The organism is Pseudomonas sp. GV105, assembly GCF_003058185.1.
Classification (GTDB): Bacteria; Pseudomonadota; Gammaproteobacteria; order Pseudomonadales; family Pseudomonadaceae; genus Aquipseudomonas; species Aquipseudomonas veronii.
In genome coordinates this window covers 1-115,343 of sequence record NZ_QBUF01000006.1, presented here as the reverse complement: position 1 = coordinate 115,343, position 115,343 = coordinate 1, and the positions used below count along the sequence as shown (strand labels likewise).

General features: G+C 62.8%; 103 protein-coding genes and 2 pseudogenes (1 of these 105 running past the window's edge). 59 read left to right on the top strand and 46 right to left on the bottom strand.

Annotation, left to right across the window (positions count from 1 at the left end; all coding sequences use genetic code 11):
- Window positions 1–653 carry the 3' portion of an FAD:protein FMN transferase gene (locus tag C8K66_RS13215; RefSeq protein ID WP_108525042.1) on the top strand. 337 nt of this gene lie to the left of the window's left edge, so the window shows 653 of its 990 coding nt (coding positions 338–990); its start codon lies beyond the left edge, outside the window; it ends in the stop codon at window positions 651–653.
- 13 nt (window positions 654–666) lie between these two features.
- On the top strand, window positions 667–1,368 hold the full coding sequence (locus C8K66_RS13210) for a VIT family protein (protein ID WP_046382838.1): 702 nt from the start codon (window positions 667–669) through the stop codon (window positions 1,366–1,368).
- Window positions 1,369–1,411: 43 nt separating this feature from the next.
- Here C8K66_RS13210 and C8K66_RS13205 read toward each other — a convergent pair whose 3' ends face one another.
- Complete coding sequence (locus C8K66_RS13205; protein ID WP_057004472.1) at window positions 1,412–2,074, bottom strand: C39 family peptidase; 663 nt, start codon at window positions 2,072–2,074, stop codon at window positions 1,412–1,414.
- A gap of 211 nt (window positions 2,075–2,285) precedes the next feature.
- Between C8K66_RS13205 and C8K66_RS30995 the strand changes: the two genes are divergently transcribed.
- On the top strand, window positions 2,286–2,447 hold the full coding sequence (locus C8K66_RS30995) for a hypothetical protein (protein WP_164887010.1): 162 nt from the start codon (window positions 2,286–2,288) through the stop codon (window positions 2,445–2,447).
- Here the strand turns inward: C8K66_RS30995 and C8K66_RS13200 are convergent.
- Window positions 2,444–2,854, bottom strand: coding sequence for a hypothetical protein (locus tag C8K66_RS13200; RefSeq protein ID WP_057004473.1), 411 nt, complete (start codon window positions 2,852–2,854; stop codon window positions 2,444–2,446). The genes C8K66_RS30995 and C8K66_RS13200 overlap by 4 nt on opposite strands.
- Window positions 2,855–3,063: 209 nt before the next feature.
- Here C8K66_RS13200 and C8K66_RS13195 point away from each other — a divergent pair, with 209 nt between their 5' ends.
- The 4 genes from C8K66_RS13195 to C8K66_RS13180 all read left to right on the top strand — a co-directional run bounded on the left by C8K66_RS13195 (window position 3,064) and on the right by C8K66_RS13180 (window position 9,985).
- Complete coding sequence (locus tag C8K66_RS13195; protein WP_046485623.1) at window positions 3,064–6,285, top strand: efflux RND transporter permease subunit; 3,222 nt, start codon at window positions 3,064–3,066, stop codon at window positions 6,283–6,285.
- Complete coding sequence (locus C8K66_RS13190) at window positions 6,275–7,444, top strand: efflux RND transporter periplasmic adaptor subunit (protein ID WP_046382834.1); 1,170 nt, start codon at window positions 6,275–6,277, stop codon at window positions 7,442–7,444. Before C8K66_RS13195 ends, C8K66_RS13190 begins: the two co-directional genes overlap by 11 nt.
- The gene (locus C8K66_RS13185; protein ID WP_057004475.1) at window positions 7,428–8,846 is read left to right on the top strand and encodes an efflux transporter outer membrane subunit; all 1,419 of its coding nucleotides are present in this window, start codon (window positions 7,428–7,430) and stop codon (window positions 8,844–8,846) included. Before C8K66_RS13190 ends, C8K66_RS13185 begins: the two co-directional genes overlap by 17 nt.
- Window positions 8,847–9,526: 680 nt before the next feature.
- Window positions 9,527–9,985 (top strand): transposase, encoded by a 459-nt coding sequence (locus C8K66_RS13180; protein WP_108525039.1) that lies wholly within the window; start codon window positions 9,527–9,529, stop codon window positions 9,983–9,985.
- 518 nt (window positions 9,986–10,503) lie between these two features.
- On the opposite strand, the gene C8K66_RS13175 is transcribed toward C8K66_RS13180, so the two are convergent.
- Window positions 10,504–11,787, bottom strand: a complete 1,284-nt coding sequence (locus tag C8K66_RS13175; RefSeq protein WP_046382831.1) for a Zn-dependent hydrolase — start codon at window positions 11,785–11,787, stop codon at window positions 10,504–10,506.
- 132 nt (window positions 11,788–11,919) lie between these two features.
- Entirely contained in the window at window positions 11,920–13,407 is a 1,488-nt protein-coding gene (locus tag C8K66_RS13170; protein ID WP_046485631.1) for an NCS1 family nucleobase:cation symporter-1, read from the bottom strand.
- Window positions 13,408–14,009: 602 nt separating this feature from the next.
- On the opposite strand from C8K66_RS13170, the gene hydA reads away from it, so the two are divergent.
- The 3 genes from hydA to preA all read left to right on the top strand — a co-directional run bounded on the left by hydA (window position 14,010) and on the right by preA (window position 18,247).
- Window positions 14,010–15,449 carry a dihydropyrimidinase gene (hydA, locus tag C8K66_RS13165; protein ID WP_057004477.1) on the top strand — a complete coding sequence of 480 codons (1,440 nt, stop codon included), beginning with the start codon at window positions 14,010–14,012 and terminating at the stop codon, window positions 15,447–15,449.
- Between the two features lie 156 nt (window positions 15,450–15,605).
- Window positions 15,606–16,973, top strand: a complete 1,368-nt coding sequence (locus C8K66_RS13160; protein WP_108525177.1) for an NAD(P)-dependent oxidoreductase — start codon at window positions 15,606–15,608, stop codon at window positions 16,971–16,973.
- Window positions 16,973–18,247: an NAD-dependent dihydropyrimidine dehydrogenase subunit PreA gene (preA, locus tag C8K66_RS13155; protein ID WP_017847462.1), complete on the top strand. Its 1,275-nt coding sequence runs from the start codon at window positions 16,973–16,975 to the stop codon at window positions 18,245–18,247. Before C8K66_RS13160 ends, preA begins: the two co-directional genes overlap by 1 nt.
- Before the next feature lie 606 nt (window positions 18,248–18,853).
- Here preA and C8K66_RS13150 read toward each other — a convergent pair.
- A complete protein-coding gene (locus C8K66_RS13150; protein WP_017847463.1) occupies window positions 18,854–19,474 on the bottom strand; it encodes a TetR/AcrR family transcriptional regulator in 621 nt (206 codons plus the stop codon).
- A gap of 115 nt (window positions 19,475–19,589) precedes the next feature.
- Here C8K66_RS13150 and copC point away from each other — a divergent pair, with 115 nt between their 5' ends.
- From copC to C8K66_RS13105, 9 genes are all read left to right on the top strand, one after another.
- Entirely contained in the window at window positions 19,590–19,955 is a 366-nt protein-coding gene (gene copC, locus C8K66_RS13145) for a copper homeostasis periplasmic binding protein CopC (RefSeq protein ID WP_017847464.1), read from the top strand.
- Between the two features lie 3 nt (window positions 19,956–19,958).
- Window positions 19,959–20,816 carry a copper homeostasis membrane protein CopD gene (gene copD, locus C8K66_RS13140; RefSeq protein ID WP_108525037.1) on the top strand — a complete coding sequence of 286 codons (858 nt, stop codon included), beginning with the start codon at window positions 19,959–19,961 and terminating at the stop codon, window positions 20,814–20,816.
- A gap of 167 nt (window positions 20,817–20,983) precedes the next feature.
- Window positions 20,984–22,246, top strand: a complete 1,263-nt coding sequence (locus C8K66_RS13135; protein WP_046382825.1) for an OprD family porin — start codon at window positions 20,984–20,986, stop codon at window positions 22,244–22,246.
- A 187-nt stretch (window positions 22,247–22,433) separates the two neighbouring features.
- Window positions 22,434–23,249, top strand: coding sequence for an NAD(P)-dependent oxidoreductase (locus C8K66_RS13130; RefSeq protein WP_046382824.1), 816 nt, complete (start codon window positions 22,434–22,436; stop codon window positions 23,247–23,249).
- A 30-nt stretch (window positions 23,250–23,279) separates the two neighbouring features.
- Window positions 23,280–24,155 carry an SMP-30/gluconolactonase/LRE family protein gene (locus C8K66_RS13125; RefSeq protein ID WP_102617282.1) on the top strand — a complete coding sequence of 292 codons (876 nt, stop codon included), beginning with the start codon at window positions 23,280–23,282 and terminating at the stop codon, window positions 24,153–24,155.
- Between the two features lie 51 nt (window positions 24,156–24,206).
- Window positions 24,207–25,169, top strand: coding sequence for a TRAP transporter substrate-binding protein (locus tag C8K66_RS13120; protein ID WP_108525035.1), 963 nt, complete (start codon window positions 24,207–24,209; stop codon window positions 25,167–25,169).
- A gap of 66 nt (window positions 25,170–25,235) precedes the next feature.
- On the top strand, window positions 25,236–25,763 hold the full coding sequence (locus C8K66_RS13115) for a TRAP transporter small permease (protein WP_057004482.1): 528 nt from the start codon (window positions 25,236–25,238) through the stop codon (window positions 25,761–25,763).
- 1 nt (window position 25,764) lies between these two features.
- Complete coding sequence (locus tag C8K66_RS13110) at window positions 25,765–27,045, top strand: TRAP transporter large permease (RefSeq protein WP_046382820.1); 1,281 nt, start codon at window positions 25,765–25,767, stop codon at window positions 27,043–27,045.
- Complete coding sequence (locus C8K66_RS13105; RefSeq protein WP_057004483.1) at window positions 27,045–27,953, top strand: aldose 1-epimerase; 909 nt, start codon at window positions 27,045–27,047, stop codon at window positions 27,951–27,953. The genes C8K66_RS13110 and C8K66_RS13105 overlap by 1 nt, the downstream gene beginning before the upstream one ends.
- 90 nt (window positions 27,954–28,043) lie before the next feature.
- Here C8K66_RS13105 and C8K66_RS13100 read toward each other — a convergent pair whose 3' ends face one another.
- The 10 genes from C8K66_RS13100 to pedF all read right to left on the bottom strand — a co-directional run bounded on the left by C8K66_RS13100 (window position 28,044) and on the right by pedF (window position 39,718).
- A complete protein-coding gene (locus C8K66_RS13100; protein WP_079444249.1) occupies window positions 28,044–29,522 on the bottom strand; it encodes a DASS family sodium-coupled anion symporter in 1,479 nt (492 codons plus the stop codon).
- 80 nt (window positions 29,523–29,602) lie between these two features.
- Entirely contained in the window at window positions 29,603–30,973 is a 1,371-nt protein-coding gene (locus C8K66_RS13095) for a hybrid sensor histidine kinase/response regulator (protein WP_017847474.1), read from the bottom strand.
- Window positions 30,957–32,120, bottom strand: coding sequence for an alcohol dehydrogenase-like regulatory protein ErcA (ercA, locus tag C8K66_RS13090; RefSeq protein WP_017847475.1), 1,164 nt, complete (start codon window positions 32,118–32,120; stop codon window positions 30,957–30,959). The genes C8K66_RS13095 and ercA overlap by 17 nt, the downstream gene beginning before the upstream one ends.
- Before the next feature lie 127 nt (window positions 32,121–32,247).
- Window positions 32,248–32,319 (bottom strand): pyrroloquinoline quinone precursor peptide PqqA, encoded by a 72-nt coding sequence (gene pqqA, locus C8K66_RS13085; RefSeq protein ID WP_010209364.1) that lies wholly within the window; start codon window positions 32,317–32,319, stop codon window positions 32,248–32,250.
- A 785-nt stretch (window positions 32,320–33,104) separates the two neighbouring features.
- Window positions 33,105–34,625, bottom strand: coding sequence for an aldehyde dehydrogenase family protein (locus C8K66_RS13080; protein ID WP_017847476.1), 1,521 nt, complete (start codon window positions 34,623–34,625; stop codon window positions 33,105–33,107).
- Window positions 34,626–34,746: 121 nt separating this feature from the next.
- Complete coding sequence (locus C8K66_RS13075; protein WP_046382819.1) at window positions 34,747–36,522, bottom strand: PQQ-dependent methanol/ethanol family dehydrogenase; 1,776 nt, start codon at window positions 36,520–36,522, stop codon at window positions 34,747–34,749.
- A 135-nt stretch (window positions 36,523–36,657) separates the two neighbouring features.
- Window positions 36,658–37,590: a quinoprotein relay system zinc metallohydrolase 1 gene (locus tag C8K66_RS13070; protein ID WP_046382818.1), complete on the bottom strand. Its 933-nt coding sequence runs from the start codon at window positions 37,588–37,590 to the stop codon at window positions 36,658–36,660.
- Between the two features lie 16 nt (window positions 37,591–37,606).
- The gene (locus C8K66_RS13065) at window positions 37,607–38,368 is read right to left on the bottom strand and encodes a quinoprotein dehydrogenase-associated SoxYZ-like carrier (protein WP_057004484.1); all 762 of its coding nucleotides are present in this window, start codon (window positions 38,366–38,368) and stop codon (window positions 37,607–37,609) included.
- A 9-nt stretch (window positions 38,369–38,377) separates the two neighbouring features.
- On the bottom strand, window positions 38,378–39,253 hold the full coding sequence (locus tag C8K66_RS13060) for an ABC transporter substrate-binding protein (protein ID WP_046382816.1): 876 nt from the start codon (window positions 39,251–39,253) through the stop codon (window positions 38,378–38,380).
- A 3-nt stretch (window positions 39,254–39,256) separates the two neighbouring features.
- Window positions 39,257–39,718: a cytochrome c-550 PedF gene (gene pedF / locus C8K66_RS13055; protein ID WP_017847481.1), complete on the bottom strand. Its 462-nt coding sequence runs from the start codon at window positions 39,716–39,718 to the stop codon at window positions 39,257–39,259.
- A gap of 255 nt (window positions 39,719–39,973) precedes the next feature.
- On the opposite strand from pedF, the gene exaA reads away from it, so the two are divergent.
- Both exaA and C8K66_RS13045 read left to right on the top strand, forming a co-directional pair.
- Window positions 39,974–41,881, top strand: coding sequence for a quinoprotein ethanol dehydrogenase (gene exaA, locus C8K66_RS13050; RefSeq protein WP_108525033.1), 1,908 nt, complete (start codon window positions 39,974–39,976; stop codon window positions 41,879–41,881).
- Window positions 41,882–41,959: 78 nt separating this feature from the next.
- Window positions 41,960–42,607 (top strand): pentapeptide repeat-containing protein, encoded by a 648-nt coding sequence (locus C8K66_RS13045; protein WP_046382814.1) that lies wholly within the window; start codon window positions 41,960–41,962, stop codon window positions 42,605–42,607.
- Window positions 42,608–42,916: 309 nt separating this feature from the next.
- Here the strand turns inward: C8K66_RS13045 and C8K66_RS31280 are convergent.
- From C8K66_RS31280 to C8K66_RS13030, 3 genes and pseudogenes are all read right to left on the bottom strand, one after another.
- Window positions 42,917–43,003: pseudogene (locus C8K66_RS31280) on the bottom strand (outer membrane lipoprotein carrier protein LolA); the annotation flags it as partial.
- 1,223 nt (window positions 43,004–44,226) lie between these two features.
- Window positions 44,227–44,853, bottom strand: coding sequence for a response regulator transcription factor (locus C8K66_RS13035; RefSeq protein ID WP_017847484.1), 627 nt, complete (start codon window positions 44,851–44,853; stop codon window positions 44,227–44,229).
- A complete protein-coding gene (locus C8K66_RS13030) occupies window positions 44,850–46,112 on the bottom strand; it encodes a histidine kinase (RefSeq protein ID WP_046382812.1) in 1,263 nt (420 codons plus the stop codon). Before C8K66_RS13030 ends, C8K66_RS13035 begins: the two co-directional genes overlap by 4 nt.
- 279 nt (window positions 46,113–46,391) lie before the next feature.
- Here C8K66_RS13030 and C8K66_RS13025 point away from each other — a divergent pair, with 279 nt between their 5' ends.
- From C8K66_RS13025 to C8K66_RS13000, 6 genes are all read left to right on the top strand, one after another.
- Complete coding sequence (locus C8K66_RS13025) at window positions 46,392–47,576, top strand: ABC transporter substrate-binding protein (protein ID WP_108525029.1); 1,185 nt, start codon at window positions 46,392–46,394, stop codon at window positions 47,574–47,576.
- Between the two features lie 34 nt (window positions 47,577–47,610).
- On the top strand, window positions 47,611–48,570 hold the full coding sequence (locus C8K66_RS13020) for a YVTN family beta-propeller repeat protein (protein ID WP_017847488.1): 960 nt from the start codon (window positions 47,611–47,613) through the stop codon (window positions 48,568–48,570).
- Window positions 48,567–49,307, top strand: coding sequence for an ABC transporter ATP-binding protein (locus C8K66_RS13015; RefSeq protein ID WP_017847489.1), 741 nt, complete (start codon window positions 48,567–48,569; stop codon window positions 49,305–49,307). The genes C8K66_RS13020 and C8K66_RS13015 overlap by 4 nt, the downstream gene beginning before the upstream one ends.
- On the top strand, window positions 49,304–50,095 hold the full coding sequence (locus C8K66_RS13010; RefSeq protein WP_057005597.1) for an ABC transporter permease: 792 nt from the start codon (window positions 49,304–49,306) through the stop codon (window positions 50,093–50,095). The genes C8K66_RS13015 and C8K66_RS13010 overlap by 4 nt, the downstream gene beginning before the upstream one ends.
- Window positions 50,096–50,203: 108 nt before the next feature.
- Window positions 50,204–50,743, top strand: coding sequence for a PQQ-dependent catabolism-associated CXXCW motif protein (locus C8K66_RS13005; RefSeq protein WP_046382809.1), 540 nt, complete (start codon window positions 50,204–50,206; stop codon window positions 50,741–50,743).
- 24 nt (window positions 50,744–50,767) lie between these two features.
- Entirely contained in the window at window positions 50,768–51,433 is a 666-nt protein-coding gene (locus C8K66_RS13000; RefSeq protein WP_017847492.1) for a response regulator transcription factor, read from the top strand.
- A gap of 231 nt (window positions 51,434–51,664) precedes the next feature.
- Here C8K66_RS13000 and C8K66_RS12995 read toward each other — a convergent pair whose 3' ends face one another.
- The 3 genes from C8K66_RS12995 to C8K66_RS12985 all read right to left on the bottom strand — a co-directional run bounded on the left by C8K66_RS12995 (window position 51,665) and on the right by C8K66_RS12985 (window position 56,140).
- Window positions 51,665–53,629, bottom strand: coding sequence for a PAS domain-containing hybrid sensor histidine kinase/response regulator (locus C8K66_RS12995; protein WP_079444258.1), 1,965 nt, complete (start codon window positions 53,627–53,629; stop codon window positions 51,665–51,667).
- The gene (nosP, locus tag C8K66_RS12990) at window positions 53,559–54,716 is read right to left on the bottom strand and encodes a nitric oxide-sensing protein NosP (protein ID WP_046382808.1); all 1,158 of its coding nucleotides are present in this window, start codon (window positions 54,714–54,716) and stop codon (window positions 53,559–53,561) included. The genes C8K66_RS12995 and nosP overlap by 71 nt, the downstream gene beginning before the upstream one ends.
- 248 nt (window positions 54,717–54,964) lie before the next feature.
- A complete protein-coding gene (locus tag C8K66_RS12985) occupies window positions 54,965–56,140 on the bottom strand; it encodes a porin (protein WP_017847495.1) in 1,176 nt (391 codons plus the stop codon).
- A gap of 319 nt (window positions 56,141–56,459) precedes the next feature.
- Between C8K66_RS12985 and C8K66_RS12980 the strand changes: the two genes are divergently transcribed.
- Window positions 56,460–57,323 (top strand): MBL fold metallo-hydrolase, encoded by an 864-nt coding sequence (locus C8K66_RS12980; RefSeq protein ID WP_079444260.1) that lies wholly within the window; start codon window positions 56,460–56,462, stop codon window positions 57,321–57,323.
- A 31-nt stretch (window positions 57,324–57,354) separates the two neighbouring features.
- On the opposite strand, the gene C8K66_RS12975 is transcribed toward C8K66_RS12980, so the two are convergent.
- Both C8K66_RS12975 and C8K66_RS12970 read right to left on the bottom strand, forming a co-directional pair.
- On the bottom strand, window positions 57,355–58,974 hold the full coding sequence (locus C8K66_RS12975; RefSeq protein WP_371928139.1) for a methyl-accepting chemotaxis protein: 1,620 nt from the start codon (window positions 58,972–58,974) through the stop codon (window positions 57,355–57,357).
- A gap of 418 nt (window positions 58,975–59,392) precedes the next feature.
- Window positions 59,393–59,875: an Lrp/AsnC family transcriptional regulator gene (locus tag C8K66_RS12970; protein ID WP_017847498.1), complete on the bottom strand. Its 483-nt coding sequence runs from the start codon at window positions 59,873–59,875 to the stop codon at window positions 59,393–59,395.
- A gap of 195 nt (window positions 59,876–60,070) precedes the next feature.
- On the opposite strand from C8K66_RS12970, the gene C8K66_RS12965 reads away from it, so the two are divergent.
- From C8K66_RS12965 to C8K66_RS12945, 5 genes are all read left to right on the top strand, one after another.
- Complete coding sequence (locus C8K66_RS12965; protein WP_046487271.1) at window positions 60,071–61,306, top strand: 3-methyl-2-oxobutanoate dehydrogenase (2-methylpropanoyl-transferring) subunit alpha; 1,236 nt, start codon at window positions 60,071–60,073, stop codon at window positions 61,304–61,306.
- Window position 61,307: 1 nt separating this feature from the next.
- Window positions 61,308–62,366, top strand: a complete 1,059-nt coding sequence (locus C8K66_RS12960) for an alpha-ketoacid dehydrogenase subunit beta (protein ID WP_017847500.1) — start codon at window positions 61,308–61,310, stop codon at window positions 62,364–62,366.
- On the top strand, window positions 62,367–63,635 hold the full coding sequence (locus C8K66_RS12955) for a dihydrolipoamide acetyltransferase family protein (RefSeq protein WP_017847501.1): 1,269 nt from the start codon (window positions 62,367–62,369) through the stop codon (window positions 63,633–63,635).
- Window positions 63,636–63,639: 4 nt separating this feature from the next.
- On the top strand, window positions 63,640–65,019 hold the full coding sequence (gene lpdA / locus C8K66_RS12950; RefSeq protein ID WP_046487274.1) for a dihydrolipoyl dehydrogenase: 1,380 nt from the start codon (window positions 63,640–63,642) through the stop codon (window positions 65,017–65,019).
- 205 nt (window positions 65,020–65,224) lie between these two features.
- Window positions 65,225–66,244: a branched-chain amino acid aminotransferase gene (locus C8K66_RS12945; protein ID WP_017847503.1), complete on the top strand. Its 1,020-nt coding sequence runs from the start codon at window positions 65,225–65,227 to the stop codon at window positions 66,242–66,244.
- Between the two features lie 129 nt (window positions 66,245–66,373).
- Here the strand turns inward: C8K66_RS12945 and C8K66_RS12940 are convergent, their stop codons facing one another.
- Window positions 66,374–67,267: a GNAT family acetyltransferase gene (locus C8K66_RS12940; protein ID WP_017847504.1), complete on the bottom strand. Its 894-nt coding sequence runs from the start codon at window positions 67,265–67,267 to the stop codon at window positions 66,374–66,376.
- Between the two features lie 250 nt (window positions 67,268–67,517).
- Between C8K66_RS12940 and ctlX the strand changes: the two genes are divergently transcribed.
- The 7 genes from ctlX (at window position 67,518) to C8K66_RS12905 (ending at window position 73,405) form a co-directional block, all read left to right on the top strand.
- Window positions 67,518–68,444 carry a citrulline utilization hydrolase CtlX gene (gene ctlX, locus C8K66_RS12935; protein WP_057005600.1) on the top strand — a complete coding sequence of 309 codons (927 nt, stop codon included), beginning with the start codon at window positions 67,518–67,520 and terminating at the stop codon, window positions 68,442–68,444.
- A 16-nt stretch (window positions 68,445–68,460) separates the two neighbouring features.
- Complete coding sequence (locus C8K66_RS12930) at window positions 68,461–69,507, top strand: ornithine cyclodeaminase (RefSeq protein WP_108525025.1); 1,047 nt, start codon at window positions 68,461–68,463, stop codon at window positions 69,505–69,507.
- 254 nt (window positions 69,508–69,761) lie between these two features.
- On the top strand, window positions 69,762–70,541 hold the full coding sequence (locus C8K66_RS12925; protein WP_046382800.1) for an ABC transporter substrate-binding protein: 780 nt from the start codon (window positions 69,762–69,764) through the stop codon (window positions 70,539–70,541).
- A gap of 106 nt (window positions 70,542–70,647) precedes the next feature.
- Window positions 70,648–71,349 carry an ABC transporter permease gene (locus tag C8K66_RS12920; RefSeq protein WP_057005601.1) on the top strand — a complete coding sequence of 234 codons (702 nt, stop codon included), beginning with the start codon at window positions 70,648–70,650 and terminating at the stop codon, window positions 71,347–71,349.
- A complete protein-coding gene (locus C8K66_RS12915; protein ID WP_108525023.1) occupies window positions 71,346–72,059 on the top strand; it encodes an ABC transporter permease in 714 nt (237 codons plus the stop codon). Before C8K66_RS12920 ends, C8K66_RS12915 begins: the two co-directional genes overlap by 4 nt.
- Before the next feature lie 3 nt (window positions 72,060–72,062).
- A complete protein-coding gene (locus C8K66_RS12910) occupies window positions 72,063–72,902 on the top strand; it encodes an ABC transporter ATP-binding protein (protein WP_057005602.1) in 840 nt (279 codons plus the stop codon).
- Between the two features lie 5 nt (window positions 72,903–72,907).
- Window positions 72,908–73,405, top strand: a complete 498-nt coding sequence (locus C8K66_RS12905; RefSeq protein ID WP_029296543.1) for an Lrp/AsnC family transcriptional regulator — start codon at window positions 72,908–72,910, stop codon at window positions 73,403–73,405.
- 928 nt (window positions 73,406–74,333) lie between these two features.
- On the opposite strand, the gene C8K66_RS12900 is transcribed toward C8K66_RS12905, so the two are convergent.
- Window positions 74,334–75,671, bottom strand: a complete 1,338-nt coding sequence (locus C8K66_RS12900; protein WP_108525021.1) for a lysine N(6)-hydroxylase/L-ornithine N(5)-oxygenase family protein — start codon at window positions 75,669–75,671, stop codon at window positions 74,334–74,336.
- A gap of 119 nt (window positions 75,672–75,790) precedes the next feature.
- Window positions 75,791–76,273: a sigma-70 family RNA polymerase sigma factor gene (locus tag C8K66_RS12895; protein ID WP_017847509.1), complete on the bottom strand. Its 483-nt coding sequence runs from the start codon at window positions 76,271–76,273 to the stop codon at window positions 75,791–75,793.
- Between the two features lie 255 nt (window positions 76,274–76,528).
- Here C8K66_RS12895 and C8K66_RS12890 point away from each other — a divergent pair, with 255 nt between their 5' ends.
- From C8K66_RS12890 to C8K66_RS12830, 13 genes are all read left to right on the top strand, one after another.
- Window positions 76,529–77,704, top strand: coding sequence for an efflux RND transporter periplasmic adaptor subunit (locus C8K66_RS12890; RefSeq protein WP_017847510.1), 1,176 nt, complete (start codon window positions 76,529–76,531; stop codon window positions 77,702–77,704).
- Window positions 77,701–79,671 (top strand): MacB family efflux pump subunit, encoded by a 1,971-nt coding sequence (locus tag C8K66_RS12885; protein ID WP_108525019.1) that lies wholly within the window; start codon window positions 77,701–77,703, stop codon window positions 79,669–79,671. The genes C8K66_RS12890 and C8K66_RS12885 overlap by 4 nt, the downstream gene beginning before the upstream one ends.
- A complete protein-coding gene (locus tag C8K66_RS12880) occupies window positions 79,664–81,079 on the top strand; it encodes an efflux transporter outer membrane subunit (protein ID WP_108525017.1) in 1,416 nt (471 codons plus the stop codon). The genes C8K66_RS12885 and C8K66_RS12880 overlap by 8 nt, the downstream gene beginning before the upstream one ends.
- Window positions 81,080–81,215: 136 nt before the next feature.
- Window positions 81,216–82,835, top strand: coding sequence for an alpha/beta fold hydrolase (locus C8K66_RS12875; protein WP_108525015.1), 1,620 nt, complete (start codon window positions 81,216–81,218; stop codon window positions 82,833–82,835).
- 107 nt (window positions 82,836–82,942) lie between these two features.
- A complete protein-coding gene (locus tag C8K66_RS12870; RefSeq protein WP_046382795.1) occupies window positions 82,943–83,710 on the top strand; it encodes a FadR/GntR family transcriptional regulator in 768 nt (255 codons plus the stop codon).
- 241 nt (window positions 83,711–83,951) lie between these two features.
- Complete coding sequence (locus C8K66_RS12865) at window positions 83,952–85,154, top strand: ABC transporter substrate-binding protein (RefSeq protein ID WP_046382794.1); 1,203 nt, start codon at window positions 83,952–83,954, stop codon at window positions 85,152–85,154.
- Between the two features lie 58 nt (window positions 85,155–85,212).
- Complete coding sequence (locus C8K66_RS12860; protein WP_046382793.1) at window positions 85,213–86,073, top strand: branched-chain amino acid ABC transporter permease; 861 nt, start codon at window positions 85,213–85,215, stop codon at window positions 86,071–86,073.
- Between the two features lies 1 nt (window position 86,074).
- Window positions 86,075–87,085 carry a branched-chain amino acid ABC transporter permease gene (locus tag C8K66_RS12855; protein WP_017847517.1) on the top strand — a complete coding sequence of 337 codons (1,011 nt, stop codon included), beginning with the start codon at window positions 86,075–86,077 and terminating at the stop codon, window positions 87,083–87,085.
- The gene (locus C8K66_RS12850) at window positions 87,082–87,831 is read left to right on the top strand and encodes an ABC transporter ATP-binding protein (protein WP_017847518.1); all 750 of its coding nucleotides are present in this window, start codon (window positions 87,082–87,084) and stop codon (window positions 87,829–87,831) included. The genes C8K66_RS12855 and C8K66_RS12850 overlap by 4 nt, the downstream gene beginning before the upstream one ends.
- Entirely contained in the window at window positions 87,831–88,526 is a 696-nt protein-coding gene (locus C8K66_RS12845) for an ABC transporter ATP-binding protein (protein WP_017847519.1), read from the top strand. The genes C8K66_RS12850 and C8K66_RS12845 overlap by 1 nt, the downstream gene beginning before the upstream one ends.
- Window positions 88,527–88,539: 13 nt before the next feature.
- Window positions 88,540–89,808, top strand: coding sequence for a Zn-dependent hydrolase (locus tag C8K66_RS12840; protein ID WP_079444271.1), 1,269 nt, complete (start codon window positions 88,540–88,542; stop codon window positions 89,806–89,808).
- Window positions 89,805–91,211: an amidase gene (locus C8K66_RS12835; protein ID WP_108525013.1), complete on the top strand. Its 1,407-nt coding sequence runs from the start codon at window positions 89,805–89,807 to the stop codon at window positions 91,209–91,211. Before C8K66_RS12840 ends, C8K66_RS12835 begins: the two co-directional genes overlap by 4 nt.
- Before the next feature lie 152 nt (window positions 91,212–91,363).
- Window positions 91,364–92,227, top strand: coding sequence for a LysR family transcriptional regulator (locus C8K66_RS12830; protein WP_017847522.1), 864 nt, complete (start codon window positions 91,364–91,366; stop codon window positions 92,225–92,227).
- 175 nt (window positions 92,228–92,402) lie between these two features.
- Here the strand turns inward: C8K66_RS12830 and C8K66_RS12825 are convergent, their stop codons facing one another.
- The 10 genes from C8K66_RS12825 to C8K66_RS12780 form a co-directional block, all read right to left on the bottom strand.
- On the bottom strand, window positions 92,403–93,914 hold the full coding sequence (locus C8K66_RS12825) for a hypothetical protein (RefSeq protein WP_057005608.1): 1,512 nt from the start codon (window positions 93,912–93,914) through the stop codon (window positions 92,403–92,405).
- A 116-nt stretch (window positions 93,915–94,030) separates the two neighbouring features.
- Window positions 94,031–94,408, bottom strand: a complete 378-nt coding sequence (locus C8K66_RS12820; protein WP_108525011.1) for a hypothetical protein — start codon at window positions 94,406–94,408, stop codon at window positions 94,031–94,033.
- Between the two features lie 247 nt (window positions 94,409–94,655).
- Window positions 94,656–95,018, bottom strand: coding sequence for a hypothetical protein (locus C8K66_RS12815; RefSeq protein ID WP_108525009.1), 363 nt, complete (start codon window positions 95,016–95,018; stop codon window positions 94,656–94,658).
- 2 nt (window positions 95,019–95,020) lie between these two features.
- Window positions 95,021–95,254, bottom strand: a complete 234-nt coding sequence (locus C8K66_RS12810) for a hypothetical protein (protein ID WP_108525007.1) — start codon at window positions 95,252–95,254, stop codon at window positions 95,021–95,023.
- Window positions 95,255–95,286: 32 nt separating this feature from the next.
- Window positions 95,287–95,643, bottom strand: coding sequence for a hypothetical protein (locus C8K66_RS12805; protein ID WP_108525005.1), 357 nt, complete (start codon window positions 95,641–95,643; stop codon window positions 95,287–95,289).
- Window positions 95,644–95,663: 20 nt separating this feature from the next.
- Entirely contained in the window at window positions 95,664–96,041 is a 378-nt protein-coding gene (locus C8K66_RS12800) for a hypothetical protein (RefSeq protein ID WP_104902814.1), read from the bottom strand.
- A gap of 2 nt (window positions 96,042–96,043) precedes the next feature.
- The gene (locus C8K66_RS12795; protein WP_108525003.1) at window positions 96,044–97,039 is read right to left on the bottom strand and encodes a hypothetical protein; all 996 of its coding nucleotides are present in this window, start codon (window positions 97,037–97,039) and stop codon (window positions 96,044–96,046) included.
- Between the two features lie 136 nt (window positions 97,040–97,175).
- Window positions 97,176–98,240: a lipocalin-like domain-containing protein gene (locus tag C8K66_RS12790; RefSeq protein WP_108525001.1), complete on the bottom strand. Its 1,065-nt coding sequence runs from the start codon at window positions 98,238–98,240 to the stop codon at window positions 97,176–97,178.
- The gene (locus C8K66_RS12785) at window positions 98,230–100,692 is read right to left on the bottom strand and encodes an FtsX-like permease family protein (protein WP_108524999.1); all 2,463 of its coding nucleotides are present in this window, start codon (window positions 100,690–100,692) and stop codon (window positions 98,230–98,232) included. Before C8K66_RS12785 ends, C8K66_RS12790 begins: the two co-directional genes overlap by 11 nt.
- Before the next feature lies 1 nt (window position 100,693).
- Complete coding sequence (locus tag C8K66_RS12780) at window positions 100,694–101,362, bottom strand: ABC transporter ATP-binding protein (protein ID WP_057005614.1); 669 nt, start codon at window positions 101,360–101,362, stop codon at window positions 100,694–100,696.
- A gap of 278 nt (window positions 101,363–101,640) precedes the next feature.
- On the opposite strand from C8K66_RS12780, the gene C8K66_RS12775 reads away from it, so the two are divergent.
- From C8K66_RS12775 to C8K66_RS12765, 3 genes are all read left to right on the top strand, one after another.
- On the top strand, window positions 101,641–102,321 hold the full coding sequence (locus C8K66_RS12775; protein WP_057005615.1) for an Ais protein: 681 nt from the start codon (window positions 101,641–101,643) through the stop codon (window positions 102,319–102,321).
- Between the two features lie 186 nt (window positions 102,322–102,507).
- The gene (arnT, locus tag C8K66_RS12770) at window positions 102,508–104,163 is read left to right on the top strand and encodes a lipid IV(A) 4-amino-4-deoxy-L-arabinosyltransferase (protein ID WP_108524997.1); all 1,656 of its coding nucleotides are present in this window, start codon (window positions 102,508–102,510) and stop codon (window positions 104,161–104,163) included.
- Window positions 104,164–104,172: 9 nt separating this feature from the next.
- Complete coding sequence (locus C8K66_RS12765) at window positions 104,173–105,690, top strand: glycosyltransferase family 39 protein (protein ID WP_108524995.1); 1,518 nt, start codon at window positions 104,173–104,175, stop codon at window positions 105,688–105,690.
- A gap of 92 nt (window positions 105,691–105,782) precedes the next feature.
- Here C8K66_RS12765 and C8K66_RS12760 read toward each other — a convergent pair whose 3' ends face one another.
- From C8K66_RS12760 to C8K66_RS12720, 9 genes are all read right to left on the bottom strand, one after another.
- Entirely contained in the window at window positions 105,783–106,289 is a 507-nt protein-coding gene (locus C8K66_RS12760; RefSeq protein WP_079444284.1) for a hypothetical protein, read from the bottom strand.
- Window positions 106,286–106,804, bottom strand: a complete 519-nt coding sequence (locus C8K66_RS12755) for a hypothetical protein (RefSeq protein ID WP_104902808.1) — start codon at window positions 106,802–106,804, stop codon at window positions 106,286–106,288. The genes C8K66_RS12760 and C8K66_RS12755 overlap by 4 nt, the downstream gene beginning before the upstream one ends.
- Window positions 106,801–107,427: a hypothetical protein gene (locus C8K66_RS12750; protein ID WP_227778682.1), complete on the bottom strand. Its 627-nt coding sequence runs from the start codon at window positions 107,425–107,427 to the stop codon at window positions 106,801–106,803. Before C8K66_RS12750 ends, C8K66_RS12755 begins: the two co-directional genes overlap by 4 nt.
- A 200-nt stretch (window positions 107,428–107,627) precedes the next feature.
- Window positions 107,628–108,560 (bottom strand): pyridoxamine 5'-phosphate oxidase family protein, encoded by a 933-nt coding sequence (locus C8K66_RS12745; RefSeq protein WP_108524993.1) that lies wholly within the window; start codon window positions 108,558–108,560, stop codon window positions 107,628–107,630.
- A gap of 79 nt (window positions 108,561–108,639) precedes the next feature.
- A complete protein-coding gene (locus C8K66_RS12740; protein WP_108524991.1) occupies window positions 108,640–109,524 on the bottom strand; it encodes a LysR family transcriptional regulator in 885 nt (294 codons plus the stop codon).
- A complete protein-coding gene (locus C8K66_RS12735) occupies window positions 109,524–110,444 on the bottom strand; it encodes a LysR family transcriptional regulator (RefSeq protein WP_108524989.1) in 921 nt (306 codons plus the stop codon). Before C8K66_RS12735 ends, C8K66_RS12740 begins: the two co-directional genes overlap by 1 nt.
- A gap of 18 nt (window positions 110,445–110,462) precedes the next feature.
- The gene (locus C8K66_RS12730; protein ID WP_046382771.1) at window positions 110,463–111,095 is read right to left on the bottom strand and encodes a glutathione S-transferase family protein; all 633 of its coding nucleotides are present in this window, start codon (window positions 111,093–111,095) and stop codon (window positions 110,463–110,465) included.
- A 132-nt stretch (window positions 111,096–111,227) separates the two neighbouring features.
- The gene (gene fetB, locus C8K66_RS12725; RefSeq protein WP_017847549.1) at window positions 111,228–112,019 is read right to left on the bottom strand and encodes an iron export ABC transporter permease subunit FetB; all 792 of its coding nucleotides are present in this window, start codon (window positions 112,017–112,019) and stop codon (window positions 111,228–111,230) included.
- Window positions 112,016–112,693, bottom strand: coding sequence for an ATP-binding cassette domain-containing protein (locus C8K66_RS12720; RefSeq protein WP_046490630.1), 678 nt, complete (start codon window positions 112,691–112,693; stop codon window positions 112,016–112,018). Before C8K66_RS12720 ends, fetB begins: the two co-directional genes overlap by 4 nt.
- Before the next feature lie 256 nt (window positions 112,694–112,949).
- On the opposite strand from C8K66_RS12720, the gene C8K66_RS12715 reads away from it, so the two are divergent.
- Window positions 112,950–114,155: a DUF1835 domain-containing protein gene (locus C8K66_RS12715; protein ID WP_108524987.1), complete on the top strand. Its 1,206-nt coding sequence runs from the start codon at window positions 112,950–112,952 to the stop codon at window positions 114,153–114,155.
- 119 nt (window positions 114,156–114,274) lie between these two features.
- Here C8K66_RS12715 and C8K66_RS12710 read toward each other — a convergent pair.
- Window positions 114,275–114,559 (bottom strand): annotated as a pseudogene (locus C8K66_RS12710) (Hcp family type VI secretion system effector); the annotation flags it as partial.
- A 110-nt stretch (window positions 114,560–114,669) separates the two neighbouring features.
- Between C8K66_RS12710 and C8K66_RS12705 the strand changes: the two are divergent.
- Together C8K66_RS12705 and C8K66_RS31615 are read left to right on the top strand one after the other, a co-directional pair.
- A complete protein-coding gene (locus C8K66_RS12705) occupies window positions 114,670–115,029 on the top strand; it encodes a hypothetical protein (RefSeq protein ID WP_238587298.1) in 360 nt (119 codons plus the stop codon).
- 147 nt (window positions 115,030–115,176) lie between these two features.
- On the top strand, window positions 115,177–115,343 hold a 167-nt coding region (locus tag C8K66_RS31615), incomplete at its 3' end, for a PAAR domain-containing protein (protein ID WP_371928138.1).

The following is a 115,343-nucleotide window of genomic DNA, read 5'->3' as shown; positions in this document are numbered from 1 at the left end:
CAGTCACCGAACAGACCATCGACGCCCTGCCGTCACGCAGCGGTCTGTCGGCCACTGCGGCGTTGACGGTGGACACGCAACGCCACCAAGTGCGCAAACGCGCGCCGCTGCACCTCAACCTCAACGGGATCGCCAAAGGCTTTGGCGTCGACGAACTGGCGCGCTGCCTGGACGGCTTCGGGCTGACCCGCTACCTGGTCGGCATCGATGGCGAAATGCGTGCCCGCGGCGTCAAGCCGGATGCTCAACCGTGGGTCGTGGCCATTGAAAAACCAAGCCGGGGCCAGCGTGAAGTGATGGGAGTCATGGAACTCAGCGACGCCGCCATCGCCACCTCCGGCGACTACCGACACTGGATTGACGTGAAAGACCGACACTATGCTCACACCATGAACCCGGCCACCGGCGCCCCGCTGTGCAATACCGTCGCCGCCGTCACGGTGGTGGCCGCCTCGTGCATGCTCGCCGATGCCTGGGCCACGGCGTTGATGGTGCTGGGCGAAATCGAAGGCCCACGCTTGGCGCAGGCACGCGGGATGGACGCACTGTTCGTGCTGCGCGAGGGTGAACAACTCAAAGAAATATCGATTGTCGGCGGTATTCTGCAGGCGCAGATTGAAAGCCGTCCGCCCCAACCCCGTCCACGAACGTGAGTCCCGCACACCGATGAAATTCATGCACCGGCACACCGAATCCCACCGCAGCGACCGTATCGGCTGGCTGCGCGCCGCGGTCCTGGGCGCCAATGACGGCATCGTCTCCACCGCCAGCCTGTTGATCGGTGTCGCCGCCGCCAACGCCAGCCACGCCTCGCTGATCGTCACCGGCATGGCCGGGCTGGTGGCGGGGGCGATGTCGATGGCGGCCGGTGAATACGTTTCGGTGCATTCCCAGGCCGATACCGAGCACGCCGATCTGGCCCGAGAGCGAGCGGAACTGGCGAGTAACCCGAAAGCCGAACACCGCGAACTTGCCAACATCTACATGCAGCGTGGTGTATCACCCGAATTGGCTCATCAGGTCGCCGACCAATTGATGGCGCACGACGCCTTGGGGGCTCACGCCCGGGACGAGCTGGGCATCAGCGAAGCCCTCACCGCCAAACCGCTGCAAGCGGCGCTGGCCTCGGCGGCGAGTTTCGTGGTCGGTGCCGCGTTGCCGCTGGCGGTGACGCTCATCGCGCCAGAGCACAGCGTGGTGCCGTGGATCTGCGGCATGTCCCTGCTGTTTCTTGCCAGCCTTGGCGCCGTGGCGGCCAGGGCCGGCGGGGCGAAAGTCTTCGTCGGCGCCTGGCGCGTAACCCTGTGGGGCGTGCTGGCCATGGGCATTACGGCCAGCGTCGGGGCGTTGTTCGGCGCTGTGGTGTAGCGCGAAAACACACCGCGCCCCAACGTGGCGGGCGCGGTGTGTCTTACTTTCTTTCGGCCAATACCTTGAGTGCCTGCGCCGCAGCCTGCTCTTGCCCGGCCTGGGCGGTAGCATTGGCCGCTTCGCGCCAGCGCTGCGTATCCACATTGGCCGGCAACTGGCTCGGGCGCTGGGTGAGGATTGCCCAGTGACCGGCGCTGCTCCACTTCGACTCAAAGTCACTGAAGCTCATCAACAACCGCCGATCCATGCCTGAGCGCAGCAGCACCGTGCTTTTCTGCTGGTTGAAACCCACCACGACCACGTAGTGCGTGCTGGACAACAGGCCGCCGCCGATCCGCGCCATCACCGGGTAACCCGCGCTCACCTGCGCCAGCACCGAGGTGAGCTTGGCGTCGAGCGGATACACCATCAACCCGTATTCACGGGCCAGCACCTGCATGTTGCGCTCCAGGTTCGCTTCGCCGCCCGGCAAGTGCAGCGGCTTATCCAGCAAGCCCGGTGTCATGACAATGCCTTGTTGCGACAGCATGCTGGCTAACGCCGTGGGACCGCTTTGATAAGCGTCGCTGCGAAACGTCGGCACGCCATTGAGCTCGACACGCTCCGGCAGGCCCGGCAGTTTCGACGGCTGCCCGGAACAGGCCGCGAGCCCCAGGGTGCAGGCCAGCAGCAAGGACGTTGTAACGTTGGACCGTAACCGCAATTTTCTACCCTCTTGATCAACTGCCGGTAAGGGCCCTGATCATAGGACGCTCTTCCGCTCGGGTATAGCCTTGAACCGCAGTAAAACGCCCGGGATAGAGCAAAGAAGTTGGATCGACACGACCATTGGTCAATAGCAGGCAACCGTCGTCTGACTAGACTGTCCATTGAGAAGACTGTGTGTGCGCCCTGCTGGGCGAAAGGAGGCCAGAATGAGCCTTGCAACGACGATTTTCCTGTTGATCTGCGGTTGGCTCGCAGTGGCCGCCGCCATGTTGTGGGGGGTGTTGCGCATTACCCGTCGGCACCATCACCCCCACGTCAAAGCAGCTGCATCCGCCAAGCCGCACAAGACGGCGGTGCATCACGCCTAGCCAGGCATGCAATTGAAGTCCTGCGTTGCCGCGACTTCCTTACCGTGACCATCCAGGAGCGATGCGCGCACCGTGGTGCCCAGGCTGGATTCGATCAGGGTGTAGTGTTCACCCGCCTTGAAGTTCTCGTACTCCACGCGGCCCTGGCAGTCCTGCTGGTTATCGTCGCCCGGCTCTTCCTCGAACAACGTCACATCCAAACGATGGGCTCCCGGCGGCACTTCGAAAAAGCGCCCGTCATCCACGCGTTTGCCGTCGACGCGCTCGGCCATCAGGTCATTCGGCGCTTCTTCTTTCAATCCGATCCAGGCTTCGCTGGGGTCGGCTTTGGGCATCGGGCCGGCGCAGGCCGACAGTAACAACACAGCGCTCAAGGCGGGAATCAGCAATAACGGTTTGAGTGACATGGCAGAACTCCAAAGAATTTCAGTTAAAAGACGCATCGCATCCGATGGGTCACAAGCTTGGAGAGCCGCCCTTTGTAGAACAAATGAATACACATGAAACGATCTTCAGCCCATACCTAAATCTTCCTTCACCTGGCTGAAAGGTGCGTGTTAGGTGGGTCGGGCAAGACTGCCGGGGTTTGCAATCCTGCTCCCTCGGAGGTTCACGCATGCTCGGGCTGGTAAAGACCGCACTGCAAAAGCCGTACACGTTTATCGTGTTGGCCATATTCATCTGCATCATCGGGCCGATGGCGGCCCTGCGAACCCCCACTGATGTATTCCCCGATATCGGCATCCCCGTCGTTGCAGTGGTCTGGCAGTACAACGGCCTGTCGCCGGACGCCATGGCCGGGCGGGTGATCTACACCTACGAACGCTCCCTGAGCACCACCGTCAACGACATCGAACACATCGAATCGCAATCCCTGCCGGGCATGGGCATCGTCAAGATCTTCTTCCAGCCCGGCGTCGACATCCGCACCGCCAACGCCCAGGTGACAGCGGTGTCACAAACCGTGCTCAAGCAAATGCCCCCCGGCATCACGCCGCCGCTGATCCTCAATTACAGCGCATCGACGGTGCCGATCCTGCAAATGGCGTTCTCCAGCCCGACACTGTCGGAAGCCAAGATCCGCGACCTGGTGCAGAACAATATCCGCCTGCCCCTCAGCGCCCTGCCCGGCCTGGCCATGCCCACGCCCATGGGTGGCAAGCAGCGGCAGATCACCCTCGACCTCGACCCGCAGGCGCTGGCCGCCAAAGGCTTGTCGGCGCAGGACGTGGGCAATGCCCTGGCGTTGCAAAACCAGATCATCCCGGTGGGCACCGCCAAGCTCGGCCCCAACGAATACACGATCCTGCTCAACAACAGCCCCAAGGCCATCGATGAACTCAACGACCTGCCGATCAAGACCGTCGACGGTGCGCTGATCACCATCGGCCAGGTGGCCCACGTGCGTGACGGTTCGCCACCGCAGACCAACATCGTGCGCGTCGACGGCCATCGCGCGGTGCTGATGCCAGCGTTGAAAAACGGCAGCATCTCCACCCTGTCGATCATCGACGGCATCCGCCAGATGCTGCCGCGCATCAACGAAACCCTGCCGCCGTCGCTGAAGACCTCATTGCTCGGCGATGCGTCGGTGTTCGTCAAACAATCGGTGGGCAGCGTGGCCCAGGAAGGCATCATCGCCGCGCTGCTGACCAGCGCGATGATCCTGCTGTTCCTCGGCAGCTGGCGCTCGACGCTGATCATCGCCGCCTCGATCCCCCTGGCGGTGCTGTCGGCCATCGCGCTGCTGGCGGTCAGCGGGCAAACCCTCAACGTGATGACCCTCGGCGGGCTGGCGTTGGCGGTGGGGATTCTGGTGGACGACGCCACGGTGACCATCGAAAACATCAACTGGCACCTGGAACAGGGCAAGGCGGTGAAGGCTGCGATCCTCGACGGCGCCGCGCAGATCGTCGGCCCGGCGTTCGTCTCGCTGCTGTGCATCTGCATCGTGTTCGTGCCGATGTTCTTGCTGCAAGGCATCGCCGGGTACCTGTTCCGGCCGATGGCCCTGGCGGTGATCTTCGCCATGGCCAGCTCGTTCATCCTCTCGCGCACCCTGGTGCCGACATTGGCGATGTACCTGCTCAAGCCGCACACGCCGGAACCGGGCACCGGCCACCACCCGGAAGATGCGTTCATCAACCACCACGAAGGCGAGCAGCACACCAAACCACGCAATGCCGTGCTGCAGTCGGTGCTGAATTTCCAGCAGGGTTTCGAGCGGCACTTCTCGAACATCCGCGACACCTACCATGGCCTGCTGACGTTGGCCCTGGGCAATCGCAAGCGCTTCATCGTCGGCTTTTTAGCCTGTGTGCTCGCCTCGTTTTTGCTGCTGCCCAGCCTGGGCCAGGATTTCTTCCCGGCCACCGACGCCGGGGCGCTGGCGCTGCATGTGCGTTTGCCGCTGGGTACGCGGATCGAGGAAAGCGCTGCGGCGTTCGACCGGATCGAGGCGCGGATACGCGAAGTGATCCCGGCCGACGAACTCGACACCATCGTCGACAATATCGGCATTCCGCTGAGCGGCATCGACATGGCCTACAGCAGCAGCGGCACCATCGGCCCGCAGGACGGCGATATCCAGGTCAGCCTGAAACAACACCACGCGCCCACCGCCGACTACGTGAAAAAACTGCGTGAGGCGCTGCCGCAAAGTTTCCCTGGCAGCCACTTTGCGTTCCTGCCAGCGGACATCAGCAGCCAGATCCTCAACTTCGGCGCGCCGGCGCCACTGGACGTGAAAATCTCCGGGCGCAGCGATGCCGAAAACCGCGCCTACGCCGTGGAACTGGAACGCCGTCTGCAACACGTACCGGGCATCGCCGACCTGCGCATCCAGCAGTCCACCGGCTACCCGTCGCTGCAAGTGAATGTCGACCGCCTGCGCGCCAACGGCCTGGGCATCACCGAGCGCGATGTGACCAACAGCATGGTCGCCTCCCTCGCGGGCAGCTCGCAAACCGCACCGACGTTCTGGCTCAACCCGGCCAACGGCGTGTCCTATTCCATCGTCGCCGCCACCCCGCAATACCGCCTCGACAGCCTGCCGGCGCTGGAAGCACTGCCGGTGACCGGTGCCGATGGTCAATCGCAAATCCTCGGCGGCGTGGCCAGCATCTCCCGCGTGCAAAGCCCAGCGGTGGTGACCCACTACAACATCGAGCCGACCCTGGACCTCTACGCCAACGTGCAAGGCCGCGACCTCGGTGGCGTGGCCCGCGACGTGCAAAAAGTGCTGGACGACACCGCGTCCATGCGTCCCAAAGGCGCGACGATCAGCCTGCACGGGCAGATCGATGCGCTGCATGAAGCCTTCAGCGGTTTGAGCGTCGGCCTGCTCGGCGCGGTGGTGCTGATCTACCTGCTGATCGTGGTCAACTTCCAGTCGTGGGTCGACCCGTTCGTGATCATCACCGCGCTGCCGGCGGCATTGGCGGGGATCGTGTGGATGCTGTTCCTCAGCGGCACGTCGTTGTCGGTGCCGGCGTTGACCGGGGCCATCCTGTGCATGGGCGTGGCCACCGCCAACTCGATCCTGGTGGTGAGCTTCTGCCGGGAACGCCTGGCCGAACATGGCGATGCGCTCAAGGCCGCACTGGAAGCCGGCTACACGCGCTTTCGTCCGGTGTGCATGACCGCCCTCGCGATGATCATCGGCATGCTGCCGCTGGCCCTGTCCGAGGAGCAGAACGCGCCGCTCGGCCGCGCCGTGATCGGTGGCCTGATCCTCGCCACCACCGCCACCCTGTTATTTGTTCCCGTGGTCTTCAGCCTGGTCCACGGTCGTCAGCCTACTCGCGCAACTGTTGGAGAAACGCCCCATGTCGTCTGATCACAAACCCTCGCGCAAGCGTCTGATGCTCATGGGTGTCGGCGGCCTGACCCTGGCCGCCCTGCTGGTCGCCAACGGCCTGTACGCCCGCACAATGCACGAGCGCTCCGTCACCGCCTGGACCGAAACCGCCGCCGTGCCGCAGGTGATGGTGTTCCAGCCGCAGCAGAACGTAGCCGGTGACACCCTGCGCCTGCCCGCTCACCTTGAAGCCTGGAGCAAGGCGCCGATCCATGCGCGGGTCAGCGGCTACTTGAAGGACTGGAAAGTCGACATCGGCAGCCAGGTCAAAGCCGGGCAAATCCTCGCCGAAATCGACAGCCCCGATCTCGATCAACAACTGGCGCAGACCCATGCGCGCCTGGTGCAGCAACAGGCCAATGCGCGACTGGCCGCCACCACCGCGACGCGTTGGCAAAACCTGCTGGCCAGCCATTCGGTGTCGCGCCAGGAGGCCGATGAAAAAACCTCCAACGCCGCAGCGGCCAAAGCCAACGCCGAAGCCGCCGCTGCCGATTACGCGCGCTTGTCGGCGCTGGAAAGCTACAAGACTATCCGCGCGCCGTTCGCTGGCACCATCACTGCGCGCAACACCGACATCGGCCAGTTGATCAAGGCCGACACCGACAGCGACCCGGAGCTGTTCAACATCGCCGACACCCACCAGTTGCGCCTCTACGTGCCGGTGCCGCAGAACTACGCGGCCGTCATCCACCCCGGGCTTGAAGCCGAGCTGAGTGTTCCCGAGCACCCCGGCGAACACTTCAAGGCGCACCTGATCGGCGACTCCACCGCCATCGACCGTCGCTCCGGCACCCTGCTCGCGCAGTTTGTTGCCGACAACCCCAACGGCGAGTTGCTGCCAGGCGATTACGCCGAAGCGACCCTGCCGATTCCGGCAGACACCCATGGCGTGAGCATCCCGGCCAGCGCGCTGATCTTCCGTGCCCAAGGCACCCAGGTCGCGGTGCTGGATGCGCAAAACCACATACACCTGCAGGCCATCCATATCGGCCTGGACCTGGGCGAACGCCTGGTGATCGACCAGGGCCTGAAACCCGCCGACCGCGTGGTCGACAACCCGCCCGACGCCCTGCGCGAAGGCGACCCCGTGCAACTGGCCGACGCCTCCGGAGGTGCCCATGCGCCCAAGGCTTAAACCGCTTGCCGCGGTGATGCTGCTGGCGTTGCAAGGTTGCTCGCTGGCACCGACCTACAACGTGCCGGCGATCGACCTGCCGGCCAACTATCGCGAACAGACCAGCGATGGCCCCTGGCACAGCGCGCAGCCGTCCGACCAACTGGCGCCGCAGTGGTGGACGCTCTACCGCGAACCGCGCCTGGATCAGCTGCAACAGCAATTGCTCAAGGCCAACCCGGACCTGGCGGCAGCGCTGGCGCACTTCGATGCATCCCAGGCGTATGCCAGCCAATTGCATGCCGGGCTGTTCCCGCAGATCACCGCCAGCGCACAACCGCTGCGTCAGCGCCAATCCGACTCGCGTCCGCTGCGCAGTACCACGCAGCCGTCGGTTTACAACAGCAACACGGCGGGGTTTTCATTGAGCTACGACTTGGACCTGTGGGGCAAAATCCGCAACCAGGTGGCGGCGGGTGATGCACAGGCGCAAGCGTCGGGCGACGATCTGGCGGTGGCGCGCTTGAGCTTGCAGCATCAGTTGGCGACCTTGTACGTGCAGCTCAATGGGCTGGATGCGCAAAGTCGGATTCTCAACAGCTCGCTGGAGGATTTCAGCCAGGCCCTGCAACTGACCCGCAGCCGCTACGAGGGCCAGATTGCTTCGGAACTGGACCTGACCCGCGCGCAAAACCAGCTCGCCCAAGCCAAGGCGCAACTGGATGAAGTGCGCGGGCAACGCAACCTCACCGAGCATGCCATCGGTGAACTGGTCGGCGTGGCGGCCAGCGACTTCACACTGCCGGCGAGCCAACAACTGATCGCCCTGCCGGGGATTCCGTCGCAACTGCCGAGCCACCTGCTGCAACGTCGCCCGGACATTGCGGCGGCCGAGCGCCGAGTGTTTGCGGCCAACGCAAATATCGGCGTGGCCAAGGCCGCGTGGTACCCGGATTTCAGTCTGACCGGGTTGATTGGCGGGCAGACCCAAGGCGTGGGGAATTTACTGTCGGCGGGCAATCGGTATTGGGCGCTGGGGCCGCTGATGAACTTGCCGATCTTCGATGGCGGTCGCTTGAGCGCCAACGAACGCCAGGCCAAGGCCGAGTTCGAACAAGCCTCGGCACAGTACCGCAGCCAGGTACTGAAAGCCGTGCGCGAGGTCGAAGACAACCTGGCGCAGCTAAGGGATTTGCAGCAGGAGGCGCAGGATGAACAAGCCGCGGCAGATGCGGCGCAGCATACGCAAGCGTTGGCGATGAACAGCTACCAGGCCGGCGCGGTGAGCTATCTGGATGTAGTGACCGCGCAGACAGCGGCGTTACAGGCACAGCGGACCTTGCAGGCGGTGCAGACACGGCAGTTGCAGGCGAGTGTGGGGCTGGTCACCGCGCTGGGCGGCGGCTGGCAACCTGGCGCCTGACGCTTTTTTTGTGCAAACCAGCTCAAAGGTGGGAGCTGGTTTGCCTTTGATGAGGCTGGATCAGCCAAACATCACCGACTGATCCAGCACACATTCAGTCTTCCGGCCGACTGTTGAGAAACACGGTCACTGCTGTGTAATCACTGTCATTGGCGTGTCGGTACGCGGTATTGCTGTGATAGCGGCGGCGTCAGTTCCGGCCTCATCGGGGGCAAGCCCCCTCCCACATTGGTCCGGCGCCAGACACACAATGTATGAACACCGCAGAGCCCATGTGGGAGGATTCAAGCCCATCCCACACTGGTCCGGCGCCAGACACACAATGCATGAACACCGCAGAGCCCATGTGGGAGGATTCAAGCCCATCCCACACTGGTCCGGCGCCAGACACACAATGTATGAACACCGCAGAGCCCATGTGGGAGGATTCAAGCCAACCCCACACTGGTCCGGCGCCAGACACACAATGTATGAACACCGCAGAGCCCATGTGGGAGGATTCAAGCCAACCCCACACTGGTCCGGCGCCAGACACACAATGTATGAACACCGCAGAGCCCATGTGGGAGGGAGCTTGCTCCCGATAGCGTTCGCACAGACACATCCTGCCAAAAGCCTGCCCTTAAACCTGCAGTTCACCCATCTAGCCTCTCAAAACACACCCAGAGAGAGGCCAGGGAATGCCCGACTTACCCGCTTCACACCGCCTGCGTATCGGCCGATTCAGCGAACCCAACCGTATCTACCTCATCACCACCAACACCCACGAACGCATCCCGATATTCAAGAATTTCCATCTCGGTCGCTTGGTGGTCTGGCAGTTTCGATTAGCTCAGTACCAAGGGCTGGCGAACTCCCTGGCATGGGTGACCATGCCGGACCATTTCCATTGGCTGCTCGAACTGAAAAAAGGCTCGCTGGCTGACCTGATGCGCCAGGTGAAGTCCAAAAGCACACGGAGCGTCAACGGTGCGAGCGAACGCAAGGGGAGGCTTTGGCAGGAAAGTTTCCATGACCGGGCGCTGCGCAAGGAAGACGACCTGGTGAAAATGGCCAGGTATGTGGTGGCCAATCCATTGCGGGCGGGATTGGTTAGCCGGATTGGCGACTACCCGTTGTGGGATGCCATTTGGGTATAGACACAGTTCAACTGTGGGAGGGGGGCTTGCTCGCGATGGCGGTGGGTCAATCACATGTGTATCGGCTGAACCACTGCTATCGGGAGCAAGCTCCCTCCCACACTGATCCTGCGCCAGACACACAATGTATGAACACCGCAAAACCCATGTGGGAGGGGGCTTGCTCGCGATGGCGGTGGGTCAATCACATGTGTATCGGCTGAACCACTGCTATCGGGAGCAAGCTCCCTCCCACACTGATCCTGCGCCAGACACACAATGTATGAACACCGCAAAACCCATGTGGGAGGGGGCTTGCTCGCGATGGCGGTGGGTCAATCACATGTGTATCGGCTGAACCACTGCTATCGGGAGCAAGCTCCCTCCCACACTGATCCTGCGCCAGACACACAATGTATGAACACCGCAAAACCCATGTGGGAGGGAGCTTGCTCCCGATAGCAGTGGTTCAGCCAGCTCATCTGTAACTGACCCACCGCTATCGCGAGCAAGCCCCCTCCCACAGGTTTTACCGCGTTTCAGGCCGCGCGTTTGCCGCTGGCAATGGCGGCCGAGGCGGCCACCATCGCCCGCAACAACACCGCACACCCCGCCGCCAGGTCATCCGGCGCGGCGTTTTCGATTTCGTTGTGGCTGATGCCGCCTTCGCATGGCACGAAGATCATCCCCGCCGGGCCGAGTTCGGCGACGAAGATCGCGTCGTGCCCTGCCCCGCTGACGATGTCCATGTTCGACAACCCCAACCCATTCGCCGCATCGCGCACTGCGTCGACGCAACCCTTGTCGAAATACAGCGGCGGGAAGTCGGCGGTGGGTGTCATTTCAAAACTCAACCCATGCTTGGCGCAGGTCTCGTCGATCACCTGGCGTACCTGGGCGATCATCGAATCCAAGCGCGCCGGTTCCAGGTGGCGGAAGTCCAGGGTCATACGCACCTCACCCGGGATGACGTTGCGTGAGCCCGGATAAGCCTGCAAGCAACCGACAGTGCCACACGCATGCGGCTGATGCCCCAATGCCGCCGCATTCACCGCCGCGACCACCGCGGCTGCGCCGACCAGGGCGTCCTTGCGCAGGTGCATCGGCGTCGGCCCCGCGTGGGCTTCAACGCCGCGCAGGGTCAAGTCGAACCACTTTTGCCCGAGGGCACCGAGCACTACGCCGATGGTTTTCTTTTCATCCTCAAGAATCGGCCCCTGTTCGATATGTGCCTCGAAATAGGCGCCGACTTTGTGCCCACTCTCCGGCCGCGTCCCCGCATAGCCGATCGCATTCAGTGCCGCGCCGACGCTGATACCCTGCGCATCGACCTTGGCGAGGGTGTCGGCCAGGCTGAATTTCTCGGCAAACACCCCCGATCCCATCATGCACGGCGGGAAGCGCGAGCCCTCTTCGTTGGTCCACACCACCACTTCCAGCGGCGCCTCGGTTTGCACCTTGAGGTCGTTGAGGGTGCGCAACACTTCCACACCGGCCAGCACGCCGAAGCAGCCATCGAACTTGCCACCGGTGGGCTGGGTGTCGATATGGCTGCCCGTCATCACTGGCGGAAGGTCGGGGTTACGCCCGGGGCGACGGGCGAAGATGTTGCCGATACCGTCGACGGTCACGCTGCACCCGGCCTCTTCGCACCATTGCACGAACAGGTCGCGGGCCTGGCGGTCGAGGTCGGTGAGGGCCAGGCGGCACACGCCGCCCTTGGCGGTGGCGCCGAGCTTGGCCAGCTCCATCAACGACTGCCACAAACGGTCGCGGTTGATGTGCTGATGGGTCGATTGCAGAACGTCCAGGGCAGCGTTCATGGGGATCTCCTCAGGCTACATGTTATGAATGGAATGCAGTTCAAATGTGGGAGGGGGCTTGCTCCCGATTGCAGTGGGTCAGTCACCCATGCAGTGGTGGAATGACCACCTGTTTGACTGCATTCCATCGCGTTACAGCAGGGATTTGGCCGGCATCGGCGTCAGGCCACGCCTGGCATTCAGCCCGTAATACAACACGCCGCCCAACGCCGAACCGGTAAACCAGCCATAGCTGTAGAACCAGCTGAACACGTCGCTGCCCAATGACAGCAAGGTCAGCACCACCGGCACGCCAAACGCGACAAACCCGCTCCAGTTCCACGCCGGGTACACGTCGTCACGGTACAAACCGGCGAGGTCCAGGCGCTGTTTGCGCGTGATGAAGTAGTCCACCACCATGATCCCGGCGATCGGCCCCAGCAGGCTGGAATAGCCGAGCAACCAGTTGGAATACACCGTCTCCAGGCTCACATCGGAAACGATCAGCCCGAGCTTCTTCAGCAGCTCGTGGCCCATCAACACCAACCCCACCAGGCCGGTGAGAATCACTGCCGAAGTGCGGTTGATCAGCTTGGGCGCGATGTTCTGGAAGTCGTTGGTGGGCGACACGATGTTCGCCGCCGTGTTGGTGGACAAGGTGGCGACGATGATCAATGCCATGGCCACGGCGACCCACACCGGGCTCTGGATATGCCCGATCAGCGTCACCGGGTCGGACACGCTGACGCCCACCAGTTTCACCGACGCGGCGGTCATGATCACACCGAGGGCGGCGAACAGGAACATGGTCAGCGGCAGGCCGAAAATCTGCCCGAGGATCTGGTCCTTCTGGCTCTTGGCGTAGCGGCTGAAGTCGGGAATATTCAGCGACAAGGTGGCCCAGAACCCCACCATCGCGGTCAGGCCGGCCATGAAGTAACCGGTCAGGCTTGCACCTTCGGGGCGTTTGGGCGGGATCGCCATCAACTCGCTGAGGGATACGTTCGGCATCGCCCACACCAGCAGGCCAATGCCCACCGCCACCAGCAGCGGTGCCGACAGGGTTTCCAGGCGCTTGATCGACTCGGCGCCGCGCAGCACCACCCACAGGTTGAGGGTCCAGAAGATCATGAAGCCGATCACCTCACCGGTGCCGCCCAAGGCCTTCCACCCCTCGAAAATCGAGCCCAGGAACAGGTGAATCGCCAGCCCGCCGAACATGGTCTGGATGCCGAACCAGCCGCACGCCACCAGCGCTCGGATCAGGCACGGCACGTTGGAACCGAGGATGCCGAACGACGAACGCAGCAACACCGGGAACGGAATGCCGTACTTGGTACCGGGGAAGGCGTTGAGGGTCAGCGGGATCAGCACCACGATATTGGCCAGGAGGATCGCCATCAGCGCCTCGCCCACCGACAAACCGAAGTACGCGGTAAGCACCCCGCCCAGCGTGTAGGTGGGCACGCAGATCGACATGCCGACCCACAGCGCGGTGATGTGCCACTTGTTCCACGTGCGTTCATGCACCTTGGTCGGTGCCATGTCGTGGTTGTAGCGAGGGCTGTCGAGGACGTCGGGGCCGGCGTCGAGTTCGTACAGGCCGTTGCGTTCAATAACTTGCGATCTGTTCTGTTGCATGGCCGCTCCACGGTTTTTTCGAATTATTGTTGCTCACCTGCAAGGTCGGTGCAGGTGGCCGGAGTACCTCGTAAACAACATGACATCAAGGGTCCGGCCAGCCGCCACTGCACTCAATAAACGTGCCGACAACCCGCCCTGACCCTGCACCGCATATATAACTCGCTGATGTTTATCAGCTTTATTTCAAACGCCGATGAGTCCTTCGGTACTTGCCGCGTGACGCAGGCTGGATAACGCGCAAGTTGTCCGAACGTTCAGGACTCAATCTGGTGCAACACAATTATTTTTATTTACCGCCGCCGTCAAGCGGCATGTCTCAAGCGCCTGATTTGCAATAAGAAATGTTGTTCATATTTGGAACCTGTCAAGTGCGTCAAAATGGTGATCAGTCGCCACATTTTGGTGATTTTTATTTTTTATCCTTATATTTCAACATGTTAAATAACAACTAAGCGTAGGAAAAATCTTCTTGCTCATTCTAAAAACACCGGCTAGTTTCTATTCCTGTCACCGATGACAGGTTTTTACCAAGCCTGTGCTGAAAACAACTACAACACTTAGAACTGGCACCAGCCGGTCAAGCCTGTGAGGAACTCGACATGTCGCTGTTGATCCGTGGCGCCACCATCATTACCCACGACGAAAGTTACCGCGCCGATGTTTTATGCGCAGACGGTCTGATTCGCGCAATTGGCACGGGCCTGGATATTCCCGCTGGCACCGAAGTACTCGATGGCAGCGGCCAATATTTGATGCCCGGCGGCATCGACCCGCACACCCATATGCAACTGCCCTTCATGGGCACCGTGGCCAGTGAGGATTTTTTCAGCGGCACGGCGGCGGGTCTGGCGGGGGGCACCACCTCGATCATCGACTTTGTGATTCCCAACCCGCAGCAATCCTTGCTCGAAGCCTTTCACCAATGGCGCGGCTGGGCACAGAAGTCGGCGGCCGACTATGGCTTTCACGTGGCGATCACCTGGTGGAGCGAGCAGGTGCGCGAGGAAATGGCCGAGCTGGTCAGCCATCACGGCGTCAACAGCTTCAAGCATTTCATGGCCTACAAGAACGCGATCATGGCGGCCGACGATACCCTGGTGGCCAGCTTCGAACGCTGCCTGGAGCTGGGCGCGGTACCCACCGTGCATGCGGAAAACGGCGAGTTGGTGTATCACCTGCAACGCAAACTGATGGCCCAGGGCATCACCGGGCCGGAAGCGCACCCGCTGTCGCGTCCGTCCCAGGTCGAGGGCGAAGCGGCCAGCCGCGCGATCCGTATCGCCGAGACCATCGGCACGCCGTTGTACCTGGTACACGTCTCGACCAAAGAGGCGCTGGATGAAATCACCTATGCGCGCGGCAAAGGCCAGGCGGTGTACGGCGAGGTGCTCGCCGGGCACTTGCTGCTGGACGACAGCGTCTACCGCCACCCCGACTGGCAGACCGCCGCCGGCTACGTGATGAGCCCGCCGTTCCGCCCGCGCGGGCATCAAGAGGCGCTGTGGCATGGCCTGCAATCCGGCAACCTGCACACCACCGCCACCGACCACTGCTGCTTCTGCGCCGAGCAGAAAGCCGCCGGGCGTGACGATTTCAGCAAGATCCCCAACGGCACCGCCGGTATCGAAGACCGCATGGCGCTGTTGTGGGATGAAGGGGTCAACACCGGGCGCTTGTCGATGCAGGCGTTCGTCGCGCTGACCTCCACCAACACCGCGAAGATCTTCAACCTCTACCCGCGCAAAGGCGCAATCCGCGTCGGTGCCGATGCCGACCTGGTGCTGTGGGACCCCGAGGGCACGCGCACGATTTCCGCCAAGACCCACCACCAGAACGTCGACTTCAACATCTTCGAAGGCAAGACCGTGCGCGGCGTGCCGAGCCACACCATCAGCCAGGGCAAGCTGGTCTGGGCCGACGGCGACCTGCGCGCCGAACGCGGTGCCGGGCGGTATGTGGAACGGCCGGCGTATCCGTCGGTGTTCGAGCAGTTGAGCAAGCAGGCTGAGCGTTCCAAGCCGGTTGCTGTGAACCGCTGAGACCGCTATCGGGGGCAAGCCCCCTCCCACAATTGACCGCATGCTTTCAGACACAATGCGATCACTGTGGGAGGGGGCTTGCCCCCGATGAGGCCAACCCAGGCAACAAAAATGCCCGCCAGAGGCAATCCGAAAAAAAACCGTGAGGCCCACACCGTGATCCAGACCCTGACCCACCTCCCCCATCCCCATGAAGACGGGGCGACCCTCGCCAGCCATTTCACCGACCTGGCACCGCCCCTCAACGCTCGCCAGGCGCAACTGGAAGCCTCGCGCTGCCTGTATTGCTACGACGCGCCGTGCGTGAATGCGTGCCCCAGCGAAATCGACATCCCGTCGTTCATCCGCAATCTCCACACCGACAACGTGCAAGGCGCCGCGCAGAAGATTCTCTCGGCCAATATCCTCGGCGGCAGCTGCGCCCGGGTCTGCCCCACCGAGATCCTGTGCCAGCAAGCCTGCGTGCGTAACCACGGCGAAGAATGCGCGCCGGTGCTGATCGGCCTGTTGCAACGCTACGCCATCGACAACGCGCACTTCAGCGAACACCCGTTCCAGCGCGCCGTCACCACCGGCAAGCGCATCGCCGTGGTCGGCGCCGGACCGGCCGGCCTGGCCTGCGCCCATCGCGCCGCGTTGCACGGCCACGATGTGGTGATCTTCGAAGCCCGGGAAAAAGCCGGCGGCCTGAATGAATACGGGATCGCCAAGTACAAACTGGTGGATGACTTCGCGCAGAAGGAGCTGGAGTTCCTGCTGCAGATCGGCGGCATCGAGATCCGTCACGGCCAGCGCCTGGGCGACAACCTGTCGTTGAGCGAACTGCACCAGCACTTCGATGCGGTGTTCCTCGGCCTCGGCCTGGCCGCCAGCAAGCAACTCGGCCTGCCCCATGAGGACGCCCCCGGCCTGCTCGCCGCCACCGAATACATCCGCGAACTGCGCCAGGCCGACGACCTCACCCAATTGCCCCTGGCCGACCGCTGCATCGTGCTCGGTGCCGGCAACACCGCCATCGACATGGCCGTGCAAATGGCCCGCCTCGGCGCCCGCGACGTCAACCTGGTGTACCGCCGGGGCCTGGCGGACATGGGCGCCACCAGCCATGAGCAGGACATCGCCAAGGCCAATCAGGTTCGCCTGCTGACCTGGGCCCAGCCGGAGGAAGTGCTGCTGGACGAGCAAGGCCATGTGCGCGGCATGCGTTTCGCCCGCACGCACCTGGACAACGGGCGCCTGCAACCCACCGGCGAAACCTTCGAACTGGCCGCCGATGCGATCTTCAAGGCCATCGGCCAAGGTTTCGACAACGCCGCACTGCACGACCCGCTGGCCCAGCAACTGCAGCGGGTCGGCGAACGCATCTTCGTCGACGAGCAGCTGCGCACCAGCATCCCCGGCGTGTATGCCGGCGGCGACTGCATCAGCCTCGGCCAGGACCTCACCGTACAGGCGGTGCAACACGGCAAGCTGGCGGCAGAAGCCATGCACGCCCAACTCATGCTCAACGTGGAGGCTGCGTAATGGCCGATCTCTCGATTGTCTTCGCCGGTATCAAAGCCCCCAACCCGTTCTGGCTGGCCTCCGCGCCACCCACCGACAAAGCCTACAACGTGGTCCGCGCCTTTGAAGCAGGCTGGGGCGGCGTGGTCTGGAAAACCCTCGGGGAAGACCCGGCGGCGGTCAACGTGTCGTCGCGTTACTCGGCGCATTACGGCGCCAACCGCGAGGTGCTGGGCATCAACAACATCGAGCTGATCACCGACCGCTCTTTGGAGATCAACCTGCGCGAAATCACCCAGGTCAAAAAGGACTGGCCGGACCGCGCGCTGATCGTGTCGCTGATGGTGCCGTGCGTCGAAGAGTCCTGGAAAAACATCCTGCCGCTGGTGGAAGCCACCGGTTGCGACGGCATCGAGCTGAACTTCGGCTGCCCCCATGGCATGCCCGAGCGCGGCATGGGCGCGGCGGTCGGCCAGGTGCCGGAGTATGTGGAACAGGTGACGCGCTGGTGCAAGACGTACTGTTCGCTGCCGGTGATCGTCAAGCTCACGCCGAATATCACCGACATCCGGGTGGCGGCGCGTGCGGCGTATCGCGGCGGTGCGGACGCGGTGTCGCTGATCAACACCATCAACTCCATCACCAGCGTGGACCTGGAGCGCATGGTCGCCCTGCCGACGGTCGGCACCCAGAGCACCCACGGCGGTTACTGCGGTTCGGCGGTCAAGCCGATCGCGCTGAACATGGTCGCCGAAATCGCCCGCGACCCGCAGACCCACGGCCTGCCGATCTGCGGCATTGGCGGCATCGGCAACTGGCGCGATGCGGCGGAATTCGTCGCCCTCGGCTGCGGTGCCGTGCAGGTGTGTACGGCGGCGATGCTGCATGGCTTTCGCATCGTCGAAGAAATGAAGGACGGCCTGTCGCGCTGGATGGACAGTCAGGGTTACACCAGCCTGCAGGATTTTTCCGGGCGCGCCGTGGGCAATACTACGGACTGGAAGTACCTGGATATCAACTACCAGGTGATCGCCAAGATCGATCAGGCCGCCTGCATCGGCTGCGGGCGTTGCCACATTGCCTGCGAAGATACGTCGCACCAGGCCATCGCCAGTTTGAAACAGGCGGACGGCACGCATAAGTACGAAGTGATCGATGACGAATGCGTGGGCTGCAACCTGTGCCAGATCACCTGCCCGGTGGCCGATTGCATCGAGATGGTACCGGTGGACACCGGCAAGCCATTCTTGAACTGGACCCAGGATCCGCGTAATCCGTACCGGGAAGCGGTGTAGTCCTGTAGAGCGCTATCGGGGGCAAGCCCCCTCCCACAGTTGACCGCATTCTTTCAGACAAAATGCAGTTCATTGTGGGAGGGGGCTCGCCCCCGATGAGGCCCTCAGCCTCACCACAAAACTCAAGGCTCAAACAGTTGACCGCATTCTTTCAGACAAATGCAGTCAATGTGGGAGGGGGCTTGCCCCCGATGAGGCCCTCAGCCTCACCACAAGCCTCAAGGCTCAAACAGTTGACCGCATTCTTTCAGACAAAATGCAGTCAATGTGGGAGGGGGCTTGCCCCCGATGAGGCCCTCAGCCTCACCACAAAACTCAAGACTCAAACAGTTGACCGCATTCTTTCAGACAAAATGCAGTCAATGTGGGAGGGGGCTTGCCCCCGATGAGGCCCTCAGCCTCACCACAAAACTCAAGACTCAAACAGTTGACCGCATTCTTTCAGACAAAATGCAGTCAATGTGGGAGGGGGCTTGCCCCCGATGAGGCCCTCAGCCTCACCACAAAACTCAAGACTCCAACAGTTGACCGCATTCTTTCAGACAAAATGCAGTCAATGTGGGAGGGGGCTTGCCCCCGATGAGGCCCTCAGCCTCACCACAAGCCTCAAGGCTCCAACCCAATCCCGCGCAAAATCACACTGGTCACCGTCTGAATCGCCCTCTCGAACTGCATATCCGACAACGGCTGGTGATCGTTCAGAATCTTCACCTGATGATCAAAGTCAGCGTAGTGCTGGGTCGAGGCCCAGATCATATACAGCAGGCTCGCCGGCTCGACCGGCAGGATGCGTTTGTCTTCCACCCATTGGCGAATCTTCGCTTCCTTCATCTTGGCCCAGTCGTACAGGCTTTCATCCAGCGCCTCACCGAGCGTCGGCGCGCCGTGGATGATTTCGTTGGCCCAGACTTTCGACCCATACGGCCGCGTGCGCGAGCGTTGCATCTTGGCGCGGATGTAGCTGCTGAGCACCACTCGCGGGTCATCGAAGGTTTCGAAACTCAGGGCATCCTGCTTCCACACTTCCAACAGATCGAACAGCACTGCGCTGTACAGCTCGCTCTTGGTGGTGAAGTAGTAATGCAGGTTGGAACGCGGCAATTGCACTTCGGCGGCAATATCGGCCATGGCGGTGCTGCCATAGCCCTTCTCGGCGAAGATTTTTTCCGCCGCTAGCAGGATTTTTTCGACGTTGACCCGACGAATTCCGATCTTGTGCTTGCCCATAAGGGCTCCCCGACAAAGACATAACGGAAAGACTACCACCCGCTCTAGATCGGGGCGACAGGAGGAGCCGAAACTTCGTACACTGCCCGTCCTATCCTTTGATTGGTATTGCTCAATGTTGATCAAGAAAACCCTGACCACCGTCGCTCTGCTGGCTTCGCTGCTGGGCGCCTCGGCGGCGTTTGCCCATGCTCACCTCAAGAGCGCGACGCCTGCGGCAGACAGCAGCGTCGCGGCACCGAACGATGTGCGCCTGACCTTCAGCGAAGGCGTGGAGGCGACCTTTTCCAAGGTTTCCCTGAGCAAGGACGGCACCGAAATCGCAATCAAGGGCCTGGCAACGCCGGATGCCGACAAGAAAACCCTGGTGGTGACGCCCGCCGCTCCTCTGGCAGCCGGCACCTACAAAGTGGTGTGGAACGCGGTCTCGGTCGACACCCACAAGAGCAACGGTGAATACAGCTTCAAGGTCGGCCAATAACCTATGGCGACGCTGCTGGTGCTGTGCCGTTTCCTGCATTTCATCGTCGTCTTGTTGATGTTCGGGGCCTGTGTATTCAGGCCCTGGCTGATGGGCAATGCACCGCAGTTGGCGCTGGACCGGCAAGTGCTGCGTATCAGCCGAGCACTGGCCTGGCTCGGGCTCGGCTCCGGCGTGGCCTGGTTGCTGCTGATCACGGTCAGCATGGCCGGCAGTTGGGACGCCGCACTGCAACCGGCCACTGTGCAATTGGTGCTGGGCAAGACCTTTTTCGGCCAAGTGTGGCTCTGGCATCTGCTGCTCAACGTGCTGCTGTTGATCGCCTTGATCAAACCCTGGTCGGCGTTGCGCCTGCCCTTGATCGGCCTGCTGCTGGCGACCCTGGCCCCAGTCGGTCACGGCGCCATGCTCAACGGGCTCAGCGGCCAGTTGCTGATCCTCAATCAGGTCGTCCACCTGGCGTGCGTGGGCGCCTGGCTTGGCGGTCTGCTGCTGTTGGTATTGATCCTGCGCCAACCGCAGCGCCATGGGCTGGAGCCGATTCTGCGGCGTTTCAGCGGCGCGGGTTATGGCCTGGTCGCCGGCTTGCTGGTCACCGGCTTGATCAACGTGCGTGTATTGACCGGGCAACTGTGGCCCACCCCGCTGTTCAACGGTTTCGCCCTGATTCTGCTGATCAAGGTGATGCTGGTGCTGGGCATGTTGGCCCTGGCGCTGCTGAACCGCTTGCGTATCGAGCGCTGCGAACAACGACTGGAGACCTTGAAGGCCAGTGTGACGGCTGAATGGTTACTAGGTATTTCAGCGGTAGCCGCCGTCTCCCTCCTCGGCACGCTGCCCCCGATGGCGATGGCCGGCTGAATCCATAGTCAGCTTCCCCACTGGCCCACGACCACTTCTGCTCAGTGAAGCGTAGTCATCGTATAACTTCTGATTGACAAGCCACAAAAACCCCGCAAATATCGCCCCAATGTTGTACGACGACGTATGACAAATAATAAAAACAACAAACCCAAGGGAGCGTCACTGTGCGTCCATCCGCCCGCAATTCCTCCTCGCGTCTCGGCCTTATCGGCCTCGGCAGCCTGGCTTTCACCCTGCCCCTCATCGCCCAGGCCGAAGGGTTTGTCGACGACGCCAAGGCTACGCTCAACTTACGCAACGCCTACTTCAACCGCAATTTCACCAACCCGTCCAACCCCCAGGCCAAGGCCCAAGAGTGGACGCAGAACTTCATCCTCGACGCCAAATCCGGCTACACCCAGGGCACCGTGGGCTTCGGGATTGATGTGCTGGGCCTGTACTCGCAAAAGCTCGACGGCGGCAAAGGTACCGCTGGCACCCAGTTGCTGCCGGTTCACGACGACGGTCGCCCCGCCGACAACTTCGGGCGCCTGGGCGTGGCGCTGAAAACCAAGCTGTCGAAGACCGAACTGAAAGTCGGCGAATGGATGCCCGTGCTGCCGATTTTGCGTTCCGACGATGGCCGTTCCCTGCCGCAAACCTTCCAGGGCGGCCAGGTCACCTCCAATGAAATCGCCGGCCTGACCCTCTACGGCGGGCAGTTTCGCGGCAACAGCCCGCGCAACGATGCGAGCATGGAAGACATGTTCATGAACGGCAAAGCCGCCTTCACCTCAGACCGCTTCAACTTCGGCGGCGCCGAATACACCTTCAACGACAAGCGCACCCAGGTCGGCCTGTGGTACGCCGAACTGACCGACATCTACCAACAGCAGTACCTCAACCTGACCCACAGCCAGCCGCTGGGCGACTGGACCCTGGGCGCCAACCTCGGCTTCTTCAACGGCAAGGAAGACGGCAGCGCCCTGGCCGGCGACCTCGACAACAAAACCGCGTTCGCCCTGCTCTCGGCCAAATACGGCGCTAACACCTTCTACGTCGGCCTGCAGAAACTCAGCGGCGATAGCGCATGGATGCGGGTCAACGGCACCAGCGGCGGCACCCTGGCCAACGACAGCTACAACGCCAGCTACGACAACGCCAAGGAGAAATCCTGGCAACTGCGCCACGACTTCAACTTCGCGGCGCTCGGCGTTCCGGGCCTGACCCTGATGAACCGCTACATCAGCGGCAGTAACGTCCACACCGGCACGATCACCGATGGCAAGGAATGGGGCCGCGAATCGGAACTGGCCTACACGGTGCAGAGCGGTGTCTTGAAGAACCTCAACGTGCGCTGGCGCAATTCGACCATGCGCCGGGACTTCAGCAATAACGAGTTCGATGAGAACCGGGTCTTCGTCAGCTACCCGATTTCGTTGCTTTAAAGATCTAAAACCCGGGCACATCCATTGTGGGAGGGGGCTTGCTCCCGATGACGGTGTATCAGGCAATGTCTCTGTGACTGACCCACAGCCATCGGGGGCAAGCCCCCTCCCACATTGACAAGCGGGGACTCTCTAACAATACTTCGGCATAGTCATACGACAACCTACAACAAAAACTGGAATCCAGATGACCACCACTACCCCAGCGCCCTTCAACCGCCTCCTCCTCACCGGTGCCGCCGGCGGCCTCGGCAAAGTGCTGCGCGAACGCCTGCGGCCGTATGCCCAGGTGCTGCGCCTGTCGGATATCGTCGACATGGCCCCCGCCGGCGCCAATGAAGAAGTGCAGCCCTGCGACCTGTCCGACAAACACGCGGTACACCACCTGGTCGAAGGCGTCGACGCCATCCTGCATTTCGGTGGCGTATCCGTGGAGCGCTCGTTCGAAGAAGTCCTCGGCGCCAATATCTGCGGGATTTTTCACATCTACGAAGCCGCCCGCCGCCATGGCGTCAAGCGCGTGATTTTCGCCAGCTCCAACCATGTGATCGGCTTCTATCAACAGGGCGAGCACCTCGACGCCCACTCGCCGCGTCGCCCGGACAGTTACTACGGGCTGTCCAAGTCCTACGGCGAAGACATGGCCAGCTTCTACTTCGACCGCTACGGCATCGAGACCGTGAGCATCCGCATCGGCTCGTCGTTCCCCGAACCGCAGAACCGCCGGATGATGCACACCTGGCTGAGCTTCGATGACCTGACCCAACTGCTCGAACGCGCGCTGTACACGCCGAACGTCGGCCACACCGTGGTCTACGGCATGTCGGCCAACCTCGACACCTGGTGGGACAACCGCTACGCCGCACACCTGGGCTTCACCCCCAAAGACAGCTCCGAAGTATTCCGCGCCCAGGTCGAGCGCCAGCCGCCGCTGGCCGCCGACGACCCGGCCAAGGTCTACCAGGGCGGTGCGTTCTGCGCCGCCGGGCCGTTCGGTGACTGACGTCACACTAACCCAAGGGAGTGAGTTGCCATGACCGCTGAATTGATTGTCGACGCCCGCAACGCCGTAGGCGAATGCCCGGTGTGGGTGCCCGAAGAAAACGCCCTGTACTGGGTGGATATTCCCAACGGCGGCCTGCAACGCTGGAGCGCCGCCACCGGCCATATCGACGCGTGGAAAGCCCCGCAGATGCTCGCCTGCATTGCCCGCACCGATGCGGGCAACTGGGTCGCCGGGATGGAAAGCGGCTTTTTCCAGCTCACCGCGCACAACGACGGCAGCCTCGACACCACGCCCCTGGCCGAGGTCGCGCACCCGCGCGCGGACATGCGCCTGAACGATGGGCGCTGCGATCGCCAGGGCCGGTTCTGGGCCGGCAGCATGGTGCGGGACATGAGCGCAAATGCGCCCGCAGGCATCCTCTACCGTTACGCGTCGGGCGCCGCGCCGCATGCGCAGTTGGACGGCTTTATCACCCTCAATGGCTTGGCCTTCAGCCCCGATGGCCGCACGATGTATGTCTCGGACTCGCACCCGCTGGTGCAACAGATCTGGGCTTTCGACTACGACACCGACACCGGCACACCGTCCAACCGCCGCGTGTTTGTCGACATGCAGCCACACCAAGGCCGCCCTGACGGCGCGGCCGTGGATGTCGACGGCGGCTACTGGATCTGCGCCAACGACGCCGGCCTGATCCACCGCTTCACCCCCGACGGTCGCCTGGACCGCTCCCTGCGCGTGCCGGTGAAAAAACCCAGCATGTGCGCCTTTGGCGGCAGTCGCCTGGACACCCTGTTCGTCACCTCGATCCGTGACGACCAGAGCGAGCAGTCGCTGTCCGGCGGCGTATTCGCCCTCAACCCCGGCACGACAGGACTGCCCGAACCCCGCTTCGCCCTCTAGCTGCATCGCTGTGCCTTGAATACAACAATAACAAGACAGGAGTGACCGCCCATGGACTTCAAACGCACCTTGCTCGCCGCCGCAATCTTCACCCTCAGCAGCGCCGCCCACGCGCTGGAAATCAAATTCGCCGACATCCACCCCGCCGGCTACCCCACCGTCGTGGCCGAAGAGAACATGGGCAAGGCCCTCACCCAAGAAAGCAACGGCGAACTGACCTTCAAGTACTTCCCCGGGGGCGTCCTGGGTTCGGAAAAAGAAGTCGTCGAACAAGCCCAGGTCGGCGCGATCCAGATGACCCGGGTCAGCCTCGGCATCGTCGGCCCGGTGGTGCCGGACGTGAACGTGTTCAACCTGCCATTCGTGTTCCGCGACCAGGCGCATATGCGCAAAGTCATCGACGGCGAGATCGGCGATGAAATCCTCGCCAAGATCACCGACTCCGAATTCGGCCTGGTCGCCCTGGCCTGGATGGACGGCGGCACGCGCAACCTCTACAGCAAAAAACCGGTGCGCAAGATCGAAGACCTCAAGGGCATGAAGATTCGCGTGCAGGGCAACCCGCTGTTCATCGATGCCTTCAACGCCATGGGTGCCAACGGTATCGCCATGGACACCGGCGAGATCTTCAGCGCCTTGCAGACCGGGGTGATCGACGGTGCCGAGAACAACCCACCCACCATGCTGGAACACAACCACTTTCAGAACGCCAAGTACTACACCCTCACCGAGCACCTGATCCTGCCCGAGCCGATCGTGATGTCGAAAATCACCTGGAACAAGCTCACCCCCGCGCAACAGCTCATGGTGAAAAACGCCGCCAAGGCCGCCCAGGCCGATGAGCGTGTGCTGTGGGATAAAAAATCCGCCAGCAGCGAGGAAAAACTCAAGGCGGCCGGCGTGGAGTTCATCCGCGTCGACAAACAGCCCTTCTACGACGCCACCGCCGCGGTTCGCGCCAAGTACGGCGCGCCTTACGCCGATATCATCGCGCGCATCGACGCCGTTCAATAACCCGCCCTGCCTCTCGCATAAGGCCCGGCGCGGTCGGCATCGACGCGCCCGGTCACGGTGAACGCCATGAAGAATCTAGTGCTGCGCATCAACGACCGCCTCTACATGACCTGCATCTGGGTCGCCGGCCTCTCGGTCCTCGGGGTCGCGCTGATCATCCCCTGGGGCATCTTCGCCCGCTACATCCTCGGCACCGGCTCCAGCTGGCCGGAGCCCACCGCCATCCTGCTGATGCTGGTGTTCACCTTTATCGGCGCCGCCGCCAGCTACCGCGCCGGGGCGCATATGTCGGTGGCGATGATCACCGACCGCCTGCCTGCGCGCCAACGCCAGGTCGTCGGCATCCTCTCGCAACTGCTGATGGGCACCATCTGCCTGTTCATGACCATTTGGGGCAGCAAGCTGTGCCTGTCCACCTGGAACCAGTTCATGAGCGCCATCCCCACCCTGCGCGTGGGCATCACCTACATGCCGATCCCGATCGGCGGGTTGCTGACCCTGGTCTTCGTGGTGGAAAAACTCGTGCTCGGTGACCAGAGCAACCGACGGGTCGTGCGCTTCGATCTGGTTGAAGAAAGCGAAGGGGCTGCCTGATATGGACGCATTGATTCTGTTGGGCAGCTTTGTCGGCTTGATCCTGATCGGCATGCCAGTGGCCTATGCCCTGGGCCTGTCGGCGTTGATCGGCGCGTGGTGGATCGACATTCCGTACCAGGCCCTGATGATTCAGATCGCTGGCGGGGTGAACAAGTTTTCGCTGATGGCGATTCCGTTCTTCGTGCTGGCCGGCGCGATCATGGCCGAGGGCGGCATGTCGCGGCGGCTGGTGGCGTTCGCCGGGGTGCTGGTGGGTTTTGTGCGCGGCGGCTTGTCCCTGGTGAACATCATGGCCTCGACGTTTTTCGGTGCGATCTCCGGCTCCTCGGTGGCCGACACCGCCTCGGTCGGCTCGGTGCTGATCCCGGAAATGGAGCGCCGTGGCTACCCCCGGGAGTTCGCCACGGCGGTGACCATCAGCGGTTCGGTGCAGGCGCTGTTGACCCCGCCCAGCCACAACTCGGTGCTCTACTCCCTGGCGGCGGGCGGCACGGTGTCGATCGCCTCGCTGTTCATGGCCGGCGTGGTCCCGGGCCTGCTGATGAGCGCGTGCCTGATGGTGCTGTGCCTGATCTTCGCGAAGAAGCGCGACTACCCCAAGGGCGAAGTCATCCCGCTCAAGCAAGCGCTGAAAATCTGCGCCGACGCACTGTGGGGCCTGATGGCCATGGTGATCATCCTCGGCGGCATCCTGTCGGGCATCTTCACCGCCACCGAGTCCGCCGCGATCGCGGTGCTGTGGGCATTCTTCGTGACCATGTTCATCTACCGCGACTACAAATGGAACGAGCTGCCCAAGCTGATGCACCGCACGGTACGCACCATTTCCATCGTGATGATCCTGATCGCCTTCGCGGCCAGCTTCGGCTACATCATGACCCTGATGCAGATCCCGGCGAAGATCACCACGCTGTTCCTGACCCTGTCGGACAACCGCTACGTGATCCTGATGTGCATCAACGTCATGCTGCTGTTGCTCGGCACGGTGATGGACATGGCGCCGCTGATTTTGATCCTCACGCCGATCCTGCTGCCGGTGGTGCTCGGCATCGGCGTCGACCCGGTTCACTTCGGCATGATCATGCTGGTCAACCTCGGCATCGGCCTGATCACTCCACCGGTCGGCGCGGTGCTGTTCGTGGGGGCGGCGGTGGGCAAGGTGAGTATCGAGAACACCGTGAAGGCGCTGCTGCCGTTCTATGGCGTGCTGTTTTTGGTGCTGATCGCGGTGACTTACATTCCGGCGTTATCGCTGTGGCTGCCAGGGCTGGTGCTGTGATGCTGATTGAACTGGAAGATCACCTGACCCACCTCACCCTCGCCCCGGCCGTGGGCGGCAGCATCGTCAACTGGCGCGTGCGCGCCAGCGGCCAGCCCCTGCTGCGGCCTAGCGATCAAGCGGCGCTGGACAGCGGCCTGCCCGGCAAACTGGCCTGCTATCCCCTCGCGCCGTGGTCCAATCGCATTGCCAACGGCGGTTTCGACACGCCCGCCGGCTGGCTGGCACTCACGCCCAACAGCGCGACCGATCCGCTGCCGATTCACGGTTCGGCCTGGCAACAGGCGTGGCGCGTGGTCAGCCAGTCGGCGGATGAAGTGCTGCTTGCGCTGGAATGCGCCACGCCGTTCGCCTATCGCGCCGAGCAGCGGTTTGGGTTGAGCAACGGCGTGTTGAGTATCGGGCTGAGCGTGACGCATCTGGCCGAAGCCGCCGCGTGGCACGGTTTGGGCTTGCATCCTTACTTCCCGCGCCGGGCGGGTACGCGGTTGCAGGCCAAGGCTGGGCAGGTATGGATGAGTGATGCGTCCAAGCTGCCGACGGCGCTGGCACCCGTACACGCCGATTGGGATTTCCAACAGCTCAAGGGATTGCCCCAAGCGTTGGTCGACAACGGTTTTTGCCAGTGGGACGGGCATTGCCGGATCGAACAGCCGGAGCTGGGTTATGCCCTGGAATGCCAGGCCACCGGCGCCGATTACTTCTTGCTGTACTGCCCGCCGGGGCTGGGGTTCTTCTGCATCGAGCCGGTGAGCCATCCGGTGAATGCCCATCACTTACCGGGCAGGCCGGGCCTGAAACTGCTGGAGCACAACCAGTCGACCCAACTCAATTTCACCCTGAAATACATTCCAACTGTGGGAGGGGGCTTGCCCCCGATGGCAGTGTGTCAGCCACTACATGCATGACTGACCCACTGCCATCGGGGGCAAGCCCCCTCCCACATTGGATCTCCTTTGCATTGGCGACCCCATGTGTATTGGAGACCACATGCCCTATCAGATCCAGCCAAGCCAACTCCAATACGTCGCCGCAAACACCAACATCAACAAGTAACCCATCAGCGTCACCAACACCCCCACCTTGGCAAACTGCCGCGCCGTAAACGTCCCGGTCCCCAGGCACACCATGTTCTGCGGCGCATTGATCGGCAGGATAAACCCGTAGCTCACCACAAACCCCAACAGCATGGTCATCCCCAACCGGTTGAACTCCCCCGGCAAGGTCTGCAACACCGCAATCAGGATCGGCAACAACGCCGAGGTCAACGCGGTCGCACTGGCAAACCCCAAGTGGATCAAGATCAAAAACGCCCCGAGGATGGCAAACACACCCAACGGCCCGACCTGGTCCAGCCCGGTGTGCGCCACCACTTGCGAACCCAGCCACTGCCCGGCCTGGGTGGTCAGCAACGCCGTGCCGAGGCTGATGCCGACGCCAAACACAATCACCGTGCCCCACGGAATCCGCGACTGCACATCCTTCCAGGTCATCACGCCGATCCCCGGCAACAGCAGGAACACCAGCCCGGCATAGGTGGTCGAGGTGGTGTCGAAATTGTGCAGGCGCCCTTCGGTAGCCCACGCCAACAGCAACAGCACCGACACGGCGAGCAGGCGTTTTTGCGGGCCGGTCATCGGGCCGATGTCCACCAGCGACTGGGCCACGGCTTCTTTGCCGCCGGGGATGCTGTCGCTTTCCGGCGGCAGCAGTTTGATCACCAGGAACAGCAACACCGCCGACATGATCAGCGCCCATGGTGCGCCGGCAATCAGCCAGTCGATCCACGACACGCGCTGGCCGAGCATCTTGTCCATGAACCCGACGGTCAGCAGGTTCTGCGCGGCGGCAGTCTGGATGCCGACGTTCCAGATGCTGGTGCCCTGGGCCACCACGATCATCAGGCCGGCGGCGATGTTGGAGCGTTTATCGACGCCAAACGCCGCCACCACGCCCATCATGATCGGCACCACGCAGGCACTGCGCGCGGTGGCGCTGGGTACGACGAGGCTCAGGAGAATAGTCACCGCGATCGCCCCCAGCAGAATGCCGCGGGTGCTGGTGCCGACCCGGGTCAGCGTGACCAAGGCGATGCGCCGATCCAGGCCGGTGTGGGTCATGGCGGCGGCGATGAACAACGCCCCCGCCACCAGGGCCAGCGCCGGGTTGGAGAAGCCGGTCAGCGCCATGCCGATGGCCGGGCTGGAGCCGATCAGGTGCGCGGGGTCTTGCAGCGACGGCGCGGTGCCGAGCAAGAACGCCATGAGCGAGGTGATCATGATCGCGCTGGCCTCATAGGACACCGCCTCGCTGATCCACACCACCACCGCAAACGCGAGGATCGCCAGCATGCGATGCCCGGCCACCGGCAAATCCGCGGGCAGCGGTAACAGCAGCACCCCGACCATCACCAGTACAGCGACGACCAGGCCCAAGGGCAACTTGAATGATGCAGCGGTTGTTGCGGGGGCGCTCATGGGGGAGTCTCCGTCGGCGTCAAATCAGGCTGGGAGCATGGCGCAAAATGCCGCACGCGGTGTTGACAGGTATCAAACCTCTAGGCCAATAACTGACTCAACACCGCCCGCAACTTCCCGGGCTTGACCGGTTTGTTCAACAACGGTGCGTCCAGCCGCCGCAGGATGCGCCGGCACTGGTCGGTGCGGTCGGCGCTGATGATCACCGCGGGAATCGTCTGGGCAAAATGCTCGCGCAGGTACTTGACCACCTCACAGCCCACCACGCCGTGGTCCAGGTGATAGTCCGCCAGGATCAGTTCCGGCGCCCTGCCCTGCAATGCCAGCAACGCGCCGGCCTGGTCGGTGGCCGTGACCACCTCGCAGCCCCACTGCCCGAGCAGCGCGCTCATGCTTTCGAGGATGCTGACTTCGTTGTCCAGCACCAGCAAACGCCGCCCCGGCAGCGGGTTGCCGGTGGTCGGTTGCGTGGGCAGTTGGCTGATAGCCAACGGCATTTCTTCGCTGATCGGCACTTCGAGGCTGAACATCGACCCGCGTCCCGGCCACGAGCGCACCGCCACCGGGTAACCGAGGATCTCAGCGATCCGCTCGACAATCGCCAGCCCCAGGCCCACGCCCTTGCGGTCCGAGGCGCGGCCGACGTCCAGTTGGTTGAATTCGAGGAAGATCGCGTCGAGCCGGTCGGCCGGGATGCCGCGCCCGGTGTCCCACACTTCCAGGCGCAGGTGATCGCCGCGACGACGGGCGCCGAGCAGGATGCAGCCGTCGTCGGTGTAGCGGCAGGCGTTGCTGAGGAAATTGCGCAAAATCCGCGTCACCAGGCGCAGGTCGGTCCGGATCGCGTAATGGCCGGTGTGTGCGCGCAGATTCAGTCCGGCGGCCAGGGCGACGGACTGGAACTCGGAGACCAGCGGCGCAAACAACTCATCCAGGCGATACAGCGCCACGTCCGGCTTGACCGCTGCCTGGTCGAGCCGCGAGATATCGAGCAAGTCGGTGAGTAAATCCTCGGCACCTTCCAGGGCCTGGTGCGTGCGCTCCACCAGCACCTGTTCGACGCTCGGCAACGACCGTTCGCGCAGGGTGGCGATCAACAGCCGTGCGGCGTTGAGCGGCTGCAACAGGTCATGGCTGGCGGCGGCGAGGTACTTGTCCTTGCTGCGGTTGGCGGCCTCGGCGGCGTCGCGGGCGTCGCGCAGCTCCTGTTCGACCTGTTCGCGCTGGGCGACCTGCTGTTGCAGGTTGCGGTTGGCTTCGAGCAGTTCATCAGTGCGCGCCGCCACCCGCTGCTCCAGCTCATCGTTGAGGCGGATGTAGCGGTTGCGCTCGGCCTCCAGCTCATCGAGGCGGGCCGTGAGTTCCGGGTAGTGGCTCTTGCGCGCCGACTGGTCGCCCAGCCCCAGCAGCCCGGCCAGGGCGCGCTGCTGGTCGTCAGAGAGCTTCGCCATAGACGACCTCGACGTCACGCTGGCTCGATTCGCGGGGGTTGGTGAGGATGCACGGGTCGTGCATGGCATGCTGGGACAGAAACGGAATGTCCGCCACCCGCACGCCATGCAGGCCGAGGGTTTCGTGGAAGCCGATGGCACGCTTCAGCGCGATCAGATGCTCGACCAGCCGCCCGCGGATCTGCGGATGAGTCAGGCCGCGGCAGTCGATGCCGAACGTCTCGGCAATCACCTTGAAGCGCTCCGGCGCCGAGTTGTAGTTGAACGCCACCACATGCTCCACCAGCACCGCGTTGCACAGGCCGTGAGGCAGGTCGAGGAAGCCGCCGAGGCTGTGGGACATGGCATGCACCGCGCCGAGGATCGCATTGGAGAACGCCAGCCCCGCCTGCATGCTGCCGAGCATGATCTTCTCGCGCAGGGCGATGTCCGCCGGGTTGGCGATCATCTGCACCAGGTTACCGTTGATCAGGCGCATGGCTTCCAGCGCGTGGGGGTCGGTCAGCGGGCCGTGGCCGGTGGAGACGAACGCCTCGATCGCATGCACCAGCGCATCGATGCCGGTGCAGGCGGACAGGAACGGGTCCATGCTCGCCGTGGTTTCCGGGTCGATCAGCGACACGTCCGGCACCACCGCCTTGCTGACAATGGAGAACTTCATGCGCTCCTGCTGGTTGGAAATGATCACGAACTGCGAGACATCCGCCGAAGTGCCGGCGGTGGTGGGGATCAGGATCAGCGGGGGGCTGGGCACGCGAATGGTGTCCACGCCTTCGAATTCGAGGATGTTGCGCCCATGGGCGACCACGATGCCGATGGCCTTGCCGCAGTCCATCGGGCTGCCGCCGCCGATGGCCACGATCACGTCGCAATGGTTGTCGCGGTACACCTCGGCACCGAGCATGACTTCTTCGACGCGGGGGTTGGGTGAGACGCCGCTGTACAGGCAGTAATCGATGCCGATGGCCTGCAGGCTGGCTTCCACGTCGGCGACCCAGCCGGCGGCGATCACACCGGGGTCGCTGACCACCAGCACTTTGCGCGCACCGAAGGTCTTGGCGTAATTACCGACGTTGTGCCGGCAGCCGGCACCAAAGATGATTTCAGGCGAAACGAACTTACGCAGAAGGCTGAGATTTGGGCTCATTGGAAAGCCTGTTTTTATTATTTTTGAGAGATGCGCTCCACACTAACCCATCCGCGCGCGAATGCAATCAGACCAAAGAGTCATTCCCCAAACGACCCCGGCCAGCGCGAGGCTGGCCGGGGGTGAATCAGCGGCTGGCGAAGTACATGGTCACTTCAAAGCCGATACGCAGGTCGGTAAACGCGGGTTTAGTCCACATGGGGCGATCCTCTTGTTGTGCCGGAAGATTCCGGTAATGGCATTAATGCATGGGGGGATGGGGGTGCGAATGCTACTTTCGAACGAGCCTGAAGCATGCCTTGGTAGCAGATGTACACCGATCAAAAATGTGGGAGGGGGATTGCTCCCGATGGCAGTGGGTCAGCCAATACATGCATGACTGATCCACCGCTATCGGGGGCAAGCCCCCTCCCACAGTTGGTTGCATTTCAAATCGGGGTTAGAAGAGGCCCAGGGGGTAGGTCTGCAGGTAGTGATCCAACAGGCAAAGCCCTCTTGCTGTGCCGGAACGGGTGTACGCCGATCAAAATGTGGGAGGGGGCTTGCCCCCTCCCACATTGGGTTGTATTTCAAGTCGGGGTTAGAAGAGGCCCAGGGGGTTGGTCTGCAGGTAGTGGTCCAACAGGCAAAGCCCTCTTGCTGTGCCGGAACGGGTGTACGCCGATCAAAATGTGGGAGGGGGCTTGCCCCCGATGGCGGCTTGTCAGCCAAGACATGCCTGACTGATCCACCGCTATCGGGGGCAAGCCCCCTCCCACAGTTGGTTGCATTTCAAGTCGGGGTTAGGAGAGGCCCAGGGGCTTGGTCGGCAGGTAGTGATCCAACAGGCAAAGCCCTCTTGTTGTGCCGAAACGGGTGTACGCCGATCAAAATGTGGGAGGGGGCTTGCCCCCGATGGCAGTGTGTCAGCCAATACATACCTGACTGAGCCATCGCTATCGGGGGCAAGCCCCCTCCCACATTGGGTTGTATTTCAAGTCGGGGCTAGAAGAAGCCCAGTGGGTTGATGTCGTAGCTCACCAGCAGGTTCTTGGTCTGTTGGTAGTGATCGAGCATCATCTTGTGGTTCTCACGCCCCACGCCGGACTTTTTGTAGCCGCCAAACGCGGCGTGCGCCGGGTACAGGTGGTAGCAGTTGGTCCACACGCGGCCGGCCTTGATCGCCCGGCCCATGCGGTAGGCGCGGTTGATGTCGCGGGTCCACAGGCCGGCACCCAGGCCGAACTCGCTGTCGTTGGCAATGGCCAGGGCTTCGGCTTCGTCCTTGAAGGTGGTGATACCCACCACCGGGCCGAAGATTTCTTCCTGGAACACGCGCATTTTGTTATGGCCCTTGAGCAGGGTCGGCTGGATGTAGTAACCGCTGGACAGGTCACCCTCCAAACGCTCGGCCGCGCCGCCGGTGAGCAGTTCGGCGCCCTCTTCCTGGGCGATTTTGAGGTAGGACAGGATCTTGTCGTATTGCTGCTCGGACGCCTGGGCGCCGACCATGGTTTCGGTGTCCAGCGGGTTGCCGCGCTTGATCTTGACGATCTTTTTCATCACCACTTTCATGAAGTCGTCGTAGATCGACTCCTGCACCAGCGCCCGCGACGGGCAGGTACACACTTCGCCCTGGTTGAAGAACGCCAGCACCAGGCCTTCGGCGGCTTTCTCGATGAACTGCGGCTCTGCATTCATGATGTCTTCGAAGAAGATGTTCGGCGACTTGCCGCCCAGCTCCACGGTCGACGGAATGATGTTCTCGGCCGCGCAATGCATGATGTGCGCGCCGATTGGGGTAGAGCCGGTAAAGGCGATTTTGGCGATGCGCTTGCTGGTGGCCAGCGCTTCGCCGGCTTCACGGCCAAAGCCCTGGACGATGTTCAGCACGCCCGCGGGCAGCAGGTCGTTGATCAGCTCGGCAAACACCATGATCGACAGCGGCGTCTGCTCGGCCGGCTTGAGCACGATGCAGTTACCGGCGGCCAGGGCCGGGGCGAGTTTCCAGGCGGCCATCAGCAGTGGGAAGTTCCACGGAATGATCTGCCCGACCACGCCCAGCGGCTCGTGGAAGTGGTAGGCGGCGGTGTGTTCGTTGATCTCGGCGGCGCCGCCTTCCTGGGCGCGGATGCAGCCGGCGAAGTAACGGAAGTGGTCGGCGGCCAGCGGCACGTCGGCGTTGAGGGTTTCACGCACGGCTTTGCCGTTGTCCCAGCTTTCGGTGACGGCCAGCACTTCGAGGTTCTGTTCGATGCGGTCGGCGATTTTCAGCAGCACCAGGGCGCGATCCTGGGCCGAGGTCTTGCCCCAGGCGTCGGCGGCGGCGTGGGCCGCGTCGAGGGCCTTGTCGATGTCGGCGGCGTTGGAACGCGGGAATTCGGCGATCACTTCACCGGTCACCGGCGAGGTGTTGGTGAAGTATTCACCGCTGATCGGCGCGACGAATTCGCCGCCGATGAAGTTGCCGTAGCGTGACTTGAAGCTGACGATGGCGCCAGGGGTGCCAGGTTGTGCGTAGATCATGTTAAAGCCTCTGTCTGGGTCCGGGCCTGTCGGTCAACAGGCGATGACCCGATAGTAAAGAACCCCCGCTGCCGGGCGAATGCGCCGTTGGCAGGAGGGCTCTTGTCATTTGGTCGTAGATTCAGTGTTTGGCGACCAGTTCTTTAGGCAATTTGAAGGTCCAGAGCATGCCGCCCTGGTTGAAGTCCTTGATGCGTTTGGCCACTTCACCGCCCCACAACGGCACCGCGCCGCCCCAGCCGGAGAGCACCGAGACGTACTGTTCGCCGTCCATTTCCCAGGTCACAGGCGAGCCGAGCACGCCGGAGCCGGTCTGGAATTCCCAGACCTTCTCGCCGGTCTTGGCGTTGAAGGCCTGCAGGAAGCCTTCCGGCGTACCGGTGAACACCAGGTTGCCCTTGGTGGTCAGGACCCCGCCCCACAGCGGCGCGAAGTTCTTGTGGCGCCAGACTTCCTTGCCGGTTTTCGGGTCGATGGCGCGCAGCACGCCGATGTAGTCTTCGTTCAACGGCTTGATGGTGAAGCCCGCACCGAGGAACGCCGCACCTTTTTTGTAGGTGATGCCTTCGTTCCACATGTCCATGCCCCATTCATTGGACGGCACGTAGAACAACCCGGTGTCGCGGTTATAGGCCATCGGCATCCAGTTCTTCGCGCCGAGGAACGCCGGGGCGACGAACACCGAGGTGCCCTTGGCTTCGCTGCCTGGCGCGCCTGGGCGGCTGGCTTCGTTGTAGATCGGCCGACCGTCTTTATCCAGGCCGGTGGCCCAGGTGATCTTGTCGACGAACGGGAAGCCGCGGATGAACTTGCCGTTGGTGCGGTCGAGTACGTAGAAGAAACCGTTACGGTCGGCGGTGGCCGCCGCTTTGATCTCTTTGCCGCCTTCGGTGTAGTTGAAGGAGACCAGTTCGTTCACGCCGTCGTAGTCCCAGCCGTCATGGGGCGTGGTCTGGAAGTGCCACTTGATGGTGCCGTCATCCGGGTTCAGCGCCAGGCGCGAGGACGAGTAGAGGTTGTCGCCAGGGCGCAGGTGCGAGTTCCACGGTGCCGGGTTGCCGGTGCCGAACAGCAGCAGGTTGGTTTCCGGGTCGTAGTAGCCGCCCAGCCACGGTGCCGCGCCGCCGGTTTTCCACAAGTCGCCAGGCCAGGTCTTGCCCGCCTCGCCGCCGGAAATGCCGTTTTCCACGGCTTTACCGTCCTTGTAGACGTAGCCCATGTGACCTTCGACAGTCGGACGGGTCCACAGCAGGTCACCGTTTTTCGGGTCGTAGGCTTCGATCTTGCCCACCACGCCGAATTCGCCGCCGGCCACGCCGGTAATCAGCTTGCCGTTGATCACCAGGGGCGCGGCGCTGATCGAGTAGCCTTCCTTGTGGTCGGCGACTTTCTTGCTCCACACCACTTTGCCGGTGTCTTTGTTCAGGGCCACCAGCTTGGCGTCGAGGGTGCCGAAGAACACCAGGTCGCCGTACAGCGCCACGCCGCGGTTGATCACGTCACAGCACGGGCGGATGTCATCGGGCAGACGCGCATCGTACTGCCAGAGCTTCTTGCCGGTGCGTGCGTCCACCGCGAACACCCGCGAGTAGGACCCGGTGAGGTACATCACCCCGTCCTTGATCATCGGCTGCGCCTGCTGGCCGCGCTGTTTCTCGCCGCCAAAGGAGAACGCCCAGACCGGGCGCAGGTCCTTGACGTTGTCCACATTCAGGGTGTCGAGCGGGCTATAGCGCTGGCCTTGGACGCCCAGACCGTTGGTGACGATCTGCCCGGGGTTTTTCGGGTCCTGGAGAATCTCCTGATCGGTCACGGCCGCCATGGCCTGGCCGGATAACAGAATGGCACCGAGCAACACACTCAAGGCGAAGGGTTGGCGGCGTGCGGGTTGGGTCATGACGGCTACCTCTGCGGTTTTTTGTTATACCCGGGAAATTTTCCCGGTCTGGTACAGATTCTTGGGCGCAGGGGCGGTTGTCACAATTGACCGCAGTATCGAGATTGCTAGTTCCTTAGTAGCGGGTCCGGTCCGTCAGCGCGCCGAATCCACGCGCTGCATCTGCTCGCGCTCGTAACGCGGGTACAGGTGGCTGACGCTGCGGATCAGTTCATAGCGGCTCAGGTTGATCGCGGCGAAGCGCTCGGGGATGGGGCTGCGGATCATCTCGGCCATGTCGCTGCCGTGGGCGGCGCCGTCGCGCAGCAGTTGGTCGAGCCAGGTCAGGTAGTCGCGCATCTGCGCGAACGGCTGTGCATCGTTGGCCACCGGGCCATGGCCGGGCACGACCAGGGTCCAGGGCAAGGCCTGCAGGGTGTCGATGTCCGCCAGCCACGCCGCCAGCCCGGGGCTGTTGGGGGTGGTGAGGGCGCGTTGGAAGAACACCAGGTCGCCGGCAAACAGCACGCCGGTAGTCTGGTCGAGGATGGCCAGGTCGGCGTCGGTGTGGCCGGTCAGCGCGAGCAGGCGCAGGTCGTGGCGGCCAAAGCTGAGCACACCGGGTTCGAGCACTTGCGTGGGCAATTGCACTTCGGTGCCACGCATCCAGTCGCCGACCATGCGGTAGAGGTTCTCCGCCATGCCGTCGCCCTGCTCATGCAGCAGGCGCGTGGTGCCGGCCAGGGCGCCGATGGGCACGTCCTTGAAGGCCTGGTTGCCCAGCGCATGGTCGGGGTGGTGGTGGGTCAGCAGCACCTGGATCACCGGTTTGTCGGTGACGCTGGCGATCGCCCGGCGCAGGGCTTCGCCGTAGCGCCGCGACGGCCCGGTGTCGATCACCACCACGCCGGCCTCGGTGACGATGAACGCGGTATTGACGATATTGCCGCCGTTGTCCTTGGCGAAATTGTCGGTGCTGCCTTCCAGCAGCCAGGTGTCGTCGGCGATCAGTCGTGGCTTGAGGGCGTAGTCGAGGTCGGCCACGGCAGGCAGGCTCAAGCTCAGGCACAACAATAGAATCCAGCGCATGCCGCGCTCCTTCTGGTCAGGGAATGGCTGCGTCGAATTCATTGCCGCTGTTGTCGCGCAGCACCAGGCGCGTCGGCCCGGGTGCGTCGATGTCAAAGGCCAGGTTGGGGTTTTCGCTGACCGCCGGGAACAGCACCAGCTCGGCCAGCACCTGGCCGTCCTGGCCACGCAGTTGCGCGTGGTTGAGATAGAACTCGGGGATGCCGCTGACCATGCCGTTATCCATCGGGTGCGCCACCTGCACGCGTACCCGGCTGAATTCGCCGCGTGGGTAACGCCCGCCGAGGACTTCGCCGATATGCTCTTCCCAACCCGGCTGGGTGCGGACCACGCTGGGCGCGGTGCAGCCGCCGCCGGCCGCGTCGATCAGGGTCGAGCCGACGTGCCACAGCCCGTCATCGGTGAGCACCGCCGCACGCAGGGGCGTGGCCTGTTCGATGCGGATACGGATCGACAGCCAGGGCAACACCCCGGCCTTGGGCTGAAAATCGACAATCCTGGGCAACGGGTTGAGTTCGGCCCAGGCGAGGATCTTAACCACGTGCCCCTTGAACGCCCGCGCGTCGATTTCCAGGGGCACCTGGCGTGCATCTTCGGCGAACGGCGGCGCCAGCAGCTTGACCCGCTCATCGAACACGAACGGCGCATCGGCCAGCAACTGCTTGTGGTAGAACGCCCACATCACCGACGGCACCGGGTCCGTGCCCGGTTCGACCGCCGCGGCGTGGGCCGCCAATGGTAACCAGCAGGCCAACATGCAGTTCAGTCGCCAGTTCATCGCCTGCTCCTATTGGTACATTTCGGGCACTTCGTACTGCAGGCCGTAATGGCTGTAGATGGTTTGCAGCGAACCGTCGCGGATCAGGCCTTCCAGCGCCTCTTCCACCGCATAGGCCAACTGGCGATTGCTTTCGTGTACCGCCATGCCGATCTCCCAGCGCTGCCGGCCCATGCTCGGGTAAGCGTTTTGCGCCAGGGCCAGTTGCGGATCGCGTGCCTGATGCACCTGCCAGTCGATCTCGCCGCGCATCGCCATCACCGCGTCGACTTCACCGGCCTTCATCGCCGCGAACGCCTGGGGTACACCGGGGTAGTGATGGGTCTGGCGGGCGAGCATGCCGTTGAACACCGAGGTCAGGTAGAACGACGGCACGCTGTCGACTTCGACACCGATCGGGTGCTCCTCGAACACCGCCACGCTGGCGACCTTGTCCAGACGGCGGCGGTCGTAGGCCACCTGCCATTGTTCGTTCTGGTACGGCCCGAACATCACCACATGGCCGTTTTCCAGTTCGCCCTGATCGTTACGCCTTTGCGCGTAGTCGTGGTCGTAGGGTGCGCGCATCATCAGGTCGGCCAGTTGCTGGTTATGCAACTGGCTGCCGCGCCAGATGTAGTCGCGCAGGTCGTCGTCGAGTTTTTCCCCGGCCGGCGCCCAGATCAATTTGAGCTGCACCCCCAGCGCCTTGGCCAGGGCCTCGGCCAGCTCCACGTCGACTCCGCGCGGGGTGGCACCGTCTTCGAAACTGTAGGGGGCAAAGTCCTTGTACACCGCCACTTTCAACTCACCGGCGGCGATCATCTGGTCATAGCTGCGCACCTGCGCCTGTGCCGTCTGGCAACACAGCAGGGCCAGGCCGAGCACATAAGCGAACAGGCGCATGGCTTACTCCTCGACGTGAACGCTGTCCAGGTAGGTGCGTACCGCCCACAAGGCTTCCTGGCTCAGGTAATCGGCCATTTTCGGCATATATACCCGGCCGTCGCGCACCGCGCCGTGACGCACGCGCTGCACAAACCACTCATCACCGGCCTCGCCCACATCCAGCATGCGCAAGTCGGGGGCGATGCCGCCGGACTTGGCTTCCAGGCCGTGGCAGGCGGCGCAGTTCTGATTGTAGGCGGACGAACCGATTTCCAGGGCCCGGTCGTGTTCAGGCGACGTGCGGTAAGGGTTCACTGCCGCCCAGCCGTCCTCGTCGACCGGCACGCCGGCGTCCTTGATCGAGGTCAGGCCCTTGGTTTCCACTGCTTGCGGGACCACGTTGCCGTGGGCCCAGGCCGAGCCTGCACCGATCACACCGGCCAACAGCCCGGCGACGAGCAAGGCATTGCGTTTTGTTGTCATTATTTTTGCCCTCAGGATTGCACGCAAAACCTCATTGCAGAGGTTATGGCAACCATCTTAGAAACCCTGGGGCATAGGCCGTATGCTGCTTTGGTGGCCGGCTTGTCCTCCCTTGGTAGTAGGGCTTGTGGGGCACGCCTAAAACAGCGGCGCTTCGGGAAGTCTTCCCGGCAACAGCGGGACTTTTTCCGTATCCGCGCAGCGCCCTGGCGCTCCACCCTGTGCAGGCCAAAACCTCCACTGGGAACTGCAACCATGATAATAAGATCGCTACCCGCCCGTTCGCCGCTGAGCCTTGCCGTGCAGGCTTTCCTGCTGGTCGGCAGCCTGTCCTTGAGTGCGGCCAGCTTCGCCGCCGCCGACCCTGCCGCGCCGTCCACCGCAAAGGCGACGCGCAACGTCACCTGGGAAGACATCGCCAACGACCACCTGAGCACCAAGGACGTGCTGCAATACGGCATGGGCACCAACGCCCAGCGCTGGAGCCCGCTGGCCCAGGTCAACGACGAGAACGTGTTCAAGCTCACCCCGGCCTGGTCGTACTCGTTCGGCGATGAGAAGCAGCGCGGCCAGGAATCCCAGGCCATCGTCAGCGACGGCGTGGTCTACGTCACCGGCTCCTACTCCCGCGTGTTCGCCCTCGACGCGAAGACCGGCAAACGCCTGTGGACCTACAACCACCGCCTGCCCGAAAACATCCGCCCGTGCTGTGACGTGGTCAACCGCGGCGCGGCGATCTTCGGCGACAAGATCTACTTCGGCACCCTCGACGCGCGCCTGATCGCCCTCGACAAGAACACCGGCAAAGTGGTGTGGAACAAGAAGTTCGGCGACCACGCCGCCGGTTACACCATGACCGGCGCCCCGGTGCTGATCAAAGACAAGGTCAGCGGCAAGGTGCTGCTGATCCATGGCAGCTCCGGCGATGAGTTCGGCGTGGTCGGCCAGCTGTATGCGCGCGACCCGGACACCGGCGAAGAAGTGTGGATGCGCCCGTTCGTCGAAGGCCACATGGGCCGCCTGAACGGCAAGGACAGCACCCCGACCGGCGACGTCAAAGCGCCGTCGTGGCCGGATGACCCGACCACCGAAACCGGCAAGGTCGAGGCCTGGAGCCACGGCGGCGGCGCACCTTGGCAGAGCGCGAGTTTCGATGCCGAGACCAACACCATCATCGTCGGCGCCGGCAACCCCGGCCCGTGGAACACCTGGGCGCGCACGTCCAAGGACGGCAACCCGCACGACTTCGACAGCCTCTACACCTCGGGCCAGGTCGGTGTCGACCCGAGCACCGGCGAAGTGAAATGGTTCTACCAGCACACCCCGAACGATGCCTGGGACTTCTCCGGCAACAACGAGCTGGTGCTGTTCGACTACAAGGACAAGGATGGCAAAGTGGTCAAGGCCACCGGTCACGCCGACCGCAACGGGTTCTTCTACGTGGTCGACCGCAATAACGGCAAGCTGCAGAACGCCTTCCCGTTCGTCGACAACATCACCTGGGCCAGCCATATCGACCTGAAGACCGGTCGTCCGGTGGAAAACCCGGGCCAGCGTCCGGCCAAACCGCTGCCCGGTGAAACCAAGGGCAAGCCGGTGGAAGTCTCGCCACCGTTCCTCGGCGGCAAGAACTGGAACCCCATGGCCTACAGCCAGGACACCGGCCTGTTCTACATCCCGGGCAACCAATGGAAAGAGGAATACTGGACCGAAGAGGTCAACTACAAGAAGGGCTCGGCGTACCTGGGCATGGGTTTCCGCATCAAGCGCATGTATGACGACCACGTCGGCACCCTGCGGGCGATGAACCCGACCACCGGCAAGGTGGTGTGGGAGCACAAGGAAGCCCTGCCGCTGTGGGCCGGCGTACTGGCGACCAAGGGCAACCTGGTGTTCACCGGCACCGGCGACGGTTTCTTCAAGGCCTTCGACGCGAAAACCGGCAAGGAGCTGTGGAAGTTCCAGACCGGCAGCGGCATCGTCTCGCCGCCGATCACCTGGGAACAGGATGGCGAGCAGTACATCGGCGTCACCGTCGGCTATGGCGGCGCGGTGCCGTTGTGGGGCGGCGACATGGCCGAGCTGACCAAGCCGGTGGCACAGGGTGGGTCGTTCTGGGTGTTCAAGATCCCGAGCTGGGATAACAAGACCGCCCAAAAATAACCCGTCCCCAGCCCCGTCGTAGCAGCTGGTGCTCGACAGCTGCTACGTCACGGGGTTGCTTCGTCTGGAGGTTCCAAGATGAACTATCTGCCCTTGTTACTCCTGCTCGCCCTGCCCCTGGCCCACGCCGACGACGGCGACGACACCCCGCTGGTCATCAACGGCTGCACCCTCGCCGAACACAGCCAATGCCCCGGCGCCAACCTCAGGGGCGCCAACCTGAGCAACCAGGACCTCAGCAAAATGAACCTGGCCGGCGCCGACCTGCGCGATGCGGACTTGCGCCACGCCAACCTCGACCTGGCCAACCTGGAAAAAGCCCAGTTGCAGGGCGCCAACCTGACCCGCGCCAGCCTGCAACAAAGCAACCTGCGCCTGGCCGATTTCACCGGCGCCACGCTGATGGCGATCCAGGGTTGGGGCCTGTTCGCCCAGGGTGCGCAGTTTGAAAACGCCAACCTGAGCGCGGCCTACCTGCAATTCGCGCGGCTGTCCGGGGCAAAAATGCACAAGGCCAACCTGCGCGCCGCCGACCTGGAAATGACCTGGCTGAGCAAGGCCGACCTGCGAGGGGCGGATCTGAGCGATGCGAATCTGCAAGAGGCCAAGTTCGGTGAGAGCAACCTGGAACAGGCCACCCTCACGGGCAGTCGCCAGCACTATGCGAACTTCCAGGACGCCAACATGGAAGGCTGCAAGGACTGCCCCACCACCTGGAATCGTTAGCACACCGCCATTTGAATGTAGGAGCGAGCTTGCTCGCGAAAAACCCGAGAGCGCCGCGGGGGTCTGGTTTTTCGCGTTATCGTTGACGGTCTTCGCGAGCAAGCTCGCTCCTACAGTGGGGTCTAGGTGCCCGCGCTAGGCATGGGCACTGACCGATAACTTTTGTAGGAGCGAGCTTGCTCGCGAAAAACCCGAGACCGCCGCGGGGGTCTGGTTTTCCGCGTTATCGTTGACGGTTTTCGCGAGCAAGCTCGCTCCTACAGTGGGGTCTAGGTGCCCCGCTAGGCATGGGCACGGACCGGTAACTTTTGTAGGAGCGAGCTTGCTCGCGAAAAACCCGAGAGCGCCGCGGGGGGTCAGGTTTTCCGCGTTATCGTTGACGGTCTTCGCGAGCAAGCTCGCTCCTACAGACGGGTCTAGGTGCCCCGCCAGGCATGTGCACTGACCGATAACTTTTGTAGGAGCGAGCTTGCTCGCGAAAAACCCGAGAGCGCCGCGGGGGGTCTGGTTTTTTGCGTTATCGTTGACGGTTTTCGCGAGCAAGCTCGCTCCTACAGTGGGGTCTAGGTGCCCGCGCTAGGCATGGGCACTGACCGGTAACTTTTGTAGGAGCGAGCTTGCTCGCGAAAAACCCGGGAGCGCCGCGGGGGGGGCTGGTTTTTCGCGTTATCGTTGACGGTTTTCGCGAGCAAGCTCGCTCCTACAGTGGGGTCTAGGTGCCCGCGCTAGGCATGGGCACTGAGCGGTAACTTTTGTAGGAGCGAGCTTGCTCGCGAAAAACCCGGGAGCGCTGCGGGAGGTCTGGTTTTTCGCGTTATCGTTGACGGTTTTCGCGAGCAAGCTCGCTCCTACAGTGGGGTCTAGGTGCCCGCGCTAGGCATGGGCACTGACCGATAACTTTTGTAGGAGCGAGCTTGCTCGCGAAAAACCCGGGACCGCCGCGGGGGGTCTGGTTTTTCGCGTTATCGTTGACGGTTTTCGCGAGCAAGCTCGCTCCTACAGTGGGGTCTAGGTGCCCGCGCTAGGCATGGGCACGGACCGGTAACTTTTGTAGGAGCGAGCTTGCTCGCGAAAAACCCGGGAGCGCCGCGGGGGGTCTGGTTTTTTGCGTTATCGTTGACGGTTTTCGCGAGCAAGCTCGCTCCTACAGTGGGGTCTAGGTGCCCGCGCTAGGCATGGGCACTGACCGGTAACTTTTGTAGGAGCGAGCTTGCTCGCGAAAAACCCGGGAGCGCTGCGGGGGGTCTGGTTTTTTGCGTTATCGTTGACGGTTTTCGCGAGCAAGCTCGCTCCTACAGTGGGGTCTAGGTGCCCGCGCTAGGCATGGGCACTGATCGGTAACTTTTGTAGGAGCGAGCTTGCTCGCGAAAAACCCGGGAGCGCCGCGGGGGGTCTGGTTTTTTGCGTTATCGTTGACGGTTTTCGCGAGCAAGCTCGCTCCTACAGTGGGGCCTAGGTGCCCCCGCCAGGCATGGGCACTGACCGATAACTTTTGTAGGAGCGAGCTTGCTCGCGAAAAACCCGAGACCGCCGCGGGGGGTCTGGTTTTTTGCGTTATCGTTGACGGTTTTCGCGAGCAAGCTCGCTCCTACAGTGGTAACAGGGGTACATGGGGGGGATCAGCCCGCTACGCGTACCACGCCTAGGTCGATTCCCAGGTGGACCAGTTCGGCATGGGAACTGACCTGCAATTTGCTCTTGAGCAGGGTCAGGTGGTTGGACACGGTCTTGCTGCTGATATTCAACTGGTCGGCAATCACTCGGGTCGGCGTGCCTCTGGCCAGCATCAGGAAAATCTCCAGCTCACGCGGGGTCATGCCTTGCAAGCGTTGGTCGCTTGGCGTGTAGGCCAGTTGGGTGGCGAGGGACTGTTCGATATAGGCGTGGCCGTCGAGGACGCGCCGCACTGCTTCGATCAGCACCTCGGGCGCCGAGCTTTTGGTCAGGTAGCCCGAGGCGCCGGCTTCCAGGGCCTGGCGCACCAGCGGCAGTTCGTCGTGCATGCTGAAGAACAGCACGCGCAGTTGCGGCAGGCGCTGGCGCAGGCGGCGCGTGGTTTCCAGGCCGCTGATGCCGGGCAGGCCGAAGTCCATGATCACCAAATGCGGCAGTGCTTCCTGGACCCGGCTCAAGGCCTCTTCGCCGCTGGCCGCTTCGCGCACTTCGATGGCCGGCAACAGTGCACGCAACAGGCTGGCATAGCCTTGGCGCACCACCGCATGGTCGTCCACCAACAGAATATTCATGAGGCCTCCAATGGCATGTTCAACGCCAGCGCCCAACCGGCGCCGGGGTGGCTGAGGATTGTCAGTTCGCCGCCCAGGCAGCGCGCGCGTTCGTACATCGAATACAGGCCGACGCCCGGACGCTGCGGCGTTTGCGCGCCGCAGCCGTTATCGCGCACCCACAGGCGCAGGCGCGAACCGTGACGATGCAGGCGCACGCGCACCTGGCTGGCATCGGCATGCCGCACGATATTGGTCAGGGCTTCCTGCAGCAGGCGATAGAGGTGCGTCTTGCTCGCCCCGGACAACGCCGGCAGGTCCGCGCTGACCCGCAGCCGGCAATCGATGCCATGGCTGGCCTGCCACTGCGTCACCAGCATCGCGAACGCCTCGGCCAGCGGCAGGTGCTGCAGGGCCACCGGGTACAGGTCGTGGACCAGTGCGCGAAAGCCTTGCTGCAAGTGATCGCAGTGATCTTCCAGTTGCGCCACCGTGCGCGCGAGCAATTGCGGTTGGTCGGTGACCAGACGCAACAGGCAGGCCTGGGCGCGAATACCGGCCAGGTATTGGCCGAGGTCATCATGCAGGGTCTGGGCCAGGTGGTTGCGCTCCTGCTCTTGCACCGCCATCAGGGTTTGGGTCAGTTGGGTATTGTCGGTGTGCGCCTGCTCCAGGGCGTCGGTCATGCGGTTGAAATGCAGCGCCAGTTGCCGCGCTTCGGGTGATCCTGCGCTGCGCAGGCGCACATTGAGCTGGCCGGCGCACACCTGTTGCAAGGCGCGCAGCAGTTCGTCGAGTACGCCCATGCCACGGCGCACCGCCCAGCGGATGGTCAGCAGGCTCAGGGCCAGGGCCAGGGCGCACAGGCTCAACAGTTGTTGCAGGGAGTCCCAGACTTCATCGATCTCATCCCGCGGGTCGACGACGATGGACACGCGGCGGCCGTCCGGCAGGTCCAGTACCTGGGCACTGCGCCGCGCCTCGGCAAACAGCAGGCGCCCGAGCCAGGCGTCCAGGCCGGACGGCAGCGGCGCCGGCAAGGTCTCGTCGGGGGTCAGCCAATGCACGCGCACATGGCGCAGGCTGGCGGTGAGATGCGGTTGCAGGCTGGCCGGGTCGCGCTCGGCGGTTGCGCTGAGGTAATGCACCACCGCTTCGGCCGATTGCAGCTCACGCTCCACATCCGTCAGGGCCTGATGCAGCAACAGCGCGGTGCAGGCGCAGGTGACCAAGGCGAAGAAACCGCACACCCACAGGTTGATGCGCCACAGTGCCGACATACCTAGTGCGCCACGCTGGCGGGCACGCTCAGCGCCGGGCGTGGTGCGTGCAGCTTGTCGACGCCGATCAGGCTCACGATCAGCAGGAACGGCAAAAGCAGCGCCTTGAGGATTTGCATGATCGTTCATCTCCCGGATGGACACGGTGGGGGTAACCCATGCTAAGACCGCGCCACCTGCGCGGGGCTACTACCTTGGTACTGGCTCAGCGGTACTTTCTGCATATTTGCAGCAGACATAAGGCTTCCTATGCTGGCGCTACCTGACATGGAGTGCCTTATGCGCCAGCTCGCCCCCTACGCCGTGCTCTACCTGCTGGCGATTGCCTGCGCCGCCGGGGTGGCCACTGCCAGCCAGGCCGCCGAGGCGCCGTTGGCGGTGCAGATCGGCTACCTGGGCTATCGGCCCGACCCTGGGCCGCTGCTGTCGAATGTGATCCCCGAGCCCACCGACGCCGGGCAGCGCGGTGCGGAACTGGCGATCATCGACAGCAACAGCACCGGCGCCTTTCTCAACCAACGCTACAGCCTGACCAGCGCCACGGTGGACAGCCCCGACGCCCTGCTCGCCGCCGCCCAGGCCCAGCACGACCAGGGCCTGCGCCTGTTCGTGGTCAACGCCCCCGCCGCCAGCCTGCGCCAGCTCAGCGCGGCCCTGCCCGACAGCCTGCTGTTCAACGCCGGCAGCCCCGATGACAGCCTGCGCAGCACCGACTGCCTGGGCAACGTGCTGCACACGCTGCCCAGCCGCGCCATGCTCGCCGATGCCCTGGCGCAATTTCTGGTGGTGCGCAAATGGCAGAAGGCGCTGCTGATCGTCGGCCCCACCGAGGATGACCAGGCCTACGCCGCCGCCCTGCGCCGCGCCGCCAAGCGCTTCGGCGTGCATCTGGTGGCGGAGAAAGCCTGGCGCTTCGATAACGACCAACGCCGCAGCGCCCAGGCAGACATGCCGCTGTTCACCCAGACCGCCGAATACGACGTGGTGCTGGTGGCGGACGAGCGCGGCGACTTCGGCGAGTACGTGCCCTACCAGACCTGGTACCCGCGCCCCGTCGCCGGCACCCAGGGCCTGACGCCCACCGGCTGGCACAAGACCGTCGAAACCTACGGCGCCGCGCAATTGCAAAAACGCTTCGAGGCCCTGGCCGGGCGCTGGATGAACGACCGCGACTTCGCCGCCTGGATGGCCGTGCGCAGCGTTGCCAGTGCGGTGAACAAGCTGCGCCAGGTCGACCCCATGGCCATCCGCCAACTGGAGATCAGCGAGCAACTGCCGCTGGACGGCTTCAAGGGCCGCAAGCTCAGCTATCGCGCGTGGAACGGCGAGCTGCGCCAACCGATTCCGATCGTGCAGCCCCGCGCGCTGGTCAGCACCTCGCCCCAGGACGGTTTCCTGCACCCCTTCAACGAAATGGACAGCCTGGGCTACGACAAACCCGAGGTGACCTGCCGCTTCCCTTGATCGCTCCCCTACTCACAATAATAAGGAATCCGCCATGCGCCGCACCCTGCTCTCATGCGCCCTGCTGCTTGCCGCCGGGCACGCCGTGGCCAGCACCGCCTGGGTCTCCAACGAGAAAGACAACACCCTCAGCCTGATCGACATGCAGACCCTGCAAGTCACCGACACGCTCAAGGTCGGCCAGCGCCCGCGGGGCCTGCTGCTGTCCCATGACAAAAAGCTGCTGTACATCTGCGCCAGCGACTCGGACCGCGTGCAGGTGATGGACGTGGCCACGCGCAAGATCATCAAGGAGCTGCCCTCCGGCAAAGACCCCGAGCAGTTCGCCCTGCACCCCAATGACCGCTGGCTGTATGTGTCCAACGAAGACGATGCACTGGTCACGGTGATCGACACCGAGACCTCCAAGGTGCTCGGCCAGATCAACGTCGGCGTAGAGCCCGAAGGCATGGCCGTGAGCCCGGACGGCAAGTGGGCGGTGAACACCAGCGAAACCACGAACATGCTGCACTGGATCGACACCAGCACCCAGACCCTGGTCGACAGCACCCTGGTGGACCAGCGCCCGCGCTTCGTCGAGTTCAACCACGATGGCTCGCAGCTGTGGGCCTCGGCGGAGATCGGCGGCACCGTGACCATTCTCGATGTGGCCAGCCGCGCGATCCTCAAAACCCTGACGTTCAAGATCAAGGGCGTCCACCCGGACAAGGTGCAGCCGGTGGGGATCAAGCTCAGTTCCGACGGCAAGTACGCCTTTGTCGCCCTGGGCCCGGCCAACCATGTGGCAGTGATCGACGCCAAGACCTTCGAGATCCTCGACTACCTGCTGGTAGGCCGCCGCGTGTGGCAGATGGCATTTACCCCGGACGAAAAACAGTTGCTGGCCACCAATGGCGTCAGCGGCGACGTGTCGGTGATCGATGTGGACAGCCTCAAGGTGCTCAAGTCGGTGAAGGTCGGGCGTTATCCATGGGGCGTGGTGGTCACGCCATGAACGCCCTGGAGGTGCGCGACCTGAGCTTCGCCTATGGCGCGCGCCAGGCCTTGCACGAGGTGAGTTTCAGCCTGGCACCGGGGCGGTTCGCCGCGTTGCTGGGGCCCAACGGCGCCGGCAAGTCGACCTTGATCGCCCTGCTCACGCGCTTGTACGACCTGCAAAGCGGCGACATCCGCGTCGGCGGCCACTCCCTGCGCGATGCACCGCGCGCAGCCCTCACGCAACTGGGGGTGGTGTTCCAGCAAAGCACCCTGGACCTGGACTTGAGCGTCGAACAGAACCTGCGTTATCACGCCGCGCTGCACGGTTTGTCGCGGCGCCAGACCGACGTGCGCGTCGCCGCCGAGCTGGCGCGCCAGGCCCTCACCGAGCGGCGCCGCGAAAAAGTCCGCGAGCTCAACGGCGGGCACCGGCGCCGCGTGGAAATCGCCCGGGCGTTGTTGCATGAACCGCGCTTGCTGCTGCTGGATGAAGCCAGCGTCGGCCTCGACCCCGCCAGCCGCCTGGCGCTGAACCAGCACGTGCGCAACCTGTGCCTTGAGCAAGGCATCAGCGTGCTGTGGACCACCCACCTGCTCGATGAAGTGCAACCCGACGATGCGTTGATGATCCTGCACCAGGGCCGCTTGGTGGCCAGCGGGCAGGTCGATGCGCTGATCCTCGAACAGGGTGGCGACCTCGGCAGCGTCTTTGCGCGCCTGACCCGCCCCACAACGACGGGAGCCCCGGCATGAACGCTTACTGGCAATGCTTGCGCGGCATCGTGCTGCGCGAGTGGCTGCGCTTTGTATTGCAGCGCACGCGGTTTCTCAGCGCCCTGGTGCGCCCGCTGTTGTGGCTGCTGGTGTTCGCCGCCGGGTTCCGCGCCGCGCTGGGTATCTCGGTGATCGAACCCTACGACACCTACATTCCCTATGAGGTCTACATCATCCCGGGGCTGGCTTGCATGATCCTGCTGTTCAACGGCATGCAGGGGTCGCTGTCGATGGTCTACGACCGCGAGATGGGCAGCATGCGCGTGCTGCTGACCAGCCCGCTGCCGCGCACGTTTTTGCTGTGCAGCAAGTTGCTCGCCACCGCGCTGATTTCACTGTTGCAGGTGTACGGGTTCCTGGCGATCGCCTGGGTCTACGGCGTGCAACCGCCTGTCATGGGGCTGTTGATCGCCCTGCCGGCCTTGCTGCTGGTGGCCTTGATGCTGAGCGCGCTGGGTTTGCTGCTGTCGAACGCGATCCGTCAACTGGAGAACTTTGCCGGGGTGATGAATTTCGTGATCTTCCCGCTGTTTTTCATATCGTCGGCGCTGTACCCGTTGTGGAAGATGCGCGACTCCAGCGAGTGGTTGTATTGGCTGTGCGCAATCAACCCCTTCACCCACGCCGTCGAGCTGGTGCGCTTTGCCCTGTATGAACGCTTCGCCGGCCTGGCCCTCGCGGTGTGCCTGGGCTTGACCGTATTGTTCGCGGTGTTGGCGGTGTTGACCTTCAACCCCCAGCATGCAGCGTTGCGCAAAAAAGGCTGAGGGCGGCAAAAACTACTACTTTAGTACTGGTTTTCCTGTCTATCGTCGCATTCCCAAGGGCTCGGGACTCACGTGTAATGGGCGCATAATGATAAGGATCGCCCTGCCATGCTGCCTGCCCGACTGCCCTTGTTGGCGCTGCTGTGCCTGTTTGCCGCCAACGTACAGGCCGATACCGCATTATTTTCCGCCGACGGCTATCGCATCAGCCTGTATCGCAGCCCCACGCCCGATCATGTGCAGGGCGCGACGATCATCGACACCCCTGCCCTGCAAGCCCTGCTGACCCAAACCCCAGCCCCGGTGCTGATCGATACGTATCGCCGCCAGTGGCTGCAAGGCCGCTTCATCGAAGACCAGCCCCACGCCAACCTGCCCGGCAGCCGTTGGCTGGCCAACACCGGCGACGGCGACCTCACGCCGGAGTGGCAAAGCTATTTCGTGCGCCACCTGTACACCTACAGCGGCGGCAACCTGGCACGACCATTGGTCTTCTATTGCCGCTCCGATTGCTGGCTGAGTTGGAACGCGGTAAAACGTGCGGCCAACCTGGGCTATACCTCTGTGTATTGGTATCGCGATGGCCTGGATGCCTGGGAAGCGGCGAAGCTGCCGGTGTCGGTGGCGCAACCCGAGCCATTTGAATAACCACAATAAGAAAGGTGAACGGCCATGTACAAAATCCTGATTGCCGATGATCACCCACTGTTTCGCGAAGCGATTCATAACGTCATCAGCGATGGTTTCCCCGGCAGCGAAGTGATGGAGACCGCCGACCTGGACAGCGCCCTGGCGCTGACCCAGGAACACGACGACCTCGATCTGATCCTGCTCGACCTGAACATGCCCGGCATGCACGGTCTCAATGGCCTGATCAACCTGCGCAACGAATCGCCGACCATCCCGGTGGTGATCGTGTCCGCCGAGCAAGACAAGCAAATCGTGCTGCAGGCCATCACCTATGGCGCCGTCGGTTTTATCACCAAGTCGTCGCCGCGCCAGCAAATGACCGAGGCGATCCAGCAGATTCTCAACGGCAATGTGTACCTGCCGCCGGACATCATCCGCACCCAGAAACCCGGCACCCACCGGCGCCTGAACGAAAACCCGGGCTTCGCTCCGGAATTGCTGCAGGCGTTGACCCGCAAGCAGTTGCTGGTGCTGGAGCGGATGACCAAGGGCGAGTCGAACAAGCAGATTGCCTACACCCTGGAGATCGCCGAGACCACGGTGAAGGCCCATGTGTCGGCGATTTTGCGCAAGTTGAATGTGCATAATCGGGTGCAGGCGATCTTGAGCGCGGGGGATATTGATTTTGGTTCTTATCTGCGTCGCTGATCTTTCGGAAAGCGCATAGAACCCTTGTGGGATGGGGTTTGTGTGGGGTTTGTGTGGGGCTTGTGTGGGAGGGGGCTTGCCCCCGATAACGGTGGATCAGTTATAGGTGCAGTGACTGACAGTCAGCTATCGGGGGCAAGCCCCCTCCCACATTGGATCTCCATTTGATCTCTGGTTCTCCATTTGTTCTCTGGATCTCTGTTTGATCGCTGTTTGAGGAGCGTTCGGTGGTCATTTGCCTAAGAGGTGGCTCATCGCGGTCTTGAGCTTCATCGGCCGCACCGGCTTGTGCATTAAGGTGTGCCCCAGTTCGCGGATCTGCAGCTTCAGTTCGTTGCTGTAATTGGCGGTGATCATCATGGCCGGGATCGGGCTGGCGCGCCGGGCGTTGATGCGTGCCACGGCGTCGACGCCGTTCTGCTCATCGTCCAGGTGGTAATCGGCGATCAGCAGGTCGGCCTCGGCGTGGTAGTTGTCCACCTGCCGCGCCAGGTCTTGTTCCGATAACGCGGTGACCACCCGGCAGCCCCACCCCTCCAGCAAGGTCCGCATTCCGGCGCAGATCGCTGCGTCGTTATCCAGCACCCACACCCGCGCGCCTTGCAGGCGCTCCAGCATCGGTTCGCTCATGGACGGCTGCGGCAGCGATTTGGGCGCGGTGGCGCTCAAGGGCACGTCCACCGCGAACATCGAGCCCTTGCCCGGCCACGACTTGACGGTGATGCGATGGCCGAGGATGCCGGCGATTTTTTCCACGATGGCCAGGCCCAGGCCCAACCCGCGATCCTGGTCGCGCCGCTGCACATCGCCGCGTTTGAACTCCTGGAAAATTTCCTCCAGGCGATCTTCGGCAATGCCCATGCCGCTGTCCCAGACCTGGATCGACAAGCGCTGGTGCTGGCGGCGGCAGCCCAGCACCACGCGCCCCGAGTAGGTGTAGCGAATCGCATTGCTCAGCAGGTTGCGCAGAATCCGCGCCAGCAGCTGGATATCGCTGCGCACCAGCGCCGAGCAGCCGACGAAGTGCAACTCCAGGCCTTCGCTGCGCGCCAGTTGGGTGAATTCGACGGCGAGGTTGTCGAGCAGCTCGCTGAGGGCGAACGGGGCGATATCGGCTTTGATCACCCCAGCATCCAGCTTGGAAATATCAACCAGGGTGCCCAACAGGTTTTCCACGTCTTCCAGCGAGTTGCTCACGTTGCGCACCAGGGTTTCATTGGCCTGGGGTTCGCGGCGTTCAAGCAAGGCGCCGGTGAACAGGCGCGCGGCGTTCAGCGGTTGCAACAGGTCGTGGCTGACGGCGGCGAGGAATTTGGTTTTTGACAGGTTGGCCTGCTCGGCTTCGAGCTTGGCTTCGCGCAGGCGCGATTCCACGCGGCGGCGCTCGTCGATTTCGCGCAGCAACTGGTCGTTCAGCGAGGTCAGTTCCGAGGTGCGCTGGGCGACGCGCAGCTCCAGGTTCTGATAGGCCTGGTGCAAGGCTTCGGCGGTGCGCCGGCGCTCGGTGATGTCGCGGATCAGCACAAAGATCCCCACCACTTCGCCACTGGCCAGGCGGTTGGGCACGTAGGAGCGCAGCATGTAGCGCTCCTGGTTGTTGATGTTGGTTTCGGCGAATTCGAAGGTCACGCTCTCCCCCGCCAGCGCCCGCGAGACGTAGGCATCCAGGCGCTGACAGTGTTGTTCGCTGTGGACTTCGCGCAGGCTCTGGCCGAGCATCATGCCCCGCGGCCAGCAGTACCATTCTTCATAGACCTTGTTGGTGAACTCATACACCAGGTCGGCATTCAGGTAGCCGATCAGCGCCGGCACATGGTCGGTGATCAGGCGAATCCAGCGCTCGCTCTCCTGCGCCTTTTGCGCCGCGGCCTGCTCGCGGCGCAGGGTTTCGGCGCGCAGGCGGGCGTTGATCAGCAAGTGGTTGCTGGCGCGCAGTTCGGCCATCGCCTGGTTCAGCGCGTCGGTGCGCTCGCGCACTTGTTCGGCGAGCACCACCGAGTGCTGGAACGTGGTGTAGGGGTCGTTGCCCTGGGTCACCCCGGACTCGATGCGCTCGATCAGCGCCGCGTTGATCCGCGTCAGCTTGTAGTTGTCCAGGCGTAGCCGCGCCAACTCGGCCAACAGTTCATTGCGATCCTGGGGCTCGCCCTCGGGCAATGGCGACGCCGGTGAAGGTCTGGTTGATATGCATGCCATTGAACTGTTCTCCGTAGGTGTTGAACCCCATCACCCGCTGGTCGCGCAGGAAGCCGCCGATCTGCTCCAGGGTGCCGCTGTCTTCCAGCTCCAGGCGGCGCAGGAAGCAGTCGCAGCCAATGGTCAGCAGCAGCTCGCCGAGGCGCGATTGCAGGCCGTCGAACAGGGTTACCAGGTTCGGCAGGATCGGCCCGGGTGTCATCACCGTGAGGACGATGCCGTTTTCCACGGCGCAGTAGAAACTCAGGCTCAGGTCGTCATGCACCTGCTGGATCGCCCTGACGTAGTACTGGTCGTGGATACGTACCGCCAGCGGGTGCGCGGCGAAGACGCGGTGGTCGAGGTCGGCCACGGCCACGCCGATGTGCCGCGCGTACTCCTCCGCGGCGGGCTCGGCGTTGAGCTCGAACACTCGCCGCGACGGGCTGTCGGCGCCGGTCACCACGAGTTTTTCCGCACGCGGCAGAATGTGGTGGGTGGTGAACACCTCGAAGTCCAGCCAGGTATTGACCAGCACCACCACGGCCGCGCCGCTGTGGAACGCGCCGTTGAAATACACGTGGGTGTGCGTGAGGTAGTTGTCGTCGCCGGCCGAACCGCCGAAATGCGGGATATCGCCGAGCGCCGCGCTGAGGGCCGCGAGCACCATTTCTTCACGGCTGGACAGCCCGTCGAGCAAGGTCAGGGCGAAAGTGTTGCCCTTGATCGGCGCCAGGGTGTTGCTGCGACAGCCGCCCACCAGGCGTTCGACCATGTGCTGGGCGTCGATCAGGCTGAAGTGTTCCACCTGGTCGATCAGTTCGGTGGCAATCGAAAAATGCGCGTGGTTAAAGCCCATCGCCGTCACGCAATTGCGCCCGTAGCCTTGGGGTGTGATCTCGCCGGCGCTGGTGCAACCGACGAGGCGCACATTGCCGAAACAACGTTGCAGGGCTTGGCCGAGCGCCTGCAGGTCGTAGGAAGCCGAGCAGAAAAACAGCACGAAGCCCAGGTACGGATGCAGCAGTTGCTCGGCCAATTCTTCGGCGGCCTGCCCGGCATCGGTGGCCAGAGACATGGCACTGACTACGCCTTCATGGTTGTGCATCGTCGACTCTCCGCTCTGAGGCATGAGTGTACGAAGGCTGGGGGGGCGGAACCTATGCTACTTGGGTACTGGGTGGGGGGATGCGATGGGATGAGACGCTCGAGGTGCAGGTGATCAAAGGTGGGAGGGAGCTTGCTCCCGATGGCGGTGGATCAGCTACAAATGAGCCAACTGAACCACCGCTATCGGGGGCAAGCCCCCTCCCACATTTTGACCGCGTACCACTTAAAGACCAGGGCAGTCAGGTCTTACCAGGTGAGCACGGCACCGACGGCGAAGGTGTCGGTGTCTTCATTTTGTGCGCTGGTGTCATGCCCCTTGATCTGGAACTGGTTGTATTCAGCGACCAGCTTCAGGTTGTCGTTCACGTCGTGAAACAGCGCAATGCCACGGGTGTCATAGTCGGCGCCGCTGCCCACCACGCCGTTGCCGTCGTCCTTGGTCTTGCCATACGACAGCGCCAGGCGGTTCTTGCCCAGCTTGTAGGAGCCTTGCAGCAGGTAGCCGTTGCTGTCGACATTGCGCAGGGTCGCTTCGCCGGCATTGTTGGTGAAGAACGGGTTGATGCCCTTGGCCTGGAAGCCCGAGCCGGTCAGGGACAGGCCGCCCATTTTCGCCTGTACGCCGTAGCCCACGCCTTTGGAGGTGACGCTGTCGACATTGGAATCGGTGTTGTCCGAGGTCTGGTAGCTGCCGTTGAGCCAGCTGTAGATCTTCGCCCCGCCCAGGTCGAACTGGTAGGTGATCTCGCTCTCGGTACGCGGGTTTTTCTGGTAGGCCTTGCCTTGGGGGCTGCTGTCGTTGGTATCGACCGGGTCGAGGATGCCGACGGCAACACGCAGGCCGTCCATCACCGGGGTGCGGTAGGTGATCTGCGAGGTCGGGAACGGGTATGGATAGCCGCTGCCGATATTGCCGAACGAAACCCCGCCGCCGTCGACCAGGCCGAGGCTGTCGCTGACCTGGCCGTAGCCCGCGAGCAATTCGTCGAGCAGGATGTTGGAGCGGGCGAACAGGCCGAAGTCCTTGCCGATCAGCACTTCGCCCCACTCCGGATTGGCTACGGTGCCGTAGAACTGGCGCACATCGATGGCAGTGTCGGTGCCGTTGGTCTGGCTGTCGTTGATGGTCACCCAGAACGAGGCACGGGCGCCGAGCTTGAGGTCGTCGGCCTGCTTGGTCATGTTGAAGCCCAGGTAGTTGGGCAAAAAGCCCATCTTCACCCGAGCCTGGCGGCGGTCGTATTGGTCACCGGCGCGGTCTACGTTGCTGTTGACGTAGAAGGCGTTGATGTAGCCATCGGTGGAGAAGGTGGTTTCGTCTTTGTCGTACAGCATGATTTCGGCGCTGGCGAACGGGCTCAGGCCCAGGCCGACGAGAAACACAGGCAACAGACGCAGGGGGAGTTTCTTATTGTTATGCATGGTGCGCTCCGCAACGGGGACATGATGTCGGAGGCGATTATCGAAAGCTGCCAGGCCACGGCCTACGCTGCCTTGGCGCCAATTTCAGGGTGCTTTGGACGGGCAGCGGGGGCTCGGCAAATTCGGTGTAAGACCGGCCCGTTCACAGACGCGGCACTTAGGGTGTAAGACCGACCCTGAACAACATGCCGAAAGACCGCGTCATGTCCTGTTACAGGTCGACACTTTGCCTCGCAGCGCTTTTTTCCCTTAATCTGCCAAGCCCATGTGGGACACATCGCGAATGTAACCCGCAGCCCGCCACCAAGGACCGCCGCCCATGCCCGCGTTGATTCAGGCTTTTCTGGACGAGGCATCGTCGACCTACACCTATGTGGTGCATGAGGCCGACGATGGCCCCTGCGCCATCGTCGACTCGGTGCTCAATTACGACCCGGCCTCCGGGCGCACCGACACACGCCAGGCCGACAAGGTGATTGCCTACGTGCGCGAACATCGCTTGCAGGTGCAATGGCTGCTGGAAACCCACGCCCATGCCGACCATCTGTCCGCCGCGCCTTACCTGCGCCGGACGTTGGGCGGCAAGATCGCCATTGGCCAGGCCATCAGCAAGGTGCAGCACGTGTTCAAGCACCTGTTCAACCTGGAGCCGGAATTTCACGTCGACGGTTCGCAGTTCGACCACCTGTTTGCCCCGGATGAAATCTTCCCTATCGGCAACTTGAAGGCCCAGGCCTTGCACGTGCCCGGCCACACCCCGGCGGACATGGCCTACCTGATCGACGATCAACTGATCCTGGTCGGCGACACCCTGTTCATGCCCGACGTCGGCACCGCCCGCTGCGACTTCCCCGGTGGCGATGCACACCAGCTGTATGCGTCGATGCGCAAGCTCCTGGCCTTCCCGCCGCAGACGCGACTGTACGTATGCCACGACTACCCGCCACAAGGCCGTGAGGCCCGGTGCCAGACCACCGTGGCCGAGCAGCGCGCGGGCAATATCCATGTGCATGACGGGGTGGATGAAGCGGCGTTTGTGCAGATGCGGACCCAGCGCGATGCCGGGCTGGGGATGCCGACACTGCTGCTGCCGGCGATCCAGGTGAATGTGCGGGCGGGGAATCTGCCGCCGCCCGAAGAGAATGGGGTGGTGTACCTGAAGATCCCGCTCAATCAGCTCTGAACGCGCTCAACCGGCCACCTGCGTCGCGGGTTCACGCGATGGAGAACTGCGCCACAATCTGCTTGAGATCCATCGCCAGCTTCGACAGTTCGTGGCTGGCAATCGACGTTTGCCCGGCGGCCGACGAACTCTGGATCGACAGGTCGCGAATGCTGATCAGGTTCTGGTCGACGGAGCGCGCCACATGCGCCTGTTCTTCGGAGGCCGTCGCGATCAACTGGTTCCGGTCGTTGATGTCGGCAATCGCTTCGGTGATCTGGGTGATGGCCTGGCCTGCTTCGTGGGCGATTTTCAGGGAGTCCACCGCTTCGCTGCGGTTCATGGTCATCGACGACACCGCCTCGTTGGAACAGACCTGGATCTTCGCGATCATCTGCTCGATTTCCTGGGTCGAGGTCTGGGTCCGGTGAGCCAGCGCCCGCACTTCATCGGCCACCACCGCAAACCCTCGGCCTTGCTCGCCAGCCCGCGCCGCTTCGATGGCGGCGTTCAGCGCCAGCAGGTTGGTCTGTTCGGCAATCGAGCGGATCACTTCCACCACCCGTGCGATGTCCTGGGCCTGCTTGGCCAGGCCTTCGACTTCCATACCGGTCTGCTGCACGGTGGCGCTGAGTTTTTCAATCGACGCGATGGTCTGGGTCACACGCTCCTGGCCGATTTGGGCCGAGCGTTGGGAGTCCTGGGTCGACTGGGAGGCCGAGACGGCATTGCGCGCGACTTCTTCCACCGCCGCGGTCATCTCATTGACCGCCGTGGCGGCCTGGTCGGTTTCCATGCTCTGGCGCTCGATACCGGCGCTGGACTCACGGGTAATCGAACTCATCTCTTCGGCAGCCGAGGCCAACTGCCCGGAGGCTTCGGAGATATGCTGCAAAGTGGTTTTGAGGTTCATCTGCATCGCGGCAGTCGATTGTTGCAGCTCCGTCAGCTCATCCTTGCCGTTGACGGCGATGGCCACGCGCAGATCACCGTCGGCGATCTTGGAGGTCGACACCAGCAACTCACGCACTGGGGTAATGATACTGCGGGTAAACAGACTCGCGACGACCACGGTCAACAGCACTGAAGCGCCCATCAGCACCCAGGTAAACAGACGAGTCGCGTTGTATTCGCTGGAGGCGATCCGCACCGCCTCATTGGAGCCGCGCCCGTTCAGGGTGATCAGGTCGTTGATCGAGTCCTGCGCCTTGAGGGCGACGGGGGCTTGCACGTCGCTCAGATAAGCGGCGATCTGCGCGGAGGAGCCTGTGGTAGAGAGTGTCAGAAACTCGTCGATCTTCTGGTTGTAAGTGCCAATACTGCTCATGACTTCGTCATATTTGGCCTGTTCCTCGGGACTCGACACCATGGAAGCGTAGCTCTGGGCGATCTTCATCAACTCCGATCGGACACTTTGAAGGCTATCCCGTGAACTTTGATCCTGCCGGGCACTGTCCATGGCAAAACGGCGCAACTCCAGACGCAACTTAAACAGGGCTGAATCGATTCTTCCGGCCAGGCGAATACTGGGCAGCCAGTTGTTTTCAATCTCAACGGTTGAAGAATAGACGGAATCGACTTTTACCAGCGTCATGCCCCCTTGTATTAACAGCAGAATGCAAACCACTCCGAAACAAAGGGTGGTACGTAGATTCAATTTCAGGGATCTCATAGACATCTCGATTCACCTTTTACGTGGACTTGTTAGTTAGGTGGCTTATAGCAACTAATTTGTTTAATAACGCGTGAAAAATTCGTGAGAGATCAAGGAAATTTTTATGATGCAAGAAAAAAAACCGTTCTTTTTAATTACTTAGCTAAACAACAAAACTCATCCAGCCTGAAGCCCAAAGCGCGTTGGAAGTCAATCGGCCCAGGCGGCAATATTTAGAATACGAAGTTAGATTAAAGTCGTAGGGTACACGGCACCTTGGCGGCTGAGTCTCCATGACTTGTCCGGCCACTTGAATGGGGAACGTAGCCGATACAATAGAGCGCTCAGGTAAAACATACATTGACAGGTGTCAATACTAAAAAGCGCGCGCCAATAAAGAGCAATGCATGAGTTGCGTTGCGCCGCGAACCTTGTCTCAGACCATCAATCCATCCGGCGGCAGTGGCAACGCGGTCTTATAGCGCACTTGTTTAAGAGCGAAGCTGGAGCGGATATTGGCAACACCTGGCACTTTGGTCAGAAAGTCCATCATGAAACGCTCCAGCGACTGGATCGTCGGCACCAACACACGGATCAAATAGTCCGGGTCGCCGGCCATCAAGTAGCACTCCATCACCTCGGGCCGGTCGGAAATCGCCCCTTCGAATTGCTGCAAGGCCAGTTCGTTCTGCTTTTCCAGGCTGACATGGATAAACACGTTGACGTGCAGCCCCAGCAGGTCGGCATCGAGCAAGGTTACCTGGTCGCGAATCAGGCCCAGTTCCTCCATCGCCTTGACCCGATTGAAACACGGCGTAGGCGACAGGTTGACCGAGCGGGCGAGGTCGGCGTTGGTGATGCGCGCATTCTCCTGCAGGGCGTTGAGAATGCCGATATCGGTACGGTCCAGTTTGCGCATGAGACAAAATCACCTGTTTATTATGTTTATGCAGTTTTTTTATCCGCAAATGAGCCCGAGCGCAACGAAACACAGATAAATATTCTTCTACGCCCCGCCTATGATTGTTGTAGGACAAGATTTCTCCTACCCGGAGGATGACGGTCAGCTAGCGCGCCCACTACAAGAAATTCACAAGATCGAGCGTAGAAAGCCATGAACCAGCCGTATGCACCACTGCGCCTGCACGTTCCCGAACCCTCGGGCCGCCCAGGCTGCAAGACTGACTTTACCTACCTGCGTCTGACCGACGCCGGCCTGGTGCGCAAACCCAGCATCGACGTAGAACCCGCCGACACCGCCGATTTGGCCAAGGGCCTGATCCGCGTGCTCGACGACCAGGGCCAGGCCCTCGGTCCGTGGGCTGAAGACGTGCCTGTCGAGATCCTGCGCCGGGGCATGCGCGCCATGCTCAAGACGCGCATCTTCGACAACCGCATGGTGGTCGCCCAGCGTCAGAAGAAAATGTCGTTCTACATGCAGAGCCTCGGCGAAGAAGCCATCGGCAGCGCCCAGGCCCTGGCCCTGAACATCGACGACATGTGCTTCCCCACCTATCGCCAGCAAAGCATCCTGATGGCCCGCGACGTGCCGCTGGTGGACCTGATCTGCCAACTGCTGTCCAACGAGCACGACCCGCTCAAGGGCCGGCAACTGCCGATCATGTATTCGGTGAAAGACGCTGGCTTCTTCACCATTTCCGGCAACCTTGCCACCCAATTCGTACAAGCCGTGGGCTGGGGCATGGCCTCGGCGATCAAGGGCGATACAAAGATCGCCTCGGCCTGGATCGGCGACGGCGCCACTGCCGAATCGGACTTCCACACCGCCCTCACCTTCGCCCACGTCTATCGCGCGCCGGTGATTCTCAACGTGGTCAACAACCAGTGGGCCATCTCCACCTTCCAGGCCATCGCTGGCGGTGAAGCCACCACCTTCGCCGGACGCGGCGTCGGTTGCGGCATCGCCTCGCTGCGCGTGGACGGCAACGACTTCATCGCGGTGTACGCCGCTTCCGCCTGGGCCGCCGAACGCGCGCGGCGCAACCTCGGCCCGACCCTGATCGAATGGGTCACCTACCGCGCCGGCCCGCACTCCACGTCGGATGATCCCTCCAAATACCGCCCCGCCGATGACTGGAGCCACTTCCCGTTGGGCGACCCGATTGCGCGCCTCAAACAGCACCTGATCAAGACTGGCCAGTGGTCCGAAGAGGAACACGCGGCGGTCAGTGCCGAACTTGAAGCCGAAGTGGTCAAGGCGCAAAAAGAAGCCGAACAGTACGGCACCCTCGCCGGCGGCCAGATTCCAAGCGCCGCGACCATGTTCGAAGACGTTTACAAAGAGATGCCGGAGCACTTGAAGCGCCAGCGTCAAGAGTTGGGGGTCTGACATGAACGATCACAACAACAGCATCGAATTGGAAACCGCCATGACCACCACCACCATGACCATGATCCAGGCCCTGCGCTCGGCCATGGACGTGATGCTTGAGCGTGACGACAACGTAGTGGTGTTCGGCCAGGACGTTGGCTATTTCGGCGGCGTATTCCGTTGCACCGAAGGCTTGCAGAACAAGTACGGCAGTTCGCGGGTGTTTGACGCGCCGATCTCCGAAAGCGGCATCGTCGGCGTGGCGGTGGGCATGGGCGCCTACGGCCTGCGCCCGGTGGCGGAAATCCAGTTCGCCGACTACGTCTACCCAGCCAGCGACCAGATCATCTCCGAAGCGGCACGCCTGCGTTATCGCTCGGCCGGCCAGTTCACCGCGCCGTTGACCCTGCGCATGCCCTGCGGCGGCGGCATCTACGGCGGCCAGACCCACAGCCAGAGTATCGAAGCGGTGTTCACCCAGGTCTGCGGCCTGCGCACGGTGATGCCGTCCAACCCCTATGACGCCAAGGGCCTGTTGATCGCCTCGATCGAAAACGACGACCCGGTGATCTTCCTCGAGCCCAAGCGCCTGTACAACGGCCCGTTCGACGGCCACCACGACCGCCCGGTAACGCCGTGGTCGAAACACCCGCAGGCGCAAGTGCCGGACGGTTACTACAGCGTGCCGCTGGACGTGGCCGCGATCGTGCGTCCGGGTTCGGCCGTCACCGTGCTGACCTACGGCACCACCGTGTACGTGTCGCAAGTCGCCGCCGAAGAAACCGGTATCGACGCCGAAGTTATCGACCTGCGCAGCCTGTGGCCGCTGGACCTGGAAACCATCGTCAACTCGGTGAAAAAGACCGGCCGTTGCGTGGTGGTGCATGAAGCCACCCGCACCTGCGGCTTTGGCGCCGAGCTGGTGGCGCTGGTGCAGGAACATTGCTTCCACCACCTGGAAGCGCCGATCGAACGCGTCACCGGTTGGGACACCCCCTACCCGCACGCGCAGGAATGGGCGTATTTCCCAGGGCCGTCCCGTGTGGGCGCGGCGTTGAAACGGGTCATGGAGGTCTGAATGGGCACGCACGTTATCAAGATGCCGGACATTGGCGAAGGCATCGCAGAAGTTGAACTCTCGGCCTGGCATGTGAAGGTCGGCGACCTGGTCGTCGAAGACCAGGTGCTGGCGGATGTGATGACCGACAAGGCGATGGTGGACATTCCCTCGCCGGTCCACGGCAAGGTACTTGCCCTCGGCGGCGAGCCGGGTGAAGTCATGGCCGTGGGCAGTGTGCTGATCAGCATCGAAGTGGAAGGCGCGGGCAATACCAAAGACGTGCCGATGACGGCTGAACCGGCCAAGGCGGCGCCTGCGCCGGTAGCGCAAAGCAAGCCGGCCCCAGCGGTAGAAAGCACACTGGCACTCAAACCGTCCGTCGCGCCCCAGGCCCCCGTGGCCCGCGATGCCAACGAGCGTCCGCTGGCCTCCCCCGCCGTGCGCAAGCATGCGCTGGATGCAGGCATTCCCCTGCGCCTGGTGCAGGGGTCCGGTCCGGCGGGCCGGATTCTGCACGAAGATTTGGACGCTTACTTGCTCCAGAGTCCGGCGAAAAAAACTACGGCCGCCAACCCCTACGCCGAACGCAACGACGAAGAACAGATCCCGGTGATCGGCATGCGCCGCAAAATCGCCCAGCGCATGCAGGACGCCACCCGGCGCGCCGCGCATTTCAGCTATGTGGAAGAGATCGACGTCACCGCCCTCGACGAACTGCGCGTACACCTCAATGAAAAACACGGTGCGACACGCGGCAAGCTGACGCTGCTGCCGTTCATCGTGCGCGCCATGGTCGTGGCGTTACGCGATTTCCCACAGATCAACGCACGTTACGACGACGAAGCCCAGGTCATCACCCGCCTCGGTGCGGTGCATGTGGGCGTCGCCACCCAGAGCGATGTGGGCCTGATGGTGCCGGTGGTGCGCCACGCCGAAGCACGCAGCCTGTGGGGCAATGCCGAGGAAATCGCGCGTTTGGCCAACGCCGCGCGCACTGGCAAGGCCAACCGCGACGAACTGTCGGGGTCGACCATCACCCTGACCAGCCTCGGCGCCTTGGGCGGCATCGTCAGCACGCCGGTGCTGAACCTGCCGGAAGTGGCCATCGTCGGCGTCAACCGCATCGTCGAGCGGCCGATGGTGATCAAGGGCCAGATCGTGATCCGCAAGATGATGAACCTCTCCAGCTCGTTCGATCACCGCGTGGTCGACGGCATGGACGCGGCGCAATTCATCCAGGCCATTCGCGGCCTGCTCGAACAACCCGCCAGCCTGTTCCTGGAGTAAGGGCATGACTCAGACATTGCACACCACCCTGCTGATCATCGGCGGCGGCCCTGGCGGTTATGTGGCGGCGATCCGCGCCGGCCAGCTGGGCATCCCGACCATCCTCGTGGAAGGCCAGGCGCTGGGCGGCACCTGCCTGAATATCGGCTGCATCCCGTCCAAGGCCTTGATCCACGTGGCCGAACAGTTCCAGCAGACCGTACACCACAGCCAGGGCTCCCAACTGGGCATCGAAGTGGATGTGCCGACCCTGGACATCCGCAAAAGCGTGGCTTGGAAAGACGCCATCGTCGACCGCCTGACCAGCGGGGTTGCCGCGCTGCTGAAGAAACACAAGGTGCAGGTCATCCACGGGTGGGCCCAGGTGGTGGACGGCAAGACCGTCGACGTCGACGGCCAGCGTATCCAGTGCGAACACCTGCTGCTGGCCACCGGCTCGAAAAGCGTCAACCTGCCGATGCTGCCGATCGGCGGGCCGATCATCTCGTCCACCGAAGCGCTGGCGCCGACCCGCGTGCCCAAGCGCCTGATTGTGGTGGGTGGCGGTTATATCGGCCTGGAACTGGGGATTGCCTACCGCAAGCTGGGCGCCGAAGTCAGCGTGGTCGAAGCGCAGGAGCGTATCCTGCCGGCCTACGACGCCGAGCTGACCCAGCCGGTGGCCGAGTCGCTCAAGCAATTGGGTGTGAAGCTGTACCTCAAGCACAGCGTCACCGGCTTTGAGCACAACCGCCTGCAAGTGCGCGACCCGAAGGGCGACACCGTGTCGCTGGAGACCGATCAGGTGCTGGTCGCCGTCGGTCGCACCCCCAACACCCGGGGCTGGAACCTCGAAGCGCTGGACCTGGAGATGCACGGCGCGGCGGTCAGGATCGACCACCGCTGCCAGACCAGCATGCGCAATGTGTGGGCCATCGGCGACCTCAGCGGCGAGCCAATGCTCGCGCACCGGGCCATGGCCCAGGGCGAAATGGTCGCCGAACTGATCAGCGGTCAACACCGCGAATTCAACCCGGCGGCGATCCCGGCCGTGTGCTTTACCGACCCGGAGTTGGTGGTGGTCGGCAAGTCGCCCGACGAGGCCAAGGCGGCGGGGCTGGACTGCATCGTGTCGAGCTTCCCGTTCGCGGCCAATGGCCGGGCCATGACCCTGGAGTCGAAAAGCGGCTTCGTGCGGGTAGTGGCGCGGCGTGACAATCATCTGATTGTCGGCTGGCAGGCGGTTGGCGTCGGCGTGTCCGAGCTGTCCACCGCCTTTGGGCTGAGCCTGGAAATGGGCGCGCGCCTGGAAGACGTGGCCGGCACCATCCACGCCCACCCGACCCTAGGCGAAGCCGTCCAGGAAGCCGCCCTACGAGCGCTGGGCCACCCCCTCCACCTGTAAAAAACGCCCCCCCCCGTGGAAGCGGGCTTTTGTGGGAGGGGGCTTGCCCCCGATAGCGGTGGGCCAGTCAACGCATGTGCCGACTGGCGCGCCCTCATCGGGGGCAAGCCCCCTCCCACAAAAGCCCGCTCCCACATGAAGCAAGAATGCAGTATTGTTGCGCCCATTCAGAAAAAAACCGACTTGACCAGAGATAGAGGGTGTCATGGGTAACGAAAGCATCAATTGGGACAAGCTGGGTTTTGACTACATCAAGACCGACAAGCGGTTTATCCAGACCTGGAAAAACGGCGAGTGGCAAGCGGGCACCCTGACCGAAGACAACGTGCTGCACATCAGCGAGGGCTCCACCGCCCTGCACTACGGCCAACAGTGCTTTGAAGGCCTCAAGGCCTATCGCTGCAAGGACGGCTCGATCAACCTGTTCCGCCCGGACCAGAACGCCGCGCGCATGCAGCGCAGTTGCGGTCGCCTGTTGATGCCGCAAGTGCCGACCGAAGCCTTCATCGACGCCTGCAAGCAAGTGGTTCGTGCCAACGAGCGGTTCATCCCGCCGTATGGCAGCGGCGGCGCGCTGTACCTGCGCCCGTTCGTGATCGGCACCGGTGACAACATCGGCGTGCGTACCGCGCCGGAGTTCATCTTCTCGGTGTTCGCGATCCCGGTCGGCGCCTACTTCAAGGGCGGCCTGGTGCCGCACAACTTCCAGATCTCCGGCTACGACCGCGCCGCGCCACACGGCACCGGCGCCGCCAAGGTCGGTGGCAACTACGCCGCCAGCCTGCTGCCAGGTTCCGAAGCGAAAAAAGCCGGCTTCGCCGACAGCATCTACCTGGACCCGGCCACGCACTCGAAGATCGAGGAAGTCGGTTCGGCCAACTTCTTCGGGATCACCCGAGACAACAAGTTCATCACGCCGAAGTCGCCTTCGGTACTGCCAGGCATCACCCGCATGTCGCTGATCGAACTGGCCAAGACCCGCCTGGGCCTGGAAGTGGTCGAAGGCGAAGTGTTCATCGACCAACTGGATATCTTCCAGGAAGCCGGTGCCTGCGGGACGGCTGCCGTGATCTCGCCGATCGGCGGCATCGAGTACCAGGGCAAACTGCACGTGTTCTACAGCGAGACCGAAGTCGGCCCGATCACCCAGAAGCTCTATAAAGAGCTGACCGGCGTGCAATCTGGCGACGTCGAAGCGCCAGAAGGCTGGATCGTCAAGGTCTAACCCCGCCACACCGCAATACCCTGTAGGAGGGGGCTTGCCCCCGATAGCGGAGTGTCAGTCACGGGAGGTATCGACTGACCCACCGTCATCGGGGGCAAGCCCCCTCCCACATTTGATCTGCGATCATTCTCAGGATTGAGTCGGAATATTTTCCACCATCTTCTTGCCCATGCTGATCCTCGGCTCCACCCCGTACCCCAACGCCTCGTAGAACCCCACCACCGTGTCATTGCCGCCGGTGATCTGCAGGTTGATCTTCATACACCCCAAGGCGCTCAAGGCCTGCTCCGCATGCCGCACCAGCGACGCACCCAGCCCTTGCCGGCGATAGTCGGCGCGCACCGCCACCGAATACAACCAACCACGATGCCCGTCGTACCCCGCCAGAACAGTACCGATCACGACGTTCTTATCCGTCGCCACAAAGAACAGCCCGTCATTGACCGCCAGCTTCTTATCGATCGCCAGGGTCGGCAGGTTGTGCGCGGTGTCATAACCAAAAGCGTCCTGCCACAACGTAACCACCTGCGCCCGGTGCAGACGGTCGCGGTAGACGCCGATGGGGTGGCGCGACGACAGCGCTTTCTCCATCACCAACGTGCGCTCGTTGCCATGGTAGACGTCGCGCACGGTGTGAAAGCCCAGTTTGGTATAGAACGACTCGGCGCTCAGCGAAGACGGCACGTTCAACACCGTCACCCCGGCCTCACGGGCGCGCAATTCGATTTCGATCATCAGCAGCCGACCGATGCCCTGCCCTTGCAGCGCCGGGTTGACGAACACCGAGCGCACCACATTACCGTCAAGGGAAGCGGTGGCGACGATCACTTCGTCCTGAACCGCCACCAGCACCGACCGACGCCGGAGCAGTTCGAGCACCGCATCGGGTGTGAAGTTGCCCGCCACCCGGGCGATCACATCCGCCGGATAGTCACGCGCATTGCTGCTGTGCAAGGCGGCGAGGATGACCCGGCTGATCCCATCTGCATCGGCGGCCTGGGCAATACGAACGGCGATAGACATGCACTCTCCTTCCTGACTCGGATACCACAACCACCTCCATACTAATGTGGGAGCTGGCTTGCCTGCGATAGCGCTCCGTCAGCCAACCTATCCACCACCGCTTGATCGCATTCCAGCCCGCACAGCCGATTCGGCTGCCACACCCCACTTTTCAGCTTTCCCGGCTGAGCGCCGCCTCGGTTTCAGCCGGGATTCCTCCGTCAACCCGCACAAAATAGCTCCACTGCTCAACCCATGGATTCGTGCCCCCATGCAAACCACCAACACCGTCCTGATGATTCGCCCGGCGCGCTTTGCCTTCAACCCGGACACCGCGATCAACAACCGTTTCCAACGCCAGCCCCTCGACCCGCTCGACGCACAGCACAAAGCGCTGGAAGAGTTCGACGGCTATGTCGACACCCTGCGCCGGCATGGCGTCGAAGTCCTGGTCGTGCAGGACACCCCGGCACCGCACACCCCCGACTCGATCTTCCCCAACAACTGGTGGAGCAGCCACGCCGACGGCAGCCTGGTGCTCTACCCGATGGAAGGCCAGAACCGCCGATTGGAGCGCAACAAGGGCGTGCTGCACGTCCTCGAACAGCGTTTTGCAATCAAGGACACCATTGACCTCAGCCATCTCGAACAACAGAACATCTTCCTCGAAGGCACCGGCAGCATGGTGCTCGACCGCCAGCACCGGATCAGCTACGCCTGCCACTCCGGGCGCACCCACCACGACGCTCTGCGCCAGTTCGCCGAACGCCTCGACTACCAGCTCTGCGTGTTCCACGCCGTCGACCGCCACCACGCGCCGATCTACCACAGCAACGTGATGATGAGCGTCGGCCGCAACCTCTCGGTGGTGTGCCTGCAAGCCCTGCCGGACGCCGAAGAGCGCCAGGCCCTGGAGCATTCCCTGCGCGACACCGGCAAGGACATCCTCGCCCTCGATTTCGACCAGTTGGAAGCCTTCGCCGGCAACATGCTCGAAGTCCACGACCGCGACGGCCAGCCGCTGCTGGTGATGTCCGCCAGCGCCTGGAACGCCCTGCAACCCGCGCAGCGCCGGCATGTGGAACGCCACACGCGGCCGGTGGTGGTGAACATCGACAACATCGAACGCATCGGCGGCGGCAGTGCCCGCTGCATGCTCGCGGAAGTGCATCTGCCCGCCCGCGCCACCTTCCAATAACGACAGGAGCCACTCCATGACCCGCTATATCGACGTCAACGACCTCAGCTACCTGGTCTCGCAAAAAGGCCTGCAAACCTGCATCACCGAGATGGCCGAGTACATCCGCGCCGACTACCTGCGCTGGCAGGATTTCGAGAAATGTGCGCGCCTGGCCAATCACTCGCCGGAGGGCGTGATCGAACTGATGCCGGTGTCCGACGCGTCGCTGTATGCCTTCAAATACGTCAACGGCCACCCGAAAAACACCCAGGCCGGCATGCTCACCGTGATGGCCTTCGGCGCCTTGGGTGACGTGGACACCGGCCGGCCGCTGCTGCTGGCGGAAATGACCCTGACCACCGCGATTCGCACCGCCGCCACCTCGGCCCTGGTCGCACGCTACCTGGCCCGGGACAACAGCCGCAGCATGGCGCTGATCGGCAACGGTTCGCAAAGCGAATTCCAGGCCCTGGCCTTCCACACCCTGCTGGGCATCAATGAAATCCGCCTGTTCGACATCGACGCCAGGGCCACCGCCAAGCTGGCGGCCAACCTCAAGGCGTTCCCGGCAATCAAGGTGATCCTGGCCGCCAGCGTGGCCGAAGCGGTGAAAGGCGCGGACATCGTCACCACCGTCACCGCCGACAAGGCCTACGCGACCATCCTCACCGACGAGATGATCGAACCCGGCATGCACCTCAACGCCGTGGGCGGCGATTGCCCGGGCAAGACCGAACTGGACCGACGCATCGTCGAGCGTGCGCGGGTGATCGTCGAATACGAACCGCAGAGCCGCATCGAAGGTGAAATCCAGCACATACCGGCCGATTCGCCGGTCACCGAACTGTGGCAAGTGATCAACGGCCAGGCGCCCGGCCGCGAGAATGCGCGCCAGGTCACCCTGTTCGATTCGGTGGGTTTTGCCATCGAAGACTATTCGGCGCTGCGCTACGTGCTGGACGTGGCCAAGGCGCTGGACGTCGGCAGCGAACTGGAACTGGTGCCCGACCTGGCCGACCCGAAAGACCTGTTCGCACGCCTGGCCCAACCTCCGCGCGTACAGCACAAAAAGCGCGCCTGAAACCGCTCTGGCCTGCCGCTTTGCGCCGAGGGCAGGCCAGAACCGCGACGATCAAAAGCCGATTCAGCGGGTGCCGCAGCCGATTCCGCTGCATTGCCTGTTTTAACAGCGCAATTCGCGCTTTGAGCACGGGGTAAACGACACAAAAAACGCACCACCTTGAAGCATTCTGAGCGCGACCGAAGAGTCAGCAAATGAATGCGCGCTGCTCCTTTGACTGCCCTGACATCAATTACAAAATATAGGGACTCCACATGACGCCACTCCGCTCATTGTTCGCTGCGTTGCTATTGCCGCTGTGCGCCAGCGCCGCCCACGCCCAAGACTGGAAAGAAATCCGCTTCGGCGTATTCCCCGAATACCCACCCTTCGAGTCCGTCGCCGCCGATGGCAGCCTGCAAGGCTTCGATATCGAGCTGGGCAACGCGATCTGCGCCAAGCTCGAAGTCAAATGCACCTGGGTGCATAACGAATTCGACGGCATGATCCCCGCCCTGCGCGCGCGCAAGTTCGACGCGATCATGTCCTCCATGGCCGTGACCCCGGCGCGGGAAAAACAGATCGACTTCACCGACCGCCTGTTCCTCAGCCCCACCTCGGTGATCACCCGCAAGAACGCCGACTTCGGCGACACGCCGGAATCCCTCAAGGGTAAACAAGTCGGCGTGCTGCAGGGCTCGTTGCAGGAAGCCTACGCCCGCGCGCACCTGGCCAAGCTCGGCGCCCAGATCAAGGCGTACCAGTCCCAGGACCAGAACTACGCCGACCTGCAAAACGGCCGCCTCGACGCCACCCTGACCGACAAACTCGAAGCCCAGCTCAACTTCCTGTCCAAGCCCGAAGGCGCCGACTTCAAGACCGGCCCGGCCTTCAAGGACCCGACGCTGCCCCTGGACATCGCCATGGGCCTGCGCAAGAACGACCAGGAACTGCGCGCGCTGATCAACAAGGGCATCGCCGCCGTCCAGGCCGATGGCACTTACGCCCAGATCCAGAAGAAGTATTTCGGCGATCAAGACATCTACAACGAGTAAGCCAACACCGCCCCTGTGAGAGAAGACTTGTGTGGGAGGGGGCAATCCCCCTCCCCCAAAAGCCCGCTCCCCCAGGGGTCTGTCTGCGCCCTTTAGAGATCTCCCCATGAACGAATTCCTCAACCTGCAGGGCTACGGCCCGATGCTCGCCCAGGGCGCCTGGATGACGGTCAAGCTGGCGTTCCTCGCACTGGCCCTGAGCCTTGGCCTGGGCCTGATCGCCGCTGGCGCCAAACTCTCCAGCGTCAAACTGCTGCGGGTGCCGGCCACGCTCTACACCACGCTGATTCGCAGCGTGCCGGACCTGGTGCTGATCCTGCTGATTTTCTACAGCCTGCAACTGTGGCTGAACGACCTGACCGAAGCCTTCGGCTGGAACTACTTTGAAATCGACCCGTTTACCGCCGGGGTGGTCACCCTGGGGTTTATCTACGGCGCCTATTTCACCGAAAACTTTCGCGGCGCGATCCTCAGCGTGCCGGCCGGTCAACTGGAAGCCGCGACCGCCTATGGCCTGAGCCGCTGGCAGCGCTTTCGCCTGGTGCTGTTCCCGCAGTTGATGCGCTTCGCCCTGCCGGGGCTGGGCAATAACTGGCTGGTGTTGCTCAAGTCCACGGCGCTGGTGTCGATCATCGGCCTGTCCGACCTGGTCAAAGCCGCACAGAACGCCGGCAAGACCACCAACGAGCCGCTGTACTTCCTGATCCTCGCGGGCCTGGTGTACCTGGTGATCACCACCCTCTCCAACCGCATCTTCAAGCGCCTCGAACGGCGCTACAACCTCGGCATCAAGGGGATGGCGCGATGATCGAACTGTTCCAGCAATACGGCCTGGCCTACCTGTACAGCGACGGCGCGGGTGTGTCCGGGGTGGCGATGACCCTGTGGTTGTTCATCATCTCGGTGCTGTTCGGGTTTTTCCTGTCGATCCCCCTGGCGATCGCCCGCGTCTCGGAACACGCCTGGCTGCGCTGGCCGGTGGAGGTATACACCTACCTGTTTCGCGGCACGCCGCTGTATATCCAACTGTTGATTTGCTACACCGGGCTGTACAGCCTGGAGGTGGTGCAGGACAACGCCCTGCTCAACCAGTTCTTTCGCAACGCGTTGAACTGCACGCTGCTGGCGTTCGTCCTCAACACCTGTGCCTACACTGTGGAAATCTTCGCCGGGGCGATCCGCAACATTCCCCATGGCGAAATCGAAGCGGCACGCGCCTATGGCCTGCACGGCTGGCGACTGAACCTGTTTGTGGTGGTGTCCGCCGCGCTGCGCCGTGCGTTGCCGGCCTACAGCAATGAAATGATCCTGATGCTGCACGCCACGTCGCTGGCGTTTACCGCCACCGTCGCCGACATCCTCAAGGTGGCCCGCGATGCGAATGCCGAGACGTTCCTGACGTTCCAGGCCTTCGGTATCGCCGCGCTGCTCTACATGCTGCTGTCCTTTGCACTGGTGGGCCTGTTTCGACTGGCCGAACGTCGCTGGATGCGTTTTCTTGTTCCTACCCGAGGCTAACCCATGAATCAGTCCGCGCAGGCCCTGGCCACTTATCCCGTCGAGACACCCGCAGCCCCTATCGCCAAGGCGGCGACGGCGGCGGTCAAACTGCAAGTCGAAGGCATCCACAAACGCTACGGCGAACATGAAGTGCTCAAGGGCGTTTCCCTCAACGCACGCAACGGCGATGTGATCAGCCTGATCGGCGCCAGCGGCTCGGGCAAAAGCACGATGCTGCGCTGCATCAACTTTCTCGAACAGCCGGACGCCGGGGTCATCACCCTGGACGGCATCAGCATCGAAATGCGCCAGGGCCGCGCCGGCACCCGCGCACCGCACCAGGCGCAACTGCAGAACCTGCGCACACGCCTGGCCATGGTGTTCCAGCATTTCAACCTGTGGAGCCACATGACCGTACTGGAAAACATCACCATGGCCCCGCGTCGGGTGTTGGGCGTGAGTGCGGCCGAGGCGGAACGACGTGCGCGGCTGTACCTGGACAAGGTCGGCTTGCCGGGCCGGGTGGCGGATCAATACCCGGCGTTTCTGTCCGGCGGCCAGCAGCAGCGCGTCGCCATCGCCCGCGCCTTGGCGATGGAACCGGAAATCATTCTGTTCGACGAACCGACCTCCGCCTTGGACCCTGAGCTTGTAGGAGAAGTCCTCAAAGTCATACAGACGTTGGCTGAGGAAGGTCGTACCATGTTGATGGTCACCCACGAAATGGGCTTTGCCCGCCAGGTGTCCAGCCAAGTGCTGTTTTTGCACCAGGGCCGCGTCGAAGAACAAGGCGGTGCCGAAATTCTCGACCATCCCAACAGCGAACGCTTGCAGCAATTTCTTTCCAACCGCTTGAAGTGAAACCCATGGATACCAAGGCCAACGGACCCCATTCCTCCCCTGCGCTGGATCGCATCGATGAGGCGATCATCGACGTGCTGCGGCATCAGGGGCGTATCACCTACGAGAAGCTCTCGTCGCTGGTGCATCTGACCCCCAGGCCCTGCCTGGAACGGGTGCGCAAGCTCGAACGGCGCGGGGTGATCCGCGGGTACGGGGCGATCATCGACGTGCAGATGGTCTCACCGGGGCTGTCGCTGCTGGTGCTGGTGGCCTTGTCCAACCAGAGCGGGCGCTCGGCGCAAAAGGCCTTCGAAGCCTGCGTCAAAGCCTGCCCGCAGGTGTTCGAATGCCAGTTGATCAGCGGGCCGTTCGACTACAGCCTGCGCATGCGTTGCCGGGATATGGAACATTACCGAGTGCTGACGGAGACCTGGTTGAACAACGATGAGTTGCACATCGACAAATTGGTGGCCCACCCCGAACTCGCGGTAGTCAAAAACACCGCCACCGAACTGGCCTGATCCCCAGACACCGAAGATCAAATGTGGGAGGGGGCTTGCCCCCGATTGCAATTTGTCAGCTACAAATTAGTTGACTGATACACCGCCATCGGGGGCAAGCCCCCTCCCACATTTGGATCTCCGTGGATCAGATAGGGCTCATTCTGCTCTTGGGTTCGGCCTTATAGCCGACCACATCCGGGAAGCCGAACGCGGTCGAGATTGTGGGAGGAGGCAAGCCCCCTCCCACATTTGGATCTCCGTGGATCAGATAGGGCTCATTCTGCTCTTGGCCGCGGCCTTATAGCCGACCACATCCTGGAAGCCGAACGCGGTCAAGAGTGTGGGAGGGGGCTTGCCCCCGATTGCAATCTGTCAGCTACAAATTAGTTGACTGACACACCGCCATCGGGGGCAAGCCCCCTCCCACATTTGGATCTCCGTGGATCAGGTAGGGCTCATTCTGCTCTTGGGCGCGGCCTTATAGCCGACCACATCCTGGAAGCCGAACGCGGTCAAAAGTGTGGGAGGGGGCTTGCCCCCGATTGCAATCTGTCAGCTACAAATTAGTTGACTGATACACCGCCATCGGGGGCAAGCCCCCTCCCACATTTGGATCTCCGTGGATCAGATAGGGCTCATTCTGCTCTTGGGCGCGGCCTTATTAGCCGACCACATCCTGGAAGCCGAACGCGGTCGAGATTGTGGGAGGGGGCTTGCCCCCTCCCACATTTGGATCTCCGTGGATCAGATAGGGCTCATTCTGCTCTTGGCCGCGGCCTTATAGCCGACCACATCCTGGAAGCCGAATGCGGTCAAGAGTGTGGGAGGGGGCTTGCCCCCGATTGCAATCTGTCAGCTACAAATTAGTTGACTGATACACCGCCATCGGGGGCAAGCCCCCTCCCACATTTTCTACCCCGCCTCCAAAAGTCGCTACAAGCGTTCATCAGCTCGCCGTAGCAAGCAGCAAATCCTGCACCGAACGCCCCTGCCCACGGTGGCGATCATGCGCGTACAACGATGCGGCAATCTCATCCGCCCGGATCGGCAGCACCGACAGCAAGGTATCGCTCAACCCATGGCTGGCCTGGCTGAAACCCTGGATGTAGATGCCGGCCTTGCACCGCTCATCCGTCACGATGCGGTAATCACGGCTGACTTCGAAATCGCTCATATAGGCCTGCAGCGGCGCCAGCAACTCGCGATGCATCTGGCGCTCGTAGCCGGTGGCCAGGATCACCGCGTCGTAATGGCTGACGCTGGTTTCGCCGTTGGCGTTATTGCGCAGGGTCAACTCGATGCCCAACGGACCGGCGCTGACGTTCTCGACTACGGTCATGGTGCGGAAGGCCTGGCGCGCGGTGCCGGAGACTTTCTGGCGATAGAAGATGCCATAGATGCGCTCGATCAACTCCAGGTCAACCACCGAATAGTTGGTGTTCTGGTACTCGGCGATCAGCCGCTCACGCTCGGCGCCGACCTGCTGGAACACCAGGTCGGTAAAGGCCGGCGAAAACACTTCGTTGACGAACGGGCTGTCATCCGCCGGTTTCAGCGCCGAGCCGCGGAGGATCATATCGACTTGTACCGCCGGGAAGCCGTCGTTCAAATCGATGAACGCTTCGGCCGCGCTCTGGCCGCCGCCGATCACCGCGATACGCATCGCCTTGCCCTGCACGCAAGGCTGCTGGGCCATGCGCGCCAGGTACTGGGAATGGTGGAACACGCGGGGGTCATCCCTGAACGCCTTGAACACGTCGGGCACGCGCGGCGTGCCGCCAGCGCTGACCACCACCGAACGGGTGGTGCGGACATGCTGTTCACCCAACGCATCGCGGGAAATCACGCGCAGTGCTTCAACCTGCTGCTGATGCAGGATCGGTTCGATGGCCAGCACTTCCTCGCCGTAGCGGCTCTGGGCCTGGAACTGCCCGGCGACCCAGCGCAGGTAGTCGTTGAACTCCATGCGGCACGGATAGAACGTGCCAAGGTTGATGAAATCGACCAGACGGTTGTGGGCTTTCAGGTAGTTGACGAAGGAATATGGGCTGGTGGGGTTGCGCAGGGTCACCAAGTCCTTGAGGAACGAAATCTGCAGTTCGCTCTGGGTCACCAGGGTATTGCCGTGCCAACGGTAGTCGGCCTGCTTGTCGAGAAACAGCACGTCCAGTTTGCCCTGGGTCTTTTCGCGCTCCTGCAGGGCGATGGCCAGCGCCAGGTTCGAAGGGCCGAAACCGATACCGATCAAGTCGTGAACCGCGGGCGAAGCAATTGCCTGTGTCATTCCAGTGTCCTCTGGATAAGCCCCTTGGCGGTGGGGCGGGAATACCTTCACGACCTGCACAACAGGTCATGTGTTGATAGGAAACGAGGACAATGAATTAAAATTTAACCACTCGACGCTCAGGGTGCGTCCCACTCGCGCATCCGCACCCGGCAGTGCTTCATCGCATTGACGATGTGTTTTTCCACCAGGCTGCGGGAAATCCCCAGGCGCTCGGCAATCTGCGCGTGGGACAGGCCGTCGAGCTTGCGCAGCAGGAAGCTGTCGCGGCAGACCGCCGGCAACTCGGCCAAGGCGCGTTCGAGCATCTGCAAGCGCTGAGTGTGATCGTGGGTGGCGTGGGGCGAAGCGTTGGCGAAGCGCTCTTCGGCGTCCAGCACCTCCAGCGGCTCGACCTGACGCAAGGCGTTGCGTCGATGGCCGTCGATCACCAGGTTCAGCGCGGTACGGTACAAAAAGGCGCGGGGCTGGTCGATGGGGGTGTCACTGGCGCGTTCCAGCACCCGCACATAAGCGTCATGCACCACATCTTCGGCCACCTGGCGGTTGCCCAGCTTGGCGTTGAGGAAACACACCAGCTCGCGATAGTAGTTTTCCAACATGACTCCCGACCACCTGACGGCGGTATTAGGTCCTTGAATGCTTAAAAAGACAGCCCATGAGTGATGGCAGTTTGGGTAAGTGCAATTTATAGTAATTCTCATCTACTTTTAAAGAAGACTTGCTTCAGCGGGCAATTTTTTTACTCGCCAGCACTGTAACTACTTGTGAAACAGCCTAAATCTTCGGGCCATGCTCTCGTTTAACTGTCAGCCCCCCGCAACTGCGGTCCGAACTTTCCTGGCTGGAACCAACCCATGAAACGCCCTCGACCTGCCCGACACGCCCTGCTGGTTGTGGCGTGCCTGATCCCTGTTATCGGCATCGCCGCCTGGCAATTGCAGCCGCCGGGGCGCGACAGCCTGGCCACCGTTACCGTGACCCGCGGCAACATTGAAAACAGCGTCACCGCCCTGGGCACTCTACAACCGCGACGCTATGTGGATGTGGGCGCCCAAGCGTCCGGGCAGATCCGCAAGATCCATGTCGAAGCCGGCGATCAGGTGCAGGAAGGCCAGTTGCTGGTGGAGATCGACCCCTCGACGCAAAAAGCCAAGCTCGACGCCAGCCGCTACGCCATCGAAAACCTCAAGGCCCAATTGCAGGAGCAGAAAGCCCAGCACGCACTGGCGCGCCAGAAGTACCAGCGCCAGCAGCGCCTGGCCGCCGGCAACGCGACCCGCGAAGAGGACGTGCAAACCGCCAAGTCCGAACTGAGCGCCACCCAGGCGCGGGTCGACATGTTCCAGGCGCAGATTCTCCAGGCCCAGGCCAGCCTGCGCAGGGACGAGGCGGAATTGGGCTATACGCGCATCTATGCGCCGATGACCGGCACCGTGGTGGCGGTGGACGCACGGGTCGGCCAGACCCTCAATGCCCAGCAGCAAACGCCGCTGATCCTGCGCATCGCCAAGTTGTCACCGATGACCGTGTGGGCCGAGGTCTCGGAAGCCGATATCGGCCACGTCAAACCCGGTATGACCGCCTATTTCACCACCCTCAGCGGCGGCAACCGCCGCTGGACCAGCAGCGTGCGGCAGATCCTGCCGATCCCGCCCAAGCCGCTGAACGAAACCCAGGGCAGCGGCAGCCCCAGCAGTTCGAACAAGAGCGGCAGCGGCCGCGTGGTGCTGTACACCGTGCTGCTGGACGTGGACAACAGCGACAACGCCTTGATGGCCGAAATGACCACCCAGGTGTTTTTCGTCGCCGGCCAGGTCAAGGATGCGCTCACCGCGCCGGTCGCCGCCCTGCAAGACAGCACCAGCGCCGACCGGCAGACCGCCCGCGTGGTCGCGGAAAACGGCCGCATCGAAGAGCGCGTCGTGCGCCTGGGCATCAGCGACCGCCTGCGCGTCGAAGTGTTGGAAGGCCTCAGCGAAGGCGATCACCTGCTGATCGGGCCGGGCGACGGCAGCGGGGGGTTGAATTGAGCACGCCCCTGATCGAACTCAAGCACATCCGCAAATCCTACGGCGGCGGCGACAGCCCGCAGGTCGACGTATTGCGCGGCGTCGACCTGTCGATCCATGCCGGGGAATTCGTCGCCATCGTCGGCGCCTCGGGTTCCGGCAAATCCACACTGATGAACATCCTCGGCTGCCTCGACCGCCCCACCGCCGGCGACTACCTGTTCGCCGGCGAAAACGTCGCGCACCTGGACAGCGACGCACTGGCTTGGCTGCGCCGCGAAGCCTTCGGCTTTGTGTTCCAGGGCTACCACTTGATCCCGTCGGCGTCGGCCCAGGAAAACGTCGAAATGCCGGCGATCTACGCCGGCATCAGCGCCGCCGAACGCCACGCCCGCGCCAGGGCCCTGCTCACGCGCCTGGGCCTGGCCGACCGCACCGGCAACCGTCCGCATCAACTGTCCGGCGGCCAGCAGCAACGGGTCTCCATCGCCCGCGCGCTGATGAACGGGGGGCATATCATCCTCGCCGACGAGCCCACCGGCGCCCTCGACAGCCACAGCGGCGCCGAGGTAATGAGCCTGCTCGACGAACTGGCCAGCCAGGGCCACGTGGTGATCCTGATCACCCACGACCGCGACGTGGCGGCGCGGGCCAACCGCATCATCGAAATTCGCGACGGCCTGATCATCAGCGACTCGGCCGACAACGCCCGCCACCGCCCGGCCAGCGCCGACAGCGCGGCGCTGCAAGCCGTCGACCTGCGCCAGCGCCTGGCCGAAGGCGCCGAGCACAACGGCGCGTGGAAGGCCGAACTGCTCGACGCCGTGCAGGCCGCCTGGCGCGTGATGTGGATCAACCGCTTCCGCACCGCCCTGACCCTGCTCGGGATCATCATCGGCGTGGCCTCGGTGGTGGTGATGCTGGCGGTGGGTGAAGGCAGCAAGCGCCAGGTCATGGCACAGATGGGCGCATTCGGCTCCAACATCCTCTACCTCAGTGGCTCCTCGCCCAACCCGCGCACGCCGCTGGGCATCGTGACCCTCAACGATGTCGCGGCATTGGCGACGCTGCCGCAGATCAAGCGGATCATGCCGGTCAACGGCAGCGACGCCGGCATCCGCTACGGCAACCTGGATTACCTGGCCTATGTGGGCGGCAACGACGTCAACTTTCCGCAGATCTTCAACTGGCCGGTGGTCGAGGGCAGTTACTTCACCGAAGCCGACGAGCGCGCCGGTGCCACGGTCGCGGTGATCGGCCACCGCATCCGCGAGAAACTGTTCAAGCAGGTCAGCCCGATTGGCCAATACATCCTCATCGAAAACGTGCCTTTCCAGGTGATCGGCGTGCTCGCGGAAAAGGGCTCCAGCTCCGGCAATAAAGACAGCGACGACCGCGTGGCCATTCCCTACACCGCCGCGAGCGTGCGCCTGTTCGGCACGTACAACCCCGAATACGTGGTGATTGCCGCCGCCGATGCGCGCAAGGTACGGGAAGCCGAACAAGCCATCGACCAACTGATGCTGCGCCTGCATAACGGCAAGCGTGACTACCAACTGACCAACAACGCGGCAATGATCCAGGCCGAGGCGCACACGCAAAACACGCTGTCGCTGATGCTCGGTTCGATCGCCGCGATTTCGCTGCTGGTGGGCGGCATCGGGGTGATGAACATCATGTTGATGACCGTGCGCGAACGCACCCGCGAAATCGGTATCCGCATGGCCACCGGCGCGCGCCAGCGCGACATCCTGCGCCAGTTCCTGACCGAGGCGCTGATGCTCTCGGTGGTTGGCGGCCTGTGCGGTATCGGCCTGGCGCTGCTGGTCGGCGGCGTGCTGATGCTGGCCAAGGTCGCGGTGCAGTTTTCCCTGGTGGCGGTGCTCGGCGCGTTTGGCTGCGCACTGGTCACTGGCGTCGTATTCGGCTTTATGCCGGCCCGTAAAGCTGCCCGGCTCGATCCGGTTAAGGCGTTGACCAGTGAATAAACGATCCCCCGCCCCCCCTGTGTGCGTACTCGGCCTGTGCCTGCTGCTCAATGCCTGCGCCGCCAGCCTGCCCGCCGTCGACAGCGGCGTGGCAGCACCGACCGCCTGGCAGTACGCCGAGCGTGACGCCGCCCAACTCAACAACCAGCGCTGGTGGACGCAATTCGGCAGCCCGCAACTGAACCGCCTGATCGAACAGGCACGCCGTGACAGTTTTGACGTGGCGGCCGCCGTCGCACGGGTGCGCCAGGCCCAAGCCACGGCAGTGATCGCCGGCGCACCGCTGTTGCCGGAAGTGAAGTTCAACCTGTCCACCAGCCATCAGAAGTTACTGCGCGGCCAGGGCGGGCCGGACCTGGACGCGACGCAAAGCAATGACACGGTCAACAGCTTCGGCGCCAACCTCAGCGCCAGTTATGAAGTGGATTTCTGGGGCGGCCGCGCTGCCGCGCGAGACAGCGCCCTGCATAGCCTGCGGGCCAGCGCGTCGGACCAGGCTACCGTGGAACTGACCCTGCTCAGCAACGTCGCCGACCGCTACGCGCAAACCCTCGCCGCACGCCAGCGCGAGCAGATCGCCGAGTTGAACCTGGCGAATGCACGCAACGTGCTGGAATTGGTGCAGACCCGCTACGACGCCGGTTCCGCCACGGCCCTGGAACTGGCCCAGCAGCAAAGCCTGGTCGCCAGCCAGCAACGGCAATTGCCGCTGATTCAACAACTGGCGCAAGAGTCGCGGATCACCCTCGCCGCCCTCCTCGGCCAGCCGGTCCAGGCGTTGGACCTGGGCACCGAGCCCTTCCAGGCCCTCACCTGGCCGCGCATCGGCCCGGGCGTGCCCAGCCAACTGCTGAGCCGGCGCCCCGACCTGGCCAAGGCCGAGGCCGAACTGGCGGCGGCGCAAGCGGATGTTCGCGTCGCCCGCGCGGCCATGCTGCCTGCGGTGACGCTCGGCGCGACCTTCGGCTCCGACGCCGGCAAAGCCGTGGAGATCCTGCGCAGCCCGTATTACACGCTGACGGGCGGCCTGGTCGCACCGATCTTCAACAACGGCCGTTTAACCGCCGAACGGGACAAGGCCCGCGCGCGCCAGGACGAGTTGCTGCAGACCTATCGCGGGGCGATCATCAACGGTTTCGCCGATGTGGAAAAAGCCCTCAGCAACATCACACGCCTGGACCAGCAGCGCCAATGGCAAACGCAAGAGCTGCAGGCGGCGCAGAACGCCTTGCGCATCGCCGAAAGCCGCTACCAGGCGGGCGCCGAAGACTGGCTGAGCGTGCTGGACAGCCAGCGCACCCTGTACACGGCCCAGGACCTGAATGTGCAACTGCGCTTGTCGCGCCTGCAAGCCAGTATCGCCTTGTACAAAGCTTTGGGCGGCGGCTGGGAATCCGACATCCGATAAACGAAAGTCGCATTTCGTACACTCGCCGTTTTGTCCTCCTACATTTTTCCCCCCACGGTCCTTGGTAAAAAAGTCGTCCCGAATAAGCAGCCACAACAGTGGCTTCTTTTTCTCACACGACAGGCCAGGATCGCTGATGAAACCCCTTCCAGCTGCAAGCGCAATCACCTACCGTTGCCTGGTGCTGGTCGCAGCCCTGGCGCCCACCGGCGCTTACGCTGAAACGCCGCGCTCGCCGTTCGGCATCGAATGGTTCCTGGACTGCCCGCAGCCGGCGCTCGAACGCCTGGACCCGGAAGTCATCGAACGCACCCAATGCGGCATCGTCACCGCGCCCCTGGACCATGGGGCGCCAGAGCGTGGTCGCATCAGCTTCGACATCACCCGTGTCGGCGCCAAACTGCCGCTGTCACGCCAGGGCGCGATATTCGCCAACCCGGGAGGCCCCGGGCTCGACGCCGGCGGCGCCTTCGCCGTACACCTGGCCACCGTCTGGAAGCACTACGCCCGGCAACCCGACTGGGGCGACACTTACCGCCAGTTGGCCGATACCTATGATGTGATCGAAGTCACCCCGCGGGGCCTGGGCCGGCTGCCGGGCTCACGCCTGGAATGCCGCTCCGACGCGCGGATCGTGCCGCAAGCGGACGTCAGCGAAGACCGCAGCGCGGCCAACCTCGCCGCCGCGCGCCAGAATGCGCGGTTGATCGCCCAAGCCTGCGCCAGCCACCCGCTGACGCCTTACATCACCACCGAGCAAACCGCCCGCGACCTGGAATTTGTGCGCAAGCAATTGGGCGAGTTGCAGTTCAACTACCTGGGCAACGCCTACGGCACCTGGCTCGGCGCCTGGTACGGCGGCCTGTTTCCGGCGAACGTGGGGCGCATGGTGCTCGACTCGAACATCAACTGGACCTCAACGTTCGAGCACGCCAGCGTGATCGTCGCCAGCGAAAAGGAGAAGATTTTCGAGCGTTTCGTGGCCCAGGCCGCCGCCCTCGACCCTGGGGTGTATCAGCTGGGCGACACGCCGGCCGCCGTGCGCCGTGTGTTCATGGAACTGCTGCCCAGCGTGCGTACCGCGCTGCGTTCCAGCAACCGTTTCTACAGCGACCCCGCCGGCCTGATGGGCGCCCACGTGCTCAGTCGCTGGCTGCGGGACACTCCCGACGGCGACGACCTGGCGCTGGAAACGCGTGCCCGCGCACACCGCTTCAGCCCCGACCCGGTGATCGAAGAGCGCGCCAAGTCGATGTTCAGCCTGCTGCTGCAACGCGTGCGCGAACCCTTGCAGGCCAACGTGCCCAAGCCCGGGCCGTTGCGCATGTCGGCCGCCGACTCGGTCAAAACCGCGATCCTGTGCAATGACTCGACCTACTCCAACGAAGACCTCTGGCAGCAGAAAGAAACCGAATCACTCGCCAAGTACCCGGTCGCCGGCAGCGCCCTCGAGGCGCGTCAATGCACCACCTGGCCGCAACAACACAGCCGGGGCTTGCCGTACAAGGAACTCGCCCGGCTCGACAGTCTGCTGATGGTCCAGGCCGAATTCGACGACCAAACCCCGTCCACCGGCGCCGCCTGGGCCTTCGAGCGCACCTTCCCGGCGAGCCGCGTACAACTGAAGAACGCCTATGCCCACGGGGTTTCGTTCAGCGGCGTGAGTGCCTGTGTGAACCAGTGGGTGGGCGATTATCTGATGCATGGGAACAAACCGCCGCGCTCGACGGTGTGTACGGATGCCACTGTGCAATGAGTCTCCGTTTGCGACCTTTCCACACCAGAAACGACACCCTGCGTTGACGCTACGGCCCAATCGTTATTAAGTGCTATTTATCCGCATTAATACGATAAATAGACCCCATGCTCACTCGCCCGCTACGACGCAAACGCCAGAAGCTGTCCGACGTGATTGTCGAGTCGGTCAAGCGCTCCATCGTCACCGACGCCTTGAAGCCCGGCGACCGCCTGCCCACCGAGCGCGAGCTGATGGAAAGCTTCCAGTGCTCCAAGGGCTCGGCCCGCGAAGCGCTCAAGGCCCTGGAAGTCGAAGGCCTGGTCAGCACGCGCACCGGCCCGAGTGGCGGAGCCTACCTGAACCAGGCCGGCACCGAACCGGCCAGCCGCGCACTGCGCAACTACCTGCACTTCCAGCACCTGGATGGCGAGCAGGTGTACCAGTTGCGCAAGGTCATCGAAGTGGAACTGGCGGTGTCGGTGCTCGGGCGCCTGAGCGAAGACGACTACCAGGCCCTGCAGGCCAACGTGGATTTTTGCAGCGCGCCGGAAGACAGCGAGGCCGGCCAGCGCGAACAACGCCTGGCGGAACTGGAGTTCCACAACCTGCTCGCCAAGGCCTGCCCCAACCCGCTGCTGAGCTTTACGGCGCAATTTCTCAACGACCTGCTGCGCGACCTGGTGGTGCTGAAAAAAGCCTACAAGCCCAAGCGCAAGCAGTTCGACGCGGCCAACCTCGACTATCACAAGCAACTGTTGAGCGCCTTTCGCGCCGGCGATGAAAGCGCGGTGCGCAGCCTGATGCATGAACACATGTGCGACGCCGAACACCATATGACCGCGCTCGAAGGCCAGGTCAGCCCGCATTTTCTACTGGAGTTCGATCACTCTTAAGAACACCCCAGATCCAATGTGGGAGGGAGCTTGCTCCCGATGAGGCCGGCACAGTCACCGTTATATCGACTGACACACCGCTATCGGGAGCAAGTCAAATCGTCGCACCGCCCCTCCCACAGTTGACTGCATTCCAACCCGCACACTGCGTTACCCCAATAAAAAAATGCCTGCCCACAGGCCCTGCTCCACCGTATCGCCCTTGCCGCTCCTGCCAATAACTAAACCAGGGAGTCACCCCATGCAGCGTCGTACGTTATTGAAAGCCAGCCTCACCCTCGCTTCCGCCCTGAGCCTGCCGCTGAGCGTGCGCTCGGCATTCGCCGCCGAGCCTTTTACCTTTTACGGCCTCAAGTCCATGTCTGGCGCCTTTGCCAGTTATGGCAAGTTCGCCGACATGGGTTCGCGCCTGGCGGTGGCGCAGCACCCCGAGATTCTTGGGCGCCCGCTGAACTACAAGGTCATCGACACCGAAGGCAACGCGGGCAAGGCGGTGCGCAAGGTACAGGAAGCGATTGCGCAGGACGGCGCGCGGTTCTTCCAGGGCTGCACCCTGTCGTCGTCGGCGCTGGCGGTGGCCAAGGAAGTCGACAAGGCCGGCGGCGTGTTCATGACCCCGGTGGGTGCCGATGAGGTCACCGGCAAAGACTGCAACCACGCGACCTTCCGCTGGTCGGTGCCGACCTACGGCGCGATCCGCGAAACCCTGGTGCCGCTGATCAAGCTGCTGCCGGACGCCAAGCGCTGGTACACCATCACCCCGCAATACGTGTTCGGCGAAGCCTTGCTCGAAGGCGCCAAAAACGTGCTCAAGGAACATGGCCTGGAACACGTCGGCAACAGCTACCACTCGCTGCAGGAGCAGGAATTCTCCGGCTACCTGACCAACGCCATCGCCACCAAGCCCGACGTGCTGGTGCTGCTCAACTTCGGCAGCCAGTCGTCCAACACCCTGCGCCAGGCGGTCAACTTCGGCATCAAGGAGCGCATGAAAGTGCTGCTGGTGTGGTCTGCCGGCCTCGACCAGTTCCAGGAACTGGGCAGCGATGTGCTCGAAGGCGTGTACCTCGGCGCGCAGTACTGGCACCAGGTCGACAGCCCGCTCAACCGCGAACTGGTCAAGCTGACCCAGGCCAAGTACGGCATCAACCCCACTTACCCGCTGGCCGCCGACTACATCAGCACCAAGGTCATGCTGGACACCATCATCGCCACCGGCAGCTTCGACGGGCCGACCGTGGCCAAGGCCATGCAGGGCCTGAGTTTCGAGGGCCCCACCGGCAAGGAGTCGATCCGTGCCGGCGACCACCAGGTAATCAAGGATTACTACCTGCTGATCGGCAAGGCCGCCGCCGACATGGCCGACAAGGACGACCTGGCCAAGGTGCTCAGCGCCGGCCAGTCATTCCCGCCGGTCGAGGCCACGGGCTGCACGCTCGGCTGACCCCCTGACTATTTGCACCGCAGGGCCGCGCGAGCGGCTTCCTGCCGAGGGTTCCTGCATGCTCAATCTTTACCTGTTCCAGATACTCAATGGCCTTGGCCTGGGGATGATCTACTTCCTGATCGCGGTCGGGCTGACGATCATTTTCGGCCTGCTCAACTTCGTCAACTTCGCCCACGGTGCGTTCTTCCTGCTGGGCGCCTACATCTGCTACACCGCCGTGAGCCTCACCGGCAGCTTCTGGCTGGCGCTGCTGCTGGCACCGCTGGTGGTGGCCGCGCTGGCGTGGGTGATCGAGCGCTTGCTGATCCAGCGGATTTATCACTTGCCGCACATGTTCCAGATCCTGGTGACGCTGGGGATCGCGCTGATCATCCAGGAAGCCAGCGTGATGATCTGGGGCCCGGTGGGCAAAAGCGTCGCCGTGCCGGAACTGCTGCGCGGGGTGCTGGTGCTGGGCGATTTCGTCTATCCCTATTACCGCCTGTTCCTCATCGTATTTTCCGGGCTGGTGGGCCTGGGCCTGTGGCTGCTGCTGGAACGCACGCGCTTCGGCGCACTGGTGCGCGCCGGCAGCGAGAGCACCGAAACCGTGTCGCTGCTGGGCACGAATATCTTCCGCCTGTTCTCCATGACCTTTGCCCTCGGCGTCGGCCTGGCCGGCATGGCCGGCGTACTGTTCGCGCCGTTGCGCGGTGCCCAGCCCTTTGTCGGACCGGAAATTCTCGGGATCGCCTTTGTGGTTGTCGTCATCGGCGGCATGGGCTCGTTCAGCGGCGCGCTGGTCGGCGGTTTGCTGGTGGGCGTGGTGCAAAGCCTGATGACCACACTCTGGCCCCAGGGTGCGAGCCTGATGATCTACGGCGCGATGGCCGTGGTGATTCTGGTCCGCCCCTACGGCCTGTTCGGGAGAGCCTGACATGAGCGAGAAAAATCCCCTGCCGTTCGCCAAGACCCAATCCAAAGCGATGTTGCTGTGGGTGCTGGCAGTGCTGATCGGCCTGCCGCTGGTCCTGCCCTCGGCGACCCTGGCCAGCGAGATCCTGATCTTTGCCATGGCCGCCCTGGCCTGCAACCTGTTGCTCGGCTACACCGGGCTGTTGTCGTTCGGCCAAGGCATCTTCTTTGGTGCCGGTGCGTACTGCGCGGCGCTGCTGATGATCCACCTGCAACTGGGTCTGTTCAGCGCACTGCTCGGCGCTGCCGTGGCCGGCGGCTTTCTGGCGCTGCTGGTGGGTGCCCTGGCGATCCGCCGCACCGGCATCTACTTCGTCATGCTGACGCTCGCGTTCAGCCAGATGGCGTATTTCGTCGCCTACACCCTGAGCGACTGGACCGGCGGCGACAACGGCCTGCTCAGCGTGCCGCGCCCGGAGATCCGCATCGGCGACAGCGTGTTGCTGTCGTTGGCCGACGCCCGCGCGTTCTACGGTTTTGTCGCGGTGCTGTTCCTGCTGATCTTTATCGGCGCACGCCGCGTCATCGCCTCGCCATTCGGCAGCACGCTGATGGCGATCCGCGAAAACGAAACCCGTGCCTCGGCCATCGGCTATGACACGCGCCACTTCAAGATCCTGGTGTTCGTGCTGTCCGGCGCGGTCACCGGGATTGCCGGGGCGCTGTACGCCATGTTGCTGCACTTTGTGCCGCTGTCGAATATCGACCTGGCGATGTCCGAAAACATCCTGATCATGACCATCGTCGGCGGCACCGGCTCGCTGTTCGGTTCGTTGCTGGGCGCCGGTTCCATCGTGCTGCTGGGGGATTTCCTCTCCGACCTGTGGCCGCGCTGGCTGATGCTGCTGGGGATGATCCTGATCCTGGTGGTGATCTTCATGCGCGGTGGTTTGTGGGGCGGCCTGGCGTCGCTGTTCGAGAAAGTGCGCGGCCGCCGCAAGGCCGTCGTCGTCGCCAAGGAGCAAGGGCTATGAGCATCCTGTTGGAAACCAAGAACCTGGAGCTGGCCTATGGCGCGTTCCATGCGGTCAACGGCGTCAACCTGAAGGTCGCGGCCGGCACCATCCACACCATCATCGGCCCCAACGGCGCGGGCAAAACCAGCCTGTTCCACTGCCTGACCGGCGAACGCCAGGCCACCGCCGGGGCGATCCATTTCGACGGCCAGCCACTGATGCGCAAACCGGCCCACGCCCGCGTCGGCCTCGGTATGGCGCGTTCGTTCCAGCTCACCAGCCTGTTCCAGAACCTCAGCGTGCGCGAAAACCTGCGCCTGGCCGCCCAAGGTCGCGACGGTGCGCGTGCCTTGAATTTCTGGCGTCGGGTCGAGAGCAAGCGCGAACACCTGGAGATGGCCGACCAGGTGCTCGAACGCCTGCAACTCACGGCCCGCGCCGCGACCCTGGCCGGCGAGTTGTCCCATGGCCAGCAACGGGTGCTGGAGGTGGGCATGTCGATCTGTTCCAAGCCGAAACTGTTGATGCTCGACGAGCCCACCTCGGGCATGGGCATCGATGACATCCCGATCATGACTCAACTGATCAGCGACCTGGGCCGCGACCACACGGTGCTGCTGATCGAACACAACATGAGCATCGTCATGTCCATCAGCCAGCGCATCACGGTGATGAGCCACGGCCAGATCCTGGTGGAAGGCACGCCGGAGTTCGTGCGCGCCGATGAACGTGTGCGAACGGCTTATCTTGGGGAGGCTGCCTGATGCTGATCGTCGAGAATATCCATTCCTACTACGACAAGAGCCACGTGCTCGAAGGCGTGTCGCTGACCGTCAACCCCGGCGAACTGGTGACCCTGCTCGGCCGCAACGGCGCCGGCAAGACCACCACGCTGCGCAGCATCCTCGGCATCATCTGCCCGCGCCAGGGCCAGATCCACTTCAACGGCCAAGCGCTGGTGGGCCAGAAGATCTTTGAAATCGCACGCCAGGGGTTGGCGTTGGTGCCGGAGAACCGCGGGATCTTCCGCCTGCTCACCGTCGAGGAAAACCTGCGCATCGCCGCGCGCAAGAGCAGCCGCTGGCAACTCGAAGACGTCTACGGCATGTTCCCGCGCCTCAAGGAGCGACGCAAAAACGCCGGCCACGCGCTCTCCGGCGGTGAGCAACAGATGCTCGCCATCGCCCGCGCCCTGCTCAACGATCCCAAGCTGCTGATCCTCGACGAACCCACCGAAGGCCTGGCCCCGGTGATCGTCGACGAGTTGGTGAAGATCCTGCGCAAGGTCAAGGACGACGGCCTGCCGGTGCTGCTGGTGGAACAGAACCTGATGGTCTGCGACAAGCTCGCCGACCGCCATTACGTGCTCGAACAGGGCCGCGTGGTGTACGAGGGCAGCGCGCAAGCCTTCCGCGCCGACCCGACGATCAAGAACCGCTACCTGGCCCTGAGTGCCTGACCGGAGTTCGAAGATGAATAGCTTTGCACAACCGCTCCAGAGCAACGCCCCGCTGATCAACCGCGACCGTCTGTGGCAATCGCTGATGGACCTGGCCCGACTCGGCGCCACCGTCAAAGGCGGCGTGTGCCGCCTGGCCCTCACCGACCTCGACCGCCAGGCCCGCGACCTGTTCGTGCAGTGGTGCGAGGCGGCCGGGTGCAGTGTCAGCGTCGACGCCATCGGCAATATTTTTGCCCGGCGCCCAGGGCGCAATCCCGCCCTGCCGCCGGTGATGACCGGCAGCCACATCGACACCCAGCCCACCGGCGGCAAGTTCGACGGTTGCTTCGGGGTGATGGCCGGCCTGGAAGTGATCCGCACCCTTAATGATTTGAAGATCGAAACCGAAGCGCCGATCGAGGTGGTGGTATGGACCAATGAAGAAGGCTCGCGCTTCCCGCCGTGCATGATGGGTTCTGGAGTGTTCGCCGGGAAGTTCGACTTGCAGGACACCTTGGACAAGCAGGACGACCAGGGCCTGTCGGTGGGCGCGGAATTGCGGCGCATCGGTTACGCCGGTTCGCGTGCGGTGCTCGGCCATCCGGTCGGTGCGTATTTCGAGGCGCATATCGAACAAGGCCCGGTGCTGGAAGACCGCGCCACCACCATCGGCGTGGTGATGGGCTGCCTGGGCCAGAAGTGGTTCGACCTGACCCTCACCGGCGTCGAAGCCCACGCCGGCCCGACGCCGATGCACCTGCGCAAGGACGCCCTGGTCGGCGCCGCCGAGGTGGTCAGCGCGGTCAACCGCATCGCACATCAACAGCAACCCCACGCCTGCGGCACGGTCGGCTGCCTGAGCCTGCGCCCCGGCTCGCGCAATGTGATTCCGGGCCAGGTCCAGATGACCATCGACCTGCGCCATCTGCATGCCGACAAGCTGCAGGCCATGGTCGATGAAGTGCGCGGCGTGATCGAAGCCAGCGCCGCACGCCACGGCCTGACGTTCGAGTTGACCGCTACCGCCGACTTCCCGCCGCTGGACTTCCACCCGGCCTGCGTCAACGCCGTGCGCGACGCCGCCGACGCCTTGGGCCTGAGCCATATGGACATCGTCAGCGGCGCCGGGCACGACGCGATTTTCGTCGCCGAACTGGGCCCGGCCGGGATGATTTTTGTGCCATGCGAAGGCGGCATCAGCCACAACGAAATCGAGAACGCCGCACCGGATGATCTGGCGGCAGGTTGCGCAGTGTTGCTGCGCGCCATGGTCAATGCGGCACAGGGGGATCAGGCATGAGTGAGATCGGCCAACTGACGGCGGTGCAACTGCTGCAGCATTTTCGTGACAAGAGCTTGTCGCCGGTGGAAGTCACCGAAGACGCGCTGTCGCGCATCGAGCGCTATAACCCGCTGGTCAACGCCTACTGCCATGTCGATGCCGAGGGCGCACTCAACGCCGCACGCGCCTCGCAAGCGCGCTGGTTGAAAGGCGCACCCTGCGGTGCGCTGGATGGCGTACCGGCGTCGATCAAGGACCTCACGCTGACCCTCGGCATGCCCACGCGCAAGGGCTCGCGCACCTCTTCGGCCGAGGGCCCGTGGGACGTGGACGCGCCCTTCCCGGCGTTTATGCGCAAGGCCGGTGCGGTGCTGCTGGGCAAGACCACCACCCCGGAATTCGGCTGGAAAGGCGTCACCGACAACCCGCTGTACGGCATCACCCGCAACCCGTGGGACACGCGCATGACCACCGGCGGTTCCTCCGGCGGCGCGGGCGCGGCGGCTGCGCTGAACCTGGGGGTGTTGCACCAAGGCAGCGATGCCGGCGGCTCGATCCGCATTCCCTGTGCGTTTACCGGCACCTTCGGGATCAAGCCGACCTTCGGCTATGTACCGCAGTGGCCGGCCAGTTCGATGACGATCCTGTCGCACCTGGGGCCGATGACCCGCACGGTGGAAGACAGCGTCTTGATGCTGCAAACCGTCGCACAACCGGATGCGCGAGACGGCTTGATCGGCGCACCAAGGACCACGCCCTGGTTGTCGGAGACCGTGGATTTGAAGGGCCTGCGCATTGCCTACAGCCCCACCTTCGGCTACGTCGATGTCGACCCGCAGGTGGCCAAAGTGGTCGCCCGGGCTGTGGCCGGCCTGGTGCAGTTGGGCGCCCATGTCGAACAGATCGACCCGGGTTTCAGCGACCCGCAGGAGGTGTTCAACACCTTGTGGGCGGCCGGCGCGGCCCGCCTGACCGGCCCGATGAGCGCGGCGCAAAAACAGCTGCTCGACCCCGGCCTGCTGCGTATCGCGCAACGCGGTGAGGGCCTGAGCCTGGACGATTTCAGCGCGGCCCTGGAAGCACGGGCAGCCCTGGTGGCGCGGATGGCGGCATTCCATGAACACTACGATGTGCTGGTGTCGCCGATGATGCCGATCACCGCGTTCGAGGCCGGGCACAACGTGCCGCCAGGCTCCGGGATGCAGGAATGGATGGAGTGGACACCGTTCACCTACCCCTTCAACCTGACCCAGCAACCGGCAGCGTCGGTGCCGTGCGGGTTGGCGGCGAATGGCTTGCCGGTGGGGTTGCACGTGGTGGCGGCGCGGTTTGCCGATGAGACGGTGTTGCGGGTTTGCCAGGCATATGCAAAGGCATTCCCTACCGCCCCCCTGCCAGCCCCGATCACCGGAGCAGCGTAGATCCAACCCAACGGTGCGAGGGGCTTGCTCCCGATTGCAGTGTGTCAGTTGACTGATCGGGTTCTGGCACACCCCCATCGGGAGCAAGCCCCCTCCCACAGTTTTTGAGCGCATTCCACTACAATAGGCCCCCAATCATCCCCGGGGGCTTCATGGACATCGAACTGGCACGCACTTTCCTCGAAATCACCCGCTGCGGCAGCCTGGCCGCGGCGGCCGAGAAACTGCACGTCACCCAGACCGCCATCACCGCACGCGTGAAGAACCTCGAAAGCCAGCTGGACAGCACGCTGTTTGTGCGCAACCGCGCCGGTGCGCGGCTGACCGCCGACGGCGAGGCCTTTGTGGTGTACGCCAACCAGTTGCTGCAAACCTGGGAAGCCGCGCGCCGCGACCTGCCATTGCCCGAGGGCTATCGCAATGTGCTGCATATCGGCGGTGAGGTCAGCCTGTGTAACCCGTTGATGCTCGGCTGGGCCCAGGCCTTGCGCGAACATATCCCAGGCTATGCGCTGCGCACGGAAATCCGTGAGGGCGAATACCTGCTGCGCCAATTGGAACTGGGTGTGCTCGACGCCGCGCTGGTGTTCCAGCCGCAGTACTGGCCGGGTTTGCAGGTGGAGCAGGTGCTGGAAGAAAAGCTGATCCTGGTGCAACTGGTGAGCAAGCCGGGCCCGTATGTGTATATCGACTGGGGCCCGGGGTTTCGCCAGCAGCATGACGCCGCGCTGCCCGACAAGGCCCGCGCTGCGCTGAGTTTCAACCTCGGGCCCTTGGCGCTGCAGTACATTCTGGAGAACGGCGGTGCCGGGTATTTCCGTACCCGAGTGGTGCAAAGCTACCTCGACAGCGGCGTGATGCAACGCGCGCCCAAGGCGCCGGAGTTCAGCTTCCCGACGTTCCTGGTGTACTCACGGGCGCGGGATTCGGCCGTGTTGCAGCAGGCGCTGGAGTTGCTGCGCGGTGTGGTCAAGGCGGAAAGCGACTGGTCGCAACGCTGGGACCCGCTGATTTGAATGTTCACGCCTGAGCCCGTCCTAGCGCGGGTTCGCCTATTGGACCAAAACTCGCACATTCGCCACCGCCCGAGAGCATGGCACGCGTGCCGTTGAAACTGGCGCTGACGCCATAATGCAAAAAGGGCATACAGGCGCTCGGCCTGTATGCCCTGGGTACTACCGGTTTACTGCATCAGCTCTTGGTGCTGCTGAGCAGCGTCTGTTTGCACAAGTGGCCAAAACTGACGTACTCGACATTGTCACCACCGACACCGATGCCCGGATACTCCAGTACCTCCATGCGCCACACGCCGTAGTTAAAGTCGCTGCGCCAGGTGTTTTTGTAGCCCTGGGCATAATCGACAAAGGTGGTCTGGAAATCACCGGAGCACGTGCCCACGTTGATCGTGCCGCCGGCTTGACCCGAGCTGTCGGTGGCTGCCGAGTAGGCCTTGTAGACGATATTGCCGGTGTCCGGGTTGATATGCTGATCGAGATACACAATCGGATGCAGCCCTACCAGCGGCGCACCGGTGCTGTCCGACAGGCCCATGGTCCAAGTCAGATCGCGATAGGCTTGGGTGGTCATGTAGCCATAGCCCACATTGGAAGCGGAGGACGGGATGCGCAACACATTCGCCTCGCCTTTCACATCAGGGCTGTTCACCCGCGGGCTGGAACCCAGCGACAGGTTGTATTTGCCCGTCGCGCTCCACGGTTCGTTCGGGTGCTGGTTCGGACGCACGCGCACTTTGACCACCCCTCCGACGCCAGGGCTCGGGATCGAGGTCGATAGCACATTCGCGCCCACGGTGACCCACTGCGCGCCATCGAAACGCTCCAGTATCCATTTGCCTCGCGCGCTGCCGCTGGCAGCGTCGGCAGTCAATGCGATCCCCACGCTCTGGCCACGTACTGCGGTGAAGTCGAAGTAATCAACGTCATCGAGACTGTCGGCATTGCCACTGATGTAGTTCAGCGTGTCAGGCAGTTTGAAGGCGGTGTCCGGCGTGTCATTGGGTTCGAAGGCGTCGAGGTTGGTATCGACCGCCACACCGAACTGAAAGCCCGACCCCTGGACCGCCGCGTTGGCTTCCATGAACCAGTAGTAATCACCGGCCGGCACCACGCCGCCAAGGCTCTCATCAGCGGTGCCCGGGTTATTGGAGGTGCCCAAGGGCAGCGGATTGCCCTGGCCGTCGTCCTGGAACAAGGTCAACGACATGTCGGTGCCCGCCGTCTGGCTGACCAGCAGAGCGTTGATCCGGGCCTTCTTCGGCAGGTTGAAGTGGTAGCACAGCAAATCGCCGGTTTGCACGCCGGTGATCGTATAGAGCGCGTTGACATCCAGCGTGGTTTCACAACCCTGAACCAGCGCCGCCTGCACTGCAGCAGCCTGTTTGGCAGTGGCTTTCTGTACTTGGGTGACGGGGGCCGGCGCGGTGTTGTCTTCCACCACCGAATCGGCCTCGGCCTTCGCGACGAATACCGCTTTCTTCGACTGAGCGTCTGCCCGCAGTTGCTGTTTCAGCGCCGTGGGAGCCTTGTTGGCGGCGATTTTTGCACCGGATTTCAACGCCTGTTTGACGTTGGGTTGAAGCGCTTGCGCAGCCAGGTGAGGGTATTGCTCGGCCAGGGCGAAGGCCGAAACGAAGCAGGAGGCCGCCATGGCTGCACCCAGCATAAGGTTTTTTTTCGATTTCATTTTTTATCCATCCATAGTTAAAAACTGAAGGTCAGGTGACATCCGGTCACCTGGGATGGACTGTAGGATATTACTGTATACATGTACAGTATTTTTTGAAAGGAATGCAGTGCCTTTCAGATGATGACGTTGCACCACCTGCGCCAAACCGACCAAACCACCGTTGCGATGGCCCAAATGAACGCAAGGTAATAGGGCCACAACACCCAACGTTTGAGCGCTAAAGGAATAGACGCCAGTTCGGCTTCGGTCACAAGACCGGCTTTCACATGGCGTTTAGAGTCTGCAAGGTATTCAAAAATCAGCATCATGCGATATTGTCTGTCGATCCACTGGTTTCGTCGCCAAAAACGCTTATTGTTGCGAACTTCTTCGTTTTCACTGAAGTAACTTTCCAACTCGTCGAGTTTTGTATATTCGGCAAATAGCATAAGTCCCAAGATGACAAACATTCCAAAAAACCAAACAATGGTATAGGCGAGAAAAAAATCCATGGTTAAGCCCCCTCTGGCTGGAATATCAAATCACCAATGAAGTTGGCGTCGAAATATAGGCAATCGAATACTGTCCGGACACAAGCCCTAGGGGGCTCAATCATATTTAGGAAGTTGCCTACACAGAAGAAGATCAGTGCCTACAGAAAGTGCTAATATCTGGTCATCTCCAGAGCCCCTTAAACCTCACCGACCCTTCCAGTACGGAATAATCAGGTTCACCCAGGTGGCGGTGAAGACAGGTGAGCTACCATCGGTACCAAATGCCCCAAACGACTGATGCGATCAGCCAAATAAAAGAAAGACGATACGGCCAAAGTGCCCAACGCTTGAGGGATATCGGGATTGAAGCCAGCTCTGCCTCAGTCACATCGCCCCTCTTTACATGCAGTTTGGGCATTCCTAACAATTGATTGATCAGGAGCATGCGCTGAAACCTGTCGATCCGCATATTTCTTCCCCAAAAACGTTTGTTATCGCAAACCAGCTTGTTTTCACTGAAGTAGCTTTCCAACACTTCGAGCTTTTTGCACTCTGCGTATAACATAAGTCCCACGCCAACCAGAGCGCCTATAAACAGTAAAATACTAAAGACGAGAAAAAGATCCATAGTCAGGCCCCCTCTGGTTGAAAGATAAAAACACCATCGTTCTCTATGATCTTTCCGCCGAGAAACCCCACCTTCAAACTGCACCGGCCCTTGCCAGTACGGAATATCCAGGCCTTCGAGTTGACAGCTTCAGTTATGGACAGCGGCGTTGTGCAGGGTTTGGGTTGACCTTCGCGGTCGTTCCAGGTGCCGGTGAAGTAACCCGTACTGTCCTTTTTCCTTACGCGAAACAGCATCAACTGCTCAGGTGTAGGAAAACGAGCGACCACTAGAGCCAAGTGCACCAATAGCCCCAGCTAATAGCCAAAATCATCGCAAGGCGATATGGCCACACGGCCCAACGCTTAAGTGATAACGGAACGCAGGCCAACTCTTCCTCAGTCACAAGACCTTCTTTCACGTAGCGTTTTGGCATTAGCAGGATATCAATCATCAGGCCCATGCGATGAAATCCGCCGAACCGTGGGCTTGGCCCCCAGAGTTGCTTACGTTTACGAACCTCTGCGTTTTCACTGAAGTAACTTTCCAGCTCGTCGAGTTTTGTACGTTTGGCAAAAAGCATCAGTCCCAGGACGACGAACGTCCCAATGGACATTACAAGGGTGTAAGCAGGAAAAAACGACATCGTTAAACTCCCTCCCTCGTTCAAATTGGAATGTTGCACCACCTGCGCCAAACCGACCAAACGACCGTTGCGATAGCCCAAATGAACGCAAGGTAATAGGGCCACAACACCCAACGTTTGAGCGCTAAAGGAATAGACGCGAGTTCGGCTTCGGTCACAAGACCGGCTTTCACATGGCGTTTAGAGTCTGCAAGGTATTCAAAAATCAGCATCATGCGATATTGTCTGTCGATCCACTGGTTTCGTCGCCAAAAACGCTTATTGTTGCGAACTTCTTCGTTTTCACTGAAGTAACTTTCCAACTCATCTAGTTTTGTATATTCGGCAAATAGCAACAGTCCCAAGACGACAGACATCCCAACAAACAACACAATGGAATAGACGAGAAAAAAATCCATGGTTAAGCCCCCTCCGGCTGGAATATCAAATCACCATCGATCTCTAGGATCTTTCCACCCAGAAACGCACCCTCATCGCCAAATTCACTACTTCCGACATACCCTCCAGCAGCGCCTCCAATAATTTCGCACGCCAATGCACCGCGTCCTTTCAAAGCAATACCCAGAAACATGTTGCATGTACGACGAGCTGCTTTCGCCCCGACTGTTCCAAGAACAGCTCCCCCCTTAACCCCACCCGCCAACCTCCCCATCTCCACATACTTCGCCCGCCGACACTGCGCCTCCCGCCCCACCATACACGCCTCCTTGATCTCCAAACCCGCTGCGCCCACATCCAGCGCCAGCCCAACATAAGTGCCCTTGCCCAACCACTTCGACGTCTGCGAAATCGCCTTCAAGCGCTGTGCATACCCGGCGATCTCGCCCTTATTCAGATAGCTTTTGGTTGAAATCCCCAGCACCTTCTTCAGCGATTGATTGCCGCGCAATCCCGTGCCAAATCGTGCGGCACCACGCAGTTGCGTGCCCAGCAGCGCCAGCAGCACTTGGCGCTGGCGGATAAACGCCTGGCGATCCAACCCGCCGGCTTTCAGGCGTTGATGCAGACGTTCGATTTCCTCCAACGTGTTCACGACTTCATCCAGGTGCCGCGACCACGCCGATGTCGCACTGCCGATACCTATCGAGCCATACGTCAGAAGGCTCTGCAGCAGGTCGTAGTTATCGATCATCGTCTGTGCAGCCGCAGCGTCCAGCTCCAGGTTGCGATCAATTTCCTCGGCATAACGCACCCACCAGGATTCGTTCCAGGAGCAACTGACGCTCTCGGTGTCTGGAACAATCACCATCCGCCCCGGTATCACCCACCCGCGGCGCAGGTGATGATTCAACACATCAAAATGGTCAGAGTGCTGGCGGCTCATGCCGTGGCCCATCAGCCAGGTTTTCAAACTGCTGTAGCTGATTGGCTTGTCGTTGATGTATCCCCGCGCCATGCCTTACATCCTTGATGCGATGAAGTTGGCGTCGAAATATAAGCAAGCAAACACCGCCCCGGCACAAGTCCGAGGGGGCTAAATCACATTTGGGAAGTTGCCTACGCAGAAGACGATAAGCACCTACAGAAAAGTGCTAATACCCGGTCATCTCCAGATACCCAACCCCGCCTTCAAACTGCACCGGTCCTTCCCAGTACGGAATATTCAGGTTCATCCAGGCCTTCGGGTTGACGGCATCGGTGGTGATATCCAGCTGCTTGCCGGGAATTTTCAGCGACCAGCGTGTGGGGATACGTCGCCCGTCGATGTCAGTGCTGGCCAGTGGCGTAAGTTGGATATCGGCGTTGTGCAGGGTTTGGGTATGGCCCTCGCGGTCGATCCAGGTGCCGGTGAGATAACCCGTGCCGTCCTTTTGCCTTACGCGAAACAGCATCAACTGCTCGCCACGGTCCAGGTGCAGGGAAAACCAGTCCCAGCCGGTCTGGCCGGCGGCCAGGGGTTGGCTGCTCCACTCGCGGTCGAGCCAGGCCGGGCCCGTGACCTGGTAGACCTTGCCGTCGAGGCTGACGCTGCCGTTGGCGGTGAAAAACGGCTGGCTGTAGTAGTACGAGGCCTGGCCTTGGTCGGACTTGCGGCTGTAGCCGTTGTCACCTTGCAGCACCAACGGGCGACTGGACGTCAGTTGCAAGTCGTAGGCGAATTGCGGACCGCTGGCCTTGAGCTGCATGTCCGCCAAAGGGCCGGCGGCGCCTGGGCGGGTGGCGAAGCTCCAGTCATCGATCCACGCGCTGAACGGCGCGGCCTGGGCCCCGGCCTGGCCGACGCCGCCACGGGCGTAGCGCTCGGCGGCGTAGTGCCGGGTGGCCGAGGTGACGGCGGCGTGGCCGAGCCAGATCGTTGAGTCGTGCCAGCCCGGTTGCGTCGGCCCGGCCTTGAGGGCATTGCGAAACAAGGTCCATTGCACGCCGAACACATGGCCCTGGGCGTCTTGCAGGTTGGCGGTGACGTACCACCACTCGATGCGAAAACCGGCGTGAGGGCCGTGGTCCTCGGGAAAAGCGAAGACCTTGCCGGGCACCACCTGGGCAAAATCCGCCGCATCACTGCCCAGGCCGGCGAAACTTTCCTCGGGGGCGGGGGCTTTGTCACAGCCGCTCACCAGCACCAGAGCGAGGCACAGCAGCGCCTTAATCTTCATGGGCAAACGTCCTCAACAAATCCGCCGGGCGACTGCGGTACAACTGCCACAGCGGCCACGCCGACGCCAGCAACGTGGCCAGCAACGCCAGCCCCAGCAGTTGCGCCAGCTGCCAGGGAAAAATATGCAACGGCAGGCGCCAGCCAAACGCCTGCACATTGATCACCGCATCCAGGCACCACGCCAACAGCAACCCCAAGGGCAACGCCAGCAGCAGCGTCAGCACCGCGAGCAGCCAGGTCTGTCCCAGGTTGAGCAGCATCAATTGTCGGCGCGTCACGCCCAATGCCCACAGCGGGGCGAGTTGGCCGAGGCGGCTTTGGCTCTGGGTCAGCAGGCTGATGAACAGCGCCACGCCCGCCACGCCCAGCGTCAGGCTGTTCAAGGCGGCGGTGGCGGCAAAGGTGCGTTCGAACACTTGGCTCGACCAGCCCTTGAGGGTCTGTTGGTCAACGATACGGCTGTCGTCCAGGGTGAACTCGCGCTGCACCTCATGCACCAGCGGCACCACGTTTTGCGGCAGTACGCGCAGGTTGAAGCGCGCCGGCGACAGCGTCGGCCAATGCGCCAACAGGTGCTGCGCATTGACCAGCACGTGGCCCTTGGGGTTGCCATAGTCGGCGTAGATCCCCACCACCTGGGGCGACCACACACCCTCGGGCGTGGGGATGTTGACGGCGTCGCCCACTCGCACATTCAAGCGCCGCGCCAGTTGCTCGCTGAGCATCAGCGTGTCACTGCGCAGCAACTGGTCCCACGGCGCGCTCGCAGCTTCCAGCAACGGCCAATGCTGGCGATAGGTCGGCGCGTCGACCACGCCAAACACATCCGCCGGCCAGCCCTGTAATTGCACGGCGACCTGCCAGGTGGGCAGCACCGCCTGCACCAGCGGTTGTTGCGTGAGCCAGGTATTCAACCGGTCGGCCTGGGCCGGGGTGCTTGGGTTGAGGTACAGCTCGGCGGTGAGGCGTTGTTCCAGCCAATTGCTGAAGGTCAGGCGAAAACCCGAGGTCATGGAACCCGCGCCGATGTTGGCCGCCAGCGCCAACAGCAACGCCATCAGCGCCAGGCTCAAGGCCGGCAACTGTTGGCGGCAGTCGGCGAGAAACCACTGCCCGAGCACCGAGCGGCTGCGTCCCAGCAGCGCTTTCAACAGCGCATTGAGCAGCACCGGCAGCCCCAACGCGGCACCGAGCAGCAAGGCCGCCATCAGCACAAATCCGGCAGCCAGGCTGTTACCCCACCATAGCGCCAACAGCGCGATCAGCAGCGCCGCACTCGCCACCCGGCCCTGACGCCGCAACCAGCGCCCATGGGCCTCATGCCAGGCCTGGGGGTTGGCCAGCGCCAGCAACGGCAAGCGCGCCGCGCGCCACACACTGCCGGCCCCGGCGAGCAACGCCCCGAGCAGGCTCAGGCCCAACCCGGCGAGCCACCACCACGGGCTGAGGCTCAACTGCCCCGGCACTTCAGCGCCGTACAGGCCGCGCAGGCTGGCGGCCACATCCGGCAGCAAGACACTGGCGAGCACATAGCCGCTGGCGACACCGAGCACACCGCCAAGCAGGGCCAGGGCGCCCAGTTCCATGCCCAGGCCGAGGAGCAACATCCGCCCGCTGACCCCGCAAGCACGCAAGGTGCGCAGCAGCCCGCGCCGCTGTTCCAGGGCCAGGCCGATGGCGGCATGGACGATAAACAGCCCGACCACAAAGGATAAAAAACCCAGCGCATCCAGGTTCAGGTGAAAGCTTTCGGTGAGGCGCGCGAGGTTATTGTCCTGCGCCTGTTTGAGTTGCAGTCCGGCCGGCGGCGTGGGATGGGTGGCGGCGAACGATGTGTCGAGCAACAACCGCGACAGGCGCCCCGGCATGTCCAGCAACGGTTGGGCAAAACCGATGTCGGTCAGCAACAGGCCGGGGGCCATGTCCGCTTGAACCTGCAACGGCGGCAAGGCTTGCCCGCTGGCCGTCAGCGGCCGTTCACCGGCCTGCAACCCCAGCGCCTGCAAGGTGTGTGGGGCGATCCAGGTGCGCCCCGGCGGGTCGAAGAACGCGACCATTTGCGCCTGGCTCAAGCGCTGCCCCGCCACCGCGCCGCTGCCGGGCAGCGACACCGGATCGATGCCCATCAATTGCAGGCGCCGGTCCTCATGCCCCTTGAGCTGCACCCGCCCTTGCACCACCGGCGACACCGGCCAGCCGGCGCGGCGCAACTGGGCAAACAGCGCCTGGGGGAAGCTGGCACCGTCGGGCATGCTGAGGCTGGCCTGGGGTTCGCCGCCGATCAACTGACTGGCTCGGGCGTAGCTGTCCCGCGCCTGGCTGTTGAGCGCTTGCACCCCGGTCAGCAGCGCGGTGGCCAGCCACAGCCCGGTCAGCACACTGAAAAACTGCACGGGGTGGCGCCGCCAGTGGCTGAGCAACGCGCGTAAAGTCCAATAGAGCACCGCCATCTCAGCCGACGTCCGCAGGCAGGACGTGGCCGCGGTGCAACACCACCTGCCGGTCGAGCCGTGCGGCAATGCGCGGGCTGTGAGTGACCATCAACAAGCTGGTGGGGGTGTCGCGCAACAGGTCCAGCAGCAGTTGCAGCACTTCATCGCTGGTGGCCTCATCCAGATTGCCCGTCGGTTCGTCCGCCAGCAGCAAGCCGGGTCGAGACGCCAGCGCCCGCCCCACCGCCACCCGTTGCTGCTGGCCGCCGGAGAGTTGTTCCGGGTAGCGCTTGAGCAGATCCCCCAGGCCCAGACGCTCGACCAACTGCGCTTGCCAGTGCGGATCAAAGCGCCCCGCCAGGCGCGCCTGGAACGCCAGGTTGTCGTCGACGCGCAAGCTGCCGATCAGGTTGAACTGCTGGAACACCAGGCCGATCTCAGTGCGCCGCCAATCGGCCAACTGCCGCTCGCTCATCTGATCCAGACGCTGCTCACCCACGCGGATACTGCCGCCGTCGACACGATCCAAGCCGGCCACCAGGTGCAGCAGCGTGCTTTTCCCGCTGCCGGACTCGCCCATCAGCGCCAGGCTGCCACCCTCCGCCAAGTGCAGATCAACCCCGGCCAATACCGTCAGCGGGCCCTGCGCAGTGACGTAGCATTTATGGACACCTTGCACCTGCAACATGGGAACGCTCGCTCGCCAATGGACTGCAATCGAGGATAACGGCTGACCGCCCTCGCCACGCAAATTTTTCACATACATTTCACCGGTTACCTACCGACCACCGAATAAAGTGCCGAACAAGCGCCAATAACGCTCAACTTATTAGTTGTCGGCACACATAACTTTTAACGCTCCAGTTTTCAGCAAAAAGACAGCAACCGTATGACAGGCTCTTGCTCCACTACGGGCACAGTCAAACGGTTGTGCCTGACTAATAAAAAGCTGCCTGACATCCCACGGTGAATAGTGTGGTTAACCTGACCCTGACCAAACCGCGTTCGTATCAAGCTCGGGCAAAACGCCTGAAAAAACTCTGGCTGGGCACGGCAGCGCTCGCCCTGTGCGGCACATTGCTGGCAGGTTTGCTGGCCTGGCCTGTATCGCCACCGGACCTGAGTACGGCCAATCGCCTGCTGACGTCAGGCCTGCTGGCCAATTGGCGCGACGGCAATCTGGTGGTGCTGGTCCGCCATGAAGAACGCTGCGACCGTTCCTCCAATCCTTGCTTCGGCCCCGCCGATGGCCTGACGATCAAAGGCACCCAACAGGCCGTCGAAATCGGCAAAGCCTTCAAAATACTGGGCATGGAGGGTACAGACGTGTTCAGCAGCCCGACCACCCGCACTGCCCAGACCTCGCTGTTCATGTTTGGCAAGACCGAACTGTCGCCAAGCCAGCTATCGATCTGCGGCGATGCCATGGGTGAGGAAATCCTCAGCCACAAGCAACCCGGGCACAACTTTATGCTGATTACCCACAGCGCCTGCATCAGCGACATCGAACGGGACCTCGGCTATCCTCACGCCAAATCCACCGAATACGGCAGCGCGTTATTCGTCAAGGTGCTGGGCAACGGCAAGCTCAAGGCCGTGGGCATTATAAACAGCGAAGACTGGCCAGAGGCGCTCAAGCAACTTTAGACACTTTTACCTACACAAGAGGCAGATGTTCAGCCAAACGACAGCCAACTTCTGGCATGTTTAACTGCGCCTGTTAGTTAAGGACGTCATGAATACTTTCAGCCCATTAGTGAACACTGTGACATTTTATCGCACTATTTCCTTACATCCTTTTCCTACACTTAAACGTCAAGGAGCGACGTTCGCATGACCCGATTCAAACCCCTTCCCTTACTGCTACTGGCCTTCGTCGCGTTTTATCTCCTGCCCCTGGGCCTGCACGGTCTATGGATACCCGATGAAACCCGCTACGCCCAGATCAGCCAGGAAATGCTCATGAGCGGCAATTGGACCGCACCGCATTTCATGGGCGTGCGTTATTTTGAAAAACCCGCCGCCGGCTACTGGCTGATCGCCCTCGGTCAGGCGGTGTTCGGCCAGAACCTGTTCGGTGTGCGGATCGCCTCGGCGTTGACCAGCGGCCTGAGCGTGCTGCTGGCCTACCTGATCGCCCGCCGCCTGTGGAACGACCCGCGCAAAAGCTTCGCCTGCGCCCTGCTCTACTTGAGCTTCGGCCTGGTGGCGGGGCAAGCCGGCTACTCCAATCTTGATCCGCAGTTCACCTTCTGGGTCAACCTCAGCCTGGTGGCGCTGTGGTTTGCCCTCGACAGCCGTACCCCGCGAGCCCGACTCGGCGCTTGGGCCTTGCTGGGGCTGGCCTGCGCGATGGGCTTCATGACCAAGGGCTTCCTCGCGTGGCTGCTGCCGGTGCTGATCGCGGTGCCTTATATGCTCTGGCAGCGGCGCCTGGGTGAGTTGCTGCGGTACGGCCCGCTGGCGATCGTCGTGGCAGTCCTGGTGTGCCTGCCGTGGGTGTGGGCGATCCATGTGCAGGAGCCTGACTACTGGAATTTCTTCTTCTGGCACGAGCACATCCGCCGTTTTGCTTCGGGCACTGCACAACATGCGCGGCCGTGGTGGTTCTTCCTGCCGATCATGGTCGTCGCGTGCCTGCCCTGGGCGGGGTTGCTACCAACCACACTGCACAAGACCTGGAAAGAAAAGCGCCAACCGGCGACGGCCTTTCTCGCCCTGTGGATGCTGCTGCCGCTGGGCTTCTTCAGCCTGAGCAGCGGCAAGCTGCCGACCTACATCATGCCGTGCCTGTTACCGCTGGCGTTGTTGATGGGGCATGCCTTGATCGATGTGATGCAGCAGGGCAAAACCCGCGCGATCTGCATCAACGGCCTGCTCAACTTCGTGCTCGGCATGGCCGCGATGGTGACGTTGATCTATCTGCAGATCGGCGACCCGCTGTACGGCAACAGCCACGCGGAGATGTTCAGCCTGTCGTTGACCTTCATTGTGCTGCTGGGCTGGGTGCTGACCAACCTGCTGCAAGCCTTTCGCCCGCTGACACTCTGGGCGACGCCGGTCCTGGGCATCGGCTTGCTGGTACTACTCCTGCCAGCGGGTATGCCGGCGCGGATATCGAATAACGAAATGCCCGATCAGTTCGTGCTTGAACACCTGGATGAACTGCAGCAAACCCAAGCACTGCTGAGCAACGAGTTAGGCTCGGCATCGGCGCTGGCGTGGCGCCTGAACCGGTCGGATGTCGCGTTTTATGACACCGAAGGCGAGCTGCAATATGGCCTGCAATACCCAGATACCGTACAGCGCAAGGTCGGGCTGGATGACGTCCAGTCGTGGCTGGCCGAAGCCCGCCGCCAAGGCGCGGTCGGGGTGCTGATGCGCGTCAGGAGCACCAGCGAACACCTTGAGGAAGGGCAACTGCCACCCGGCGGCAAGCGCTATCGCAAGGGCGACCTGGTGCTCACTATTTATCCAAAACTCCCCTAGGAACCGTCCATGAGTGTCTGGAAAACCGAACGTGGCGCCCTGCTGCTATTGCTGGGCGTGTCGGCCCTGCTCCTGCTGCTGGGCCTGGGCAGTCGCGACCTGTGGGGGCCCGAAACCCGTTGGGCGAACATCGTCGTGCAGATGCTGCAAAGCGGTGACTACTTCGATCCCTACCTCAAAGGCACGCCGTATTACGATAAGCCTTTGCCCTCCTACTGGCTGATCAGCGGGTTCGCCAACCTGATGGGCGGCCTGGGGCCGTGGTCGCTGCGCCTGTCGTCGGTGATTGCCGCATGGTTGAGCATCTGGCTGGTGTACCTGATCGGCGAGCGCCTGTTTCGCAAAGGCACCGGGCTGATTGCCGGGTGGATGCTCGCCACCACCTTCTACTTCCTGTTCTGGGCGCGCGTGGCCACGGCGGATGTGCTCACGGTGTGCGGTGTGCTGGCGGCGGTGTGGTGGTACTGGCGCGGGCCGGATGACACACGGCTGTGGCGCTACACGGTGTTTTTCCTGCTGTTGGCCGCGACCTCGCTGTTCAAGGGCTTGATCGGTTTTGTGCTGCCGGGCCTGGTGCTGCTGCCGCACCTGCTCAGCGAGCATCGCTACAAACGTCACCTCAACCCGCGCCTGGTGCTGGCCCTGCTGATTGCCGCCGGGTTCTATGCCATCCCCTTCGTGCTGTCGCACCTCTACGGAGCGCCGACCTACGGCGAAAGCGGCCTGGCCCTGGTATTCCGCGAAAACGTCGTGCGTTTCTTCGACCCCTTCGACCATATGGGGCCGATCTACACCTATCTGATCTACCTGCCCGCCTACACCCTGCCCTGGGCACCGTGCTGGTTGCTCGGCCTGTGGCTGGCCGTGCGGCATTGGCGCCAGACCCCGCCCAACGTGCGCTGGCTGGTATGGGGCCTGGGCCTGCTGTTCGTGTTCTTCACCGCCAGCGGCAGCCGCCGCAGTTACTACGTGCTGCCGCTGGTCCCGTTCGCCCAGTTGCTGGGAGCCTGGTGGCTGAGCGAACGGCTGGCGAAAAAAACCGCCAGCTGGCCGCGCTGGCAGAAAGGCTTTGGCATTGCCGCCGCACTGATGCTGCTGGTGCTCGGCGTGGTGTACCCGTGGACCAACGGCAACGGCGGCGTGACGCGTTTCGTCGAGGACGTGCAAGCTCAAGCCGAGAAGACCGCGCCATGGAACCAATGGCAAATGGTGCTGGTGGAAGTCGACAACAAACTGCCGATGTACCTGCAAAACGGCGGTCAGCCGTTCTACTACGTCGCCGAAACCCAGGACTTCCCCCGCCAGGGCGACAGCGCTGCGTTCATGACCTGGCTGGAACACACCAGCGGCCGCCGCTTCGATCCGCAACACACGATTATCATCGCGCAGTACTCCAAGGACGATCCCACGCCCCTGGCCTACCTGGGCGCGGATCATCAGGTGATCACCACCCAGCCTGACAATGGCGAGCGGCTGTTTCACCAGCGTGCGGGGGGGAGTGTGGCGTTTATCCCGATGTCGCGCTGACCTGCCCGCCCCTGGCGCTCGACGACAGCCAAAGCCACACGCTGTTGGCGCCGCAGGGGTTGCCGCTGCGGCGCCGAACATCCCTCACCGGCTCACTGATAGGGAATCAAGCGATCGCGGTCCAGGTCTCGCATCAGGTCGCCGAGCATTTCACTCTCGCTGCGCGGTTCGGTCATGGGGATGTACCAAGTCGTGGCCGTCCAGCCGCCACGCTTGTAGGCATAGGTTTTCAGCAGTTGACCGTCCTTGAACACCGAGCCATGCAATTGCCGCTCGTAGGTGTAGGGCACTGGCACGGTCAGCAGCGTCAGAGCGCCGAGTACTGCGGGGAGCACTCCGGCCCCTTTACCGCCACTCTGGTCGACCAACAGGCTGTAGCCGGTCTTGCTGAAACCACCGTCGAGAAAACTGAAGGCGCCTGTATCACGCAGCAACTGGATGACTTCGCGCTGCTTTTGCTGATCGAACCGGGATTCGGGCGGCGGCATGGTGACGCTCATCGGCACATAGGCGCGCTGGGCTTTGTAGTCCAGGGGTTTGAGGGCGGTGCCGCAGCCGCCGAGCAACAGCACGGCAGCCATTAAGGTGATCCTGATCATTGCGTGTGCTCCACAGGCAGTAGGCCATCACGTTGTACATCCTGGGCAAAGGCGCGGGTGATACGGTTTACGTTCTCTTGCTGCATCCCGCCGCTGCCATCGAGCAGCCAAGTGTATTTGTGGGTCACGTTGCGATAGCTGTATTGCTTCAACAGCTTTCCATTCTGTTGCAGGGAAAACTCGGTGGTGGTGTCGATACTCTGGGACAAGGGCAGCAGAAACAGCGTCGCCGTACTCAGCAGAATTACCGGGAAAGGTGGCAACTCGCGCTGGCTATTGAAGCGGATCAACACCGAATAATCCCCTTCCTTGCCTTGGCCGGTTTCGACACTGCGAAACACTCCGGTTTCGCGTAACTGGTTACGGATTTGCGCGGCATTCAGCGGGTCGTCGACCATGACATGGATCGGCTTGAGGTAGTCCTGACCGTCGGGCAACGCGCGCTCGGGCAGGGTATTGGTGGCCGCACAGCCAGTCAGCAGCGCCAGGACGCCCAGGGTAATAACGCGGTTCATGGACGCATCTCTTGAGGGGTGTTCTGGCCCGCAGCGGTAGACGGCGGCGCGATGATATGCGGGGCGGCGCTGCGATAATCCAGCGGTATCAACTCCAGCGCCGGCAAGCGCGGAACCGATTGTCGCGCGATCGGTTCATCGCGACCTTGCTGGTCGCGCCAACGGAAGGCGCACAGGGATGCCCCCAGGCACAGCGAGCGAAATTCACCGAGGTAATAGGCCTTGCCGGCTTGCAGGCGCATCGGCAGGTTGAACTTCTCCCGAGCCTGGACCGAGGTGTAAGTGGTGCCCAGGGTGGGTGAATAGGTGCTGGAGAAGAACTGGAAATCATAAAACTCATAATCTCCCGGTTTGAGCGGCAGCACGAACACACTGGCGACGCCGGTCTGGTCCTTCACATCCTGAGGCGTTTCCCGCCCGACACCGACCCATATACCCGCGGCCCCGAAGGCGGAGCCACGCTTGCGAAACAACAGGCGCTGGTTGGGTGCGGGAGACGCCTTGAGGTTCTGCGGGCCGATGGAGCCCACAAGATAAGCCACCGGTTCTTCGGGGCCGGGTTGCAGCGGCTGACTGACCAGCGACGCGGGCTGGGTACCGCAGCCCGCCAAGGCTGCAGCCATTAAGAGCAAGGCCAAAGGCCTGGAAAAGCAAAACATGTCGAATCCTGAACGCGGGCAAAAAGGGAGCTGCAGACGCCACAGGAAAGACATGCAATGAGCCATCCTGGCGCTGCGCCTCGCGTCACTGCGAGGGGGGCGAATGGTACGGGACGGATGAGGGTTTGACCACCCGCTCACCCCCCAGGCTTTCCAGCGCAGCCCTACCAACGCCCCGTCGCCAAGCTGTACGGCGAAAACTCCGCAAACCGCCACCTCAACGCCAACGCCGCCGGGCGGCGGACCACCTGTTCCACCGTGACCGTCCACAACCGCTGCGCGCCCTCGAACCGCGCCACCTCGGGGCCGTTGAGGATCAACGAAGTGTGCCCGGCCAGGTGCATCACGTCGCCCGATGCAAAGTCGATGAACAACAACCCCGCCACCGGGTTGGCGTGCAGGTTGCCCAGGGTGTTGAAGAACAGGTTGCCGGCAAAGTCGGGGATGGTCAGCACGTCGCCCTCCACGCGCACGAAGCCGCGGTTGCCGCCGCGATGGGAGACGTCCACCGAGCGTTCGCCGTCGATGTCCACATAGCTGGCGACGAAGAACGTGTCGGCGTTGCGGATCATTACGCGCGCGGCGTCATCCAGGCGGCTGCTGCGCTCGGCCACGCCCCCGGGTTGGCGGGCGATCCCATCGACAGGGCGCAGTTGGATGTATTTGGGGCAATTGCCGAAGGACTGAACCACATCGACCGCAAACCCCTCGGCATCCAGCGCGCCGACCCGGCCATTCAGGCGATTGCGGCGGCGCGTGTCGAGGTCGATGCCGAGCAAGCCGACGGCGGCCCCTGGCTGCAGGGCCGAGCGCGCCGGGTCGCCGCTGCCGGGCAGGCTGTCGATCTGCAAGGTGTGCGGGTCGGGTGAATGGGCAAACCCCGGCGCGCCTTCGATCATCGTCGCCCAGGGCATGCCGTGCGCGTCCACCACGCCGAGCATCAGGTACGGCAACAGCGGATAGAACCCCCGGTGTTGCTCGGGCAGATGATCGCGGATCACCTTGGCGCCAATCATGTCCATACGCTCGGCGGCGCCGGCGCTGGCTTGCATCTGCCGTTCGCCGGCGTGCCAGGGGGAGTGTTCGATCAGGTTCATGGCGATCACCTCGTGTCAGATAGCCAGATGCTGCGCCCCGCCACGCGGCGAGAGAATACCCACGTTCGGCAATCGAGCATTACGCCAACTGAAATGCCGGATGCTCGCGCAACGCCGCCACGCAGTGATCGACAAAACTGCGCACGCGCATCGGCGCCTGGCGGCCTTCGCGGTAGACCACGTTGACCGGCAACGGCGCCAGCTCGTGGGCGGGCAGGACCCGGCGCAATTGCGCGCTGACCAGGTGCTCGTGAACCGGGTAGCTCAGGCACCGGATGATCCCCGCGCCATGCACGGCCGCATTGATCGCACCTTGCACCGAGGTGCAGCGCAGGCGTGTACGCGCCTTGAGGTGGGTATGGGGGAAATCCCAGTGAACCTGATCGGCGCTGGCGATCAGGCGATGCTGCTTGAGGTCGTGCGGGTGCGCGGGTTCGCCGTGGGCCGCAAGGTAATCGGGGCTGGCGCAGAGGACCTGCCGCACCTGGCCGACTGGCCGCGCGATCAGCGACGAGTTGGGCAGCGCACCGACCAGGATCGCCACGTCCAGCCCCTCTTCGTGCAGGTTCGGGTAATAGTCGTGGTAGCGGGCTGTCAGGTAAACATCGGGATGGCGATCCATATAACCGGCCAGGATCGGCGCCATCACATACCGGCTGAACAGAAACGGCAGGAACACCCGCAGATTGCCCTGGGCCTGCACATGCGAGCCGTTGGCCGAGGCTTCAGCGGCGTCCACGGCCGCCAGCAGGCGGACACAGTCGGCGAGGTAGGCTCGACCGGCTTCGGTGAGGCGGACACCCCGCGTACTGCGTTGCAGCAACGCCACCTGCAGACGTGCTTCCAAACGCGCCAACGCGCGCACCAGCGTCGCGCCGGACACCTGGGCGCTGCGCGCCGCCGCCGCCAGGCTCGGTTGCCCGGCCAGCGCCGCAAACAGCTGCATATCGCGATAGCGCTCCATCAGTTCGGCCGCTGCGACGCTGGGTTCAGGCCACGGTCCTGCGCGAAATGCTGGGTGAGGAAGTCGACGAAGGTCTGCACCTTCGCCGGTACGCGGGCGCCCTTCTGGAACACCACCTGGATCGGCAGCGGCGCGGGCTCGAACGCGTCGAGGACAATCTCCAGTTCACCGGCCGCCACCGCCGCCGCCACCTGATAGGACAGCACCCGGGTCATGCCCCAGCCGATGCGCGCCAGGTTGATCGCGGCGTTGTTCGCCGTGACCACCAGGCGCGGCTCGATGGGCACCGTCAGTTCCTGCTCGCCGTCGACGAATTGCCATGCGCTGATCAATTGGCTGGCCGACGACGTAGCGATTTTGGCTTCACGCAACTGCGTGGGATGTTGCGGCCGCCCGTGCCGGTCGAGATAGCCGGGCGACGCACACACCACCCGCCGCACTTCACCGACCTGGATCGCCTGTTGCCCCGGCTCCTGCAGATGGCCGATACGCACGGCCACGTCGACACCTTCGTCGATCATGTTCACCACGCGATCGACCAGCAAAGCGTTGATGTTCACCAGAGGAAAACGATCGAGGTACGCCCCCAGCAACGGCGCCACATACAGCTCGCCAAACAGCACCGGGGCGGTCACGGTCAGTTGGCCGCAGGGGATGGAATAACTGCCCGCCGCCGCTTCCTCGGCTTCATTCAGCTCGGCGAGGATGCGTCGACAATCTTCCAGGTAGCGCTGGCCGGCTTCGGTCAGGTGCAGGCTGCGAGTGGTGCGCGCCAGCAGTTGGGTGCCGATGCGCTGTTCCATCGCGGCAATCGCCCGGGTCACGCTGGGCGGCGAGGTTTTCAGGCGGCGTGCGGCGGCGGCGAAGCTCTCCTCCTCGGCCACCGCGAGGAACACCTGCATTTCATGAAAGCGGTCCATCGGTGTCCCTCTTGAAGGTTACTGTGATTGCAGGCCCACCGCCGTGCGTGGCATGCCGACAAACCCCGGCAAGGCTTCGATACTGGCCAGCCAGGCGCGTACTTGAGGGTAGTCGGCCAGCGACACATTGCCTTCCGGCGCGTGAGCCACGTAGGTGTAGAAGGCAATGTCGGCAATGCTCGGCTGCTCACCGACCAGGAAGCGGCTTCGGCCCAGCTGCTGCTCTACCAATTGCAACAAGGCGTGGGAGCGGCTGATGGCGGCGACGGTATCGACATCCGCGCCAAACACCACCGCCAGCCGCGCGGTCGCCGGCCCGGCGTGGAGCTGACCGGCGGCGGCCGACAGCCAGCGCTGCACACGCGCCTGCCCCAGCGGGTCGCTCGGCAGCCATTGGCCGTTGCCGTACTTGCTCGCCAGGTACAGCAGAATCGCGTTGGAATCGGCGAGTACGGTGCCGTTGTCATCGATCGCCGGCACCTGGCCGAACGGGTTGATCGTGTCGACGAATTCAGCGGTTTTGTGCGCGCCTTGCTTGAGGTCGACCAGGATGAATTCGCTGGGCAGGCTCAACAGCGACAGCATCAGCTCGACCCGGTGGGAATGGCCGGACAGGGGGAAACCATAGAGTTTGATCGCAGGCTGGGACATGAAAGGCTCCAAAGAAGTGGGGGTCTTGACGCCAGGCATGTTCCGCCGTGGCGCCTATCGATGGAATCACCAGGATTTACAATCGAGCATTTCACGCGGTGAAACAATCACCGACAGTCCATCGCCTGGCCGTCAGCGCTCTTGCAGCCGATCGCGCAAAAACCGATGGCTCCTGGAAAACAGGCGCCGGTAGGTGAGCAGCACCGCGCCGACCGTGCCCAACGCCGACGAAGCGGCGATCAGAAACATGATCACGATCTGGTAGCGCACCGCATCCACCGGGCTCTCGCCCGCCAGCACCTGGCCGGTCATCATGCCCGGCAGGCTGACGATGCCGACCACGGCCATCTGGTTCAGCGTCGGGATCATCCCGGCGCGCACCGCCTGGCGGATCGCTTCCTGCGCCGCTTCCCAGCGTGAGCCGCCGAGGGCGAGGATCATCTCGATGGTGTTGCGGCCCGAGGTCAGTTCCTGGGTCATGCGCTCGATGCCCAGGGACACGCCGGTCAGGGTATTGCCGAGGATCATGCCGAGGATCGGGATCGCGTACTGCGGCTCGTACCATGGGTGGATGCGAATCACCGCAAACAAGCCCACCGCCGTGACCAGCCACGAACTACCCCACACCGAGACGATGCTGTCGATCCGTTGCCCACGGTAAGTGCGCCGCCCGCGCCCCGCCGCCGACAGGCCGGCAATCAGGGTCATCGCGCACATCAGCGGCAGCACCACGTACCAATAGGCGAACGCGAACACCCAGCCCAGCAGGTAACCGATCGCCAGCAGTTGCACCACGGTACGCACGGCAGCCCACAGCAACTGGCGCTCCAGGCCCAGGCGCAAGGCCAGCGACAGCGCGCCGTTGATCAGGATCAGCGCGGCGGCGATGGCCATGTCCAGCGCGGTCAGGTTCTGGTAGTTCATGCTTGGGTGGCTCCGCTCAGCACACCGGCGCTCATGTGCAGGTGGATGTCACTCATGCGTTGGGCCTGTTCCAAGTCGTGGGACACCCAGACATACGCGCGGGTCGGGTCATCGGCGAACCAGGCATCGATCAGCGCTTCGACATCACGCGAGGACGCGGGGTCGAGGGCGGCGGTGGGTTCATCCAGCAACAGCACCTCGGGGTTGAGCTGCAGGGTGCGGATCAACGCCACCACCTGGGACTCGCCGCCCGACAGGTCACTGGCATTTTTTGCCAGGAAGTCCGGCGACTTGCCGGCATGCTGCAGCAGCGCGGTGACGGTCGCCAGCTCGAAATGACGTTTACGCAGGCTCTTGAGGCTGAACGGGAAACGCAGGTTGTCCAGCACGGTGCCGTCGATCAGCGCCGGGCGTTGGGACAGGTAGCAGATGCGGCTGCGGTACTCGGGAATGTCTGCGTTAGCGATCGGCCGATGATTCCACAGGACCTGCCCCGATGTGGGCGCGTCCAGCAACGCCAGTGCGCGCAGGAACACGCTCTTGCCGGAACCGGACGCGCCGGTGATCGACACGCGGTCGGCGCGGTGCAGAGCGAAGTCAGTGGGCTGGAGCAAGACCGCCTGGCGACGCTCATCCCGGCGCGCCAGGGCGCGGGTTTCGATCAGTGCGCTCATGGACGCGAGGCTCCTCATGTTTCGGTCAGGCGCAATGGTGAAGCAGGCGGGCAGGCTTTTCATAGCAAAAGTTCAAGCGATGGCGACCGGTCCCGTGGCGGGCGCCTTGCAATCACCCCCTGCCCTGCCTATATTTGCCGCCTGGCGCTCTCTACGCCACCTTCCGCGGAAAGGGCTGCGCCCAAGACAGTGAAGCACTCAATCATTTCTACGACTCCCAACCTTAAAGCGGAAAAGGTGTGTGCAAGGAGCTCGTATGTCGCAACGCCGCGTATCCTCGACCACTGATGGCCGTCTCAACCTTGAGCAGCAGCGCAAGCGCGCCAAGGAACTGTTGCCGCGCCTGAAAAGCGAAAACCCCGACGCCACCTTGTCCCAGGCGCAATGGCAGATCGCCAAGCAGCTGGGTTTCAGCAGTTGGCCGCAGCTCAAGGCCCATGTCGACGCCATCGACTTCGCCGCCCGCCATCCCGATTTCGCCGCCAGCGATGAAGCCCGCACCAGCCATTGGCGCTGTGGCAACGACATTGCCCACAGCCTGCAATTGGCGGGGTTCAAGGGGCACTTCCAGATGCTCACCGACCCGCTGTGCATGGGCCCGGTTCGCGACCTGCCCCGCGAGGCATTCCGCGCCATGCGCAGCACGTTCATCAGTCACGCCTTTGCCCTGGGCGAAGCGGATGTGGCGCGCCGTGTCGCCGACGAATACAACCAACTGGAAACCTTGGCCAGCGCCGAACACAGCGTGCTGTGGTGCGAGGCGGATGCGTATGACCAACTGTTCCTGATCCGCGCCCTGGCCGCTCTTGACCAGGCACCGCGCAAGCTGGAGCTGATCGAGGTGGACCGCATCCCGGGGGTAGAACGGTTTATCGGCATTGGCCAATTGGCCCCCGACGTACTGGCGTGGTTATGGCCGCAGCGGCGCCTGATCGACGACGAGGCGGTGCAGTTGGCCAAACAGGCGTGGTCGGCGTATTGCGCCAGTTCCCCGGTGCAGTGGGCGGAACTGGCCCACGGGACGCACACGGCGCTGCCCTTTCTTGCACGCGCTTTACTGCGCCAGTTGCAGGAGTTGCCCGGCAGTCAGGATGGCTTGTCACTGACCGAACGCCTGTCCCTGGCCTACATCGCCGAAGCGGGGCCGGTAGCGTTCGGGCGCGTGTATGCCGAGTTGATGGCCAAGCGCGAACCGCTGCCGTTCCTCGGCGACATGATGTTCCATGCACTGCTGCGGCCGTTGATCGACGGCGAGCATCCTTTGTTGACGGAAACCGAGGCCCATCTTGAATGGCCCCGGCGGATGCTGGCGCTGACAGCGCTGGGGCACACCGTGCTGGGCGGCGATGCTTATTGGCTGGACCACGCCAGCCATGAACGCTGGGTCGGCGGTGTTTGCCTGAGGCCCGGCCAATCGCATTGGGCCCTTGATGAACAGCTGTCGCCGGTATGGCGGCCTTGATTCGTGGAGGGGATTTCGTCCGGGCCGGACACAGTATCTGTGAGGCACAGTGCAAGGCGGTCGTGCCTTGTGTGAGCTGAAGCAGCGGGTATTGCTGTTGCAGAAGTGACGGCGAAGGCTCAGACCTTAACATTCTGCCGGATATTCCAGCCGAACTTCACTGGCCCACCGTCCTTGGCGCCGTCGGCCTTTTGCGGCTGGTAGCTGACGTCGACGCTGGCGAAGTTCAAGGCGATGCTGTCGTAGAGCGCCTCATCCTTACTTTCAGCAGCGGTGCCGTAGGACACCACCATGACTTCCTTCAGGGTGATCACCAGATACTCCACTGGGCTGGAACCGCCCGCCTTGCGCACTACCAGTCTTGCTTCGGGATAATGCTTGCCGGTCGCGCAGGCCATCATCAGCAGGCATCTTTATTGAAAACCATTGGGAATTCATCAAGCGGTACATGCCAGTAATCGGAGCAGACATTCTTGTCGCATGCACCTCAATAGGATTGACGGCGATCCTGACAATGCTCACCTATCTCTCGACGTCCCCCATTGGTTTTGCTACCAAGACATCATTTTTCGGCGCTACGGGGCTTGGTGCAGTATTTGCCCTTGCCAAATACGAAGTGTTATACGGACGCATCCACTGGGTCTGGCTGAACATGGCGATATACCTCATCTGCCTGCTGGTATCACTTCCCGCAATCGCCTACCGCCCCAACGCTTATCTCTACTCCATGGCCCTCCTCAGCCCCCTGATCGGCCTACTGATCCTCAACAGCAAGCGCTGCCGCGAACTGCGCCACAAGATGCTAGAAATCCGCCACAAGCGCGAAGCCATCATCGCCACCCTGAAAAAACAAGGCCGCTGGAAATGGTGGTAACCCGCGCGGTTGCTGACACCCCCGACTTTCGGCCTCACCAACCCGATAACCGAAGCAACCTACATCCGGCTCGGAAGCATCTGACTTCTCGCCCTCGCCTGCCATGCCTAGCCTGCTGGTCCCGCCCACAATAAGGACACCGCTGGCATGCGGCGCTATTTCATTACCCGAGGAGCCAAGACCACCGCTGGCGGGACCGTCGTCGGCGGTTTGACGGGCTTTCGCATCACCCAAGTGGACATCGCCCTTGAAGGTCATGAGGTGCGTTGCCCGATGTGCAAAACCACCGGAGTCATAGTCTGTGTTGGCCCGCG

Coding starts and splice junctions, on each gene's coding strand:
- C8K66_RS13210 (WP_046382838.1), top strand. CDS start 667: ATGAAATTCATGCACCGGCACACCGAATCCCACCGCAGCGACCGTATC.
- C8K66_RS30995 (WP_164887010.1), top strand. CDS start 2,286: ATGAGCCTTGCAACGACGATTTTCCTGTTGATCTGCGGTTGGCTCGCA.
- C8K66_RS13200 (WP_057004473.1), bottom strand. CDS start 2,854: ATGTCACTCAAACCGTTATTGCTGATTCCCGCCTTGAGCGCTGTGTTG.
- C8K66_RS13195 (WP_046485623.1), top strand. CDS start 3,064: ATGCTCGGGCTGGTAAAGACCGCACTGCAAAAGCCGTACACGTTTATC.
- C8K66_RS13190 (WP_046382834.1), top strand. CDS start 6,275: ATGTCGTCTGATCACAAACCCTCGCGCAAGCGTCTGATGCTCATGGGT.
- C8K66_RS13185 (WP_057004475.1), top strand. CDS start 7,428: ATGCGCCCAAGGCTTAAACCGCTTGCCGCGGTGATGCTGCTGGCGTTG.
- C8K66_RS13180 (WP_108525039.1), top strand. CDS start 9,527: ATGCCCGACTTACCCGCTTCACACCGCCTGCGTATCGGCCGATTCAGC.
- C8K66_RS13175 (WP_046382831.1), bottom strand. CDS start 11,787: ATGAACGCTGCCCTGGACGTTCTGCAATCGACCCATCAGCACATCAAC.
- C8K66_RS13170 (WP_046485631.1), bottom strand. CDS start 13,407: ATGCAACAGAACAGATCGCAAGTTATTGAACGCAACGGCCTGTACGAA.
- hydA (WP_057004477.1), top strand. CDS start 14,010: ATGTCGCTGTTGATCCGTGGCGCCACCATCATTACCCACGACGAAAGT.
- preA (WP_017847462.1), top strand. CDS start 16,973: ATGGCCGATCTCTCGATTGTCTTCGCCGGTATCAAAGCCCCCAACCCG.
- C8K66_RS13150 (WP_017847463.1), bottom strand. CDS start 19,474: ATGGGCAAGCACAAGATCGGAATTCGTCGGGTCAACGTCGAAAAAATC.
- copC (WP_017847464.1), top strand. CDS start 19,590: ATGTTGATCAAGAAAACCCTGACCACCGTCGCTCTGCTGGCTTCGCTG.
- copD (WP_108525037.1), top strand. CDS start 19,959: ATGGCGACGCTGCTGGTGCTGTGCCGTTTCCTGCATTTCATCGTCGTC.
- C8K66_RS13130 (WP_046382824.1), top strand. CDS start 22,434: ATGACCACCACTACCCCAGCGCCCTTCAACCGCCTCCTCCTCACCGGT.
- C8K66_RS13125 (WP_102617282.1), top strand. CDS start 23,280: ATGACCGCTGAATTGATTGTCGACGCCCGCAACGCCGTAGGCGAATGC.
- C8K66_RS13120 (WP_108525035.1), top strand. CDS start 24,207: ATGGACTTCAAACGCACCTTGCTCGCCGCCGCAATCTTCACCCTCAGC.
- C8K66_RS13115 (WP_057004482.1), top strand. CDS start 25,236: ATGAAGAATCTAGTGCTGCGCATCAACGACCGCCTCTACATGACCTGC.
- C8K66_RS13110 (WP_046382820.1), top strand. CDS start 25,765: ATGGACGCATTGATTCTGTTGGGCAGCTTTGTCGGCTTGATCCTGATC.
- C8K66_RS13105 (WP_057004483.1), top strand. CDS start 27,045: ATGCTGATTGAACTGGAAGATCACCTGACCCACCTCACCCTCGCCCCG.
- C8K66_RS13100 (WP_079444249.1), bottom strand. CDS start 29,522: ATGAGCGCCCCCGCAACAACCGCTGCATCATTCAAGTTGCCCTTGGGC.
- C8K66_RS13095 (WP_017847474.1), bottom strand. CDS start 30,973: ATGGCGAAGCTCTCTGACGACCAGCAGCGCGCCCTGGCCGGGCTGCTG.
- ercA (WP_017847475.1), bottom strand. CDS start 32,120: ATGAGCCCAAATCTCAGCCTTCTGCGTAAGTTCGTTTCGCCTGAAATC.
- C8K66_RS13080 (WP_017847476.1), bottom strand. CDS start 34,625: ATGATCTACGCACAACCTGGCACCCCTGGCGCCATCGTCAGCTTCAAG.
- C8K66_RS13075 (WP_046382819.1), bottom strand. CDS start 36,522: ATGACCCAACCCGCACGCCGCCAACCCTTCGCCTTGAGTGTGTTGCTC.
- C8K66_RS13070 (WP_046382818.1), bottom strand. CDS start 37,590: ATGCGCTGGATTCTATTGTTGTGCCTGAGCTTGAGCCTGCCTGCCGTG.
- C8K66_RS13065 (WP_057004484.1), bottom strand. CDS start 38,368: ATGAACTGGCGACTGAACTGCATGTTGGCCTGCTGGTTACCATTGGCG.
- C8K66_RS13060 (WP_046382816.1), bottom strand. CDS start 39,253: ATGCGCCTGTTCGCTTATGTGCTCGGCCTGGCCCTGCTGTGTTGCCAG.
- pedF (WP_017847481.1), bottom strand. CDS start 39,718: ATGACAACAAAACGCAATGCCTTGCTCGTCGCCGGGCTGTTGGCCGGT.
- exaA (WP_108525033.1), top strand. CDS start 39,974: ATGATAATAAGATCGCTACCCGCCCGTTCGCCGCTGAGCCTTGCCGTG.
- C8K66_RS13045 (WP_046382814.1), top strand. CDS start 41,960: ATGAACTATCTGCCCTTGTTACTCCTGCTCGCCCTGCCCCTGGCCCAC.
- C8K66_RS13035 (WP_017847484.1), bottom strand. CDS start 44,853: ATGAATATTCTGTTGGTGGACGACCATGCGGTGGTGCGCCAAGGCTAT.
- C8K66_RS13030 (WP_046382812.1), bottom strand. CDS start 46,112: ATGTCGGCACTGTGGCGCATCAACCTGTGGGTGTGCGGTTTCTTCGCC.
- C8K66_RS13025 (WP_108525029.1), top strand. CDS start 46,392: ATGCGCCAGCTCGCCCCCTACGCCGTGCTCTACCTGCTGGCGATTGCC.
- C8K66_RS13020 (WP_017847488.1), top strand. CDS start 47,611: ATGCGCCGCACCCTGCTCTCATGCGCCCTGCTGCTTGCCGCCGGGCAC.
- C8K66_RS13015 (WP_017847489.1), top strand. CDS start 48,567: ATGAACGCCCTGGAGGTGCGCGACCTGAGCTTCGCCTATGGCGCGCGC.
- C8K66_RS13010 (WP_057005597.1), top strand. CDS start 49,304: ATGAACGCTTACTGGCAATGCTTGCGCGGCATCGTGCTGCGCGAGTGG.
- C8K66_RS13005 (WP_046382809.1), top strand. CDS start 50,204: ATGCTGCCTGCCCGACTGCCCTTGTTGGCGCTGCTGTGCCTGTTTGCC.
- C8K66_RS13000 (WP_017847492.1), top strand. CDS start 50,768: ATGTACAAAATCCTGATTGCCGATGATCACCCACTGTTTCGCGAAGCG.
- C8K66_RS12995 (WP_079444258.1), bottom strand. CDS start 53,629: ATGGCATGCATATCAACCAGACCTTCACCGGCGTCGCCATTGCCCGAG.
- nosP (WP_046382808.1), bottom strand. CDS start 54,716: ATGCACAACCATGAAGGCGTAGTCAGTGCCATGTCTCTGGCCACCGAT.
- C8K66_RS12985 (WP_017847495.1), bottom strand. CDS start 56,140: ATGCATAACAATAAGAAACTCCCCCTGCGTCTGTTGCCTGTGTTTCTC.
- C8K66_RS12980 (WP_079444260.1), top strand. CDS start 56,460: ATGCCCGCGTTGATTCAGGCTTTTCTGGACGAGGCATCGTCGACCTAC.
- C8K66_RS12975 (WP_371928139.1), bottom strand. CDS start 58,974: ATGAGATCCCTGAAATTGAATCTACGTACCACCCTTTGTTTCGGAGTG.
- C8K66_RS12970 (WP_017847498.1), bottom strand. CDS start 59,875: ATGCGCAAACTGGACCGTACCGATATCGGCATTCTCAACGCCCTGCAG.
- C8K66_RS12965 (WP_046487271.1), top strand. CDS start 60,071: ATGAACCAGCCGTATGCACCACTGCGCCTGCACGTTCCCGAACCCTCG.
- C8K66_RS12960 (WP_017847500.1), top strand. CDS start 61,308: ATGAACGATCACAACAACAGCATCGAATTGGAAACCGCCATGACCACC.
- C8K66_RS12955 (WP_017847501.1), top strand. CDS start 62,367: ATGGGCACGCACGTTATCAAGATGCCGGACATTGGCGAAGGCATCGCA.
- lpdA (WP_046487274.1), top strand. CDS start 63,640: ATGACTCAGACATTGCACACCACCCTGCTGATCATCGGCGGCGGCCCT.
- C8K66_RS12945 (WP_017847503.1), top strand. CDS start 65,225: ATGGGTAACGAAAGCATCAATTGGGACAAGCTGGGTTTTGACTACATC.
- C8K66_RS12940 (WP_017847504.1), bottom strand. CDS start 67,267: ATGTCTATCGCCGTTCGTATTGCCCAGGCCGCCGATGCAGATGGGATC.
- ctlX (WP_057005600.1), top strand. CDS start 67,518: ATGCAAACCACCAACACCGTCCTGATGATTCGCCCGGCGCGCTTTGCC.
- C8K66_RS12930 (WP_108525025.1), top strand. CDS start 68,461: ATGACCCGCTATATCGACGTCAACGACCTCAGCTACCTGGTCTCGCAA.
- C8K66_RS12925 (WP_046382800.1), top strand. CDS start 69,762: ATGACGCCACTCCGCTCATTGTTCGCTGCGTTGCTATTGCCGCTGTGC.
- C8K66_RS12920 (WP_057005601.1), top strand. CDS start 70,648: ATGAACGAATTCCTCAACCTGCAGGGCTACGGCCCGATGCTCGCCCAG.
- C8K66_RS12915 (WP_108525023.1), top strand. CDS start 71,346: ATGATCGAACTGTTCCAGCAATACGGCCTGGCCTACCTGTACAGCGAC.
- C8K66_RS12910 (WP_057005602.1), top strand. CDS start 72,063: ATGAATCAGTCCGCGCAGGCCCTGGCCACTTATCCCGTCGAGACACCC.
- C8K66_RS12905 (WP_029296543.1), top strand. CDS start 72,908: ATGGATACCAAGGCCAACGGACCCCATTCCTCCCCTGCGCTGGATCGC.
- C8K66_RS12900 (WP_108525021.1), bottom strand. CDS start 75,671: ATGACACAGGCAATTGCTTCGCCCGCGGTTCACGACTTGATCGGTATC.
- C8K66_RS12895 (WP_017847509.1), bottom strand. CDS start 76,273: ATGTTGGAAAACTACTATCGCGAGCTGGTGTGTTTCCTCAACGCCAAG.
- C8K66_RS12890 (WP_017847510.1), top strand. CDS start 76,529: ATGAAACGCCCTCGACCTGCCCGACACGCCCTGCTGGTTGTGGCGTGC.
- C8K66_RS12875 (WP_108525015.1), top strand. CDS start 81,216: ATGAAACCCCTTCCAGCTGCAAGCGCAATCACCTACCGTTGCCTGGTG.
- C8K66_RS12870 (WP_046382795.1), top strand. CDS start 82,943: ATGCTCACTCGCCCGCTACGACGCAAACGCCAGAAGCTGTCCGACGTG.
- C8K66_RS12865 (WP_046382794.1), top strand. CDS start 83,952: ATGCAGCGTCGTACGTTATTGAAAGCCAGCCTCACCCTCGCTTCCGCC.
- C8K66_RS12860 (WP_046382793.1), top strand. CDS start 85,213: ATGCTCAATCTTTACCTGTTCCAGATACTCAATGGCCTTGGCCTGGGG.
- C8K66_RS12855 (WP_017847517.1), top strand. CDS start 86,075: ATGAGCGAGAAAAATCCCCTGCCGTTCGCCAAGACCCAATCCAAAGCG.
- C8K66_RS12850 (WP_017847518.1), top strand. CDS start 87,082: ATGAGCATCCTGTTGGAAACCAAGAACCTGGAGCTGGCCTATGGCGCG.
- C8K66_RS12845 (WP_017847519.1), top strand. CDS start 87,831: ATGCTGATCGTCGAGAATATCCATTCCTACTACGACAAGAGCCACGTG.
- C8K66_RS12840 (WP_079444271.1), top strand. CDS start 88,540: ATGAATAGCTTTGCACAACCGCTCCAGAGCAACGCCCCGCTGATCAAC.
- C8K66_RS12835 (WP_108525013.1), top strand. CDS start 89,805: ATGAGTGAGATCGGCCAACTGACGGCGGTGCAACTGCTGCAGCATTTT.
- C8K66_RS12830 (WP_017847522.1), top strand. CDS start 91,364: ATGGACATCGAACTGGCACGCACTTTCCTCGAAATCACCCGCTGCGGC.
- C8K66_RS12825 (WP_057005608.1), bottom strand. CDS start 93,914: ATGAAATCGAAAAAAAACCTTATGCTGGGTGCAGCCATGGCGGCCTCC.
- C8K66_RS12820 (WP_108525011.1), bottom strand. CDS start 94,408: ATGGATTTTTTTCTCGCCTATACCATTGTTTGGTTTTTTGGAATGTTT.
- C8K66_RS12815 (WP_108525009.1), bottom strand. CDS start 95,018: ATGGATCTTTTTCTCGTCTTTAGTATTTTACTGTTTATAGGCGCTCTG.
- C8K66_RS12810 (WP_108525007.1), bottom strand. CDS start 95,254: ATGCTGTTTCGCGTAAGGAAAAAGGACAGTACGGGTTACTTCACCGGC.
- C8K66_RS12805 (WP_108525005.1), bottom strand. CDS start 95,643: ATGTCGTTTTTTCCTGCTTACACCCTTGTAATGTCCATTGGGACGTTC.
- C8K66_RS12800 (WP_104902814.1), bottom strand. CDS start 96,041: ATGGATTTTTTTCTCGTCTATTCCATTGTGTTGTTTGTTGGGATGTCT.
- C8K66_RS12795 (WP_108525003.1), bottom strand. CDS start 97,039: ATGGCGCGGGGATACATCAACGACAAGCCAATCAGCTACAGCAGTTTG.
- C8K66_RS12790 (WP_108525001.1), bottom strand. CDS start 98,240: ATGAAGATTAAGGCGCTGCTGTGCCTCGCTCTGGTGCTGGTGAGCGGC.
- C8K66_RS12785 (WP_108524999.1), bottom strand. CDS start 100,692: ATGGCGGTGCTCTATTGGACTTTACGCGCGTTGCTCAGCCACTGGCGG.
- C8K66_RS12780 (WP_057005614.1), bottom strand. CDS start 101,362: ATGTTGCAGGTGCAAGGTGTCCATAAATGCTACGTCACTGCGCAGGGC.
- arnT (WP_108524997.1), top strand. CDS start 102,508: ATGACCCGATTCAAACCCCTTCCCTTACTGCTACTGGCCTTCGTCGCG.
- C8K66_RS12765 (WP_108524995.1), top strand. CDS start 104,173: ATGAGTGTCTGGAAAACCGAACGTGGCGCCCTGCTGCTATTGCTGGGC.
- C8K66_RS12760 (WP_079444284.1), bottom strand. CDS start 106,289: ATGATCAGGATCACCTTAATGGCTGCCGTGCTGTTGCTCGGCGGCTGC.
- C8K66_RS12755 (WP_104902808.1), bottom strand. CDS start 106,804: ATGAACCGCGTTATTACCCTGGGCGTCCTGGCGCTGCTGACTGGCTGT.
- C8K66_RS12750 (WP_227778682.1), bottom strand. CDS start 107,427: ATGGCTGCAGCCTTGGCGGGCTGCGGTACCCAGCCCGCGTCGCTGGTC.
- C8K66_RS12745 (WP_108524993.1), bottom strand. CDS start 108,560: ATGAACCTGATCGAACACTCCCCCTGGCACGCCGGCGAACGGCAGATG.
- C8K66_RS12740 (WP_108524991.1), bottom strand. CDS start 109,524: ATGGAGCGCTATCGCGATATGCAGCTGTTTGCGGCGCTGGCCGGGCAA.
- C8K66_RS12735 (WP_108524989.1), bottom strand. CDS start 110,444: ATGGACCGCTTTCATGAAATGCAGGTGTTCCTCGCGGTGGCCGAGGAG.
- C8K66_RS12730 (WP_046382771.1), bottom strand. CDS start 111,095: ATGTCCCAGCCTGCGATCAAACTCTATGGTTTCCCCCTGTCCGGCCAT.
- fetB (WP_017847549.1), bottom strand. CDS start 112,019: ATGAACTACCAGAACCTGACCGCGCTGGACATGGCCATCGCCGCCGCG.
- C8K66_RS12720 (WP_046490630.1), bottom strand. CDS start 112,693: ATGAGCGCACTGATCGAAACCCGCGCCCTGGCGCGCCGGGATGAGCGT.
- C8K66_RS12715 (WP_108524987.1), top strand. CDS start 112,950: ATGTCGCAACGCCGCGTATCCTCGACCACTGATGGCCGTCTCAACCTT.
- C8K66_RS12705 (WP_238587298.1), top strand. CDS start 114,670: ATGCTCACCTATCTCTCGACGTCCCCCATTGGTTTTGCTACCAAGACA.